This is a genomic window from Herbiconiux aconitum, from assembly GCF_024979235.1.
In the GTDB taxonomy this organism is placed as follows: domain Bacteria; phylum Actinomycetota; class Actinomycetes; order Actinomycetales; family Microbacteriaceae; genus Herbiconiux; species Herbiconiux aconitum.
The window spans coordinates 1,760,577-1,871,953 of record NZ_JANLCM010000001.1 but is presented as its reverse complement, the minus strand read 5'-3'; the positions used below and the strand labels follow the sequence as shown (position 1 = coordinate 1,871,953).

The following is a 111,377-nucleotide window of genomic DNA, read 5'->3' as shown; positions in this document are numbered from 1 at the left end:
TGTAGACCTCCCACAGCTTCACGAAGACGGGGGCGACCTTCTCGACCAGCTCGGCGGGGAACTTCGCGTCGATGGCGATCCGCTTCGCGGTCTCGAGGTCGATGCCCGCGATCGGGTCGACCTCGATGCGGGCGAGTGCCTCGGGGCGTTCGACGGCGAGCTGCTCGATCTCCATGCCGCCCTCGTAGCTCGTGAGCGACAGGTAGGAGCGGTTGGCGCGGTCGAGCAGCACCGAGAAGTAGAACTCCTCCGCGATGCGGGCGCCGCCGGCGACCATGACGCGCTTCACGACGTGGCCCTTGATGTCGAGGCCCAGAATGGCCTTCGCGGCTTCTTCGGCCGCCTCGGGGTCTTTCGCGACCTTGACGCCGCCTGCCTTGCCGCGGCCGCCCACCTTGACCTGGGCCTTCACCACGGTGACGCCGCCGAGCTTCTCGGCTGCCGCCCTGACCTCCTCGGGGGTGTCAGCGACGATGCCCGGCAGAACCGGAACACCATAACTTTCGAACAGGTCTCGGGCTTGGTACTCGAATAGATCCACGCTGGTCTTCCAATCGATTTCTTCTCGTCGCCCCATGTGGACGGGGCATGACTCAAGGCTCGACGAAGAGAAGGTTTCCCTTCATCGCTCCGGACACCATCTAGAACTCTACCCCCGCTCCAAGGGGCGTCTTGTCCTCCCCGGATGCCCGGATCGACTCCGTTGTGCACAGATCTGCGGCGGTTCGAATACACCGGATGCGTGCCGTTCACTCTGGATCCATGAACCGAATCCCCCGCATCCTGATCGCCGTCTTCCTGAGCCTCATCACCGTCTCGCTGGCCCTCTCGGCCGGCGCGACCGCCTTCGCCGCGCAAGCCGTCGCGCACGGCCAAGGGGTGCTCTGGAAGGTCGATCACACATCCTGGCTCGGCAATTACGAGCTCGACGACGGCAATTTCGGCTACTGCATCGACGTGACGCGCCCGACGCCGCACGGGGCCGACTTCGACTACGTCGACGGTGCCACCGCCGGCTGGTTCTCGGCCGATGACTCGGCGCGGCTGGCGTTCATCTCGCGAGAGTGGGGAGCTCCGGGAGACCCGCTGACCGCGGCGGCCGCGCAACTGGCGGTCTGGACCATCACGGGTCTAGCGGGCCACGACCAAGCGTACTTCGCGCAACGGGCTAATGCCGATGCCGATCTGGTCGTGCAGGCGGCGAACCACATGCTCCGGATCGCGAATGGCGGGTCAGGTGCGTCCCGAGGGGCTTCGGCCACCGTGCAACTCGATCTCGACGGCTCTCGCGGCTCCGTGATCTCGCAGGTGACGGTCGACTACTTGTCGGGCCCGGTAACCCTCTCCCCCGGTTCGTTCTCGGGGCGCATGACGTTGCACGGCGCCACCTTCGACGGTGGAGGCACCACCGCCACGGTGGGCAACGGGGTCGCCACGCGCATCCACCCCGAGCAGGCCGGCGCCGTCGAGGAGGTGTCGGTCGACATCGTCTACGACGATCTGCCGTTCGGGCCGGGATTCCGGCTCGGTCGCAACACCGGCGACAGCCAGAACCTCCTGGTCACCCATCCCTTTCCCACATCGGCGCGGGCGACGGATGCCGAACGCGGCCCGAGCGGACTGCCGTTCCACCCCCGCGTCGAAACCACCACGAGCAACGCGGTCGCCGAGCCAGGCACCGCCCTCACCGACACCCTCGAGCTCGGAGTGCACGCTGACTCGCCCACCGGTGACGAGTGGGGTGTGTACCGCGCCCCCGACGGATCCCTCGTACCGATCCCGGTCGTGATCGAAAGCGTGCTGCTCGGGCCGTTCCCGACGCGACCGGTAGAGAGTGACGCCGCGCCCGCAGATGCCCCGGTGGTCTGCTCGGTCGAGACCGCGGCCGAAACCGGGCCGGGCACGATGGAATCGCCTCCCTGCATCGTGCCCGAGGCGGGCTACTACGTCTGGACCGATTCCATCGACCCGGCCCGCACCCCGTTCGAGAAGGGTGGTGACCGGCTGATGAGTTGGGCGTCGCGGTTCGGGGTCGCCTCGGAGACCACCGTCGTACCGGCTTCTCCGACGATCACGACAGCGGCCTCGGCGGCTGACGTGCACGACAGCGGCTGCGTCAGTGACCGGCTGACGGTCGACGGGCTCCCGCGAGGCGCTGCGCCGATCGTCGTGACGTCGACACTGCTGGGTCCACTGCCGAATCGGCCTGCCGAAGAGACGACACCGGAGGGGTGGGCCGACTTCCCGGTGGCCGGCACCGTGACCACCACGATCGAGTCCGACGGCACGCACGAATCTCCGTGCATCCAGGTCGACGATGCCGGTTTCTACTATTTCGTCTTCGAGTCGGCCGGCAGCGATCCCGACGAGCTCGGGGGCAGCACCAGCGGTGGCGCGGGTGGCGATGCAGACCACCGCACTGCCGGCGATGCCGGCGGCACCGACAGGGCGCCCGTTCTGATTCCGGCGTTCTCCGACACTCGCGTGCACGAGTCGGAATCGGTTGCGGTCATCGCACCCCTCGTTCCCCCGACGCCGCCGGCGACTGCGCCACCCGCGCCGCCCGCCACGGTGCAGTTGGCCTCTACCGGGGGCTCCGGCGCGCCGACGGTGATGTCCACCACCCTCGCCGTGACCGCGATCATCGCGGGCCTCGCAGGCCTGGGTCTCGCCACGCGGCGCTGGCGATGACCTCGCGCGCCGCCGGCTCAGATCTTCTCGATCGGCGCGATCTTGATCAAGAGCTTCTTGGGCCCAGCCGCTTCGAACTGCACGTGAGCCACGCGCTTGTTGCCCTCGCCGGTCACCTGATTCACCCGGCCCTCGCCGAAGTCGGTGTGACGGATGCGGTCGCCCGGTTGCAGCTCGAGGTCGCCGTTGTCACGCACCTGTCCGGTGACGCGGTTGGCCCACTCGGTCTTCGGCCGGGGTGGACCCGGCGGAATCCCGAGGCCCGAATCGCTGTTCCAGCGCGATCCGCCACCGTAGTTTCCTCGGCCGCGGTTGGCGTTGAGCGCCCGCGGTTCACTGCCACCCCGCGAGGTGGCCATGCCGGGCGACTGGATCCACTCGATCAGTTCGGCCGGGATCTCCTGCAGGTAGCGGCTGGGCATGGCCACAGCTGTCTCGCCGAACTGGGCGCGCGTCATCGCCAAGGAGAGAAAGAGTCGCTTCTTCGCCCGGGTGATTCCGACGTAGAAGAGGCGCCGCTCCTCGGCCGGGCCTCCGGGTTCGCCCGCCGACATCCGGTGGGGCAGCAGATCTTCTTCGACCCCGGTGAGGAAGACGGCGTCGTATTCGAGCCCCTTCGCCGTGTGCAAGGTCATCAGGGAGACGGTTCCGCTGGAGTCGTCGAGGTCGTCGACCGCCGCCACGAGAGATACCTCGGTGAGGAAGTCGAGCAACGTGCCGTCGGGGTTGTTGCGATTGAATTCCTTCGTCACGGCGAGGAGCTCTTCGACGTTCTCCGCACGCGCTTCGTCTTGCGGGTCGCGCGTGGCACGCAGGCTCTTCACGAAGCCGCTCTGCTCCATCAGAAGGGTGAGCACCTCGCTCACCTGCGCTTCGCCTCCCGGGCGATCCGGGGTCACCAGTTCCGTGGCCTCATCGAGCAGGCCCGCGAGCTGCAAGATGGCTCCTGTCACCTTCGGCCCCAGCCCGAGCTCGGCGGCGCGGCGCATCGCCTCGCGGTAGCTGACGTTCTCCCGTTCGGCGAAGGAGGCCAGCTGCGTCTCGGTGGCCGGCCCGATCCCCCGTTTCGGCGTGTTCAGGATGCGGCGCAGCGCGAGCCCGTCGAACGGGTTCGCGACCGAGGTGAGATACGCCATGGCATCTTTGATCTCGGCGCGTTCGTAGAACTTGGTGCCGCCGAGCACCCGGTAGGGCAGGGCGGAGCGGATGAAGATCTCCTCCAGCGCACGGGTCTGCGAGTTGGTGCGGTAGAACACGGCGATCTGGTTGTAAGCCATACCGCCTTCGCGCAACTTCGCGATCTCGTCGGCCACGAACTGGGCTTCGTCGTGCCCGGAGTAGCCCGTGAACCCGACGATCTTCTCGCCGTCGCCCACCGCCGTCCAGAGCTTCTTGTCTTTGCGATCGAAGTTGTTCGAGATGACGGCGTTCGCCGCCGAGAGGATGTTCTGGGTCGACCGGTAGTTCTGCTCGAGCAGAACGACCTTCGCGCCGGGGAAGTCGCGTTCGAACTCCACGATGTTGCGGATGTCGGCCCCACGGAAGGCATAGATCGACTGGTCGGAGTCGCCGACCACGGTGAGAGAGGCACCTCCTCCACCGAAGGCCGCGATGCCTGTCAGCTCGTTGGACTCCGGTGGCCGCGTGAGCTCGCGGATGAGCGCGTACTGGGCGTGATTGGTGTCTTGGTACTCGTCGACCAGGATGTGCCGGAAGCGCCTCTGGTATTTCTCGGCCACCTGCGGAAAGGCACGGAACAGGTAGACGGTCTGGCTGATCAGATCGTCGAAGTCGAACGCGTTCGCCTCGCGCAGGGCTCGCGAGTAGGCGCGGAAGATCTCGACGAACATCGCATCGTTCGGGTCGGAGAAGTTCGCCTGCCGCGCGTAGCTCTCGACATCCGTCAGCTCGTTCTTCAGCTTCGAGATCTTGCCGGTGACCTGGGCCACCGTGAAGCCGAAGGTGTCGGCCTGAAGGTCTTTGATGATCCGCTTCACAAGCGCACGGGAATCCTGCGAATCGTAGATGGTGAAGCTCTTGGTGAAGCCGAAGTTCTCGGCCTCACGGCGGAGGATGCGCACGCAGGCGGAGTGGAACGTCGAGATCCACATGCCCTCCGCCACTCGCCCGAGCAACTGCCCGACGCGCTCGCGCATCTCGGCGGCCGCCTTGTTGGTGAAGGTGATCGCGAGAATCTGACTCGGCCAGGCCTCGCCGCCCTTGATCAGGCTCGCGATGCGGTGGGTGAGCACTCGTGTCTTGCCACTGCCCGCGCCGGCGACGATCAGCAGGGCCGAACCGCGGTAGACCACGGCTTCGCGCTGCTCGGGGTTCAGGCCTTCGAGCAGCTCATCGTCTTCGGCGGCGGGACCCGTGCCGCCGACCACGATCGGCGTGATGCGGGGAGTGGTTTCGGTGGCGTCGCTCATGCTGCCTCAAGTTTAGGCTGCGCCACCGACAGCGCGGCGTGCCGAGACGGCCAGATCGGGCTGGTCGGCGAATACGCCGTCGACACCCGTGGCGAGGATGGCACGGAACTCCTGCTCCCACTGCCCGAAGGCCGCCTTGTCGTGCCCCAGTCGGAAGTTGCGCGGCAGAAAGCGGTTCTCGGCGCGGAGTGTCCACGTGAAGATCTGCAGACCGGCGGCGTGCGCCCGCGCGACGATGTCAGAGCTCCGATGCGCGGCGCCGGCGAGGTCGCGCGGCATGATGATCGACTTGTCGACGCTGATCCCGTCGACCTCCCCCGTCAGGGCCGCCAGACCCGTGTCGGTGAGCTGCGACGCGTAATCGGGAGCGGCAGACCCCTCCCGAGCCACCAGGTCGAACGGGGCGCCACCGTCTTCGATCAAGTAGGTGTAGTGGGCGGCCACGCCGCGGCGTCTCAACTCGGCGAGCACCGTCTTCTCGAAGCTCTCGAGCACGAGCCTGCCAGGTCGATCGCTCCATCCCGCCTCGGCCAACTCGGCTGCGACGATCTCACCGAGTGGCAGACCGATGGACTCGAAATACGTGGCGTGCTTCAGCTCGACCACGGCCGACGGTGCAGCCGTGGCGACGACCGGAGCCTCCGTGTCGGCGGGGTCGTCCGGCACATCCGACTCGGCCTCGTCGACGATGCGCAACACGTCGGAGAGCCGCAGCAACCCGAACCGGCCGTCGAAGCTCGCGCTCGAGGGCCGCACGGCCGGCAGCCGCTCCTTCGCGCGGAGCGTCTGCAGTTCGGCCCAGGTGAAGTCCTCGGTGAACCAGCCCGTCTGTGGATGACCGTCGATCTCCTTGGTGGCGCGCCGGTCGGCGAACTCCGGATGCGCGGCCACATCGGTCGTGCCCGAGATCTCGTTCTCGTGCCGCACCACCGGCACCCCGTCGCGAGAGACGACGACGTCGGGCTCGACGGCATCGGCGCCGAGGCCGAAGGCGAGTTCGTAGGCCGAGTCGGTGTGCTCGGGGCGATATCCGCTGGCGCCGCGGTGACCGATGACGAGAGGGTGCGCGCCGGGGAATTCCATCACGCTGACACGCTACGCCGAACGCGGGCGCCGCCCTTGCATCCCAACCGGTATACGGCGGGAATTCGGAGGACTGCCAGCGAGTTCTTGGTGAGGGTGGACTAAGTTATAGGTGTCCACGTTCATGTTCCCCACACAGAAGAGACTGACATGGCTGAAGCCTCATCGAGCAACCCCGCCTTCTCGCGAAACCCGGTCTTTAACGGCAAGGGTGCACCGGCGCAGGTTCCCACGATCTCCGCCGAGGGCCTGCAAGACATGTACGACCGTCCGGCGGCCACGCCGTCCGAGACCGATCGGATGAGCTACGACGACACAATCGTCAAGACGCTCGTCATGTTCGTCGTGCTGCTGGCCACCGCCGCCGTCGGGTTCCTCACCAACTTCCCGAACCCCACGCCTCTCGGCATCGGTCTCATGATCGGCGGTGTCATCGGCGGGCTCGTCTTCGGACTGGTCAACGCCTTCCGACGCGAGCCGTCGGTTCCGCTGATCCTGCTCTACGCGGCGTTCGAGGGCCTCGCCGTCGGAGGCCTCTCAGGCTTCTTCGAATCGCAGTGGTCCGGCATCGTGCTGCAGGCCGTGCTCGCCACTCTCGCGGTGTTCGCGGTGACACTCGCCCTCTTCGCGAGCGGCAAGGTCAGGGCCTCCAAGCGCGCCACCAAGATCTTCCTCATCGCGATCGTCGGCTACGGCGTGTTCTCGTTGATCAACTTCGTGCTGATGATCTCCGGTGCCGTACCGAACGCTTTCGGTCTTCGCGGAGTCGAGATCTTCGGCATCCCGCTCGGACTCGTCATCGGCGTCTTCGCCGTCATCCTGGCGGCCTACTCGCTGGTGCTCGACTTCGACGCCATCCAGAAGGGCGTCCGCTCGGGCGCTCCCCGCAAGTACGGCTGGTCGGCCGCCTTCGGTCTGGTGCTCACGCTGGTCTGGCTCTACCTCGAGCTGCTGCGCATCATCGCGATCTTCCGAAGCTGACGCGCTGACCGAGCCGCCACCCGGACGAGAACGAGAGAACGGGGTCATCCGCATGGATGGCCCCGTTCCGCGTTCCGAGCCACCGGATTCCCGGCCGACCGGCGTCCCGCCTTCTGACCCGGGCACGAGCTCGGGTCGCATCGTCGGGCTCGACGTCGCGCGTGGCCTCGCTCTGATCGGCATGCTCTTCGCCCACACGGTGCCCGAGACCGATGCCGAGACGGTGTTCGACGGCCGTTCGTCGATTCTCTTCGCCGTCATCGCCGGCGTCTCCCTCGGCCTGATGACCGGTGGGCAACGCGGTGTGGCTCCGGATGCGCGGGGTCGGGCCGCCGGCATCGTCGCCCTCCGCGGCCTGCTGCTGATCCTGTTCGGTGTGGCGCTCACCGCCTTCGACACCCCGATCGCGATCATCCTCGACACCTACGGCTTCTTGTTCCTCGTCGCCATCCCGTTGCTCTGCGCCCCGCGCTGGCTGATCGCGGCGGTGGTGGTTGCCGCCGCATTGCTCGGTCCGGTCGTCGTCACCGCCCTGAACGACGCCATCGACGGCGCGACCGGCCGGGCGGCCATCGTGCTCGACAGCGCCTGGCTCGTGTTTCCGGAGCGCTGGCTCGACGGCACCTACCCCGCGCCCGTGTGGCTCGCCTACATCGCGATCGGCATTCTCGTCGCACGGTCGGGCATCCGTCGCCTCGCCGTGCAGCTCGCCATGGTGACCGTGGGCGGAGTCGCGGCGATCGCCGGGTACGCCATCGCGGCTGTCGCAGGGCAGCCTGTGCTCGCGCACGACGACTCGACGGCAGAGGTCATCGCTTCAAGCGGGGTCGCCGTCGCCGTGATCGGCGTGCTCGTGTGGCTCTCGGAGTCGACACCCGGGCGCGTGCGCACACTCTCCGCGCGTATCCTGTGGCCGCTCTCGTCGGCCGGATCGATGCCGCTCACCGTGTACAGCGCGCAGATCATCGTGATCTGGCTCTACATCGCGAACGTTCCCCATGAGGGGGTGCTGGGCTGGCAGAACCTGCCCTTGTTCTTCGCCCTCGCGATTCCCACGCTTCTCATCACGAGCTTCTGGCGCCTGCGCTTCGAGCAAGGACCACTCGAATGGGTGGTGAGTCGGGTGACGACACAGCGCCCGTGGCGAACGAATCCACCACGGGCGCCGGAAGTCACTCCCACTCGATAGTGCCCGGGGGCTTCGAGGTCACGTCGAGCACGACGCGGTTGACGCCCGAGACTTCGTTCGTGATGCGGTTCGAGATCCGGGCGAGCACGTCGTACGGCAACCGAGTCCAGTCCGCGGTCATCGCGTCTTCACTCGACACCGGGCGCAACACGATCGGGTGGCCGTAGGTGCGGCCGTCGCCCTGCACGCCCACCGAGCGCACGTCGGCGAGCAGCACGACCGGACACTGCCAGATCTCGGCGTCGAGGCCCGCAGCTGTCAGTTCGGCGCGCACGATCGCGTCGGCCTGCCGCAGCAGTTCGAGCCGCTCGAACGTCACCTCGCCTACGATGCGGATGCCGAGGCCGGGGCCGGGGAACGGCTGACGCCCCACGATCTCCTCGGGCAGGCCGAGTTCGCGGCCGATCGCACGCACCTCGTCTTTGAACAGCGCCCGCAGCGGCTCGACGAGTTCGAACTGCAGGTCTTCCGGCAGACCGCCCACGTTGTGGTGGCTCTTGATGTTCGCCGTGCCGCTCCCACCGCCCGACTCCACCACATCGGGGTAGAGCGTGCCTTGCACGAGGAAGCGGATCGGGTCGCCATCGGCCGCGGCCTCGGCGATCAGATCGGCCTGCGCCTGCTCGAAGGTGCGGATGAACTCGCGCCCGATGATCTTGCGCTTCTGCTCGGGGTCGCTGACGCCGGCGAGCGCGCTCAGGAAGCGCTCGCGCGCATCCACTGTGACGAGCCGCACTCCGGTGGACTTCACGTAGTCCTCCTCGACCTGACGGCGCTCGCCTTCGCGGAGCAGACCGTGGTCGACGAAGATGCACACCAGCTGGTCGCCGACGGCCTCGTGCACGAGAGCGGCCGCCACGGCCGAGTCGACTCCGCCGGAGAGTCCGCAGATCACCTTGCCCGAACCCACCTGCGCCTGGATCGCGGCGACCTGATCGGCGATGACGTTGCCTGGATTCCAGTCGGCCGGGATGCCGGCCGCCCGGTGCAGGAAGTTCTCGATGAGGTCTTGCCCGAACTGGGTGTGCTTGACCTCGGGGTGCCACTGCACGCCGTAGAGGCCCCGCGACGGGTTGGCGAACGCGGCCACCGGGGTCGACGCGGTGCTCGCGAGCACATCGAAGCCCTCCGGCGCCTGCACCACAGAGTCGCCGTGGCTCATCCACACCGTCTGCGCGGGCGGCTGCTCGCTGAGCAGCGACCCACCGTCGCCGCCGACCGCCATGTCGGTCGAGCCGTACTCCCGGGCTCCGGTCTGCGCCACCTCGCCGCCGAGCGCGCGGGCCATCACCTGGAAGCCGTAGCAGATGCCCATCACCGGCACGCCGAGCTCGAAGATCTCCGAATCGAAGGCGGGCGCGCCCGCCTCGTAGACGCTCGAAGGGCCGCCCGAAAGCACGATGCCGACGGGGTTCTTCGCCGCCACCTCGGCCGCGCTGATGTCGTGCGGCACGATCTCGGAGTAGACGCTGGCCTCACGCACTCGGCGCGCGATCAGCTGCGCGTATTGCGCACCGAAGTCGACGACCAGAACGGGACGAGTCAGTTCCTCATGGTCAGGGGTGTCTGATCCGCTAATTGGATGCCTCCACAGGTTCGGGTAGGGCGGCCTCGGCTTCGCGCGTGGCGAGGTAGGCCGTGACCTCGCGGGCGATACGCGCCTCGAGGAAGAAGGAGAGGAAGGGAATGACTCCGCCGAGCGCGATGATGATGAACCGCAGGAACGGCCAGCGCATCAGGCTCCACAGTCGGAAGTCGGAGAACAGGTAGACGACATAGAACCAGCCGTGCACGATCAGGATGCCGAGGCTGATGTTCACGGCGACTGTGGTGCCGGCGGGCACGAGGGCGAGGAACCCCTGCGGGCCGCCGAGCTCGAGTTCGAGCGCGATCGGGGTGTATTTCAGCAGCATCTCCGCGCACAGCAGGAGAAGGAGCGTGCCCGTGATGATCGAGGCGACCTGGTAGAACTTCAGGGCTCCGCGGATGCGCGGAAAGTCCTTCAACTTGGGTGCGAGAGCCATGGAAACTAGCCTACCCGCGCATCCGGAGCGTTATCTGCGGCTTCCTCCTGCTCGCGCTCCCAGGTGTCGCGCACCAGGCGGTACCAGAGGTAGATGGCGAAGCCGGCGAACACCACCCACTCGGCGGCATAGAAGATGTTGAGCCAGTTGAGCTCCACCGAACGCGACGGTTCGGGCGAGGAGATGACGTCGAGGCCGACCGGCGGGGTGTCGGTGACGACATAGCCACCGTAGACGTCGGCGGCCTGGTCGAACTCCGGCCACTGGTTGATCAGGGTCGAGACCGACATGGTGGTCTGGATCGGCCCGCCGGAGAGCGACTCCACGCCGACGAGCGGCTTCTGGTCGTCGGAGAGCACAGGAGCCTCGGTCGGCAGGTATCGGCCGACGAGTGTCTCAGAGACCGATCCCGCGTTGGCCGCGAGAGCCTGAGCTGTCGCAAGGGCTTCCTCGGCCTGTGGCGTCCAGCCGAGGGCCACGGCGAGGTAGGTGTCGGCGGGGCTGTCGACCGCGAACTGACCGATCACCCAGAAGCCGTCGGCCCCGTCGTTCAGCCGGCCTCCCAGAACGTCGTAGCCGCTGGCCACGAAGTGCCCCGGCACGCTCACACGCTGCGCCGCCTGCGTCTCCACCACCGGGGCCTGCGGCTGCGCGACGTCGGTGAGCGGCCGCACCTGCTCGGTCTGGTCGTTCACGACGGTGCCCGTCGAGACGGCGCGATCGAGTTGCCACTGGCCGAGGGCGGCGAATCCGCCGGCCACCGCCAAGGCGAGAACGAGGGTCGCGATCCAGCGCGGCCGCCGCATCACACTGAAGATGCTCAATACTCGCTGTCTCTCGGTCGGGGCTTCTCTTCGTCGGACTGCTGCATGGCCTGTTCGATCAGGCGTTCCGCGTGCGCTCGGTCGGGTTCGGGCAGATCGTCGACGTCGCCCAGGTCGAGATCGGTATCGGCGTCGACCACGGCGGCGTCACCGCCGCCCGGTGCGCCGGAACCGCCCGTACCGCCGCTGTAGGCAGCGGGCACTTGCTCCACCTCGCCGAGGCGGTCGCCGCGCGTCTCGGCTTCCATCAACGCGATGGCCTCGGCCGCTTCGGCGGAGCGCGCTCTCGCCACGGCCTGCTTCTTCTTCGTGCCGAGCACCACCGCACCGATCTTCTCGGAATTGACGGCGAGGATCGGACCCATGATCGCCATGATAAGCACGTAGAGTCCGGCGAAAGGCTGGATGCGCGAGTCGAGGCCGGCGGCGAGCGCCAGCGTCGCGAGAATCAGCGCGAACTCTCCGCGATTCTGCAGGATGGCCGCCGTATTGATGCCGGCCTGCGGCCCGAGGCCGTTCAGCCAGGCCACGAACTGGCCCGCGATGATGTTGAGCACCACCGTCATCACCACCGCGATCACCACCGGCACGATGACCTCCGGGAACTTCGTCGGGTCGAGCCCGAGTCCGAAGTTCAAGAAGAAGAAAGCGCCGAACACGTCGCGCAACGGGATGGCGATCTGCTCGATCCGGTTGCGATAGCGGGTGGCGCCGAGCACCAGGCCGATGAGGAACGCCCCGATCGCATCCGTCACGCCGAGGATCTCACCGAGGCCGCCGAACATGATCGCCAGCCCGAAGAACAAGATGGTGAACAGCTCGTCGTCTTTGGTGCGGAACAGGCGCGACACCACACGACCGCCCCAGCGCGCCACCGCGAACATCACGATGAGGAACACGAACGAGATGACGAGCTTGCCCACCACCGGCCAGATCTCGGTCTCGCCGGAGAGCACCACCGAGACGATGGCCAGGTAGATGGCGATGAACACGTCTTCGACCACCGTGACACCCAGGATCATCGGGGTCTCGCGGTTGGCCAGCCGGTTGAGCTCGATCAGGAGCTTCGTGACGATGGCGCTGGAGGATGTCGCGGTGATCCCCGCGATGACGAGCGCCTCTCGGGTGCCCCACCCCACCAGGAAGCCGAAGGCGAAGCCCACCACCATGTTGATGGCGATGTAGGAGCCGCCCGAGATGATGAGCTTGCCGGCGTTGCCGAAGAACTCGTCTTGGTCGAACTCCAGCCCGAGGTTGAACAGCAGGAGGATCAGTCCGAAGACCGCGATCAGCTCGATGTACTCCCCGTGCACGAAGTTGATCGGGAACCAGCCGAAGTACGGGCTGGCCAAGAGGCCCACGACCATGTAGATCGGGATGGCGGGGAGCCCGATGGATTTGCCCAGCCGCCCGAGGACATAGGCGATGACGAAGAGGACGCCGAGGACGAGGAGGTCGGGGCCTAGGTGCATGCGTCCGGCCGTCTAGTTTCCGGGCGGACCGTCGACCGCGACCTTCGGCTTCGCCGCACCGGTTCGGAAGAAGTTGAACGCCTTGGCCACTTTCTCGGGCGAACCCGCGACGACGAGTGTGTCGCCGGGGAAGACCTTGAAGTCGGGTGCCGGAGCCGGGTTCGTGGACTCACCGCGCACCACGGCGACGACGGTGAGCCCGGCGATGCCGCGCTCAGCGGGGCTGCCGAGAGGCTGCCCGGCGATGTGGTCTTCGTAGTCGACCGTGAACCAGTCGATGCTGAGGCCGGGGATCTGGTCGAGTGCCGTGAGCGACTCGGTGATCTGCGTGCCACCCAGGAGTTCGGCAAGGGTGTGCGCCTCGTCTTCGGAGAGCCGCAGCGACACCTTCGTCACGTCGGGGCCGTCTTCGTCGTCGGCGAAGGTGATGAGGTCGCTGTGCCCGGACCGGTGGGCGATCACGCCCACCTTTCCGCCGTCGGAGGTGTAGAAGGTGTGCAGCACCCCCACTCCGGGAAGCTTCACTCGCCGAACGTCCACCATGTGCTGTCTCCTCAAGAAGTCACCGCGATCGCGGTACTCCTATTTTAGGCCCGCAGCGCACGGGCCCCGCTCTGGCGGCCTCAGCTTGTGGAGAACGCTCGCGGGAGACGCCCTGTGCAGAACCTCAGTTCGTCTCGACGATGTCGGGCGCCTGCAGGCGGATGCGCTCCGCCGACTCGTCGTCGGGCTGCTCCTGGCTCGCCCGCTCGGCCCGCACTCGCTCGAGATAGTAGGCGACCTCGCGCTCGGTGGTCTCCTCGTCCCAGCCGAGCACGCCGGCCATCAACTTGGCGGCGACCGGGGCCGCCGAGACACCGCGGTCCCAGGCCTCGATCGAGATGCGGGTGCGCCGGGCGAGCACGTCGTCGAGGTGCAGCGCGCTCTCGTGCGAGGCGGCGTACACAACCTCGGCTCCGATGTAGTCATCGGCACCGGGGAGCGGATCGGCCAGGCTCGGGTCGTCGAGGATGAGATCGAGCAGCTCGTCGGTCAGCGTGCCGTAGCGGTTCAGCAGATGTTCGATCCGCACCGTGTGAACGCCGAACTTGCGAGCAATCTTGGCGCGCTTGTTCCAGGCGGCCTGGTAGCCCTCCGCGCCGAGCAACGCGATGTCCTGGGTCACCGAGGGTGAGATCCTGCCGTCGAGCGCCGAGACCGCGGCGTCGATCGCATCCTTCGCCATCACGCGGTACGTCGTCCACTTGCCACCGGCGATCACGACGAGCCCCGGCACCGAGTGCGCCACGAGGTGTTCGCGCGAGAGCTTCGAGGTCTGGTCGGACTCGCCGGCCAGCAGTGGCCGCAATCCCGCGAACACACCCTCGACGTCTTCGCGCGTCAGCGGCACCGCGAGCACCTTGTTCACGTGCTCCAGCACGTAGTCGATGTCGGCAGCGGTGGCGGCCGGATGCGCCTTGTCGAGATGCCAGTCGGTGTCGGTGGTGCCCACCAGCCAGTGGCGGCCCCACGGAATGACGAAGAGAACGCTCTTCTCCGTGCGGAGCAGCAGGCCCGATTTGCCCTGGAACCGATCCCGCGGCACCACGAGGTGGATGCCCTTCGAGGCGCGCACTTTGAACTGCCCGCGCTCCCCCACCATGGCCTGGGTGTCGTCGGTCCAGACGCCGGTGGCGTTCACCACCTGCTTCGCGCGGATCTCGAACTTCTCGCCCGTCTCGAGATCGTGCGCGTTCACACCCACGACCCGCTCACCCACCTTGATGAAGCCCTCCACCTGCACCCGGCTGGCCACGTGGGCGCCGTAGGAGGCGGCGGTGCGGGCGACGCTCGCCACGTAGCGAGCGTCGTCGACCTGGGCGTCGTAGTAGGTGATGCCGCCGATCAAGGCGTCTTTTCCGAGGCTCGGCATGAGCTTCTGCACCTGCCGCTTCGACAGGTGGCGGTGATGCGGAACGCCGGGAGGGCGGCCACCGGAGTAGGAGAAGATGTCGTACAGGAGCATCCCGGCCCCCACGTAAGCCCGCTCGATCACGCGCTTCTGCAGGGGGTAGAGAAAGCGCACGGGCTTCACGAGGTGCGGGGCGATCCGCTGCAGCAGGAGGCCCCGTTCGATCAGCGCCTCGCGCACGAGCCGGAAGTCGAGCTGTTCCAGATAACGGATGCCGCCGTGCACGAGTTTCGACGAGCGGCTCGAGGTTCCGGATGCCCAGTCCCGCGCTTCCACCATGCCCACCCGGAGGCCCCGCGTCACGGCATCCAGGGCACTGCCGGTGCCGACGATGCCGCCACCCACCACGAGGATGTCGAGCTCTTTCGTCTTGAGGGTCTCGATGGCGGCTGCGCGTTCCTCCGGACCGATCTTCGTCGAGTGCGAAACCGAGGTCTTCGTTGCCATGGAACTCTCCTTCATCGCAGAGCTAGGAACTGACTCCGTCAGTTCACACGCTAATCAACCCGGTAGGGGGCTACAACCACTTCGATCCGCTGGAACTCCTTGAGGTCGGAGTATCCCGTCGTCGCCATCGATCGGCGCAGTGCACCGATGAGGTTGGCGGTTCCGTCGGCCACCGGAGAGGGGCCGTACAGGATCTGTTCGAGCGGCGCCACCTGGCCCACACGCACGCGGTTGCCGCGAGGCAGCTGCGAGTGGTGGGCCTCGGGGCCCCAGTGCCAGCCGCCGCCGGGCGCGTCGTCGGCGCGAGCGAGCGCGGTGCCGAGCATGACGGCATCCGCCCCCATTGCGATGGCCTTCACGACGTCGCCCGAGGTGCCGAGACCTCCGTCGGCGATCACGTGCACGTAGCGGCCACCCGACTCGTCCATGTAGTCGCGGCGGGCTCCGGCCACATCGGCCACCGCGGTGGCCATGGGGGCGTGGATGCCCAGGGTGGCGCGGGTGGTGGAGGCGGCTCCCCCGCCGAACCCCACCAGCACGCCGGCCGCACCGGTGCGCATGAGGTGCAAAGCCGCGGTGTAGGTTGCGGCACCGCCCACGATCACCGGCACGTCGAGTTCGTAGATGAACTTCTTGAGGTTGAGCGGTTCGACGGTCTTTGAGACGTGCTCGGCCGATACCGTCGTGCCGCGGATGACGAACAGGTCGACGCCGGCGGCGACGACGGTCTCGTAGAGCTCTTGCGTGCGCTGCGGCGACAACGCGCCCGCCACGGTGACTCCGGATGCGCGGATCTCAGCGAGCCGGGCCGTCACGAGTTCGGGCTTGATGGGCTCGGCGTAGATCTCCTGCATGCGCTGCGTCGCCTTGGCCTCGGGCAGGGTGCGGATCTCCTCGAGCAGGGGCTCGGGGTCGTCGTAGCGCGTCCACAGACCCTCGAGGTCGAGCACCCCGAGTCCGCCGAGCTGCCCGATCATGATCGCGGTGCGCGGCGACACCACCGAGTCCATCGGTGCGGCGAGCACCGGGATGTCGAAGTGGTAGGCGTCGATCGACCAGCCCACCGAGACGTCTTGCGGGTCTCTCGTGCGACGCGATGGCACCACCGCGATGTCGTCGAAGGCGAAGACGCGGCGCCCGCGCTTGGCACGGCCGATTTCAATTTCCATCACGCCTCATCCTATCCGGCCCCTTCCGACAAGCGGTGGGACGGGTCGAAACGTATTCCGCCCCTGGCATCCGAACGCAGCAGCCGTTCCACCGTCGTCACCGGAGTGGGCGATCGCATCGGGGGTGCCGGCCGTTCCGTGGGGCGTGTCCCGCATCATCCGATCGGCCGGGGTCGGCACGTTCGACCGGCGGACCTTAGCGCCCCGCCGCGCGCTCAGCCCTCGTTGAAGTCGACGGTGACGCCGCCGTTCACCGTCTCCGCGGTGATCGTGCGATCGGCCCTGCGGTCGCTGACCAGCCCATCCGTGTCGATGTCGCCGTTCGTCGTCTGAGCTTCGATGAAGTAGTCCTCACCATCGTCGGGCACGCGGACGGTGACGGAACCGTTCGTCGTCTTGGCTGTGACGGTGTCGGGTGCCTCAGAGAACTCGAGCCGGATCTCCCCGTTCGTCGTCTCTGCGCTCACATCGCTCGATTCGGCGTCGCTCACGCGCACCGCACCGTTCGTCGTGTCAAGCCTGACCTGGCCCGTGGGTGATTCCACGTCGACGGCACCATTCATCGTGGTGAAATCGAGGTCTCCGTCGAGAGCGGATGCGGTGATCTTGCCGTTCGTCGTCGTCACCGTGAGGTTGCTTTCGGCCGGCACCGAGATCGTGATCACGACGGAGCAGCGGCTGAAGATCAGCCAGCCTTCCGGGCATCCGCCGCGGAGCGTCGTGGCGTCACCCGAACTCTCGAGCCGCATCGCCGGCTTGGTGCCGCTGTATCGCCCCTCCATCGCGGCGTGCACCTGGTCGTCTTCGCTCGCGCTGAACCGCAGCTCGGCGTTGTTCGTGTCGACCAGGATGTTCGCCGCGCCATCACCGTCGGCGGTCTCGTTGACCGGTGCTGCGCCGAGGCCGGGCAGCAGGAAGATCAACGTCGTGGCGGCACCTGCGAGCAGGATGAGCACTATGACCGGGATGCCCACGAACAGCAACACCTTGCTGGTCGTCGAGAGTCCGCCACGCTGAGATTGCGCGGGGGGCGGCTGACCGGGCTGACGCAGCTGCCCCGGCTGACCGTCATGCCCGGGTATCGGTGCGCTCATGGATCTTCGGCCTCCACTCGTCAAGCGATCGGTGTTCGGCGTCGTTCCTTCCCAACCCTAGCCAGGAGTTCTGCCTCCGGGAAAGGGTGACCGGGGCGAGCGGATCCGAAAACTCAGCGGCGGTAGTTGGGCGCCTCGACCACCATCTGCACGTCGTGCGGGTGCGATTCCTTGAGCCCGGCGGCGGTGATCCGCACGAAGCGGCCCTTCTCCTTGAGCTCCGGGATGGTGCGCGCGCCGGTGTAGAACATCGACTGCCGAAGGCCCCCGGCCAGCTGGTAGGCCACGTTCGAGAGCGGTCCGCGATACGGAACCTGGCCCTCGATGCCCTCGGCGATCAACTTGTCGTCCGAAGGCACATCCGACTGGAAGTAGCGGTCTTTCGAGTACGAGGTCTTCTCGCCCCGCGTCTGCAGGGCACCGAGCGAGCCCATGCCGCGGTAGTTCTTGAACTGCTTGCCGTTGACGAACACGAGGTCGCCGGGGCTCTCGTCACAGCCGGCGAGCAAAGACCCGAGCATGACCGTGTCAGCGCCGGCGACGAGCGCCTTCGCGATGTCGCCCGAGTACTGCAGGCCGCCGTCGGCGATCACCGGCACTCCGGATTCACGCGCCGCGAGCGACGCTTCGTACACCGCGGTCACCTGCGGCACGCCCACGCCCGCCACCACGCGCGTGGTGCAGATCGAGCCCGGACCTACCCCGACCTTGATGGCGTCGGCCCCCGCGTCGATGAGCGCCTGGGCGCCCGAGCGGGTGGCGACGTTGCCGCCGATCACATCCACGTCGGCGAATGCCGAGTCGCTCTTCAGCCGGCGGATGATGTCGAGCACGCCCGCACTGTCGCCGTTCGCGGTGTCGACCACGATCACGTCGACGCCCGCGTCGAGCAGGTTGGTGGCACGCTGCCAGGCGTCGCCGAAGAAGCCGATCGCCGCACCGACGCGCAGGCGTCCGGCGGCGTCTTTCGTGGCGTTCGGGTATTTCTCGCTCTTGTCGAAGTCCTTCACGGTGATGAGGCCGCTGAGGCGCCCCGCATCGTCGACGATCGGGAGCTTCTCGATCTTGTGCTGGGCGAAGATCGCGATCGCGTCATCCGGGTCGACTCCGACCCGAGCGGTGATCAGCGGCATCTTCGTCATGACGTCGCGCACCAGCGTGGTCGACTTCTCGAACGGCGACACGAAACGCATGTCGCGGTTGGTCACAATGCCCACGAGCACGCCCTGGCCGTCCACCACGGGGAGGCCCGAGACGCGATAGAGGCCGCAGAGCGCGTCGACTTCGGCGACCGACGCATCCGGTGTGGTCGTGACCGGATCGGTGACCATGCCCGACTCGCTGCGCTTCACGCGGTCGACCTGCTCGGCCTGGTCGATGATCGAGAGATTGCGGTGCAGCACGCCCAGGCCGCCTTCGCGGGCCATGGCCACGGCCATCCGCGATTCCGTCACGGTGTCCATCGCCGCGGAGAGCAGCGGGGTGGCGACCTGAATGCGCTTCGTGAGCCGGGAGGTCGTGTCGGCTTCGCTCGGGATGACGTCGGTGTGGCCCGGGAGCAGCATCACGTCGTCATAGGTCAGTCCGATAAAACCGAACGGATCCGGCTGGTCCATTGTTCTCCCTCACGCGCGATTACCTGTTGCAATCGTAACCGTTAGGAAGTGGGCGGTATTCCGTGTAGAAATGACGAACGTCGAATTAGATGGCCAGTTGAAACACCGTGGACACAATTCGAATGTATGGTCTAGCAATGTCGCTACGACCATAGACACGGAGATCGCCGCTGCACCCGGCGGTCTCCTTCCAGGAGGTGCTGTCTTTTGATCGCAGGTATCCGTCTCGGACGCGGTGTCCGATTGACCACGATGATCGTCGCAGCGCTCGCGCTGTGCCTCGGCATCGTGCTCGGCTCGGCATCGTTCTCCGCGAACGCCACCGAGACACCGGCGCCCACGCCGACGCCCACGGCGCCCGGTGATTTCACCAACACATACTCGATCGGCGGCATCCTGCGGGATGGCGACACCCTGGTCGAGGGCGTGGAGGTCACGGTGGAAGGCGACGGCTTCACCGAGACGGCGACCACGGATGCGACGGGCCGCTGGTCGGTCGTCGTGCCGGGCAAGGGCGACTACACGGTCACCCTCGACGCCGACTCGTTGCCCGAGGGCGTGACGTTGCGCGATCCCGATCGGAGCTCGGCGGAGGTCTCGTCGGGCGAGTGGCAGACCAACACGATCACCCGCTCGTTCCCCCTGGGAGCCGACACCCGGCAGACCACGGGCTTCTTCGAGCAGTTCCTGCAGCGCTTCGCCGCGGGCCTCAACTTCGGTCTCTTGATCGCCCTCGCGGCCATCGGAATCACGCTGATCTTCGGCACCACCGGCCTCAACAACTTCGCGCACGGCGAGATGGTGACCTTCGGCGCCATCGTGGCCTGGATCGTGGCCGTTCTCCTCGGCATCAACATCTTCGTGGCCATGCTGATCGCCCTCGTTCTGGGCGGCGTGTTCGGGTACGTGCAGGACTGGTTGCTGTGGAGGCCCCTGAGACGGAAGGGGGTGAGGCTCGTACAGGCGATGATCGTCAGCATCGGCCTCGCCATCGCCTTGCGCTACCTCTACCTCTTCTACATCGGCGGCGAGACCAAGACGATGAGCGTCGGGCTCTCGGATGCCGTGGTGCTCGGTCCGGTGCGCATCACCACCGGCTCCATCCTCAGCATGATCATCTCGGTCGTCGTCCTGGTGCTGGTGGGCCTGTTCCTCACCCGCACCCGCATCGGCAAGGCGACCCGGGCGGTGTCCGACAACCCGTCGCTCGCGGCCGCATCCGGAATCGACGTCGACCGCATCATCCGCATCGTCTGGGTGCTCGCAGGGGCCTTGGCCGCTCTGGCCGGCGTGATGCTGGCGCTCTACCGCCAGGTGTCGTGGGACATGGGCTTCCAGGTGCTGCTCCTGATGTTCGCCGCGGTCACCCTCGGCGGTCTCGGCTCGGCCTACGGCGCGCTCGTCGGTTCTCTCGTGGTGGGCTTGTTCGTCGAGCTCTCCACGCTCTTCATCCCGGCCGACCTGAAGTACGCGGCGGCACTCGTGGTGCTCATCGTCGTGCTGCTGGTGAGGCCACAGGGCATCCTCGGTCGCAAAGAACGAATCGGTTAAGGGAGGCGACACATGGACTGGGGAAACATCTTCGGCAATGCCGTCGGCGAGATCATCAGCCCGACGACCGCGGCCTACGCGCTCGCGGCCATCGGCCTCGGCATCCACTTCGGCTACACGGGCCTGCTGAACTTCGGTCAGGCGGCCTTCCTCCTGATCGGCGCCTACGCATTCGCGATCCCGACACTGGCGGGCGCACCGATCATCGTCGCCGTGTTGTGCGCGATCGCGTGTTCGGTGATCTTCTCGTTCATCCTGGGCATCCCGACCCTGAGGCTCCGCGCCGACTATCTGGCGATCGTGACCATCGCGGCCGCCGAGGTCGTGCGCTACATCGTCACCACGACAGGTCTCACCGACTTCACCGGCGCCGCCAACGGCCTCTCCGGGTTCAAGGGCACCTTCGCGGCGATCAACCCGATCCCCGAGGGCCGCTACGGCTTCGGCCCGTTCACCTACAACGAATACGACTGGTGGGTGCGCATCGTCGGCTGGTCGCTCGTTGTGCTGGCCAGCATCCTCGTGTTCCTCCTCATGCGGAGCCCCTGGGGCCGTGTGGTGAAGGGCATCCGAGAAGACGAGGATGCGGTTCGCAGCCTCGGCAAGAACGTGTACTCCTACAAGATGCAGGCCCTCATCCTCGGTGGTGGTCTCGGCTCCATCGCCGGTATCGTCTTCATCCTGCCGAGGGCGGTGCAGCCGGCGAACTACACCACCGGCCTCACCTTCTTCATCTGGACGATCATGCTGCTCGGCGGCGCGGCCACGATCTTCGGGCCGATCGTCGGCTCGATGATCTTCTGGGTCGTGCTCTCGCTCACTCAGGGCATCCTCTACGGCGCCATCGAGTCCGGAGCGCTGAGCTTCGTGTCCACCACCCAGGCAGGGCAGATCCGCTTCATCCTCGTCGGTGTCGCGCTGATGCTCCTCGTCATCTTCAGACCGCAAGGTATTTTCGGAAACAAGAAGGAGCTGTCCTTCAGTGTCTAACTCAGAATCCGCAGTCGTCTCCGGTCACCCGCTCGTCAAGGGTGAGGTGGGCCCCGGATGCGCGAAGGTCGACCCGATCGTCGTCGCCGACCACGTCACCCGCCAGTTCGGCGGCCTCAAGGCGGTCGACGTCGACCACCTCGAGATCCCGCGCGGGCAGATCACCGCGTTGATCGGCCCGAACGGCGCCGGCAAGACCACCATGTTCAACCTGCTCACCGGCTTCGACAAGCCGAACACCGGCACCTGGGAGTTCGACGGCAAGTCGCTCGCGGGCGTGCCGGCGTTCAAGGTGGCGCGCGCCGGCATGGTGCGCACCTTCCAGCTGACGAAGTCGCTCGGTCGACTCTCCGTGCTGCAGAACATGCTCCTCGGCGCCACGGGCCAGAAGGGCGAGAAGCTCATCGCGTCGCTCATCAAGCCGATCTGGCGCAAGCAGGAGGAGGAGAACACGGTTCGAGCCGATGATCTCCTCGCCCGCTTCAAGCTCGACGAGAAGCGCGAAGACTATGCGGCATCGCTCTCCGGCGGCCAGCGGAAGCTTCTCGAGATGGCACGCGCGCTGATGTCGAAGCCCGAGCTGATCATGCTCGACGAGCCGATGGCCGGCGTGAACCCGGCCCTCACGCAGTCGCTTCTCGGGCACATCAAGAATCTGAAGTCCGACGGCACGACAGTGCTCTTCGTCGAGCACGACATGCACATGGTGACGCACATCTCCGATTGGGTGATCGTGATGGCCGAGGGCCGCGTGGTGGCCGAGGGGCCACCGGAGACCGTGATGAAAGACCCCGCCGTGATCGACGCCTACTTGGGTGCCCACCATGACGAAGATCTGGGCGATCTGATGGAAGACGGCCCGAACCCGGTGCTGGAGGCGGAGCGCAAAGCCCGCGAGGCGCATCCGGAGGTCGATGAGGGCCCCGGCTGGGCCGAGAACACCACCCCGCCGGCAGCGGAGGAGAAGTAGGCATGAGCGACGTCGATCCCAACGAGAAGAACCTCGAGACCAACACCCTCGCCGAGGAGCCTTCGCGAGGGCACACGCTCGCCCCGACCGATCGCGGCGAAGCGGTGCTGAGAACCGACAACCTCGTCGGCGGCTACCTGCCTGGCGTGAACATCCTGAACGGCTGCACCATCGAGGCGTTCCCCGGTGAACTGATCGGCATCATCGGGCCGAACGGCGCGGGCAAGTCGACCGTGCTCAAGGCGATCTTCGGGCAGATCAAGATCCGCAGCGGTCGCGTGATCTTGAAGGGCGAGGACATCACCGGACTCCGGGCGAACAAGCTCGTGACCAAAGGCGTCGGCATGGTGCCGCAGAACAACAACGTCTTCCCGAGCCTCACGATCGAGGAGAACCTCGAGATGGGCCTGTTCCAGAAGCCTTCCATCTTCGCCGAGCGCTTCGACTTCGTCACCACGTTGTTCCCGGAGCTCGGCAAGCGCCGCAAGCAGCGCGCAGGCTCACTCTCGGGCGGCGAGCGCCAGATGGTCGCCATGGGTCGCGCCTTGATGATGGAACCCTCCGTGTTGCTGCTCGACGAGCCTTCAGCCGGTCTGTCGCCCGTGCGGCAGGACGAGACGTTCATGCGGGTGCACCAGATCAACCGTGCCGGCGTCTCCGTCATCATGGTGGAGCAGAACGCCCGGCGCTGCCTGCAGATCTGCGACCGCGCCTACGTGCTCGACCAGGGCCGCGACGCCTACACGGGCACCGGCCGGGAGCTCATGAAAGACCCGAAGGTGATCGAGCTCTACCTCGGCACGCTCGCCGCTGATCAGGGGCATTAGAACGCGTTATCCCCATCGGAGGCATTCAGTGAGATAATCTCACTCATGCCTTCGTCTGTTCTCGACACCGAACCTCTCTCCGCTTGCCCTTCGCCGGCTGAACTGCGCGCCTACCGGAAAGGGCGGGGAGAGGTGAACGGGCCACGCGTCCGCGTGCGACCGTGTCTCGGTGGCCTGAGCTACACCGCGCTCCTGGTGACCTCCGGGCTCACCACGGGGCTCCTGGCAGCGGTGGGGGCGAATCCACGCGCTGTGCTGGTCGGGGGGCTGCTGACAGCAGGCTCGGCTGTCGGCGCCGTGGTGTGTGCTCGGTCCACGAGCATCCGCACCGGTCTTCGCGAATACCGGCTCGCGGCCTTCGCCGCCCGCAACGGGCTCGTCTACGAGCGCGGCGTGGCGACACCCAGCGTGCCCGGACTGCGGTACTCCGACGGAGCAGGTCGGCCCTTGCGCCGGTTCACCGGCGAGAACGCCGGTGTGCCCGTCGAGGCCGGCAATTACCGGCATCCCGCCGGCGATGTCTCGGGTTACGTGATCGTGGGTCGGCAGTTCGAGATCGTGGCACCGTTCGATTTCGCCGAGCCGGCGGAATGGCACCGGGCCTGGGGGCTCCTGCGCACCGCCTCGTGAGGGCGACACCCGCCCTGAACGTCAAGAAAGCCCGGCACCTCCGAAGAGGGCCGGGCTTTCGTGACGGGGAGACTATTCCGCGAGCGAACCGAACTCGACGTTCAGCGGCGCGTAGGTGTTGTCTTTGCCGTACTGGTAGATGCCGATGTATGCCTCGGTCGGGTCACCGTTCTCATCGAAGGTGATCGGACCGGAGATACCGTCGTAGTCGATGTCCGTTCCAGCAGCCAGCAGATCGGCGCACTCCGCGAACGAGGTGCACTTCGTGCCACCCTCGGAGACCGCCTGCATGTTCTTCTGGATGGTCGGACCGTCGGCTGCGCCGCCGGCGACAGCCGCGAGGGCCATCAGGTTGACTGCGTCGTACGACTCAGCTGCGTAGCTGAAGTCGTTCAGGTCAGCGTTGATTCCGAGCGCCTTGGCCTTGAACGCGTCATCCGCGAGCACACCGGGAAGGGTGCCCTTGGCGCAGTTCAGGGTTCCGGGGTCGAAGTCCTCGTCGTAGTTGGACAGGTTGCCGTCGACGAAGTACAGCTTGCTGCCGTCGAAGCCCTTGGTGCCGATCAGCTCGGGCACGATGACCTTCGTCTGGTCGAAGGCGATCAGCGCAATGGCGTCGGGGTCTTCGGCCAGAACGGCGTCGATCTGCGAGCTGAACTGGCTGTCACCCTCGTTGAAGGCCTCGGAGGCCACGACGGTTCCGCCGGCGTTCTCGATCGCGGTCGAGACGTTCTGTTCCAGACCCGAGCCGTAAGCGTCGTTCAGGTAGATGATGCCGACGTTGGTCGCACCGTCACCCACCATCAGGTTGCCGAGCACGCGGCCCTGCAGCACGTCAGACGGCGCCGTGCGGAAGTAGTACCCGCCGTCGTCGTAGGTCGAGAAGTCGGGCGAGGTGTTCGCCGGCGACACCTGAACGACCTGAGCACCCGTGACCTGGTCGATGAAGGTGAACGAGACACCCGACGACGCAGCGCCGACGATGCCCGAGACGCCCTGGCTGAGCAGGTCGGTGGCCGACTGGGTCGCGATGTCGGTCGTGGTGTCACCCGAGTCGCGGTGGATGACCTCGACGTTGCCGCCGAGCACGCCCGGCGCGGATGCGTTGATCTCCGCGACCGCGAGGTCGACACCGGCGATCTCGGGCGGGCCGAGGAACGCGAGGCTGCCGGTGGTCGGCAGGATCGAGCCGATCTTCAGCTTCGTGTCGCGGGTCTGCGCGGCTTCGGGTGCGACCGGAGTGATGTCGGCCGCTGCGGTGGCCGCGTCTGGTCCGCACAGCGCTGCCGCTGCGGTGGTCTCTCCGCCGTCGGTGGAGGGAGTCGACGCGCAGGAAGCCAGCAGCAGAGCGCCGGCACTGAACGCGGCAATACCCGCAACGATCGACAGGGGCTTCGAGCGCGAGGCCTTGACCTTCGCAATTACGCTCATGGTGCTCCTTTTGTGAATGTGTGCAGTTCTCGGCGAATTCGAAGAAATAGCCGTGGATTCACGCTATTCGGCATTGGGCGTCGGGACAATACGTTCGTGTTACAGGGGTGTAACACAGGGAAATCGTTACCTTCCGGTGATATGAGCGCGCTCTCAGCCTCTGAGGCCGATCAGACGCAACGATCCGGCCTTCGTGGCGCCGGCATCCGTCGTCACCTGACCGGTCACACCGGTGTAATGGATGGTGGCCCGCGCCTCGAGCGCAGCGACGCACGCACCGTAGCTGGAGCAGCCGACCTCCCCGCTCGTCACGGCCGGCAGGAACTCCGCGATCGAGGAACGCCCGTCGTCTCCGGCCATCTGGGCGGCGAGAGCGATGATCACGGTGGCGTCATAGCTCTCGGCACCGAACCGGGTGTCGACGAGCGTCGGGTCGGAGGAACGCAGGCGAGCCGCGAACGCCTCGTCGACCGCGACCGGGTCGGCGACCGCCGAGATCCCGGGGATGCCTGCCGCTGCAGCCGCGGCATCCACCGCGTCGAGAACGTCGGCACTGCTCGGACCCACGATCGCATCCACTCCGCGACCGCCGAGGGCAGCCACCGTTTCGCTCCCCCGCGCGCCTGCGCTGTCGCCTGCGTCGCCGCGCACCACGATGATCGACGCCCGATGCACCCCTCCGGCCTCGTCGATGTCGCGCGCGGCCAGTTCGACGCCGGCGAGCTCTGCCGCACCGAGTGCGGCGTTCGCACCGGAGAGCGGAACCACGGCCCCGATCGTGAGAGTGCCGTCGCCCGTCGGAATCGGTTGCGCCATCGACGCCACCGGCGTCGGCACCGGGGAGGCCTCGGGCCCGCTCGACGCGAAACAGGCGGTCAGAGCCAGCGGAATGCACACCACGAGGGAGGTCAGGGTGGCGGCCCGGGCGACCTTGCCGCGGGCTCGGCGGTGGCTGTGAGTCATGCTCGCATCAGCTTATCCCCGCTGCTGCGTGCCGTTCTGCGTGGCACGCGTGACCCGGGCGGCCCGCACCATGTCCACGATGAGGATGAGCAGGGAGATCCAGACGATCGCGAATCCGGCCCAGCGGGCAGGCGGCATCGGTTCGTGCAGCACGAAGACGCCGATCACGAATTGGAGGATCGGCACGATGAACTGCACGAAGCCCACATAGACCAAGGGAAGCCGCCGCGTCGCCGCCGCGAACAGGAGCAGCGGGATCGCCGTGGCGACTCCCGAAGACACCAGGAGCAGGGTGTTGCCCACACTCACGGTGCCGATCACGAGCCCGGTGAGCTGACTCACGACGATCAACTGCACCACTGCCACCGGCGCGATCCACAACGTCTCCAGCGTGAGTCCGCTCACTGCGTCGACCCGCGGTCCGACATGCTTCTTCACGAGGCCATAGGTGCCGAACGAGCCGGCGAGAATGAGGGCGATCCACGGCACGCTGCCGTACCCCACCGACAGCACCACCACGGCGACGCCGCTCACCGCGATCGCGACCCACTGCATCCTCCGTAGTCGCTCGCGCAGCACGAGCACGCCGAGAAGCACGGTGGCGATCGGGTTGATGAAGTAGCCGAGGGAGGTCTCCACCACCTGATCGGCGAGGGTGGCGAGCACGTACGTCTGCCAGTTGACGTAGATCAGCACGCCGGCCAGACCCATCAGCAGGAGCAGCCTCGGCTGACGTGCGATCGCGAGGAACGGCTTCCAACCCCGGGTGGCGGTGAGCAGGATCGCGCAGAACACCAGCGAGAACAGGATGCGCCAGGAGACGACCTCGAAGGCCCCGGCCGGGCGCATCAGAAGAAAGTAGAGCGGGAACACACCCCAGAGCACGTAGGCTCCGATGCCGTAGATCAGCCCACTGCGGAAGCGTTCGGATGCTGTGCCCGCGATCGCGAGATTCGAGGGCGGCGTCACTGCGTCACTCTACTCCGCGTGATTCCGAGCGCCGCCGCCCGGAATGCACGAAACCCGGGCGGCCGAAGCCACCCGGGTTCTGTGAAGTGCTGTGCGGACTAGCGGACGACGACCGCGAGCACGTCGCGAGCCGAGAGCACGAGCAGGTCTTCGCCCGCGTACTTGACCTCGGTTCCGCCGTACTTGGAGTAGATGACCTTGTCGCCGACTGCGACGTCGAGCGGAACGCGGTTGCCGTTGTCGTCGATGCGACCGGGGCCGACGGCGACGACTTCACCCTCCTGAGGCTTCTCCTTGGCAGTGTCAGGGATGACGAGACCGGAAGCAGTGGTCTGCTCAGCTTCGACCTGCTTGATGACGATGCGATCCTCGAGCGGCTTGATGGAGACCGACACGGTTGACCTCTTCTTTCTCAGTTACAAAAACGTCTGGTTAGCACCCTCACACCGAGAGTGCTAATTCGAGTTTAGAGGCACCGCTGGCACTCGCGCAACGTGAGTGCCAGTGCTTGATGCCTCAGAACCGCAAGGTATTGAAGAACACAAGCAGCACCACGCAGGACACAGCCGAGATTATCAAAGCAGCGATCGCTATCGGCAGGCCACGGAGGCCGTCGCGACGGATCTGCACGATCGCGCCGATGCTGAGAAGCACGCCAAGCCCACTGGCGCCGAGTAATGAAAGCACGAGGCAGACGATTGCGAATCGACTCACCGGCGCGACCGAATGGGAATTCTCAGCTGACACAATCGTCTCCAAACTGGGTTTTCCTCATTTTAGCATGAGCAGTATTGCGTTAGGTTTGCCGGATGGATTCTGCTGAGTTGTCGGTGCTGCTCACGGCCGAGGGGCTGCGGCTGCTGGACTCGCTGCCGCTGTACAGCGCCGGCGACTCCGTCAAGCAGGTGTCGGCGTTGCGGAAAGCCGGACACTCGGCCGAGCTCGTGGCCGCCGTGTTGACGCAGTCGCGGCTGCGCGAGAAGGCCCGGGCGAAGTTCGGTGCGTTCGCCGATCGGCTGCTGTTCACGCCGGCGGGGCTGGAGCAGGCGACCCGACTCAAAGTGGCGGCGATGCATGCCGGACGCTTCCGCGACGCCGGCATCGGCGCCGCCGGGAGCGGCGGTGGGCGCATCGCCGACCTCGGGTGCGGCATCGGCGCCGACGCGCTCGCGCTGGCGGCGCTCGACCTCCCGGTGGTGGGCGTCGAGCGCGACGAGGTCACGGCCGCGATCGCCACCTACAACCTGGCCGGCTTCCCGTCGGCCGAGGTCGTGCTGGGAGACGCCGAGACCTTCCCGCTCGATGGCGTCGATGCCGTCTACCTCGACCCTGCCCGGCGCACCGGCGGCACCAAGAACACGAGCCGGCTGACCCGCCCCGAGGACTACTCCCCCTCCGTCGACTTCGCCTTCGGACTCGCCGAGCGCCTGCCCACGGGCATCAAGCTCGGCCCGGGTTTCGACCGCTCGCTCATCCCTGGCGAAGCCGAGGCGCAGTGGGTCTCGGTCGACGGACAGGTGGTGGAGATGGGTCTGTGGTTCGGCGCACTGGCGAGGCCGGGCATCCGTCGCTCCGCTCTCGTCGTCGACCAGTCGGGCGCGTCAGAGCTCACCGCCGAATCGGACAGCCCCGATGTGTCGACGAGGCCTCTCGGCGACTACCTCTACGAACCCGACGGCGCCGTCATCCGGGCCCGGCTCATCGGAGCCCTGGCCGAGCGCCTCGATGCCGGAATGCTCTCACGCGACATCGCGTACCTCACCGGCGACGAACTCGTGTCCACCCCGTTCGCCGCCGCTTTCCGCGTGCAGGAGCGGCTCCCGGCCGGCGAAGCCCAGCTGAAGAAAGCCCTGCGCGAGAGGCGGATCGGCACTCTCGAGATCAAGAAACGCGGCATCGACGTCGACCCGGCCACGCTCCGCACCCGCCTCGCCCTGAAAGGACCGGAGGCCGCCACCCTCATCCTCACCCGGGTCGACGGCGCACATGAAGCGCTGCTCGTCGATCGGGTCGCGGGATGACGGTGACGGCCTCCTGAGACGTCGCGCCTAGTAGGTCGAATACATCGAACTGGTGCCGGCGGCTGCGAGCAGCACGACGATGAAGATGACGTAGACGATGACCCCGAGCACGGCCAGACCGGTGAATACGTAGGAGATGATGAGGCCGGCCTTCGCCAGGCCACGGCCCGACTCGCCCGTGCGGTCGATCTGCTTCAGGGCGATGTGTCCGGTCACGATGCCGGCGATCGAGAACACGAACGCGAGGATGATCGTCACGATCGCCAGGGTGTTCATCGGCGGGGTGGCCGGCGCCTGGTAGCCGTAGTAGGGCTGCTGCCCGGGCGGAGGCTGGTAACCGGGGGGCGGCGCCTGCCCGTATCCGGGGGCCGGCGGAGGGGTCTGATACCCGCCGGTCGGAGGGGTCGGATACCCGCCGGTGGGAGGCTGCTGATAGCCACCCGGCTGCTGATAACCCGGCGCGGGCGGTTGGGCGGGGTAGCCCGGAACCGGCTGCTGGTAGCCGGGGGCGGGCGGCGGTGTGGAGGCGGGAGCAGCGGGCGGCGCCGGCGGAACCGGCGGAACCGACCCTGTCTCGGGCGAGGTCACCGGAGGAACCGGCGGCTCTCCGGCATCAGGGGTGGGGTTGTTCGTGTCGCTCATGGGAACGCCCTTCTGTTTCGGGCCGTTGCCGGCCGGTGCTGCCTGCGTTCGTCGTCGGGCTCGGGCGCAGGCGATCTGGAGCCGCCTGCGCCCGGCACATCAGTATGTCGTGGTGATCGCTCCGGTGGCCGCCGCCGCGACGGCGATGATGATGAAGACGACCCAGAAGATCACGCCGATGCCGCCGATGATGATTCCGGCGATGGCAAGGCCTCGGCCCGATTCGCCCGTCTTCTTGATCTGGCTCAAGGCGATGAACCCCAGGATGACGGCGATGATGTTGAAGCTGAGGATCGAGATCACCAGAGAGACGATCGCGAGCACGTTCGTCTTCTGCGCGACAGGTGCCGGTGTGTAGGCGGGCGTGGGTTCGGTCAAGGGAGACTCCAATTGTCCTAAGAAAACACGATGACGGCCCCTATCGTGGCAGGGCCGCTGAGAAAGTGTCAATGACGCGCGTAACACTCCTCGAGGGGAGCCGTCTGAACCCGTCGTCAGGGCATCTGGATGAGGGTGACCGGCAACGTCGAATCCGCACCGAACCCGAGTTCCGACGGCGCGTGACCGGCCTGGATCAGCTGCGCTCCCAGCGCGGCGATCATCGCTCCGTTGTCGGTGCAGAGCGAGAGGGGCGGGATGCGCAGGGTCACGCCCTGCGCCGCAGCCCGCTCGGCCGCAGCCTCGCGCACCCGCGCGTTCGCGACCACACCGCCGCCGAGCAAAAGACGCGGGATGCCGTAATCGGCGCAGGCGCGGAAGGCCTTGGTGAGCAGCACGTCGACAACCGCCTCGCGGAAGCTCGCGGCCACGTCGGCCACCGGGATCTCCTCGCCGGCGTCGCCGGCACGTTCCACCCAGCGGGCGACGGCGGTCTTGAGCCCGGAGAACGAGAAGTCGTAGCGATGCTTCTCGAGGTCTTTCGCCTGCATCAATCCGCGAGGGAAGCGGATGGCGGCGGGGTCGCCCCCGACGGCGGCCCGGTCGATCTGCGGGCCGCCCGGGTAGGGCAGTCCGAGCACGCGGGCCACCTTGTCGAAGGCCTCGCCGGCGGCATCGTCGATGGTCTCACCGAGGAGCTCGACGTCGTCGACCAGATCGCGCACCAGCAGGAGCGAGGTGTGGCCGCCGGAGACGAGCAGGGCGATGGTGGGGTACTCGAGCGATTCGGCCGCTAGGACGTCGGCACCAACGTGGCCCACCAGATGGTTGACCGCGTAGAGCGGCTTGCCCGTGGCCACGGAGAGCGCCTTCGCAGCGCCGACCCCCACCATGAGGGCGCCGGCGAGTCCGGGGCCGCTGGTGACGGCGATCGCGTCGACCTCGTCGAGGCCGATGCCGGCTTCGGCGAGCGCCGCGGCCAAGGTCGGGTTCATGGCCTCGAGGTGGGCGCGCGCCGCGACTTCGGGAACCACTCCGCCGTAGCGGGCGTGCTCGTCCATCGACGAGGCGATCACGTTGGCGAGCAGCGTCGAGCCTCGCACGATGCCGACGCCGGTCTCGTCGCAGGAGGTCTCGATGCCGAGCACCACGGGGCCGCCGGTCATGACGCATCCTCCTTTCCGTGAGCGCCACCGGCGCGGTCGGCGAGGGCGTCTCCGGCAGCGAGCGCCGGACCCCGCGTGGGCAGCTCGGCGCGCATCACGATCGCGTCGACGCCGTCGGGCTGGTAGTAGGCGGGCCGAACGGCGATGTCGGCGAATCCGAGCGAGACATACAGCCCGTGCGCCACCGGATTGTCGGCACGCACTTCGAGGAACACGGATTCGGCTCCGCGCGTCGACGCTTCTGCGAGCAGGCGGCCCATCAGCTGCCGCCCGAGCCCACGACCCCGCGACTGCTCCGAGACGGCGATGGTCTGGATGTCGGCATCCGTCGACCCCACCGGGCAGAGCAGTCCGGCGTAGCCCTCGATCACGCCGGTGCCGGCTTCTGCGTCCACCCCCACCAGGTAGTAGCAGTGCGGATGCTCGAGCTCGCGCCGCATCGACTCGCGCGACCAGGCGTCGCTCTCGAACGAAGCTTCCTCCAGTGCCATGATGGCGTCCAGGTCGGCCACAGTCGCGCGTCGGAGCTCCCAGCTCACGGCGTCACCCGCTTTCTCGGTCCGGGCATCGTGACATCCGGCGACCGCAGGTAGAGAGGCTCGCTGTACTCCTCGCTCATCCCGCGCTCCCGGTGCAGCAGGGCGACCCGGGCCAGAGCACCCGCGCTGACCTGCGTGGCGTCGATCCGGTCGAACTCGGCGTAGGGCACCTCGTCGGGCTTGCAGAGCGCCGGGCCGTCGGAGCGCACCGGCGCGTCGTCGTCGAGATCGTAGCTCGACCAGTAGACCTCGCGGCGGCGCGCATCCGTCACCACCAGAAGGGGGCCACGGGCCCCCGCCGACCATTCCTCGAGGGCGACGGCGTCGTGGCTCACCACCGACACCACGGGCCGGTCGATGCCGAAGGCGAAGGCGCGGGCGGCGGCGATGCCGACGCGCAGGCCGGTGAAGGGGCCGGGCCCCATGCCGGCGACGACGGTGCGGATTCGGGATGCCGGAACGCCGGCGTCATCGAGCACTCCCGCGATCATCTCCCCGATCACCTCGGCATGGCGCATCGTGTCTTCGGTGGAGCGCTCCGCGAGCACCATCTCGCCGTCGGCCACGGCGACCGACGTGCCGGCGGAGGTATCGATGGCGAGAAACACACATCGAGCCTAACGTGGCCGAGCGCCACCCTTGCTTCCGCGATGGAGCGCGAAGTGGGCGTGATCGGGGCCCCAGGGGCGACTTCGCGCTCCCTCGCGGAAGGCGGTCACGCCCAGCGGGGGCCGGAGGTGCGGATGCGCACCATGCGGGGTTCGATCGGCGCTTCGGCGAATCCCGCGTCGGCGTCGCCGCCCGCTTCGGCATCCGCCGCACCGGTCTGCACCGCGCCCGCCTCCGTGGCTTCGGCCCCGCCCCCGTGCGGTCGGTCGATGTCGATCGCCAGATAGGAGTCGGTCAGCACCTCGATCAACCCGGCGCCCCACTCCACCACCACGACCGAGTGCGCGAAGTCGATGTCGAGGTCGTCGAGTTCGAGCGCGCTGCCCAAACGGTAGGCGTCGACGTGAACGAGTGCCGGTCCGCCGGAGAGCGACGGATGCGTGCGGGCGAGCACGAAAGTCGGGCTGGTCACCGGGCCGCGCACGTCGAGTCCCTCGCCGAGCCCGCGGGTGAAGGTGGTCTTGCCGGCGCCCAGGTCGCCAGAGAGCAGCACGACGTCGCCCGCCTGCAGCAGGCCCGCGATGCGGCGGCCGAACTCGTGCATCTCGTCGGGGGTCGCGATCTCGAGACGCGAGCCGATCTCGGCGAGCCTCGCACGCGCATCCGTGGTCACGATGCCGCGTCCTCCGTGGGCGCGGACACCACCGGCGACGGGGCGGCTTCGGCTCCGAGATACACCCGCTCCACGCGCGCCCCGACGCGGGCGACGATCTCGTCGCCGATCGTCTCGGCGTAGCCGGCCCAGTCCTCGGCCGTGGGTTCGCCACGATCCCCTTCGCCGAACACGATCACCTCGTCGCCCGGCGCCACCTCGGCGTCGCCCACGTCGACCACGAACTGGTCCATGGCGATGCGTCCGGCGATCGGATAGCGTCGCCCGTTGATCCAGACCTGACCGCGGCCCGTCGCGATACGCGGGATGCCGTCGGCGTAGCCGAGCGGCACGAGTGCGAGCGTCGACTCGGCGCCGGTGCGGTAGACCAGGCCGTAGGAGACGCCGTGACCGGCCGGCACCCGCTTCGTCGAGACCACGGAGGCGCGCAGGGTCATCACGGGCCGGAGACCCAGGTCGCGGCCCGAGCGGTCATCGAACGGCGAGATGCCGTAGGCGGCGATCCCGAAGCGCACGAGACCGAGCCGACCCTCGGGCATGCGGATGCCCGCCGAACTCGCCGCCAGGTGCAGCAGCTCGAAGTGCGCGCCGAGCTCTTCGGCCACAGCGACCGCGCGGTGCAGCTTGGCCAGCGCGACGGCGTCTTCCTCGGGCGAGGCGTCGGCGAGGTGCGACCAGGCGGCGTGCAACCGCACGACACCTCGGCGGTCGTACTCGAGGGCTGCGGTCACGAGACCAGGCCAGTCCTCCTCGGTCGCGCCGTTTCGGCTGAGTCCGGTGTCGATCTTGAGGTGCACGCGCGGGGCGCGGGAGGCGCCCGCGGCTGCGATGGCGTCGAGCTGCCAGACCGCCGAGACGCCGAGGTCGATGTCGGCCTCGGCGGCCGCGCCGAACAGGGCATCGGGGTCGTGCATCCAGGCGAAGATGGGCGCGGTGATGCCGGCTTCGCGCAGCACCAGGGCGGCCGGGATGTCGAGCACGGCGAGCGACGAGGCGCCGGATTCCAGCGCCGCGCGCGCCACCGGCACCATGCCGTGACCGTAGGCGTCGGCCTTCACCGCGAGCATGGTCTCGGCGGGTTGCGTCAGCGCCGACAGGGTGCGCACGTTGTGCCGAAAAGCGTCGAGGTCGATGACGGCCTCCCGCCGCGGAGAAGCATCGCTCATGCCGGCACCCCCTCTGACCGGTTGACGAGCACCGGGTACTCGCGCTTCACACGCGAGCCGAGCCGCGTCACGACTTCGTAGTTGATGGTCTCCGCCGCCTCCGCCCAGGAGTCGGCGCTCGGGAAGCCGTCGGCCGGATCGCCGAACAGAACCACCCGGTCACCCACCTTCGCGGCGTGCTCCCCGAGGTCGACCACGAACTGATCCATCGCGACTCGCCCGACGATCGGATGCGCCGCGCCGCCCACCCACACGCTCCCCCGGTTCGAGACATGGCGGGGGATGCCGTCGGCGTACCCGAGCGGAACCAGCCCCAGCCACGTGTCGACGTCGGGTCGGTAGGTGTAGCCGTAGGAGACGCCGGTGCCGGCGACCACGCGCTTGACGGCGATCAGGCGACTCTCCACGCGCATCGCCGGGCGCAGCCCGAGCGTGGCGGAGTCGACCCCGTCGAAGGGAGAAAGACCATAGAGTCCGATGCCCAGACGCACCAGGTCGAGCCGCGTGGCCGGCAATCGCAGGGCGCCCGCCGTCGAGGCGAGGTGCCGCACGGTCGGATCGAGACCGAGACTCCGCGCGATGGCCGTGGCCTCCTCGAACGAATCGAGTTGGGCGAGGTCGTCGGCGTCGCTCGCGTTCGAGAGGTGGCTGAACAGACCGTCGACCCGGATGCGCCGGTTGCCGACCGCGTCTCTCGCTGCCTGGAAGACGGATTCCCACTCGCCGCGCTCGACCCCGTTGCGCCCGAGCCCGGTGTCGACCTTCAGGTGCACCCGCGCCGGAGCGGTGGGCGTGCCGGCATCCGCAGCGCGCTGGAGTTGCAGTCTGGTGCTGACGCCGATCGACACGTCGTGGGCGACTGCTTGTTCGAACACAGGGTCGTGCCCGTGCAGCCACGCCAGCACCGGGGCGCGAATGCCGGCTTCGCGCAGCGCGATCGCTTCGGCGACGTCGGCGACCCCGAGCCAGGTGGCACCTCCGTCGAGGGCGGCACGAGCGGCCGGCACGGCTCCGTGGCCGTACCCGTCGGCCTTCACCACGGCCATCACGGCCGCCGGAGCGACCAGCGCACCGACGCGGGAGACGTTCGCGGCGATGGCCTCCGTGTCGACGACCGCGCGGCGAAGCGCGGCAGCCGAACCGGATGCGGCGACAGATGCGGAGGCGCCGCCCATCAGGCCCCTCCCGCTTCCGCCACCACGAACGCCACAGCCGTGCCGCCGTCGTGGGTCATGGTGAGGTGCAGCCGCGTGGCTCCCATCTCGGCGAGAGCCTGCGCGACTCCGCCCGACACCTGGAATTCCGGGTTGCGGTGCTCGTTCGACACGATCTCCATGTCGTGCCAGCGGAACTCGGTGGAGTGACCCACGGCTTTGATCAGTGCCTCTTTCGCGGCGAACCGGGCGGCAAGCGACCGCACCGGGAGCATCCGTTCGCTCGGAGCGAACAACCGGTCGCGCAACCGCGGCGTCTTCTCGAGCGAGCGCTCGAATCGCGCCACGTCGACGAGGTCGACTCCGACTCCGACGATCACGGCGGCTACTCGACCGTGACGGACTTCGCGAGGTTCCGCGGCTGGTCGACGTCGAGGCCTTTGGCCGTCGCGAGCTCCATCGCGAACAGCTGGAGCGGAATGACGGTGAGCAGCGGCTCGAACAGCGGCGCGGCGAGCGGGATGCGGATCACCTCGTCGGCGAACGGCAGAACCGCCACGTCGCCCTCCTCGGCGATGGCGAGGATGCGAGCACCACGGGCACGGATCTCCTGGATGTTCGAGACGACCTTCGCGTGCAGCGAGTTCGGGTCGCGCGGACTCGGCACCACGACGAACACGGGCTGACCCGGCTCGATCAGCGCGATCGGCCCATGCTTCAGCTCGCCGGCCGCGAAGCCCTCGGCGTGGATGTAGGCGAGCTCTTTGAGCTTCAGCGCACCCTCGAGGGCGATGGGGTAGCCGACGTGACGGCCGAGGAAGAGCACGGCACGGCTGTCCGACATCCATTTGGCGAGCTGGGTGATCTCGGGCGCGTTCTTCAGCACCTGCTCGATCTTCTCGGGGATCGCCTGCAACTCCGCGATCTGCTTGGCGCCCACCGCGGGGTCGAGCTCGCCGCGCACGCGGGCGAGGTGCAGGCCGAAGAGGTAGAGCGCGGTGATCTGCGCCACGAAGGCCTTCGTCGACGCGACCGCGACCTCGGGTCCGGCGTGCGTGTAGACGACGGCATCCGACTCGCGGGCGATCGTCGCGCCCTGCGTGTTGCAGATCGACAGGGTGCGGGCGCCGTTCGCGATGGCGTACTTCACGGCCATCAACGTGTCCATCGTCTCGCCCGACTGGCTGATCGACACCACGAGCGTGCGGGGCGTGAGCACCGGCTCGCGGTAACGGAACTCGTGCGAGAGCTCCACCTCCACGGGGATGCGCGCCCACTTCTCGATGGCGTATTTGCCGAGCAACCCGGAGTAGCTGGCCGTGCCGCAAGCGACCACGATCACGCGATCGATGTCGCGCAGCACCTCGTCGAGCCCCTCCAGTTCGGGCAGCACGACCTCGCCGTCGTGCACGCGACCGAGGATCGTGTTCGCGACCGCGTCGGGCTCTTCGCTGATCTCCTTCGCCATGAAGCTCGACCAGCCGCCCTTCTCGGCGGCCGCGGCATCCCACGACACCTCGAACTCCTGCGTTTCGACGGGAGCGCCGTCGAAGTCGGTGACCGTGACCGTGTCGGCCGTGATGACCACGATCTGGTCCTGCCCGATGGCCACGGCGCGATGGGTGTGCTCGACGAACGCGGCGACGTCGGAGCCGAGGAAGTTCTCGCCGTCGCCCAACCCGATCACCAGCGGCGAGTTGCGACGTGCACCCACCACGACACCCGGCTCGTCCTGGTGCAGCGCGAGCAGTGTGAACGCACCGTCCAGGCGCGACACCACGCGGGCGAGAGCGGCGGACAGCCCGTCTCCCACCTCGTATTCCCGGCCGAGCATCTTCGCGGCCACCTCGGTGTCGGTCTCGCTCTCGAAGACCAGGCCGTCATCGAGCAGCTCCTGCTTCAACGTGGCGAAGTTCTCGATGATGCCGTTGTGGATCACCGCGATCCGGCCCGACGAGTCGAGGTGCGGATGCGCGTTGCCGTCGGTCGGACCGCCGTGCGTCGCCCAGCGGGTGTGCCCGATTCCGCTCTGACCGTCGGCCATCGGATGCACGTCGAGGTCGTCGGCGAGAACCGACAGTTTGCCGGCCCGCTTGCGCGTGGTGAGACTGCCGTCGGCGCCGATCACTGCGACACCGGCGGAGTCGTAACCGCGGTACTCCAGTCGACGCAGTCCGCCGAGGAGCACCTCGAGACTGCTGTTGTTGCCGACGTAGCCCACGATTCCACACATGGCCACGAGTTTAGCCGAGCGTTCTGGGCACTCGGTCAGTGCCCCCGGGCGGGCGATTCCGGCAGATTCGGGCAGAATGGAGTCCTATGCCCGACTCCCCCTCCACCGGTCTCGGCCAGTTCAGCCCCTTCATCGAGTTCGACCGGGCGCACTGGGCGGCTCTCGCACCGACGACTCCGCTGCCCCTCCTCGAGACAGAGATCGTGCAGTTGCGTGGCCTCGGCAACCCGCTCGACATCCGCGAGGTCACCGAGGTCTACCTGCCGCTCGCGCGGCTTCTGAACCTCTATGCCACGAGCGCGCAGCAATTGCACCGCGCCAGCTCCGACTTCCTCGGCGAGCGCTCGAAGTCGACGCCGTTCGTCATCGGCGTGGCCGGATCGGTCGCGGTCGGCAAGTCGACCATCGCGCGCCTGCTCCGTGAGCTCCTGGCCCGCTGGGCCGACACGCCGCGGGTCGAACTCGTCACCACCGACGGCTTCCTGCTGCCCAACCGCGAGCTGCAGCGCCGGGGCATCATGCACCGCAAAGGTTTTCCGGAGTCGTACGACCGCCGTGCCCTGCTGCGCTTCGTGAGCGCCGTGAAGAGCGGCAACCCGGAGGTGCGCGCACCCTTCTACTCGCACCTCAGCTACGACATCGTGCCCGAGGCGCAAGTGGTGGTGCGCCAGCCCGACATCCTGATCGTCGAGGGGCTCAACGTGCTGCAGCCTCCTGCCGCCAGCAATACCCTGGCCGTGAGCGATCTCTTCGACTTCTCGGTGTACGTGGATGCGCGCACCACCGACATCGCGAACTGGTACGAGAGCCGCTTCCTCGACCTGCAGCGCGGCGCGTTCGCGAATCCGAAGTCCTATTTCCACCGCTACTCGAGCCTCAACGAAGTCGAGGCACGGGAGACGGCCCGCTCCATCTGGGAGTCGATCAACCTCCCCAACCTGATGGCGAACATCCGGCCCACCCGCTCGAGGGCGACCCTGGTGCTCCGCAAGGATGCGGATCACACGGTGAACAAGGTGCTGCTCCGCAAGCTGTAGCTGTTTTCTTGCCGCGCCGCCGCTACTGCGGCGCGGGCGACATGCTCCGGTGAGGTCGCTCACGCGGCCTCGCCGTCGCCCTGGGTTGTCTGAGCGCGGCCCGCGGCTTTCGTTCCCGTTAGCGGTTTGGGGCTAGAGGGATTGCTCGACGCCGGTGGAGAGGCGCTGGCGGACGACGTCGGCCAGGGACTCGGCGATGCGGTCGGCCGTGGCCTGGTCTCCGGCCTCGACCATGACGCGCACGAGGGGCTCGGTGCCCGAAGGGCGCAGCAGCACGCGGCCGGTCTCGCCGAGGTCGGCTTCCGCCTCGGCCACCGCGGCGGCGAGCACCGTGTCGGTGTGCACACCGTCGCGGTTCACACCGCGCACGTTCACGAGGGTCTGCGGATAGACCTTCATCACGCTCGCGAGTTCGCCCAGGCTCTTCTTCGTGGCCGCCATGCGGCTGAGCAGCTGGAGTCCGGTGAGGATGCCGTCGCCGGTCGTCGCGTAATCGGCGAAGATGATGTGACCCGATTGCTCGCCACCAAGGCTCAGCATCTGCTCGTTGATGGCCTCCAGCACGTAGCGGTCGCCCACCTTCGTCTCGAGCATCCGGATGCCGTGGTGAGCCATCGCCACCTTGAGGCCAAGGTTCGACATCACTGTCGCCACCAGGGTGTCTTCACGCAGAGCGCCACGGTCGCGCTCGGAGAGCGCGAGGATGGCCATGATCTGGTCGCCATCGACGATGTTCCCGTCGGCGTCGACCGCGAGGCAGCGGTCGGCGTCGCCGTCGTGGGCGATGCCGACGTCGGCTCCGGCCGCCACGACGGCGGCTGCGAGCTTGTCGAGGTGGGTCGAGCCCACGCCGTCGTTGATGTTCATGCCGGTCGGATCGTTGCCGATCACGGTGATCCGGGCGCCGGCCTGGCTGAACGCCTCGGGCGAGACGCCGGCCGCGGCGCCGTGGGCGCAATCGAGCACCACGTGGATGCCATCGAGGCGGTGGGGCAATGTCGTCAGGAGATGCACGACGTAACGGTCTTCGGCATCCGCGAACCGCTTGATGCGTCCGATGTCGCCGCCGAGCGGGGCGAGCTGCGGATGCTCGAGCGCCGCCTCGATGCTGATCTCGACCTCGTCGGGCAGCTTCTTGCCCTCACGGGCGAAGAACTTGATGCCGTTGTCGGGGGCCGGGTTGTGGGATGCGGAGATCACCACTCCGAAGTCGGCGTCGATGTCGGCGATCAGGAAGGCCGCGGCCGGGGTCGGCAGTACTCCGGCGTCGAGGACATCGACGCCGGAGCTGGCGAAACCGGCTGAGACGGCGGCCGCGATGAAGTCGCCGGACTGCCGCGGGTCGCGCGCGACCACAGCGACGGGTCGGCGACCCTCACTTCGGGCTTCGGCCCCCAGGACACGTGCACCGGCCTGCGCGATCCGAAGAGCGAGGTCGGCGGTGACGTCCTGGTTCGCGAGCCCCCGCACCCCATCGGTGCCAAACAGGCGAGCCATAGGCTAAGCGTAGAGCCGAAGCGCGCTTAGCGCTTCGAGAACTGCGACGCCTTACGAGCCTTCTTGAGACCGGCCTTCTTGCGCTCGATGACGCGGGCGTCACGAGTGAGGAAGCCGGCCTTCTTCAGCGACGCACGGTTGTTCTCGCGGTCGATCTCGTTCAGCGCACGGGCGATGGCGAGACGAAGGGCGCCGGCCTGGCCGGAAGGGCCACCGCCGGTGATCTTCGCGACCACGTCGTAGGAGCCGATCAGGTCGAGCACCTTGAAGGGGTCGGTGATCAGCTGCTGGTGCAGCTTGTTCGGGAAGTAGTGCTCGAACTCACGGCCGTTGACCGTGAGGGTGCCGGCGCCGGGAACGAGGCGCACGCGGGCGATGGCCTGCTTGCGACGGCCCACGGCCGCACCCGACACGTTGAGAACGGCGCGGGGCGCACGGGGCGCCTCTTCGGCCGGGGTTTCGGTGGAGTAGCTCTCGGGAGCCACGTCAATCTGATCTGCGATCTTCGCCACGGTAGTTGTGTGTCCTTTGTCTGAGTCTGCTGAACGAGGGACGCTACTGGGCGACCTGGTCGAGGATGTACGGGGTGGGCTGCTGAGCCGCGTGCGGGTGCTCGGGGCCCGCGTAGACCTTCAGCTTGCGGAACTGGTCGCGACCGAGCGAGGTCTTGGGGAGCATTCCGCGGATCGCCTTCTCGACGGCGCGCTCGGGGCTCTTCGCCAGCAGCTCCGCGTAGGTCATCGAGCTGAGACCGCCCGGGTAACCGGAGTGGCGGTAGGCGCGCTTCTGCGCAAGCTTCGCACCGGTCAGCGCCACCTTCTCGGCGTTGACGATGATGACGAAGTCGCCCATGTCCATGTGCGGGGTGAAGGTGGCCTTGTTCTTGCCACGCAGGATGGCGGCGGCATGGCTGGCCAAACGGCCGAGCACGATGTCGGTCGCATCGATGATGACCCAGCCGCGCGAGACTTCGCTGGCCTTCGGGGTGTAGGTACGCGTCACAGTAGTGCTGCTTTCTTGTTCGAAATGAGGAGTTCGTGAATCCCACTCCGGTGGGCATTCCCGATCAGAACGACGGGGAACACAGCCGATGGAGGGCTCAACTTCGGGCGGCGAACGATGAGGCGCGCACACCAAAGATCAAGAATAGGCGATACCACTCCGCCGGTCAAATGAGCTCACGACGCGCCCTGGTCTGCTCCGCTCGCGAGCGCAGCCCGTCGGCCGGCGGATAGCCGACTTCGGTGAGCACGAGACCCTTCGCGGGCATGACCAGGAAAGCACCGGTGCGCATCCCTTCATCACGGAGACGCACCAGCTCAGGGCCGGTCAGGCTGCCGTCACCTACGGCGACTGTGCCACCGACGAGAGAGCGCACCATGCTGTGGCAGAAGGCGTCGGCCTGCAGCGACGCCACGAGCACCCCGTCGCTCCCCCGCCGCCATTCGAACGACTGCAGGGTGCGGATGGTGGTCGAACCCTCGCGCGCCTTGCAGAACGTCGCGTAGTCGTGCAAGCCGAGCAGCGCTCGGGCCGCGGCATCCATCGCCTCGACGTCGAGAAGAGTCGGATGCCGCACAGTCGTGCGTCGGAGCAGCGGATCCCGCGGTGTCGCCGTGTCGGCCACACGGTAGACGTAACGGCGCCAGACGGCGGAGAAGCGAGCATCGAAACCCTCAGGGGCGAGCGTCGACGCGAGCACGGCGACGTCGGAGTCGGCTCCGAGCACACCATTGATCCGCTGCCCGAGCAGATGCGCCAGAGCCGTCGGCTCCATCGTGCGCGCGTCGTCGCCCCGACGGCGGAGGCTCCGCAGCTGCGCGTCGGTGAGATCGAGGTGCGCGACCTGCCCGGATGCGTGCACACCGGCATCCGTTCGCCCGGCCACCCACAGGTGCGGGTTCGGCGGATAACGGCGCAAGAGCGTGGCGAGCACCTCTTCGAGCACGCCCTGCACGGTGCGGAGACCGGGCTGACGGGCCCAACCCGAGAAATCGGTGCCGTCGTAAGCGAGGTCGAGACGGATGCGCCACAGTCCGGTCTCGAGTTCCACGGCTGTCATTCTACGACGAAGGCCCCGCCACCCTTGCGGGTGCGGGGCCTTCGTGCGACGGAAGTCGGATGCCTACTTGGCGTCCTTCTCCTCGGCCTCGTCGGCCGGAGCCTCGTCGGCGGCGGCTTCAGGAGCCTCAGCCTCAGCGGCCTCGGTGGTCTCCTCGGCCTCAGGAGCGGTCTCCTCGGCGGGAGTCTCCTCGACGACCTCGTCCTCGGCGGGCGCGGCAGCGGCGGCGGGCGCCTCAGCCTTGGCCGACGACTTCGGGGCAGCCTTCTTCTTGGCGACGACCGGCTCGAGAACGAGCTCGATCTGCACCATGGGAGCGTTGTCGCCCTTGCGGAAGCCGAGCTTCGTGATGCGGGTGTAGCCACCCTCACGCTCTGCCATCAGCGGAGCGATCTCGGTGAAGAGCTCGTGGACGACGGACTTGTCGCCGATCACGGCGAGCACGCGACGACGGGCGTGCAGGTCTCCGCGCTTGGCGAAGGTGATGAGGCGCTCGGTCAGCGGACGCATCCGCTTGGCCTTGGTCTCGGTCGTCTTGATGCTCTTGTGGGTGAACAGGGCGGCAGCCAGGTTCGCGAGGAGCAGGCGCTCGTGCGCCGGTCCGCCACCGAGACGGGGTCCCTTGGTTGGCTTGGGCATTTCTTATCTCCAGATGTGAGTCAGTTGGTCGGGTAGGACGATGCAGGCGACAGGAACGTCTTAGACGTTCTCGTCGTCGTAGCCGCCGTAGAAGTGAGCGCCGTCGAACCCGGGAACGGTGTCCTTCAGCGAAAGGCCGAGCTCGACGAGCTTGTCCTTCACTTCATCGACCGACTTCTGTCCGAAGTTGCGGATGTTCATGAGCTGCGTCTCCGACAGAGCCACGAGCTCGGACACCGTGTTGATGCCCTCGCGCTTGAGGCAGTTGTAGGAACGCACCGAGAGGTCGAGGTCTTCGATCGGAACCGAGAGCTCCGACGAGAGAACGGCGTCGACGGGAGCTGGGCCGATCTCGATGCCCTCGGCCGCGGAGTTGAGCTCGCGGGCCAGGCCGAACAGCTCGGTCAGCGTGCGACCGGCGGAGGCGATGGCGTCGCGCGGCGTGATGGCCGGCTTCGTCTCGACATCCACGACCAGGCGGTCGAAGTCGGTGCGCTCACCGGCACGAGTCGCCTCGACGCGGTAGGTGACCTTCAACACGGGCGAGTAGATCGAGTCGATCGGAATCTGACCGGCCTCGGAGAACTCGCTGCGGTTCTGCGTCGCCGAGACGTAGCCGCGGCCGCGCTCGATGATCAGCTCGAGCTCGAACTTCGCCTTGTCGTTGAGCGTGGCGATGACGAGCTCGGGGTTGTGGATCTCCACCCCGGCCGGAGCCGAGATGTCAGCAGCGGTGACCTCGCCCGACGCGTGCTTGCGCAGGTAGGCGGTGATCGGCTCGTCGTGCTCAGAGGAGACGACGAGACCCTTGATGTTCAGGATGATCTCGGTGACGTCTTCCTTCACACCCGGGATGGTGCTGAACTCGTGCAGCACGCCGTCGAGACGGATGCTCGTGACAGCAGCACCGGGGATCGAGGAGAGGAGCGTGCGGCGGAGCGAGTTTCCGAGGGTGTAGCCGAAGCCGGGCTCGAGCGGCTCGATGACGAACCGCGAGCGGAACTCCGAGATGTTCTCTTCGGTGAGAGTTGGGCGCTGTGCAATGAGCACTGTGATTCCTTTCGGCTGAGTGTCCGCTATATGACACTCACGTGACGAGGTATTGAGTTGTGGGAAAAGGCCTCACCGACGGAGCATGCAGAGCACACTCCGTCGGCGAGTCAAAGCGGAAACGCTACACGCGGCGACGCTTGGGCGGGCGGCATCCGTTGTGCGCCTGCGGGGTCACGTCGTTGATCGAACCGACCTCGAGGCCGGCGGCCTGGAGGGAGCGGATCGCGGTCTCGCGGCCGGAGCCCGGTCCCTTGACGAACACGTCGACCTTCTTCATGCCGTGCTCCTGAGCCTGGCGGGCAGCCGACTCGGCAGCGAGCTGCGCGGCGAACGGGGTCGACTTGCGCGAGCCCTTGAAGCCGACGCCACCCGAGGAGGCCCAGCTGATGACGGCACCGGTGGTGTCGGTGATCGACACGATGGTGTTGTTGAAGGTCGACTTGATGTGGGCCTGGCCCACGGCGACGTTCTTCTTCTCTTTCTTGCGCGGCTTGCGAACGGCCGACTTGGGGGTTGCCATATGTATCTCCTGGAATCCTGGTCAGTCGGCGCGCTTAGCGGCCGGCCTTCTTCTTGCCGGCGACGGTGCGCTTCGGACCCTTGCGGGTGCGAGCGTTGGTCTTGGTGCGCTGTCCGCGCACGGGGAGGCCCTTGCGGTGACGCACGCCTTCGTAGGAGCCGATCTCGACCTTGCGGCGGATGTCGGCGGCGACCTCGCGGCGGAGGTCACCCTCTACCTTGTAGTTGCCTTCGATGTAGTCGCGGAGAGCGACGAGCTGGTCGTCACTCAGATCCTTGACCCGGATGTCTCCGGAGATCTCGGTGTCGGCGAGGGTCTTCAGCGCGCGCGTGCGGCCGACCCCGTAGATGTACGTGAGGGCAACTTCCACGCGCTTGTCGCGGGGAATGTCAACTCCTGCTAGACGTGCCATTGTGGCTATCTCCTGTTGATGAGTGGAGGTCTGTGACAGTGAATGTGCTCCGGCCTCCGACCGAAGGTGTCCACCGCCCGGCTTTCACCGGACGGCTTCTGACACTGCCATGTGTTTGTTACTGCTTTAGCCCTGACGCTGCTTGTGGCGCGGGTTGCTCTTGCAGATGACCATCACGCGGCCGTTGCGGCGAATGACGCGGCAGTGCTCGCAGATGGGCTTGACGCTGGGGTTGACCTTCATGTGATTTCTCTCTTCGCTGTCCTCGTACCCCACCTAAGCGGCGGGGCCGTTACTTTCCAGCAGCGAACTATTTGTAGCGGTAGACGATCCGGCCACGGGTGAGGTCGTACGGGCTCAGCTCGACGATCACGCGGTCCTCGGGGAGGATGCGGATGTAGTGCTGGCGCATCTTGCCCGAGATGTGGGCAAGAACCTTGTGGCCATTCGTCAATTCAACCCGGAACATGGCGTTCGGGAGTGCCTCGACGACTGCGCCCTCGATCTCGATAACACCGTCTTTTTTGGCCATAGCCTCACTGTCGCTTGAAATAGTTTTGTGCTGGTCGTGCGGAGGTTCGGCCCAGGATTCGTCGGGTGACGACTGGCCGAAAACACCAAAGATCGAGCTTACGCTAAGAATCGGCGCTCTGCAAGGAGCTCCAATACTCCTATTCGTGTCGAAAAGCAACGACCGCCGGCGCCGTGGCGACGCCACCTAACCGTTGATGTCGCGGAGGATGTCGAGAACGACCTCGGGAGTCTTTGCGTCGAGGAGCCTGGCGACGTCGTCCTCGTCGCTGAAAACGAGAGCGATCTTCGCGAGCAGAGCAAGGTGGCCGCCGTCCTTGCCGGCGATGCCGACCACGAAACGCACCTCTTCGCCGCCCCAGTCGAGCGGCTGGTCGTAGCGCACGAAGGAGACCGCGGAATCGAGAACGGTGTCTTTGCCCTCCTCGGTGCCGTGCGGGATGGCGAGGAGGTTCCCCATGTAGGTCGAGATCTCCTCCTCGCGCGACCGCATGGAGTCGACATAGCCCGGGAGCACGGCATCCGCAGCCACCAGGATCTCGGCCGCCTCGGCGATCGCTTCGTCTTTGTGCCGTGCCGTGCCGTTCAGCCGGATCTGCGACCGCTCGAGAACTGTCATGCTGATGTCCTTTCCGCCGCGGCGGCGGCAGCCGTCACCGCGGCGCGCGCCCCGTCGGCGCTGTCGGTCGAGAGCGCCAGATCGGCGAATCGTCGGGCGTCGTCAAGTGTGAAGTGGAGGAGTTCGGCGCGCACGTCGGCGAGCGCCGAAGGCGACATCGAGAGGGTGGTGGCGCCGAGGCCCACCAGCACGACGGCGAGCAGCGGGTCGGCCGCGGCCTCGCCGCAGATGCCGACGGGCTTGCCCGAGACGTGACCCGCGGCGCCCACCTCCCCGACGAGTTTCAGAACAGCCGGATGCCACGGGTCCTGCAACGAGGCCACCGAGCCCAGCAGGCGGTCGGCCGCGAGGGTGTACTGGGTGAGATCGTTCGTGCCGATCGAGGCGAAGTCCGCGTGGGCGAGGATGCGGTCGGCCAGCAGCGCCGACGACGGCACCTCCACCATGACGCCCGCAGTCTTCAGCCCGGCCTCGTGCGCGAGGTCCGTGAAATACCGGGCCTCCTCGACGGTGGCCACCATCGGCGCCATCACCCAGACCTCGGCGTCGGTCTCGGCATCGGCTGCGGCGAGAGCGGCGAGCTGATCGCGCAGGATCGGTTCGTTCGCCCGGAGTGCGCGCAGCCCGCGGAGACCGAGTGCCGGGTTGCCCTCCGGCGCGTCGTTGAGGAAGCTGAGGGGTTTGTCGGCACCCGCATCCAGGGCCCGCACGACGACCTTCTTCCCGGCGAACGCCTCGAGCAGGCGCACGTACTGCGCCTTCTGCTCCTCGACGGTGGGGGCGCTGGCGGCATCGAGAAAGAGGAACTCGGTGCGGAAGAGACCGACACCCTCGGCGCCCCTCGCCAAGGCATCCGCAGCGCCGTCGGCCGAACCGAGGTTCGCCAGCAGCGGGATGAGGGTGCCGTCGGCAAGTCGTCCGGGGCCGGTGGCCGCCTTTCGGGTCGCTTTCAGATCGTCAGCTCGGGAGAGGGCCGCAGCCCGTTCCTCGTCGCTCGGCGAGACTCCGACGGTGCCGGCTCCCGCGTCGACGACGACCTCGGTTCCGTCGGCGAGACCGAGCGCATCCGTCACCCCCACGATCGCCACGATGGACTTCTCGCGGGCGAGGATCGCCGTGTGCGAAGTGGGTCCGCCGTCGCTGGTCACCAGGGCGAGCACCTTGTCGAGGTCGAGCAGGGCGGTGTCGGCCGGGGCGAGGTCGCGGGCCACGAGCACGAAGGGGTGATCGGGGTCGGGCACGCCCGGCGCAGGAACGCCACGGAGGTCGGCAACCACCCGTTGCGAGACGTCGTCGAGGTCGGTCGCCCGCTCCCCCATGTAGCCGCCCATGCTCACGAGCAGGTCTCGGAAGGCGGCGAAGGCCTCGAACACGGCGCGTTCGGCGGTCGCCCCACCGTCGATCCGCACGGCGACGTCGTCGATCAACGCCGGATCTTCTGCCATGTACGCCTGGGCCTCGAGCACGTCTTTCGCCGATCCGCTCGTGTGCTCACCCCGGTGTCGGATCACGACCGCCGTGGCGGCGAGGGAGGCCCTCGCCCGGTCCTTCTCGGCATCGGGCGTCAGGGTGCTCGGGGTCTCGTCGGGCTCGGGCAGCGGGTCGGGCATCCGGAGCACGGTGCCCACCGCGATCCCACGACCGATGCCGGTGCCGTGCAGAGTGCGCGTCGCCGGTCCATTCGTCGGTTCAGCCATCATCACCCTCCTCACCGATACTCTGCCACCGAGTCGGCTCGCACGCGATCAGGGAATGGGAACAGGCGTGATCCCGAGGGGCGCGAGCGCCGCCGCCCCGCCGTCCTCGGCGGTGAGAACCCAGATGCCGTCTTTGTGCACGGCGACCGAGTGCTCCCAGTGCGACGACATGCTGCCGTCGGCGGATGCCACGGTCCACTCGTCTTCGCGCGTGTAGGTCTCGGTGGTGCCGGCCGTGATCATCGGCTCGATCGCCACGACCAGGCCGGGCTTGACCTCCGGGCCGCGCTGGCGCACCCGGTAGTTGAACACCGGCGGCGCCTCGTGCATGCTGCGGCCGATGCCGTGGCCGATGTAGTCGGTGAGGATTCCGTACCGCGCGCCGTCGAGGGTCGACGGGTGCTCTTCGACGAACTCCTCGATCGCCTCCCCCACCTCGTTCAGGTGGCGCGCGGATGCCAACCGTGCGATCCCGTGCCAGAGCGCCTGCTCGGTCACGTCGGAGAGCAGTCGTCGCGCGGCGAACTCCTCGGGTCGGGTCGGGTCGTCGAGCACGACGGTCATCGCGGAGTCGCCGTTCCAGCCGCCGACGTCGGCACCGCTGTCGATCGACACGATGTCACCCGGTTGCAGGATGCGCGACCCGGGGATCCCGTGCACGATGTCGTCGTTCACCGACGCGCACACCGTGTGCAGGTATCCGGGCACCATCTGGAAATTCGACACTCCCCCGAGCGACCGGATGGTCTGATCGGCGATGGCGTCGAGCTCGAGCGTTGAGATTCCCGGACGGATGGCCTCGCGCACCGCCGCGAGGGAGGCGGCGGTGACGAGCCCGGGTCGCACCATGAGGCGCAGCTCGGCGGGCGTCTTGTAGATGCCCGGCCCCTTACGCCCGATCACCGAGCGCGACCGATCATCGGCTCGCGAGGGCGGCGATGATCCGGCCGGTGACCTCGTCGATCTCACCGAGACCGTCGACATTCACGACCAGTCCACGCCCTGCATAGACGTCGATGAGCGGAGCGGTCTGCTCGGCGTAGACGGCGAGCCGGTGCCGGATGACCTCTTCGGTGTCATCGCTCCGACCCTGCTCGGCCGAGCGCTTCAGCAGCCTCGACACGACTTCCTCGGTCTCGGCCGTGAGCACGATCACGGCATCGAGCGAGTAGTCGTCGACACCCAGGATGTCGTCGAGCTCCCCGACCTGCTGCAGGGTGCGCGGGTAGCCGTCGAGGAGGAAGCCGTCGACCACGTCGGGCTGGCTGAGCCGGTCCCGCACCAGGTCGTTGGTGAGGGAATCGGGAACGTACTGGCCCGCATCCATGAACTCCTTGGCTTTGACACCGAGTTCGGTGCCGTTCTTCACGTTCTCACGGAAGATGTCGCCGGTGGAGATGGCCGGAATCCCGTAGGCCTCCGACAGGCGCGCAGCCTGCGTCCCCTTACCAGCCCCCGGAGGGCCGATGAGGAGGAGGCGGAGCGAGCTGGTCACTGCCGGCTCGCTCTGCCCATCCGTCATCGCAGGAGTCCCTCGTAGTGGCGTTGCTGCAACTGCGAGTCGATCTGCTTCACCGTCTCAAGACCCACGCCGACGATGATGAGGATGGACGCACCGCCGAACGGGAAGTTCTGATTCGCCCCGACCGCCGCCAAGGCTATGAGTGGCAGCAGTGCGATCAAACCGAGGTAGATCGATCCGGGAAGGGTGATGCGCGTCAGCACGTAGTCGAGGTACTCGGCCGTCGGGCGCCCAGCGCGGATGCCCGGAATGAACCCGCCGAACTTCTTCATGTTGTCGGCGACCTCTTCAGGGTTGAAGGTGATCGCGACGTAGAAGTAGGTGAAGCCCACGATGAGCAGGAAGTACAACAACATGTAGAGCGGATGATCGCCACGCACCAGGTAGTTGTTGATCCAGGTCACCCAGCCTGCTGGCGCCTCACCGGGCGCCGGTTGGTTGAACTGCGCGATCAGCGCCGGCAGATAGAGCAACGACGACGCGAAGATCACGGGCACCACACCGGCCATGTTGACCTTGATGGGGATGTAAGTGTTGTTGCCGCCATACGTTCGCCTGCCGACCACCCGTTTGGCGTATTGCACGGGGATGCGTCTCTGCGAGAGTTCGACGAACACCACGAGCGCCATCACCGCGAGTCCGACCGCGATCACCAGCAGGAAGACCTCGAAGCTCTTGGTCTGCGCGATGAGCCAGAGCGACTCGGGGAAACGAGCGGCGATCGAGGTGAAGATGAGCAGCGACATGCCGTTGCCGATTCCCCGCTCGGTGATCATCTCGCCGAACCACATGATGACGCCGGTACCGGCCGTCATCGTGATGACCATCAGCAGGATGGCGTACCAGGCGTCGTTGGTGATCAGCTGGCCGCACTCCGCGACCGTCGAGGTGCCGAACAGGGCCCCGCTCCGGGCCACGGTGATCAGCGTCGTCGACTGCAGGATGCCGAGGGCGATGGTCAGGTAGCGCGTGTACTGCGTGAGCTTCGACTGACCGGACTGGCCCTCCTTGTAGAGGGTCTCGAAGTGGGGGATGACCACACGCAGCAACTGCACGATGATCGACGCCGTGATGTACGGCATGATCCCCAGCGCGAAGATGGACAGTTGCAGGAGGGCGCCACCACTGAAGAGGTTGACGAGCTCGTACAAACCGGACGTGTTCTGGTTCGCGGCAAGACAGGTCTGCACGTTTCCGAAGTCCACGAAGGGAGCGGGGATGAACGACCCCAGTCGGAACAGGGCGACGATGCCGAGCGTGAACCCGATCTTCCGGCGGAGATCCGGCGTACGGAAGATCCTCGCGACGGCTTTGAACAAAAGGGGGCCTCCTGCTTGCGTGTGTGGCTTAATGCCAAGAAAGCCGGTGACCCAGTTCATGGCCTCGACAGGCTACATCATTCACATGACGCAGAAGTCGATCGCGCACGAACCAGGCCACCGGTTTTTGGGGTACCTACTTGACGGAACCACCCGCGGCGACGATCTTCTGCTCAGCAGAGCCGGAGACCTTGTCGACCGCAACGTTCAGCTTAACTGCAATGTCACCATTGCCGAGAACCTTCACTTTTTCGTTCTTGCGGACAGCACCCTTGGCGACCAGGTCGACCACGGTGACATCTCCGCCAGAGGGGTAGAGCTCGGCGAGCGTCTCCAGGTTCACGACCTGGTACTCGACGCGGAACGGGTTCTTGAACCCGCGCAGCTTCGGGGTGCGCATGTGCAGCGGCATCTGCCCACCCTCGAAGCCGACTCGCACCTGGTAGCGGGCCTTCGTGCCCTTGGTGCCACGGCCCGCAGTCTTACCCTTGGAGCCCTCACCACGACCGACACGCGTGCGCGCCTTCTTGGCACCGGGCGCCGGGCGCAGGTGGTGAACCTTGAGCACGTGCTCGCGGGGGCCAGTGGCCTCTGCATCCTTGGCAGCCGTCTTCGGCGCAGCCTTGGCCGCGGGGGCCTTGGCAGCGGCCGGAGCCTTGCTCTCGCCGTCGGCGGCCTTGGCCGCGGCAGCCTTGGGGGCTGCAGCCTTCTTCGGAGCAGCAGCCTTGGCCGGAGCCTTCTCCGCCGCGTCCTTCTTGGGCGCAGCTGCGGCCTTGGGGGCCGCCGCCTTCTTCGGAGCAGCCTTCTCGGCGGCTTCCTTGGCTTCGTTCTCAGCCATTAGTCAATCTCCTCGACCTTCACCAGGTGTGCGACGGTGCGCACGTAGCCCCGGTTCTGGGCGTTGTCGTCGCGCACCACGATGTCGTGGATGCGCTTCAGTCCGAGGCTGCGCAGCGTGTCACGCTGGTTCTGCTTCTCGCTGATCTTGGACTTGATCTGGGTGATCTTCAGGCGCGCGGCCATCATGCACCTGCCTTCGCTGCTAGGGCGTCGGCCTCAGCACGCACGAGGCGGGCCGGGGCGACGTCTTCGAAGTCGAGGCCACGGCGGGCCGCCACTGCGCGCGGCTCTTCGAGCTGCTGCAGGGCCTCGACCGTCGCGTGCACGATGTTGATCGTGTTCGACGAACCGAGCGACTTCGAGAGGATGTCGTGGATGCCGGCGCACTCGAGTACCGCACGCACCGGGCCACCGGCGATGACGCCGGTACCGGCGGCGGCGGGGCGCAAGAGCACCACACCGGCTGCGGCCTCACCCTGCACGGGGTGGGGGATCGTGTTACCGACGCGGGGGACGCGGAAGAAGTTCTTCTTCGCTTCCTCGACGCCCTTGGAGATCGCGGTCGGGACTTCGCGAGCCTTGCCGTAGCCGACGCCCACCAGTCCGTTGCCGTCGCCGACGACCACGAGAGCGGTGAAGCTGAAGCGACGACCACCCTTCACGACCTTGGAGACGCGGTTGATGGTCACGACGCGCTCGAGGAAGTTGCTCTTGTCAGAGTCACGGCCTCCACGGTCGCCACGGTTCGGGTTGCGCTCACGGCCGCCACGGCGGGCCTCGCGAGGCTCGGCCTGAGTCGACTCGGTCGACGCAGCCGTCTCAACGGGCGCCTGGGCAACTGCTGCCACGTCCTGCTCCTTGTTGGTTTCGGTGCTCACAGGCTCAAACCACCCTCTCGTGCTCCATCGGCAATCGCCGCGACGCGGCCTGCGTAGCGGTTTCCACCGCGGTCGAACACGACAGCGTCGACGCCGGCCTGCTTGGCGCGCTCGGCGACGAGTTCGCCGACTCGCTTGGCCTTCGCGGTCTTGTCACCGTCGAAGGTGCGCAGGTCGGACTCGAGCGTCGAGGCCGACGCAAGAGTGTGACCCTTGCTGTCGTCGACGACCTGCACGAAGACGTGACGGGCTGAACGCGTGACGACGAGGCGCGGACGCAATGGCGTGCCCTCGACCTTCTTGCGAAGTCGGGCGTGCCGGCGATCGCGGGCAGCGGACTTCGACTTTCCTCTGATTCCAGTAGCCATGGTTACTTACCACTCTTTCCGGCCTTGCGGCGAACGACCTCGCCGGCGTAACGCACGCCCTTGCCCTTGTAGGGCTCGGGCTTGCGCAGCTTGCGAATGTTGGCGGCAACCTCACCGACGGCCTGCTTGTCGATTCCGTTGACCGTGAGCTTGTTGTTGCCCTCGACGGTGAACGAGATGCCCGCAGGCGGTTCGACCGAGATGGGGTGCGAATAGCCGAGAGCGAACTCGACGCCCGAGCCCTTCGCGGCGACGCGGTAACCGGTTCCGACGACCTCGAGGCTCTTGGAGTAGCCGGTGGTCACGCCGATGATCTGGTTCGCGATGAGTGTGCGGGTGAGGCCGTGCAGCGAGCGCGACTCGCGCTCGTCGTCCGGGCGGGTGACCAGAACCTGGTTCTCCTCGACCGAAGCGGCGATGGGCTCCTTGATGGTGAGCGCGAGCTCACCCTTGGGGCCCTTGACTGCGACAGCCTGACCGTCGATCGAGACGGTGACGCCGGCAGGGATGTCGATGGGAAGACGTCCGATTCGTGACATTGTCGATTACCACACGTAGGCGAGGACTTCCCCACCCACGCCCTTCTTGCTCGCCTGGCGGTCTGTCAGCAGACCCGAGGAGGTGGACAGGATGGCGACGCCGAGGCCGCCGAGGACCGTCGGGATCTCGGTGGACTTCGCGTAGACGCGGAGACCGGGCTTCGAGACGCGCTTGATGCCCGCGATCGAACGCTCGCGGTTCGGGCCGAACTTGAGGTTCAGCGTCAGCGTCTGGCCGACCTTCGCGTCCGAGACCTCCCAGCCGGAGATGTAACCCTCGGCCTTCAGGATGTCGGCGATGTGCGACTTGAGCTTCGAATGCGGCATCGACACGGTGTCGTGGTGCGCCGAGTTCGCGTTGCGCAGTCTGGTCAGCATGTCTGCGACCGGATCTGTCATTGTCATGATGTGGTGCCTTTCGCGCCTGGTTTCGACACCCTTTCCGAGGATGCCGACCTGTGGTCGTCGTGGGTGAGGTGGTGCTTAGGAGTTTTCGGCCGTCTTGAAGGGGAAGCCGAGCGCCTTGAGCAGCGCGCGTCCCTCGTCGTCGGTCTTCGCGGTGGTGACGACGGTGATGTCGAAACCACGCACGCGGTCGATCTTGTCCTGGTCGATCTCGTGGAACACGGACTGCTCCTGGAGACCGAAGGTGTAGTTGCCGCGGCCGTCGAACTGCTGGTCCGAGAGACCACGGAAGTCGCGGATACGGGGAAGCGCGAGCGAGAGCAGACGGTCCAGGAACTCCCAGGCGCGGTCGCCACGAAGCGTGACGTGAGCGCCGATGGGCTGTCCCTCGCGCAGCTTGAACTGTGCGATCGACTTGCGGGCCTTCGTGACCTGCGGCTTCTGGCCGGTGATCGCGGTGAGGTCCTTCACGGCGCCGTCGATGATCTTGCCATCGCGCGCTGCTTCACCGACACCGGTGTTCACGACGATCTTCACGAGCCCGGGCACCTGGTGCACGTTCGTGAAACCGAAGTCCTTCGTGAGCTGATCGACGATCTCGCTCTTGTACTTCTGCTTGAGGCGCGGCTGGATTTTGCCAGCGGGCGCAGCAGTCTCGGTGCTCATCAGAGGTCCTTACCTGACTTCTTCGCGTAACGAACGCGGACCGTCTTGGTGACGCCGTCCTTCGTGACTTCTTCGTTGCGGTGGCCGACGCGGGTCGGCTTCTTGGTCTCGGGGTCGACCAGAGCGACGTTCGACACGTGGATCGGCGCCTCCATGGTCTCGATGCCGCCGGTCTTCGTGCCGCGCTGGGTCTGACCGACGCGAACGTGCTTCGTGACGAAGTTCACGCCCTCGACGACGACGCGGTCCTTCTCGACCTGCACCTCGATGACACGACCCTGCTTGCCGCGGTCTCCGCCGCGGGCCTGGCTGGGGCCGGAGATGACCTGAACCAGGTCACCCTTCTTGATGTTCGCCATGACTAAATGACCTCCGGTGCCAGCGAGATGATCTTCATGAACTTCTTGTCACGGAGCTCACGGCCGACCGGTCCGAAGATGCGGGTACCACGGGGGTCCCCGTCGTTCTTCAGGATCACGGCGGCGTTCTCGTCGAACTTGATGTACGAGCCGTCGGAACGACGGGTCGACTTGACGGTGCGGACGATGACGGCCTTGACCACATCGCCCTTCTTGACGTTGCCACCGGGGATGGCGTCCTTCACGGTGGCGACGATGACATCGCCGAGTCCCGCGTAGCGACGGCCGGATCCACCGAGAACACGAATCGTCAGGAGCTCCTTGGCGCCGGTGTTGTCGGCGACCTTCACTCGTGATTCTTGCTGAAGCATTCTTCTACTCTTCCTGAACTAAGTAAGCCGAGGCCTACTTGGCCTTCTCGAGGATCTCGACCAGACGCCAGCGCTTGGTCGAACTCAGGGGACGGGTCTCGTTGATGAGCACGAGGTCGCCGATGCCGGCGCTGTTGGTCTCGTCGTGCGCCTTCACCTTGGAGGTGCGGCGGATGACCTTGCCGTACAGCGGGTGCTTCACGCGGTCCTCGACCTCGACGACGATGGTCTTGTCCATCTTGTCGGAAGTCACGTAGCCGCGGCGAGCCTTGCGGTAACCGCGGGCCTCCGCGTCTTTGACGTCGTGCGAAGCCGACTCGTGGCCAGTCGCTACGACCTTTTCTTCGGTCTTAGCCATTACTTGGCCTCCTCGGTCTCAGCAGCCTTCTCAGGCTCGGCAGCCTCGGCAGCGGGTGCCTCGGTCGCCTTCTTGGTCTTCTTCGTCGCCTTGGCCGGGGCCTCGACGGGGGCGGGCGTCGCTCGGATGCCCAGCTCGCGCTCACGGATGACCGTGTAGATGCGCGAGATGTCACGCTTCACGGCGCGCAGGCGGCCGTGGCTTTCGAGCTGGCCGGTAGCCGACTGGAAGCGCAGGTTGAACAGCTCTTCCTTGGCCTTGCGAAGTTCCTCGAGAAGTCGAGAATCTTCGAACGTGTCGAGCTCCGCCGGGGCGAGCTCCTTGGAACCGATCGCCATTACGCGTCGCCCTCCTCGCGCTTGATGATGCGTGCCTTAAGGGGCAGCTTGTGGATTGCTCGGGTGAGCGCCTCGCGAGCGACGGTCTCGTTGACCCCGCTCAGCTCGAACAGCACACGACCCGGCTTGACGTTCGCGACCCACCACTCGGGCGAACCCTTACCGGAACCCATGCGGGTTTCGGCCGGCTTCTTCGTGAGCGGACGGTCGGGGTAGATGTTGATCCACACCTTTCCACCACGCTTGATGTGACGGGTCATCGCGATACGAGCGGACTCGATCTGACGGTTGGTCACGTAAGCGGGGGTGATGGCCTGGATGCCGTACTCGCCGAAGCTCACCTTGGTGCCGCCGGTGGCGTGCCCACTGCGACCCGGGTGGTGCTGCTTGCGGTGTTTGACTCTACGGGGGATAAGCATGGTTACGCCTCAACTCCTGCTGCGACCGGAGCGTCCGCCTTGGGGGCGGCGTTACGGCGCGGACGGTCACGGTCGCCACGCTCGGGGCGCGTCGACTTCTGGTTGGCCTGCTCGCGGGCGAGCTCCTTGTTGGTGATGTCGCCCTTGTAGATCCAGACCTTCACACCGATGCGGCCGAACGTCGTCTTGGCCTCGTAGAAGCCGTAGTCGATGTTGGCGCGGAGGGTGTGCAGCGGCACGCGGCCTTCACGGTAGAACTCCGAGCGGCTCATCTCCGCGCCGCCGAGACGGCCGGAGACCTGGATGCGGACACCCTTGGCGCCGGCGCGCTGAGCACCCTGCAGACCCTTGCGCATCGCGCGGCGGAAGGCCACACGAGCGGTGAGCTGCTCGGCGATGCCCTGAGCCACCAGCTGAGCCTCGGCCTCGGGGTTCTTGACCTCGAGGATGTTCAGCTGGATCTGCTTGCCGGTGAGCTTCTCGAGGTCGGAGCGGATGCGCTCGGCCTCGGCGCCACGACGACCGATCACGATGCCCGGACGGGCGGTGTGAATGTCGACGCGAACGCGGTCACGGGTGCGCTCGATCTCGATGCGCGCCACTCCGGCGCGGTCGAGCGAGGTCTTCAGCAGGTTGCGGATCTTCACGTCTTCGGCGACATAGTCGCTGTAGCGCTGACCCTTCTTCGTGCTGTCGGAGAACCAGCGCGACACGTGGTCGGTGGTGATTCCGAGACGGAAGCCGTACGGATTGACTTTCTGGCCCATTACTTGCTCGCCTTCTTGCTCGCGCCTTCGATGGCCGAAGCCTCGTCGGGGGTTGCCAGCACGATCGTGATGTGGCTGGTGCGCTTGTTGATGCGGAACGCGCGACCCTGTGCACGAGGCTGGAAGCGCTTGAGCGTGGTGCCCTCATCGACGAAAGCCTTCGCGATGAAAAGGTCCTGCTCGTCCAGGTAGCTGTTCGAGGCATCCGCCTTGACCCGCGCGTTCGCGATCGCCGAGGCGACCAGCTTGTACACGGGCTCCGAAGCGCCCTGTGGGGCGAACTTCAGGATGGCCAACGCTTCAACGGCCTGACGGCCGCGGATCAGGTTGACGACACGACGGGCCTTCATGGGGGTGACGCGGATGTGACGCACGCGTGCGATCGACTCCACCATTTCTCTTCCTCCTTCACGTCACCGCGGTTAGCGGCGACGGCCCTTCTTGTCGTCCTTCACGTGTCCACGGAAGGTACGGGTGGGGGCGAATTCGCCCAGCTTGTGACCGACCATGGTCTCGGTGATGAACACCGGGATGTGCTTGCGGCCGTCGTGCACAGCGATGGTGTGCCCGAGGAACGCGGGGATGATCATCGAACGGCGCGACCAGGTCTTGATGACGTTCTTCGAACCGGCTTCGTTCTGCGTGACGACCTTGCGGTACAGGTGGTCGTCGACGAAGGGGCCCTTTTTGAGACTGCGTGGCATTTTCTACGACTCCTACTTACGCTTCTTGCCGACGGTCCGGCGACGCACGATGAGCTTGTCGCTTTCCTTGTTGGGGTGACGGGTGCGGCCTTCGGCCTGACCCCACGGGCTGACAGGGTGACGTCCACCGGACGTCTTTCCCTCTCCACCACCGTGCGGGTGGTCGACCGGGTTCATCGCGACACCACGGACGGTCGGGCGGATGCCCTTCCAGCGGTTACGGCCGGCCTTGCCCCAGTTGATGTTGGACTGCTCGGCGTTGCCGACCTCGCCGATCGTGGCGCGGCAGCGCGCATCCACGTTGCGGATCTCGCCCGACGGCAGACGGAGCTGCGCGTAGGGGCCGTCCTTGGCGACGAGTCGAACCGACGCACCGGCGGAGCGGGCCATCTTGGCGCCACCGCCCGGCTTCAGCTCGATCGCGTGGATGACGGTACCGGTGGGGATGTTGCGCAGCGGCAGGTTGTTGCCGGGCTTGATGTCCGCGCCTGCACCCGACTCGACGATGTCGCCCTGGGCGAGCTTGTTCGGCGCGAGGATGTAGCGCTTCGTGCCGTCCACGAAGTGGAGCAGCGCGATGCGTGCGGTGCGGTTGGGGTCGTACTCGATGTGAGCGACCTTCGCGTTGACGCCGTCCTTGTCGTTGCGACGGAAGTCGATCACGCGGTACTGGCGCTTGTGGCCACCACCGATGTGACGCGTCGTGATACGACCCTGGTTGTTGCGGCCGCCGGTCTTGGAGAGCGGGCGGAGCAGCGACTTCTCAGGAGTCGAGCGGGTGATCTCTGCGAAGTCCGCGACGGACGAACCGCGACGGCCCGGAGTCGTGGGCTTGTACTTACGAATAGCCATGTGTCTTTTCCTCTAGCTTCCGCGCCTAGCCGACGGCCGTGAAGATGTCGATGGAACCGGACTTCAGCGTGACGATGGCACGCTTGGTGTCCTTGCGCTTGCCCTGGCCGAACTTGGTGCGACGGGTCTTGCCCGTGCGGTTCAGCGTGTTGATCGACGCGACCTGAACACCGAAGATCTTCTCGATGGCGAGCTTGATCTCGGTCTTGTTCGAGCGGGGGTCGACCACGAAGGTGTACTTGCCCTCATCGATCAGGCCGTAGCTCTTCTCGGAGACGACCGGAGACAGGATGATGTCGCGCGGGTCCTTGTTGAACGCGGCGTTGCTCATGCGGAAACCTCTTCCTTCTTGGTCTTCGAGGCGACGAAGCCGTCGAAGGAACCCTTGGTGAAGACGATGTCGTCGGAGACGAGGACGTCGTAGGCGTTCAGCTGGTCTGCGGGCAGCACGTGAACGGTCGGGATGTTGCGAACGCTCTTGAGGCTCAGCTCGTCGGTGCGCTCCAGCACGATCAGCACGTGCTTGGACGACGCGACAGTGGCGAGGAACTCGTTCACGGCCTTCGTCGAGGGGGTCTCACCCTGCGAGAGCGACTCGACCACGTGCACGCGGCCGCCGCGAGCGCGGTCGGACAGCGCGCCGAGCAGAGCCGCGGCGATCATCTTCTTGGGGGTGCGCTGCGCGTAGCTGCGGGGCACCGGTCCGTGCACGATGCCACCACCGGTCATCTGAGGGGCGCGGATCGAGCCCTGACGAGCGCGACCGGTTCCCTTCTGCTTGAACGGCTTGCGGCCGGCACCGGAGACCTCACCACGACGCTTGGTCTTGTGGGTTCCCTGACGGGCCGCGGCGAGCTGAGCGACGACGACCTGGTGGATGAGCGGGATGTTGGTCTGCACGTCGAAGATCTCGGCGGGCAGCTCGACGGTGCCGGACTTCTTGCCGGAGACGTCGAGGACATCGAGCGTGTTAGTTGCGGTAGCCATGAACTACGCCCCCTTCACTGCGTTGCGAACGAAAACGAGGCGGCCCTTGGCACCGGGAACGGCGCCCTTGACCAGCAGCAGGCCCTTCTCGGCGTCGACCGAGTGGATGACCAGGTTGAGCACGGTGACGCGCTCGCCACCCATGCGGCCGGCCATGCGCATGCCCTTGAAGACACGGCTGGGCGTCGAGGACGCACCGATCGAGCCGGGCTTGCGGTGGTTGCGGTGCGAACCGTGCGACGAGGAGACACCCTTGAAGTTGTGGCGCTTCATCACACCGGCGAAGCCCTTACCCTTCGAGGTGCCCACGACGTCGACCTTCTGGCCGGCTTCGAAGACGCTCTCGGCGGTGAGCTCCTGGCCGATGGTGTAGTCAGCGGCATCCGCGGTGCGGATCTCGGTGATGTGGCGACGCGGGGTGACCCCGGCGGCGTCGAAGTGACCGGTGGCGGGCTTGTTGACCTTACGGGGGTCGATCTGGCCGGCGGCGATCTGAACGGCCGAGTAGCCGTCCTTCTCCGGGGTGCGGATCTGGGTGACGACGTTCGGAGAGACCTCGACGACGGTCACGGGGATGAGACGGTTGTTCTCGTCCCACACCTGGGTCATGCCGAGCTTCTTGCCGAGCAGGCCTTTGGAAGTCTTAGCGGTGGTAGCCATGAGTGTTTACTGGTTCCTTCCCGCTCAGAGCTTGATCTCGATGTTGACGTCGGCGGGGAGGTCGAGACGCATGAGCGAGTCGACGGCCTTCGGCGTCGGGTCGATGATGTCGATCAAGCGCTTGTGGGTGCGCATCTCGAAGTGCTCCCGGCTGTCCTTGTACTTGTGGGGAGAACGGATGACTGCGATCACGTTCTTCTCCGTCGGAAGCGGCACGGGGCCGACGACGGTTGCTCCTGCACGGGTGACCGTGTCGACGATCTTGCGCGCCGAGGTGTCGATGACCTCATGGTCATACGACTTAAGTCGAATGCGGATCTTCTGTCCCGCCATGTGTGACTCTCTCTCTGTCTCGCGTCGTACAGCCTCGACTGCATTGGACGCACCACTGTTTTGCTATCAAGCACGCGCACACACACTTCACCTAGGGCGAGGAGGGGGTGGCGATTAAGCTATGTTCTGCTGTCTGCGGCCTAGCCTCAGGGGCTATGCACTGCCAAAACAGTGATCCGGCACGCCAAGGGCGGCCCGAAATGTTGAACTAGACGAGTTTGCCACATCGGGGGCCTACTTGCAACCCGGGCGTGTCGCGCCTGCTCATGCCACCCCGGCGGCGAGGGCCAGCACGGCCTCGGCGGCTCGCACCAGCTCCGTGCCGTAGGACGGACCGTGGCCCACGGCGTGCACGGCCAGCGGGAACAACTGGTGCAGCGGAACCCGTGCGTGCCAGTCGGGAGCAAGTGGCGCGACCTGGTCGTAGGCGGTCAGGATGTCGTCGAGGAACGGCACTCCGAACAGCACCAGCATGGCGAGATCGGTCTCCCGGTGGCCGCCGTGCGCCGCTGGGTCGATGAGCACCACCCCCGTCGGTGTCCACAGGACATTTCCCGACCAGAGGTCGCCGTGCAGCCGCGCGGGCGGCTCGCCGTCGTCGAAGATGCCGGAGCGGATCAACTCGCACGCCCGCACCACGGTCTGGAAGCCGTCGGCGGTCAGGTTGCCCCGCGCCACGGCCTGCTCGGCGTACGGCCGCACCCGTTCCTGCGGGTAGAACTCGCTCCAGGTCGCCCACTCCCCCACCGTCATCCCGCGCCGGCCGATGTAGCACGGGCCGGACCAGCCTGCCGGTGGCACGCCGAACGCATCCGCGCCCGCCGCGTGCGTCGCCGCGAGCAGCTCGCCGAATCGCCGCGCCGCCTCCCGGCTCGGCCGCGCGCTGCGCAACTCGTCGAGCTCGATGCCGTCGGGCCGCACCGCGTGCACCCTGACGCAGGGGACACCGTCGCTCGCGGCCAGCCAGGCGAGGCCGGCCGCTTCGGCCTCGAAGAAGCCCTCGGGTGCCGCGGGGTCGAACTTGGTGAACACATCACCACGCTATGCCCGACAGGTTTCAACGGCATGTCGAACGAGAAACGTTCTTACGGGAGCACCCGGAGCCCAGTCGTCTCAATCGCGCTGGTCACTCTCGGCCAAGCTCTGTTCGCAGCGTCTGGCGGCGAGCCTCCCGTAAGAACGATTGCCCCCATTCTGCGCCTTTGCACCGAGAACGCAACCCTTGACTTCAGGCCCGAAAAGTGGATCGGATCAGGTGAACAAGAGCGCCCGCAGCTCGCTCTCCGCCGACGCCAGCCTGGTCGGGTCGATGGTCTGCCCGGCCGAATAGTGGTCGACGACCCGTGGGTCGACGTAGCTCTTCTTCGCGATCGCCGGGGTGTTGCCGAGCACCACGGATGCGTCGCGCATCGCCGCGGTCAGCGCCCGTGCCCGAGCTGTCGGCCGATCCTCCGGACCGTGCCGGGCGAGACTCACGGCGGCCGCGAGAGTGCCGTGCAGGGTGCGGAAGTCCTTGGCCGTGAACTCGCCGCCCGTGCGCTCCTTGACGTAGGCGTTGATCTCTTCCGGATCAACCGGATGCCAGGTGCGGTGACCCGACTTCCACGCGAGCAGACGCGCCTGTGGCCCGCGACGCTTCAGGCTCCGCACCACCGAGGCGAGGTCGGCGTCGAGGATCTCGGATTCCCATTCCTCGCCGCTCTTCGCAGGAAACTCCAGCTTGACGATGTCACCCGACACGGTCGCGTGCTCGCACAGCAGACTGGTGAGCCCGTAGCTGCCGTGCTGCTGGGCGTAGCGCTCGTTGCCGACCCTCAGCGAGCCGGTGTCGAGCATCCGGAAACCCGCGGCCAGGGCGCGCTCCTGCGGGTAGCCCTCTTTGCGCAGATCGAGCGTCACCAGCCGGCGGGCGGCCGGGAGCGATTCGGCCAGCGCCAGGGCCCGGTCGTACTTGATGCGGTCTTTCTGCTCCCGCCACGTCGGGTGGTAGATGTACTGACGGCGACCGGCGCCGTCGACTCCGGTGGCCTGGATGTGGCCGTTCGCGTAGGGCGCGATCCAGACATCCGTCCACGCCGGCGGAATGGCCAGGTGCTCGAAACGGGCGCGCAACTCCGGGTCGGTGATGGTGGTGCCGTCGTCGTCGCGGTAGGTGAAGCCCTTCCCCGAGCGGATACGACGGATGCCCCGTCCCGATGAATCTGAGCGTCGGAGGCGGGGCATCTCACCATCTAAGTCCTAATCGGACGAATCGGCCTACTCGGTGCCCACTGCTTTGTCGGCGGCAGCCCGGGCGCCCTCGACCTGCTCATCGAACTTGCCCCCGGTGACCTTCTTCACGGTGTCGGAGACACCGTCGAGCACCTTGTCGCTGATGTCTTCGGCCTGCTCGCTCTTCAGCGCTTCTTGCACCTTGTTGTCCGCTAGGAACTCTTGGGCCTTCTTCGTGATGTCGTCCAGTCCCATTTCGATCTCCTTCGATCCGGCCCCGACCTGACGAGGCTCAAGAGCACCATTGTGGCTGAAGTCCGAGGAACGCAAAAGGGCTTCTGGATCGACTTCAGGATTGGGGCCGGATGCTGAGGTCGCCGAGCGCCCGCGACCGGGCGAGTGATCGTTCGAACCGCCTGGTGCCGTTCCGCCCGTCAAAGGCTCGCGCAAGCTTCTCCGCCGCTGCCCTGACACCGACGGCGAGCTCGTCAGAAAACCACGGTTCGGGGTGATCGCCGAGAATGCCGACGAGAGCAGCCGCTTCGGCGCCGGCCACCCTGACCGGGCGGTGTGAGCCACGGTCGAGAGCCTCGAGCAGAACCCCCATTGCGCACAATACGTCGAATCGCTGAGCGTCGAAGAGCCTGTCATCGGCGATCCGGCCGATGTGGCGCTCCAGCACCGGAAGGCCCGTCGTCGCATCGTCGGTGACGGCGAAGTAGATCAGCTGGCCGGCCAGACCGCCGAGGTCGCCGCGCTCTGTCACGAGGTCGATGGACCGTCGATGCATCGACTGCGCGTCAGCCACCCGCCCGGCGCGCAGGTACGGCAGGAGCACCATCGACATAGCGTTCTGCGGCTGGCTGTGACAGGTCGCACCCGAGGAAAGCATCTCCTCCACCATGGTGATTGCTGCCGCGTCGTTCTCCATTTCGAGGTGATACCAGGCGACGACGGCGCGCGAACAGGCGTCGCAGTCGCCGAAGTCATCGGAAGGCGTTGAGCGCAACTCGTCGAGCAATCGGCGCGCCTCGTCGAGGTGGCCGAGCGCGACCTTCACCCGGAAGCGACTCTGCAGAACGCCTTTCCGGCCGACGCCGGCACGGGAGTACCGCTCTTCCATGTCATCGAGAACTCGGTCGATCTGATCGAGGCCGAATCGTGCCGATCCGACGAGCGCGCTGGCCATCCATTTGAAGTGCCAGAGCAACCGCTCCCCTCCCGCCGTCAGGGGAAACCGGTTCGGATCAGCGTCGTGACGGGCGCGACACCAGGCGAAGGAACTGAGCTGAACCTCTGTGTCACCGGTCATCGCGGCGGAATGCGTCATGCGCATCCGCAACGCGTACTCGAGCTCAGCGTCGTCGGACTCGATCGCTAGGGCGATCGCACGGGCGAGCAGAGCGCGTTCTGCGCGTCCGTAAGGCAGAGAGTCGATCCGTGCCACGAGGTCATTGACATTCACCGGGGCCTCCCTGTGCCAGGCGCAATGGTCCGCTGGAGAATCGCGGTGAAAGACCTCGCAACCATCGCTCGATCGACAGGCCTCAGCGGCCGATGACTCGCCAAGACGGCTTGCAGATTGAGAAGACGCACGGCCTCCTCGAACGCCGCCCGGTCGCTCATCTCGGCGAGCGACCGCACGATCTGATTGTTCCAGTTGAGGCAGAGCTGCAATCCGGATCGCAGTGGTGGTCCGGCAATGTCCAGGGCGATCGCGTCGACTCGATCGAGAACGTCTTTCCAGAGATCGTCGGACACCGATCGCGCGCCCTCGAGTTCGGCCCGTCGAACTGCTCCGGCGTCGTGAACCGACAGCGCAGCCACCTCGGACGGTTCGAACAGCCTTACGATCACGGCGACCTGGGAGTCGGAGAGGACGGCCCCGGCGCGCTCGACCAGTCGGAGAACGCGCTGACGGTCGGAGGCTGGCGGCGTTCCGAACCGTTCGCTCTCGCTCTTCGCTGTGACCGTCTCGAGAGTGGTCCCGGCGAACAACGCCGGAGCCCGCTCGAGAATCTCGACGTCGTACGCGTGGCCTGCGTTCAGGATCGGCCGGCCCAAGGGCATCAGTGGGGCGACCTGACGGAATTCGTCGACGGTATGCGCGTATCGGATCACGCCTCCGAGCAGGTCGCCGAGTTCCATGCGGCCGGACGATGTCTCGAACGCAAGGTGCGGCAGGAGGCACCGGGCGAACTCGTCGTCGTGCAGCGCGACTCCCTTGAGCGACATCTCGTGGATGGACACGAACTCGGCGAACCTCCTGGGCCTTTCGGCGGCGAGTTCGAGAATCCACTCCCTGACAGCTGCCCCGATGGCGTTCCTCGTCTCGAGAAGAGCGTCGTTCTCGACCAATTGCTCTCGAGACGCGGTCGGTGTGAGTCCGTCGGAATCCACGCACACCCTGGCGAAGACCAGCCAATTCGGAGTCAATTCCTCCGAGCGCTCCGACACCAGCATTCCACCGAGATGAACGGCTCCCGACCGCCGCGAACCTGGCGGCTGGGCGAACGGGAGAATGAAGGCGACTCCGCGCGTCGACGTCGACGGTGCACGCAGACTCACCATGTCGAAGGGGGTCGCACCGATGAATCCACGTCCGAAGGCCTCGATGGCTTCTCGATTCCCGGCCGTGATCTCATCAATGAACACCGGGTGCTGATTGACCTCCACGTGCCGACCTTGCGCATCTTCGACCAGGATCGGCACGTCGAGGAACCGTGCGTAGCGTCGAACGAGTGCCGTTACGGTCTCCGAATCGAGCGACATCGACGGATCGGCAGAGGGGATCAGGCGCACTTCGGTTCCGATGCGCCGCCGAGCAGATTCTGCGGTGGACAGGCGGCGGACCGTAAACGTGCCGTCGGTGCTGCCCACCCATTGCACGGCCGACCCGCCTTTGGCAGAACGCGTCGTCACCGAGATGCGGTCTGAGACCATGAAACAACTCAGCAGCCCGATTCCGAATTGACCGAGATAGTCCCGATGGGGCAACTCGAACATGTCGCGCTTGGAGCTGCTCCCAACCGTCGCCAGGAGCTCTTCGACTTCGTCGATGGTCAGACCGATACCGTCGTCGATGACTGCGAACTCGGACTGGCCCGGGCGGCACGGGAGCACGAGCACACCCCTCCCGGACACGCTCGGCTGCAGGCCTTCGCGGGAGTCCCATTCGCCCCGAGCCACCATCGCATCGCGAGCGTTCTGCAGCAGCTCCCGCAAGAAGACGTGAGGGCTTGAGTAGATGTGCCGACTCAGAAGGTCGATCATGCCTCCCAGATCGACATGGAAGGGCCGACCTGCCATCACGCGGAGAATCCATTCACGGCGGCAATTGTATCGAGGTTTCCTCGTTTTTGCTACGGTTTGAGGAGTCCCGGCAAAGCAAAAGGGCCGCGCCCGAAGGCGCGACCCTGATGCGTGTGGTGCGGAGTGTTACTTGTTGATCTTGGTGACGGTACCGGCACCGACGGTGCGGCCACCCTCACGGATCGCGAAGCCGAGTCCCTCTTCCATCGCGATCGGCTGGATCAGCGCGACCGAGATGTCGGTGGTGTCGCCGGGCATGACCATCTCGGTGCCCTCGGGCAGCGTGATGACGCCGGTGACGTCCGTGGTGCGGAAGTAGAACTGCGGACGGTAGTTCGTGTAGAACGGGTTGTGACGGCCACCCTCATCCTTCGACAGGATGTAGGCGGTGCCCTCGAAGTCGGTGTGCGGCGTGACCGAACCCGGCTTGACGACGACCTGACCGCGCTCCACGTCCTCGCGCTTGGTGCCGCGGAGGAGCAGACCACAGTTCTCGCCGGCCCATGCCTCGTCGAGCTGCTTGTGGAACATCTCGATACCGGTGACCGTGGTCTTCTGCGTCGGGCGGATGCCGACGATCTCGACCTCGGAGTTGATGGCGAGGGTTCCACGCTCGGCGCGGCCCGTGACGACGGTTCCACGACCGGTGATCGTGAAGACGTCCTCGATCGGCATGAGGAACGGCTTGTCCTTGTCGCGGATCGGGTCGGGGATCGACTCGTCGACGGCGTCCATCAGGTCGAGGATGGACTGGGTCCACTTCTCGTCACCCTCGAGAGCCTTGAGACCGGAGACGCGAACGACGGGGGCGTTGTCGCCATCGAAGTTCTGGCTCGCGAGCAGCTCGCGAACCTCGAGCTCGACGAGCTCCAGGATCTCCTCGTCGTCGACCATGTCGGCCTTGTTCAGCGCCACGAGCAGGTAGGGCACGCCGACCTGCTTCGCGAGCAGAACGTGCTCACGGGTCTGAGCCATCGGGCCGTCGGTGGCGGCGACCACGAGGATCGCGCCGTCCATCTGAGCAGCACCGGTGATCATGTTCTTGATGTAGTCGGCGTGACCAGGGGCGTCGACGTGAGCGTAGTGACGCTTGGGCGTCTCGTACTCGACGTGCGAGATGTTGATGGTGATGCCGCGCTGGCGCTCCTCAGGAGCGGAGTCGATCGACGCGAAGTCGCGCTGAACGTTGGTCGCCGACGGGAACTTGTCCGCCAGGACCTTCGAGATGGCAGCGGTAAGAGTGGTCTTACCGTGGTCAACGTGACCGATCGTTCCGATGTTGACGTGCGGCTTGGTCCGCTCGAACTTGGCCTTAGCCACTAGGTCCTCCTCAGGACTCTCATGCCGGAGTCACGGGTGCTGGATTGCATCCGGAATCAGGCGGGGGTTTGTTGATATTTTACGCGAACCTACGAGGCCCGCAGAACTCGGGTGCTACTCGCCCTTGTTCTTCTGGATGATCTCGTCGGCCACAGCCTTCGGGACCTCGGCGTAGCTTTCGAAGGCCATCGAGTACACCGCGCGGCCCGAGGTCTTCGACCTCAGGTCACCGATGTAGCCGAACATCTCCGACAGCGGGACGTGTGCCCGGACGACCTTGACGCCCTGGGCGTCTTCCATCGACTGGATCTGACCACGGCGGGAGTTCAGGTCGCCGATGACGTCGCCCATGTACTCCTCGGGCGTGCGCACCTCGACGGCCATCAGCGGCTCGAGCAGAACGGGGTTGGCCTTGCGGGCCGCTTCCTTGAACGCCATCGAGCCGGCGATCTTGAACGCCATCTCCGAGGAGTCGACATCGTGCGAGGCGCCATCGAGCAGGCTCGCCTTGACCCCGACCATGGGGTATCCGGCGAGCACGCCGACCTGCAGCGCATCCTGGATTCCGGCGTCGACCGAGGGGATGTACTCGCGCGGAACGCGGCCACCGGTGACCTTGTTCACGAACTCGTACGTCTTGTCGGCCGTGACCTCGAGAGGCTCGATCGCGATCTGGATCTTCGCGAACTGGCCCGAACCACCGGTCTGCTTCTTGTGCGTGAAGTCGTGGCGCTCGACGGTCTTGCGGATCGTCTCGCGGTAAGCCACCTGGGGCTTGCCGACGTTCGCCTCGACGTTGAACTCGCGCTTCATGCGGTCGACCAGGATGTCGAGGTGGAGCTCGCCCATTCCCTTGATGACCGTCTGACCGGTCTCCTGGTTCTGCTCGGTGCGGAAGGTCGGGTCTTCTTCAGCGAGCTTCTGGATGGCGACACCCAGCTTCTCCTGGTCAGCCTTCGTCTTCGGCTCGATCGCGACCTCGATGACCGGCTCCGGGAACGTCATCGACTCGAGGACGACCTGGTTCGACGGGTCGGACAGGGTGTCACCGGTGGTGGTGTCCTTCAGGCCGATGACCGCGTAGATGTGGCCGGCGGTGACCGAGTCGACCGGGTTCTCCTTGTTTGAGTGCATCTGGAAGATCTTGCCGATGCGCTCCTTCTTGCCCTTGGTCGAGTTCATGACCTGGCCGCCGGAGTCGAGGTGACCCGAGTACACGCGGATGTAGGTCAGTCGACCGAAGAAGGGGTGAACCGCGACCTTGAACGCGAGGGCCGCGAACGGGTCCTTCGGGTCGGGGTGACGCTCCACGACGACCTCTTCGTCACGGATGTCGTGACCCTCGGTCGCAGGCACGTCGAGCGGGCTCGGCAGGTAGTCGACCACAGCATCCAGCATCGGCTGCACACCACGGTTTTTGAACGCAGAACCGCACAGCACGGGGTAGATCTCGCTGTTGACGGTGAGCTTGCGGATGGCGCCCTTGATCTCGGCGACCGACAGCTCCTCACCGCCGAAGAACTTCTCGAGCAGCGCGTCATCGGTCTCGGCGACGGTCTCGAGGAGCACCTGACGGTACTCGTCGGCCTTCTCCTTGAGGTCGGCCGGGATCTCTTCGATCTCGTACTTCGCACCGAGCGCGACGTCACCCTTGGAGTCGCCGCGCCAGGTGAGCGCGCGCATCTCGACCAGGTCGACGACACCCTCGAAGCTCGACTCAGCACCGATGGGGAGCTGGATCACGAGGGGCTTGGCGCCCAGGCGGTTGATGATCGTGTCGACCGTGAAGTAGAAGTCGGCGCCGAGCTTGTCCATCTTGTTGACGAAGCAGATGCGCGGCACGTTGTACTTGTCGGCCTGACGCCACACGGTCTCGGACTGGGGCTCAACGCCCTCCTTGCCGTCGAACACGGCCACTGCGCCGTCGAGCACGCGGAGCGAACGCTCCACCTCGACGGTGAAGTCGACGTGACCCGGGGTGTCGATGATGTTGATCTGGTTCTTGTTCCAGAAACAGGTCGTCGCAGCAGAGGTGATCGTGATGCCACGCTCCTGCTCCTGCGCCATCCAGTCCATCGTCGCGGCGCCGTCGTGCACCTCACCGATCTTGTGGGTGATGCCCGTGTAGAACAGGATGCGCTCGGTGGTGGTGGTCTTGCCGGCATCGATGTGAGCCATGATGCCGATGTTGCGGACCTTGTTCAGGTCGGTGAGCACGTCCTGTGCCACGGATATCCTCCGAAAAGTAAGGGTGAAAAAGAGGGCGAGCGACTACCAGCGGTAGTGGGCGAATGCCTTGTTCGACTCGGCCATCTTGTGGGTGTCTTCGCGACGCTTGACAGCGGCGCCCAGACCGTTCGACGCGTCGAGGATCTCGTTGGTGAGACGCTCGGTCATCGTCTTCTCGCGGCGGGCCTTCGCGTAGGAGGTGAGCCAGCGCAGTGCGAGGGTGTTGGCGCGGTGAGGCTTGACCTCGATCGGCACCTGGTAGGTCGAACCACCGACGCGGCGGCTGCGCACCTCGAGAGTCGGGCGCACGTTGTCGAGTGCCTTCTTCAGCGTGACGACGGCATCCTGGCCGTTCTTCGAGGCGACACCTTCGAGAGCTTCGTAGACGATGCGCTCAGCAGTGGCCTTCTTGCCGTCGAGGAGGATCTTGTTGACCAGCTGGCTGACGACCGGAGCACCGTAGACCGGGTCGGCGACAACGGGACGCTTCGGGGCGGGACCCTTGCGAGGCATTACTTCTTCTCCATCTTCGCGCCGTAACGGCTGCGAGCCTGCTTGCGGTTCTTCACGGCCTGCGTGTCGAGCGCGCCGCGGATGATCTTGTAGCGAACACCGGGGAGGTCTTTCACACGACCGCCGCGGACGAGCACCATCGAGTGCTCCTGCAGGTTGTGGCCCTCACCGGGGATGTAAGCGGTGACCTCGGTGCCGTTCGACAGCTTGACACGGGCGACCTTACGAAGCGCGGAGTTCGGCTTCTTGGGGGTGGTGGTGTACACACGGGTGCACACGCCGCGCTGCTGGGGGTTGGCCTTGAGGGCGGGCGCCTTGGTCTTGGTGACCTTCGGGGTGCGACCCTTTCGGACCAACTGCTGAATGGTTGGCACTACTTACTCCTTGTATTCGTACTGCACAGTGTTGGTCGGGCACGGACATCCGGTACCCGTTCGTTCACGATCCGCACACGCCGTTACGGGCGTGTCGAGTTCGCTTGGATCCACCGGCGGTACAAAATGGCTCTGGTATCGCTGGTTGGAAGAGCAGTGGAGACTTCTCAGTCTGGCTTCGCTCGAAAATCTGGGCATGCAAGTATGCACACACCCGGAAAATTCTAGCCTCTTGACCCATCTGGGTCAAATGCCGAGGAGCCGCAGCTCCACGACCGGCAACGCGGACCTCAGGATCTTACCAGGTCGTGACGGGTGCCTGCGGCTCCGGGTAGCCCGACTCCGCCGGTGCCGTGTAGGCGGGCGCCGATGTGGCAGCCTCCTGGTTGCGCTCGTACTCCTCGCGGTCGGCGACGGTGCGGGCCTTCATCTTGCGACCGCGCGCAGCGATCCAGGCGCCCGTCCAGATCGAGGCTTCGCGCGCGACGATCGCCCCGGCGAGAGTCAGCGGGTCCATCGTGAGCGAGCGTACGAAGTCGAACTGCTCCTGCGGCTGCCAGGTCCAGGCCTGCACGTGGATAAGCGCCCCCGCGATGCCGGCGAAGTAGACCAGCACTGCCACCAGGAAGCCACCGAGCACGTAGGCCCACCAGCCGGCGCGGTTGACGATCAGAACGATCAGGATGAGCGAGATCGCGAAGACGACGACCGGCACGATGAACGCGGCGCTGAGAAGGAACGACGAGAACGCCGAGACGTACGCGTCGGGCTGCACGTTCACCGAGATGATGACGAAGGCGACCGCGGCGTAGACCACCGCGAAGGCGACGGTTCCGACGAGCGCGATCAGCGAGCCGCCGCCGCGGTTGCCGCGGGGGGCGGGGGGCGTCGATACGAGCGGCTGCGGCACGGGCTGGTAAGGCGGCGGGTAGGCGGCACCGGCCATCGCTGCGGCCGCGGGCGGCGCGGGAGCGAAGGCGGCGGCGGGATAGGGCGTGCGGGTCTGCTGCGGGTCGGTGAAGGCCGACGTGGGCTCGGACGACGTCACCGCGGGGCCACCCACCGGCTGACGCTCGTAGGCGGCCGTGGCCTGCTCGGCGACGGGAGCGTGATCCGTGACGACGTAGGGGCCGCCCAGCGGCTCGCGAGCGGCGCTATCGGTCTCGATCACGTCGACGACCTCCACGCGCTCCGTGACCTCGGTGCGCTCGCTCGGCGCATCCGCACCCGTCTCGTCGGCAGCGGGGGCCTCCCACGCGGGCAGATCAGGCAGCGGAGGTGTGGCGGGCGCGGCCTCGCCTTCCCCCTGCACAGGGAATTCCGGGCGGTCTTCCTGACGATCGTCGGTGCTCATGGCGCCACGCTACAACGGGACCGGCCTGGGGGTGGGGACGCGCGCCGGGCGAGCGAGCGGGATCGGAGTTTCAGCCACCCCCGATAGCGCGGACGACCCGCTGCAGGTCGGTCCAGGTGGCGGAATCCTCGAAGGCGAATGCCTTCGAGGAACGGAGGAACAAGAGGTCGTCGACGACCTCGACGTCGAAGACGAGGGGCGCGCCTTCGAAGCGGAGTCCACGCCCCTGCTGGAGGACCCCGTCAAGTTCGGCCCGTTCGAGCTTCACGCAAACGTACCCGCGCGTCTTCGAGTAAGACGCATTGCCGGTCACTCCGCGATCTACGCCGCGGTGGTTTCCGATCTCGAGTCGATCCCCACGGAGCACGCGAAACCTGTCGATAAGAACGTTCACTTGATGCACGCCGAAGAGAATGCTCGGGTAGCCGCTGGAGGGCATCGATGCTTCCATCGTGTACGCGAAGTGGTTCGCCTCAGCCAGACGCGAGAGGCGCAACCGCCGCTTCCATGCACGCCACCGCCCGCGGGGAATGACGCAGATCGCCGTCAGACCGATGATTGCTGCCGCTGCGCTTGCGGTGAGAATGAAGAGCTCGACCGTTCCGAACGGGCCGATCGCTCGAACCCCTGACCAATCGACGAGCCACGAAACCATCGGTAACGCGAGAAGGATGAAGCAGCAGAAGACGAGAAAGGGAGTGAAAGTCCCGGCGGTGCTGCTCCGACTGGAAACCCCGCCGCGGCTCGAAGCCCTGAATCGACGAATGTCGCCACGACTGACGGGCGCTTGGAGCGCCGCGACATCGAACTCAATAGTCACTTAGCGAAGTATACTCATTTATCACACGGCGGGTCTGCGAACCTCAAACACGAGTGAGGGCCCCCGCCAACGGCGAGGGCCCTCCTGGTTCGCGGTCGCCTACTAGTTGTAGGTACCCGGTGTGTAGTCGTCGCTCGAGAACGAATCGAAGTCGACGAACGACAGGTCCGCCTCCGAGAACACCGAGTCATCCGTGAAGATGCGGTTCGGGTAGCGCTCGGCCTTGGCCTCTTCGGTCGCCTCGACGGTGACGTTGCGGTACTTCTGGAGACCGGTTCCGGCCGGGATCAGCTTTCCGATGATCACGTTCTCCTTCAGGCCCACCAGCGGGTCGGACTTGCCCTCCATGGCGGCCTGCGTGAGAACACGCGTGGTCTCCTGGAATGACGCGGCCGACAGCCACGACTCGGTCGCGAGGGACGCCTTGGTGATACCCATGACCTCCTGACGAGCCGATGCGGGCTTCTTGCCCTCGGCGAGCGTGGCGCGGTTCACCTCGGTGTACCGCGACCGGTCGACGAGCTCACCGGGGAGCAGGTCGGTGTCGCCGTGCTCGACGACGGTGACCTTGCGGAGCATCTGTCGGACGATGACCTCGATGTGCTTGTCGTGGATCGGCACACCCTGCGAACGGTAGACGCCCTGGACACCGCCCACGAGGTGCTTCTGCACCTCGCGCACGCCCTTGACTCGAAGGACTTCCTTCGGGTCGACGGCGCCGATGATGAGCTGCTCACCGAGCTCCACGTGCTGCCCGTCCTCGATGAGGAGGGTGGCACGCTTCAGCACCGGGTACGCGATCGGCTCGTCGCCGTTGTCGGGCGTGAGGATCACCTTGCGGCTGCGGTCGGTGTCTTCGATGGTGACGCGACCGGCGGCCTCGACGATGGGCGACGCACCCTTGGGGGTGCGTGCCTCGAAGAGCTCCTGCACACGGGGAAGACCCTGCGTGATGTCGTCGGCCGAAGCCGATCCACCGGTGTGGAAGGTACGCATCGTGAGCTGGGTTCCGGGCTCGCCGATCGACTGGGCCGCGATGATGCCGACGGCCTCTCCGATGTCGACGAGGTTTCCGGTGGCCAGCGACCGGCCGTAGCAGGTCGCGCAGACACCGACGGCCGACTCGCAGGTCAGCACGGAGCGCACCTTGATGTTGCGCACGCCCGCGGCGACCAGCTTGTCGATCAAAACGTCTCCGACGTCGCTTCCGGCCTCGGCCACGACCTCACCCTTCTCGTTCACCGCGTCAGCGGCGAGCGAGCGGGCGTAGACCGAGTTCTCGACGTTGGCGTCGCGAACCCAGACACCCGGAGCCTCTTCGATGGCGATCGGGAGGTCGAGACCCCTCGACGTGCCACAGTCGGGCTCACGGATGATGACGTCCTGCGACACGTCGACGAGTCGACGCGTGAGGTAACCCGAGTCGGCGGTACGGAGGGCCGTGTCGGCCAGACCCTTACGGGCACCGTGCGTCGCGATGAAGTACTCCGCCACCGACAATCCCTCGCGGTACGAGGAGATGATCGGGCGAGGGATGATCTCACCCTTCGGGTTGTTCACGAGTCCACGCATACCGGCGATGTTGCGGATCTGCAGCCAGTTACCACGAGCACCGGAGGACACCATGCGGTTGATGGTGTTGTCCTTCGGGAAGTTGTCGCGCATGGCCTGCGCGACCTCTTCGGTGGCCTTCGTCCAGATCTGGATGAGCTCCTGGCGACGCTCGAGGTCGGTCGTGAGACCCTTCTCGAACTGGCCCTGCACCTTGGCGGCCTGCTTCTCGTAGCCCGCCACGATCTCGCGCTTGTTCGGCGGAGTCAGGATGTCGGAGAGCGCTACCGTGACACCCGAGCGGGTGGCCCAGTAGAAACCGGCGTCCTTGATGCGGTCGAGAGATGCAGCAACCTCCACCTTGGGGTAGCGCTCAGCGAGATCGTTGACGATCCCGGACAGCATCCCCTTGTCGGCGACGTCCCGCGTGAGCGGGTAGTCGGCCGGGAGGGCCTCGTTGAACAGTGCGCGGCCGAGCGAGATGTCGACCAGCACGGGGCCGTCGACGTAGCCCTCGGGGCGCTCCTCATCGTGGAAGTGCACGTCGGTGAGACGGATGCGCACGTTGGCGTTGAGGTCGAGCGTCTTCTGATCGAATGCCAGGATCGCCTCGGCGATCGAGGAGAACGCGCGGCCTTCGCCGAGCGCCCCTTCCTTGATCGTGGTGAGGTGGTGCAGACCGATGATCATGTCCTGGGTCGGCAGGGTGACCGGGCGGCCATCCGACGGCTTCAGGATGTTGTTCGACGCGAGCATCAGGATGCGGGCCTCGGCCTGGGCCTCGACCGACAGCGGAAGGTGGACGGCCATCTGGTCACCGTCGAAGTCCGCGTTGAACGCGGCGCAGACGAGCGGGTGCAGCTGGATCGCCTTGCCCTCCACGAGCTGAGGCTCGAAGGCCTGGATGCCGAGACGGTGAAGCGTCGGTGCACGGTTCAGCAGAACGGGGCGCTCGCGGATGATCTCCTCGAGCACGTCCCACACCTGCGGACGGCTGCGCTCGACCATGCGCTTCGCGGCCTTGATGTTCTGAGCGTGGCTCAGGTCGATCAGGCGCTTGATCACGAACGGCTTGAACAGCTCCAGAGCCATCTGCTTGGGCAGACCGCACTGGTGCAGCTTCAGCTGCGGACCGACGATGATGACCGAACGACCCGAGTAGTCGACGCGCTTGCCCAGCAGGTTCTGGCGGAAACGACCCTGCTTTCCCTTGAGCATGTCGCTCAGGGACTTCAGGGCGCGGTTGCCGGTTCCGGTGACGGGGCGACCACGGCGGCCGTTGTCGAACAGTGCGTCGACGGCCTCCTGCAGCATCCGCTTCTCGTTGTTCACGATGATCTCGGGAGCCCCGAGGTCGAGCAGACGACGCAGACGGTTGTTGCGGTTGATCACACGACGGTAGAGGTCGTTGAGGTCACTGGTCGCGAAGCGGCCACCGTCGAGCTGCACCATCGGGCGCAGCTCCGGCGGGATGACCGGCACCACGTCGAGCACCATGGCGGCCGGCGAGTTGCCGGTGGCCAGGAAGGAGCTCACGACACGCAGACGCTTGATGGCGCGGATCTTCTTCTGACCCTTGCCCTCCGAGATCTGCAGGCGCAGGTTCTCGCCCTCGGTGACGAGGTCGAAGGCCTCGAGGCGCTTCTTGATGGCCTCGGCGCCCATGTAGGCCTCGAAGTACATCCCGTAGCGGTCCTGGAGCTCGTGGAAGATCGCGTCTTCCGGCTTGAGCTCGCCGACCTTGAGGTTGCGGAAGTCTTCCCACACCCGCTCGAGCTGGGAGATCTGGTCGTCGTAGGCCTTGCGGGCCTGGGCCATCTCCTTCTCGGCGCCATCCTTCGTGCGGCGCTTCTGATCGGCCTTGGCGCCCTCGTTCTCGAGTTCGGCGAGGTCGGTCTCCAGGCGCGTCAGACGCTCGGCGATGCGCACGTCACGCTGGTCGGACAGGGTCTTGATCTCGAGCCGCAGCTCGTTCTCGAGGCCCGGCATGTCGGCGTGGCGACCGTCTTCGTCGACCGAGATGATCATGTACGCGGCGAAGTAGATGACCTTCTCGAGGTCTTTCGGCGCCATGTCGAGCAGGTAGCCCAAGCGCGAGGGAACGCCCTTGAAGTACCAGATGTGGGTGACCGGAGCGGCGAGCTCGATGTGGCCCATGCGCTCACGACGGACGGAGCTCTTGGTGACCTCCACGCCGCAGCGCTCGCAGACGATGCCCTTGAAGCGCACTCGCTTGTACTTGCCGCAGGAACACTCCCAGTCACGGCTCGGCCCGAAGATCTGCTCTCCGAAGAGGCCGTCCTTCTCGGGCTTCAGCGTGCGGTAGTTGATGGTCTCGGGCTTCTTGACCTCACCGTGCGACCACTTGCGGATGTCGTCGGCCGTTGCGAGGCCGATCCGCAGCTCATCAAAAGTTGTTACGTCGAGCAATTTTCCTTCTCTCCTGGAAAAAGTCTTCTAGTGGTTGCCGGCTCAGATGTCGTCGATGGACGACGACTCGAAGCGGCTGGAGATGTTGATGCCGAGCTCTTCAGCGGCACGGAAGACCTCGTCGTCCGTGTCGCGCAGGCTGACCGCGGTGCCGTCGGCCGAGAGCACCTCGACGTTCAGGCAGAGCGACTGCATCTCCTTGATGAGCACCTTGAAGGACTCCGGGATGCCCGGCTCCTGGATGTTCTCACCCTTGACGATCGCCTCGTAGACCTTGACGCGGCCCAGGATGTCGTCGGACTTGATGGTCAGGAGCTCCTGCAGTGCGTACGCCGCGCCATAAGCTTCGAGCGCCCACACCTCCATCTCACCGAAACGCTGTCCACCGAACTGCGCCTTACCACCCAGCGGCTGCTGCGTGATCATCGAGTACGGTCCGGTCGAACGCGCGTGGATCTTGTCGTCGACCAGGTGGTGCAGCTTCAGGATGTACATGTAGCCGACCGAGACGGGCTCCGGGTACGGCTCGCCGGAGCGGCCGTCGAAGAGCTGCGTCTTACCGGAGGACCCGATCAGACGCTCGCCGTCGCGGGTGAGCGTCGTCGAGTCGAGCAGACCCGCGATCTCTTCCTCGGATGCACCGTCGAACACCGGGGTGGCGACCTTCGTGCCCGGGGCGGCCGAACGGGCCTCCACCGGAAGGTTCGCAGCCCACTTGGCCTTGCCGTCGACGTCCCAGCCCTGCTTCGCGATCCACCCGAGGTGGGTCTCGAGAACCTGACCGAAGTTCATGCGGCCCGGGATACCCATCGGGTTGAGCACGATGTCGACCGGAGTTCCGTCGGCGAGGAAGGGCATGTCTTCGACCGGGAGGATCTTCGAGATGACACCCTTGTTGCCGTGACGGCCGGCGAGCTTGTCGCCCGCGGTGATCTTGCGCTTCTGGGCGATGTAGACCACGACACGCTGGTTGACGCCCGAGCCGAGCTCGTCGTCGTTCTCGGCCGAGAACTCCTTGATGTCGATGATCGTTCCCTCTTCACCGTGGGGCACCTTGAGGCTCGTGTCACGAACCTCGCGGGACTTCTCGTTGAAGATGGCGCGCAGCAGGCGCTCCTCGGCGGAGAGCTCGGTCTCACCCTTCGGCGTGACCTTGCCCACCAGGATGTCGCCGGGGCGAACCTCGGCGCCGATGCGGATGATTCCGCGCTCGTCGAGGTCGGCCAGCAGCTCCGGGCTCACGTTGGGGAGGTCACGGGTGATCTCCTCTTTACCGAGCTTGGTGTCGCGGGCATCCACTTCGTACTCTTCGATGTGAATCGAGGAGAGCACGTCGTCCTTCACCAGGTTCTGGCTCAGGATGATCGCGTCTTCGAAGTTGTGACCCTCCCACGGCATGAACGCCACGAGGAGGTTCTTGCCGAGCGCGAGCTCGCCGTTCTCGGTGGCCGGGCCATCGGCGATAACCTGACCCGCTTCGATCCGCTCGCCTTCGGCGACGATGACGCGGTTGTTGTACGACGTGCCCTGGTTGGAGCGGTCGAACTTGCGCAGGTAGTAGGTCTCGGTTCCGGCGTCGTCGAGCAGCACGGTGACGGAGTCGGCGGAGACCTCCTGCACCACACCGGCGGCGTTCGCGGTGACCACGTCTCCGGCGTCGATGGCGGCGAAGCCCTCCATACCGGTTCCGACCAGCGGCGACTCCGAACGGAGCAGCGGCACGGCCTGACGCTGCATGTTCGCACCCATGAGGGCGCGGTTCGCGTCGTCGTGCTCGAGGAACGGGATGAGCGACGTCGCGACCGACACCATCTGGCGCGGCGAGACATCCATGTAGCCGATGTCCTCGTGCGGGAAGAGGTCGACCTCTCCGCCCTTCTTACGGGCGAGCACGCGGGGCTCGGCGAACTTGGCGTCGGCCGTGAGCGGCGCGTTGGCCTGGGCGACGATGTACTCGTCTTCCTCCGACGCGGTCAGGTAGTCGATGTTCGCTGTGACCACACCGTCGACGACGCGACGGTAGGGGGTCTCGATGAAACCGAAGGAGTTGATTCGCGCGAACGATGCGAGCGAACCGATCAGGCCGATGTTCGGGCCTTCAGGGGTCTCGATCGGGCACATGCGGCCGTAGTGCGAGGGGTGAACGTCTCGCACCTCGACGCCGGCACGCTCACGGCTCAGACCACCCGGGCCCAGCGCGGAAAGGCGACGCTTGTGCGTCAGACCCGCGAGGGGGTTGTTCTGGTCCATGAACTGCGACAGCTGGCTCGTTCCGAAGAACTCCTTGATCGCGGCGACGACAGGGCGCACGTTGATCAGGGTCTGCGGTGTGATGGCCTCGATGTCCTGCGTGGTCATGCGCTCGCGAACGACGCGCTCCATGCGGGACAGACCGGTGCGGACCTGGTTCTGGATGAGCTCGCCGACCGCGCGGATGCGGCGGTTGCCGAAGTGGTCGATGTCGTCGACGTCGAGACGGATCTCGACCGGCTTGCCGTCGCGCACGCCGTTCAGCGTGGTCTGGTTGTCGTGCAGCGCCACCAGGTACTTGATCGTCGCGATGATGTCCTGGTTCGTGAGAACCGAGTCGCTCAGCGGGGCGTCGATACCGAGCTTGCGGTTGATCTTGTAACGACCCACCTTCGCCAGGTCGTAACGCTTCGGGTTGAAGTAGAAGTTGTCGAGGAGCGCACGCGCGGCCTCGGCGGCGACCTGCTCGCCCGGACGGAGCTTGCGGTAGATGTCCTTGAGAGCCTCCTCCTTGGTGAGGATGGAGTCCTTCTCGAGAGTGGCCTCGATGGAGGCGTAACCCTTGAACTCCTCGAGGATCTCTTCGCTCGTGAGGCCGAGGGCCTTGAGGAAGACGGTCACCGACTGCTTGCGCTTGCGGTCGATGCGAACGCCGACCTGGTCGCGCTTGTCGATCTCGAACTCGAGCCAGGCACCGCGGCTCGGGATGATGCGGGCCGAGTAGATGTCCTTGTCGGAGGTCTTCTCAGGGGTGCGCTCGAAGTACACGCCGGGAGAACGGACCAGCTGCGACACGACGACACGCTCGGTGCCGTTGATGATGAACGTTCCCTTTTCGGTCATGAGCGGGAAGTCGCCCATGAAGACCGTCTGGGTCTTGATCTCACCGGTCTGGTGGTTCATGAACTCGGCCTCGACGTAGAGGGGAGCCGCGTAGGTCTTGCCGCGCTCCTTGCACTCGTCGATGGTGTACTTCTCCGGCTCCAGGAACGGGCTGGTGAAGCTGAGCTGCATGGTCTCGCCGAGGTCTTCGATCGGAGAGATCTCCTCGAAGATCTCATCGAGACCCGAGTGGCTCGGCAGGTCTTGACGACCAGCGGCCTTGGCTTCGGCGACGCGTGCCTTCCACACGTCGTTCCCGACCAGCCAGTCAAAGCTCTCGGTCTGCAGAGCGAGCAGATCGGGAACCGTCAGCGTGTCGGTGATCTTGGCGAACGAGAGCCGCGATGCGGCCCGACCGTTCTTGGGTGAATTGGTGGTTGCGTTGCGCGCAGCAGCCAAGGAAATAACCTCCGTGGGCCCCGTCGGGCCTTGTGTTACTTACGGTCGAGTGGTGACGAGAACTCCGCAGACATGGTCTGAACCCGCAATATGGTTCTAGAGTGTTGCTGCACGGTATGGTGTGGAACCTGTCCGCGCGGCTGCCGACCACAATATGAAGGCATGGGTTTTCTGGGAGCGCAAAGAACCACTATAGGTGTTTGCGACACGCCTGTCCAGTCGTTTCCTTGACCAGTTCGGAATTCTCAGGTATAACCGCGTGAAGCACACCGGATCGCCTCCACCCTCGCACCCCTCGGTGCGACTCCAGGACGGGTTGATGGCCGCGATCGAAGACGATCGTTACCGGCCGGGCTCCCGGATTCTCGTCGTCGACGGCACCCCTCAATCGCACGTCGACCTCGACGATCCCGGTTACCTCTCGTTCGAATACGTGCGGCGGATCGGGCACGGCATCGACCTCGTCGCCCCACCCGGTGCGCCCATCACGGCGGCTCACCTGGGAGGCGGTGCGTTCACGCTCCCCCGCTACGTCGAGGCGACGCGACCCGGTTCCCGTCAGCAGGTGGTGGAGATCGACAGCGCGCTGGTCGAGTTCGTGCGGACGCACCTTCCGCTCCCGCGTTCGGCGAGCATCCGGGTGCGGCACGGGGATGCTCGTGAGGTTCTGTCGAAGTTCCCGCCGGGGCTCCGCGGAACCGTCGACGTCGTGATCGTCGACGTGTTCGCCGGCGCCCGGACGCCGGCCCACGTCACGAGCGCGGAGTTCTACGAGGCCGTGGCGGGCGTCCTCTCGCCCTCCGGGATCGTGGCCGTGAACGTGGCCGACGGCGCTGGGCTGGCCTTCGCACGGAGCCAGGCAGCCACGCTGTCGCACGTGTTCGCTGAGGTGGCACTGGTCGTCGATCCGCAGATGCTGAAGGCACGGCGGTTCGGCAACGTCGTGGCGTTCGCGTCATCCGCTCCCCTGCCGTTCGAGGGGCTGCCGCGGCTCGTCGCCGGAGATCCGGTGCCGGCGAAAGTCGTCGCGGGGCGGGAATTGCGCAACTTCATCGCCGGCGCCCCGGTGTCGACCGATCAGACGTCGACGCCGTCTCCGGCTCCCGCTCGGAGCATTTTCCAGGTAGACCGGAAGAAGACGACCTAGGGCGACGGAAGGACGACGATCGGATGCGCACTCGAACCGGTGTCGGGGCATCCGTCGCCGCGGTCGCGGCGCTGTTCCTCGCAGCCTGCAGCGGGGAGCCCACGGCGGCACCGAGGGCCTCGGTGGTGTCGACGGCTTCTCCGACGCCCTCCGCCTCGCCCTCACGGTCACCCACTCCGACGCCGACGGCCGCGCCCGTCGAAGATCTCGGACCCCTGGTGCCGTCGGGCGATCCCGTGGTGATCGCGTCGAACCTGGCCGCTCCGTGGTCGATCGCGCGTTTGGCCGACGGGTCGTTGATCGTGAGTGAGCGCGACACCGGCGTGATCGCCGAGATCGTCGGCGCTGCCGCCGTGCCTCTCACGACTGTTCCGGGGGTCGTGGCCGCGGGAGAAGGCGGACTCCTCGGCCTCGCAGCGCTGGAAGACGCATCCGGAAGCTATCTGTACGCCTACTTCACCTCCGCCGGCGACAACCGGGTGATGCGGATGCCGCTGGCCGGCGCCGCGGGAGCCCACACCCTGGGTGCACCCGAAGTCGTGCTGAGCGGGATACCCAAAGCGTCGAACCACGACGGCGGGCGGATGGCGTTCGGGCCGGACGGGATGCTCTACATCACGGCCGGAGATGCCAGCACCGGGTCGAACGCGCAGACTCTCGACTCGCTCGGGGGCAAGATCCTGCGGCTCACACCGACCGGGGCGGTGCCTGCGGACAACCCGTTCCCCGGGTCGCCGGTCTGGACGCTTGGGCATCGCAACCCGCAAGGGATCGCCTGGGCCGCCGACGGCACGATGTGGGCTGCCGAGTTCGGGCAGGACACCTGGGACGAGATGAACCGCATCACCCCCGGAGCGAACTACGGGTGGCCGATCGTCGAGGGCCTCGCAGGCGATCCTGCGCTGGTCGACCCGATCGCGCAGTGGCCGACCGACGATGCGTCGCCGTCGGGGATCGCCGTGGTGGGCGACACGATCTTCATGGCCGGGCTCGGCGGCGAACGCCTCTGGACGGTCGGTTTCGACGGCGCGTCGGCCGAATGGTACGGCGGCGGCCAGCTCGGCCGACTGCGAGACGTGGTGCGCGGGCCCGGGTCGACGGTGTACCTGCTCACGAACAACACGGATGGGCGCGGCTCGCCCCGACCCGGCGACGACGTGTTGTACCAAGTGAATCTGGTGCCGGCGGGGTGAGTCGCCACCCCCGATCGGGGAGTGGCAAGTACCCTTGACGCGACGGGACCCGAAACCCCGACACAGCCCCTGGAGCACGAACTGAGCATCATCACCGGTTACGACATGACCACCCTTCGCGAGAAGGTCGATCTCGACGCCGTGAGCGAGCGGCTCGAGGAACTCGGCAAGCTCCGGAGCCTCTCCGCACTCAACGAGAAGGTCGTTCTGCTGCGCCTCAGCGGGCAACTCGACGACGCCTTCGTCATCGCGAACGAAGCGGTGCGGCAGGCGCGCTTCTCGGGTGACCGGGAGCAGGCGCTGGGGGCGCGCATCCGTCGGGCGCAGGTGCAGCAGTATCAGGGCAAGTACACGGCCGCGCTGCAGGAGTTGAGCCTCTGCGTCGAAGAGGCGCAGACCCACGAGTGGGGTTCCCTCGAAGCCACCGCCACACTGAGCCGCGGCAAAGTGCACTTCGAGATGAGGGAGTTCGAGCCGGCGCTGACGGACTTCAAGGCCGCGGTCTTTCTGATGGAGCGACTCGGCGCATCCATCGACCAGCTGGAGAGCTCGCTGGTGGCGGTCGCCGTGACCGAATCATTCCTTTCGTCGTAGGCTTCTGCGGTGGCTGATCTTCTGCGAGTGACGACCTGGGCGAACGCCCTGATCGCCTTGCATCTGGACGCCCGGGTGTGGTCGTTCGGTTTCGACAACGCGAAGACGCGCGCCGGGCAGTGCAACTACACGGCGCATCGCATCACGGTGTCGCGATACTTGGCGGCGCGGTATGAGGACGACGAGATCCACCAGATCTTGCTGCACGAGGTCGCGCACGCGCTGGCCGGGTCGTCTGCCGCCCACGGGCCGCGCTGGGTGGAGCTCGCACGATCGATCGGCTACGAGGGGTCGCGGCTGCACGACGGCACGCGCGCCGACGAACTGGCACCGTGGGTGGGACGCTGCCCGGCCGGCCACGAGTTCTATCGACACCGCCGGCCGTCGTCACGGCTCTCCTGCAGCCTCTGCGCGCGCGGCTTCAGCTCGGCGCACCTCATCACCTGGACGCGTCGCGACGTCGCCGGTGTCCGGCGGAGCGCCGTGCGCACGGCGCAGCGCTCCGCCTGAGCAACTAGTCGGTGACCTGGACCTCTTTCCAGAAGGCGACGTAGTTGGTGAAGTCCTTGCCCACGCGGTCGAACGCGGTGGGGTAGGGGTGCGGGTAGGTCCACGCCCGATCCTGCAGCGACGCGGTGCCGTCCTTCACGTTGAAGTACTGGCACTCGCCTTTCCAGGGGCAGGTATAGGGAGTGGGGCTCTTCTCGAGCAGCTCGGCGTTGACGCTCGAGGGCGGGAAGTACCAGTTGCCCTCGATCGCGATCAGGTCTTCTTTGGGTGCTTCGGCGATGACGGTGCCGCCCAGGACTGCCTTCATATGGTGACCTCCAATGTCACCTCAACGCTACGCCTTGTGCGCGGCGTGGGGGCTGTCGATCCGATCCGAGCTGTCGATCGCGCATGCGGCGGCGACCTCGGCGGCGCGGCCTTGCGCGATCCATTCCTGACCGGCCGCTGACGCCGAGACCAGGTGCCCGACCGCTCCCCGGAGGGTGGTGAAGGCCGCGCAGGCCGCGGCTGCCTCGGGCGAGGAGAAGTCGATGCCGAGCGACGCGAGGGCGTCGACGATGGCGCCCGCCACGAGGAAGTCCTCGACCGCGAACTGGCCGTCGGCTCGGGCCGGCGTGACGATTGCGACCATCGCCCGGTCGCCCCGCCGCGCCTGTTCCTCGAGCACGGCGCGCGCGACCGCGGTGCGCACCCGGAAGTCGCTCGGGAGGACGAGAGCGTCACGAACGCCTGACGAGAGGGTCGTTGCGCTCTCCTCCTCCCGAAGCGCGTCGGCGAACACCACGACGTGCGCGTCAGCGACCAGCGCAGCGATCGTGGCCGGATCGGACATCGGCACTCCGATGTGCAACCGCACCTGATAACGCGCCTGCGAGTTGTGCGGGGCGACGGGAACGGGAGCGGCGGCATCGGTCTGGCTGTGCATCCGTCGATTTTACGAGTCCGGAGCTTGGCCGAGCGAACCGACCGGGAGAGACTGGGGAGGTGCGCGTGCTGCTGAAGATGATCCTCGACTGCGACCCTGATGCGGCGTGGCGCGCCATCCGGAGTCCCGCCGTTTTTCGCGAGGTGTCGAGCCCTCTGGTGGAGATCGAATCGCTCGCGGCCGACGGCTTCCCGACCGTGTGGGAGCCGGGTCAGCATCCGGTCGTCATGCGCGGAGGCGGGGTGATCCCGATGGGCAAGCAGATCATCCGGCTCACCTTCGAATCCGCGCAGCGCGGTGACGTGCGCATCCTGCACGACTCGGGTCAGGGCGTGACCGGAGCGGTCAGCGCCATCCGGCTCTGGGATCACCGGATGGCCGTGTCACCCGATCCGGCCGGCACCGGGAAGACGCTCTACCGCGACCAGCTGATCGTGAAGGCGGGCCTGATCACCCCCATCGCCTGGTACAGCCTCTGGGCGTTCTGGCAGTGGCGCGGTCGCAAGCTGCGAGCCCTCGCGCCCAGCTGGGCCTACGACTTTCCCGCACCAGAACTTGTGCAGGAGGAGACATCTGTGGAGGACAAGACATGAACGCACGCGCCACGACCGCACTCGAGACGGCCGATTGGCGCCGGCGCGTGTTCAGCCTCTACGAAGAGGTGCGCCGCCTGCGCGGAGTGGATGCCGTCGAAGCCCATGAATTCTGGCGCGAGGCGCGCGACGACCTGTTCCGGCTGCATCCGGCCTCCCCGCTTCTCCCTGAAGACCTCGAGGGCTTCGGCGGCCTGCCGATCGCGCCTTACGACCCCGCCTGGAGCTTCGAGGTCGAGATCGAAGAAGTGGCCGACGACGACCCGCGTCCCCGGCATTTCGACTTCGAGACCGGAACAGACGGAGTCGTGCCGTTCGACCTGCTCGGCATCGCGCGCCTCGAGGGCGTGGGCACGCTGGACGTCTGGCGCCTGACCTCCTACGGCGGCGGCCTCTTCGTGCCCGTGAAAGATGCGCGGGCCGGCAAGCGGGACGGCACCTACGGCGGCGGCCGCTACCTCGTCGACACCGTCAAGGGCGCAAGCCTCGACCAGAACGTCGTGCTGGGCGTCGGCAGCACCTCGACCCTCGTGCTCGACTTCAACTTCGCCTACAACCCCTCCTGCGCCTACGACCCGGCCTGGGCCTGCCCGCTGGCCCAACCGGGCAACCGCGTGCCTGTGCAAATACCCGTCGGTGAGAGCTACCCGGGAGACGTGCACTAGACTGAAGTCACTCGAGGGCTCGATTGAGAGTCCCGTGCGTCGAAAGAACGCTCCCTCTTCACTCTGATTCAGGAACCGCCGTCAGCATCGCTGAGACCGGCGGGGCGGATCAATTGCAGATACTTCTTGCGGCGAACGGATGCACCGTCGGTGCGTTCGCCAAACATCCGAGTGAGCCTTCTTTCCAGCTGTGCGCACCGGACTGATGCCTGAAAGGCACCACGTTGTCCAACACCCCCTCATCCTTCGGCGCGCTCGGCGTGCCCGCTCCCCTCGTCGCCTCGCTCACCGCGAGCGGCATCGTCGAGCCCTTCCCCATCCAGGTCGACACGCTTCCCGACACGCTCAACGGTCGCGACGTTCTCGGCCGCGGAAAGACCGGCTCCGGCAAGACCCTGGCCTTCTCCATCCCGATGGTCGCCCGTCTCGCGGGCCAGCTCGCCGGTGGCAAGCGCCGCCCGGGCCACCCCGTCGGCCTCATCCTCGCCCCGACCCGCGAGCTCGCCACCCAGATCGACGCGGTGCTCGCGCCGCTCGCCAAGGTCTACAACATGACCACCACCACCATCTTCGGAGGCGTCTCGCAGGGCCGTCAGGTCACTGCCCTGAAGGCCGGCGTCGACATCGTCGTGGCCTGCCCGGGCCGCCTCGAAGACCTCATGAAGCAGGGCTTCGTGTCGCTCGACGCCGTGGAGATCACCGTGCTCGACGAGGCCGACCACATGGCCGACCTGGGCTTCCTGCCCGTCGTCACCCGCATCCTCGACAAGACCCCGCAGTCGGGTCAGCGTCTGCTCTTCTCCGCCACGCTCGACAACGGCGTGGACAAGCTGGTGCGCAAGTTCCTCCACAACGAGGTGCTGCACTCGGTCGACGAGGCCAACTCCCCCGTCGCCGCCATGACCCATCACGTGTTCGAGACCGAGTCGGTCGAGTCGAAGCGCGTTCTCGTCGAGAAGCTCGCCTCGGGCACCGGCCGCCGCATCCTGTTCATGCGTACCAAGCACCACGCCAAGAAGCTCGCGAAGCAGCTGACGGATGCCGGCATCCCCTCGGTCGACCTGCACGGCAACCTCTCTCAGGTGGCGCGCGACCGCAACCTCGCCGCTTTCTCGGCCGGCACCGTGCGCGTTCTCGTGGCCACGGATGTCGCGGCCCGCGGTGTTCACGTCGACGACATCGAACTCGTCATCCATGTCGACCCGCCGGCGGAGCACAAGGCATACCTGCACCGCTCGGGCCGCACGGCTCGCGCCGGCTCGGCCGGTGACGTCGTCACCATCATGCTGCCCGCGCAGCGCAAGGACGTGAAGGATCTGCTCCGCAAGGCAGCCATCAACGTCACCCCCGAGGCCGTGAACGCCGACTCCGCGTCGGTCAACGCGCTCACCGGTGAGGTCGCCGCTTATGTGAAGCCGGCGCCGCGCACCACGAACGCGCTCCCGGCATCCGGGCAGCCGCGCCGCGGTGGCGGGTCGGGCGGCGGCTCCGGTCGCGGCAACGGCGGCAACGGTGGCGGGCGCTCACAGGGCGCCAACGCTCAGCGCAAGCGCGCCGGCCGCGACGGTGAAGGCCAGGGTCAGGGCGCCGGTTCGCGCCAGGGTGCCGGTTCGGGCGCGGGCGGCCGCGGTCGCGGCGGCAACGGCGGAAGCGCCGGTGGCGGCAGCCGCTCCTTCTACAGCACCTCGACCGATCGCCCGGCTTCGGGCTCCGGCGAGGGCGGCGGACGCCGTGGCGGCCAGGGCGGCTCCGGCGCGGCTTCGGCCGGTTCCGACCGTCCGCGCTCGTCGGCGGCGTCGTTCTCGGCCGGCAGCAACGGCGGCCGTCGCCGCTCGCGCTAGTCGCGCATCCGCTTCACTCCCGAACGGCCCGTCTCCTCGGAGGCGGGCCGTTTCGCGTCATCGGGTGGGCACAATTTGTCGCCATCGACGCGTTCGTGCGACGAATCGTGCCCACTCGATTCGGAGGCTCACTCAGGGCTTGGGTGGGGACTGGGGGTAGACCGTCTCGTGGCGGGCGAGTTGCGCCACGAAGGTCGCGATGCGGCGGGCGCGGGTTTCGTGGCGCTTGGCGTTGACGGTGCGGAACAGGATCGCGTAGCGGTTCTGGCTCGAGAGGGTGGCGAAGAACGCTTTCGCCTCGGGGTTCGCGTCGAGTGCCGCGACGAGGTCGTCGGGCACTTCGATGTTCTTCGATGAGGCGTACGCCGCCTCCCACCGGCCGTCAGCCTTCGCGCGTTCGATCTCTCGGAAGCCGCCGTCGCGCATCCGGCCCGCCTCGATCAGCGTCGCGACTTTCACCCGGTTGATCTGCGACCACAGGCTCTTGGACCGCCGCGGGGTGAAGGTCTGCAGAAAGAAGTCGTCGTCGAAGGAGTTGCGGCGCGCGTCGATCCAGCCGTGACAGAGTGCCACGTCGAGCGCCTCGAGGTGGCTCACCGTGGTGTGCGCACTCCCCTTCTTGGCGATGGCGAGACGCACCCCGTCTGACGAGTCGAAGTTCTCGGCGAGCCAGGCCTCCCAGGCAGCGGCGTCGTCGAAGTAGTGGATGTCGCGTTCGTCGATGATGCGCCTCCCGTCGGATGACTCCGAGGCTAGGGCAGACGTCCGACAGAGGCCAGAGCCGAGCGCAGGAGGCTGCCCCGACCGCCCTCCATCTCGGCCGAGATGGCTTCGGAGGCCGCTTCGTGGGGGGTCATCCAGGTGAGCTCGAGCGCATCCTGCCGCGGTTCGCAGGTGCCCGTGACCGGCACGACGTAGGCCAACGAGACCGCATGCTGACGCTCGTCGTAGAAGGTCGAGACGCCCGGCAACGGGAAGTACTCGGCCACCTGGAACGGCACGGGACTTGCCGGAAGCTGCGGGAACGCCATCGGCCCGAGATCTTTCTCGAGGTGGCGGAAGAGCGCGTCTCGGAGGGTCTCGCCGTACATCACGCGGCCGGAGACGAGCGTGCGGGTGATGGTGCCGCTCGATCCGACCCGGAGCAGAACGCCGACCTCGACCACCTGGCCGAGCCCGTCGACCCGCACCGGCACGGCCTCGACGTAGAGCAGCGGGAGGCGCTGCCGGATCTCTGCGAGTTCACTGTCGCTCAGCCAGCCGGAGTTGGGGTCGGGGGTGCGAACGCTCATAGTCCATTCTTACCCGCTCACCCGGTGCCGGGGCGCGCGACAGGCCCCCGATTACGCCGACGGCGAGAGGCGGTGCCGATGTCAGGGGCATGGGTGAGTATTGAGGCATGAGCGACGTGCTCGACAGATTCTCTCCCGCGACCCGCGAGTGGTTCCTCGGCGCCTTCGCGGCCCCGACGGCGGCGCAGGCCGGTGCGTGGAACGCGGTGTCCGGCGGAGACCACGCGCTCGTCGTCGCGCCGACGGGTTCGGGCAAGACGCTGGCGGCGTTCCTCTGGGCGATCGACCGGCTCTCCTCCACCATCACTCCGGGCGAACCCCGCTCCACGTCCGTGCTCTACGTCTCGCCGCTCAAGGCGCTGGCGGTCGACGTCGAACGCAACCTGCGGTCTCCGCTCGTGGGCATCACGCAGACGGCGAAGCGGATGGGCGCGGCTCCCCCGGTGATCACCGTGGGCGTACGCTCGGGCGACACTCCGGCAGCCGAACGGCGCAACCTCGCGAAGAATCCCCCCGACATCCTCATCACGACGCCGGAGTCGCTCTTTCTCATGCTCACGTCGGCGGCCCGCGAGTCGCTCGCGGCGGTGACGACGGTCATCGTCGACGAGGTGCACGCCGTCGCCGCCACGAAGCGCGGGGCGCACCTCGCGGTGAGCCTCGATCGGCTCGATCAACTGCTTCCCCAGCCGGCCCAGCGGATCGGCCTCTCGGCGACCGTGCGGCCGCGCGAAGAAGTGGCTCGCTTCCTGGCCGGCGGGCGGCCGGTGACCATCGTGGCGCCGCCGTCGAGCAAGAAGTTCGACCTTCAGGTGATCATGCCGGTTGAGGACATGACGCAGATCCCGCCCTCGGAGGCCGCGTCGTCGCTCGAGGGTTCGGCTGCCGGCGCCTCCGCACCTGAACAGGGATCGATCTGGCCGCACGTCGAAGAAGACATCGTCGACCGCATCCTCGAGCACCGATCATCGATCGTCTTCGCCAACTCACGGCGGCTCGCCGAGCGGCTGACCGCCCGGCTGAACGAGATCTACGCGGGGCGACAGCTCTGGGAGGAGCCGATCGAGGGCGCCGTCATCCCGGTGCCGTTCGACGACACCGACTCCGAGGCCGAGAGCGTGTTCGACAACGACGGCGAAGAAGCCGACGGTGCGGATGCAGGGCCGCCGGCCGCCCAGCCGTCGGCCGCCGGGCCCTCGGCCGCCCTGTCGCCGCCTGCCTCGTCGTCGACCCCTTCGCCGCCGGCATCCGTGTCGCGCCCGCCCGCGCAGATGATGGGGCAGGCCGGCCAGACCTCCGGCTCCGAGCCGGTGCTCGCCCGCGCCCACCACGGTTCTGTGAGCAAGGAACAGCGGGCCCTCATCGAAGACGATTTGAAGAGCGGGCGGCTGCGCTGCGTGGTCGCGACGTCGAGTCTCGAGCTCGGCATCGACATGGGCGCCGTCGACCTGGTCATCCAGGTCGAGGCGCCGCCCTCGGTCGCGAGCGGGCTGCAGCGCGTCGGGCGCGCCGGCCACCAGGTGGGCGAGATCTCGAAGGGCCTGCTCTACCCGAAGCATCGTGCCGATCTGCTGCACTCGGCTGTGGTATCGATCCGGATGTCCGCGGGGCTGATCGAGACGTTGGCGATCCCGGCGAATCCGCTCGACATTCTGGCGCAGCAGACCGTCGCCGCGTGCGCCCTCGAACCGATCGACGTCGAGGAGTGGTTCGACCTGGTGCGTCGGAGCGCCTCGTTCAGCTCCATGCCGCGTTCGGCATACAACGCGACGCTCGATCTGCTGGCGGGGCTGTACCCGTCGGACGAGTTCGCCGGGCTGCGGCCCCGCCTTGTCTGGGACCGCGATGCGGGCACCCTCACCGGCCGCCCCGGCGCCCAGCGTCTCGCGGTGACCAGCGGTGGCACCATCCCCGACCGCGGGCTCTTCGGCGTCTTCATGATGGGCGGTGAGCCGACGGATGCCGATCCGTCGACCGGCCGCGCCCGCTCCGCACCGGGCCGCCGGGTGGGGGAGCTCGACGAGGAGATGGTCTACGAGTCGCGCGTCGGCGACGTCTTCGCCCTGGGGGCGACGAGTTGGCGCATCCAGGAGATCACGCACGACCAGGTGCTCGTGACGCCGGCGTTCGGGCAACCCGGACGCCTGCCGTTCTGGCGCGGAGAGGGCCTCGGCAGGCCCGCCGAGCTGGGAGCCGCGATCGGTGAGTTCACGCGCACCGTCGCATCCGCTTCACCCGACGACGCAGCCGAGCTCGCCGAGAGCGCAGGGCTCGATGCCTGGGCCGCCGCGAACCTCGTGGCCTTCGTGACCGAGCAGCGGGAGGCGACCGGACACGTTCCGAGCGACAAGACGCTGGTGGTCGAACGGTTCCGCGACGAGCTGGGCGACTGGCGCGTCATCCTGCATTCCCCATTCGGCATGCAGGTGCACTCGCCGTGGGCGCTCGCGATCAACGCGCGAATCCGGGAGCGCCTCGGGGTCGACGCGAATGCGGTGGCGAGCGACGACGGAGTGGTGGTGCGGCTGCCCGACACCGAGAGCGAACCGCCCACGGCCGAACTGTTCCTCTTCGACCCCACGGAGCTCGAGCAGATCGTGACCGACGAGGTCGGCGGATCGGCGCTCTTCGCGTCACGCTTCCGCGAGAACGCAGCTCGAGCATTACTGCTGCCCCGGCAGAACCCGGGCAAGCGGTCGCCGCTCTGGCAACAGAGGCAGCGTTCGGCGCAGCTGCTCGAGGTGGCGCGGAAGTACCCGTCGTTCCCGATCATCCTCGAGACCGTGCGCGAATGTCTGCAAGACGTCTACGACTTGCCCGCCCTGCTGCGCATCGCGCGCGATCTCGAAGCGCGGCGCATCCGCGTGGTCGAGACCGAGTCGGGCGAACCGTCGCCGTTCGCGCGCTCGCTGCTCTTCGGCTACGTCGCCTCCTTCGTCTACGAGGGTGACAGTCCGCTCGCCGAGCGACGGGCTGCGGCGCTCTCGCTCGATCCGAGCCTGCTCTCCGAGCTCCTCGGGCGGGCCGAGCTGCGGGAGCTCCTCGACCCGGGAGTGATCGAGGACACGCAGCGCGAACTGCAACGTCTCGCACCCGACCGGCGCGCCCGAGACGTCGAGGGAGTCGCCGACCTGCTCCGGATGCTCGGACCCCTCACCACGGCCGAGGTGCGCGAGCGATCGCTCGAGTTCGATGTGGCGGGTGCGCTCGAGGAGTTGCTCACCACGCGCCGTGCCCTGCGGGTGAACTTCGCCGGCACCGAATGGTGGGCGCCGATCGAAGACGCGGGGCGGTTGCGCGACGCCCTCGGGGTGCCGATTCCCTTCGGCGTTCCCGACGCCTTCATCGCACCGGTCGAGCATCCGGTGCTCGACCTGGTGAGCCGCTACGCCCGCACGCACGGGCCGTTCCTCGCCCACGAAGTCGCCGAGCGCTTCGGTCTCGGCGTCTCGGTGGTGACGGATGCGCTCCGCCGGCTGGCGGCCGACCGGCGCGTGATCGAGGGCGAGTTCCGCCCGAGCGGCCTGGCCGCCGACGTCGCGCGCGTGGGCCAGGCCGGCGGCACCGAATGGTGCGACGCCGAGGTGCTCCGGCGCCTGCGGAGCCGTTCGCTCGCCGCGCTGCGGCACGAGGTCGAACCGGTGACGACCACCACGCTCGCGCGCTTCCTGCCCTCCTGGCAGCACGTGGGCGGGAGCCTTCGCGGGGCCGACGGGGTGCTCACCGTGATCGAGCAGTTGGCCGGGGTGCCGGTTCCGGCCTCGGCATGGGAGACCCTCGTGCTGCCCGCGAGAGTGCGTGACTACAGCCCGGCCATGCTCGACGAACTGACCGCCGCGGGTGAGGTGGTCTGGTCGGGGCGCGGGAGCCTGCCGGGTAGCGACGGATGGGTCGCGTTCCACACCCTCGACACCCTGCCGATGTCGTCGACGCCACCGGAGGAGCTCGATGAGACGCCCGTGCACCGGGCCCTGCTCGCCGCGCTCTCCCGCGGCGGGGCGTACTTCTTCCGGTCCCTGGCCGACGAGGTTGCGGGGGCCGTGATGGCGGAGGCGAACGATCCAGCCGCCGCCGTCGCGGGGGCGGGACTCCCGTCCGGTTCGGTCGCGGTCGACGACGCCACCATCGTGAGCGCCATCTGGGATCTCGTGTGGGCCGGCTACGTCACGAACGACACCGTCGCGCCGCTCCGCACGCTCACCGGCTCCGGAAAGTCGAGCCACAGCACGAAACGGCCTGCTCCGCGCACCCGGATGTACCGGGGCCGCGGCTTCGCCCGCGCCTCGATGCAGACCCGGGTCGGCCCGCCGACCGCGGGTGGCCGCTGGTCGCTGCTGCCCGAGCCGAACAGCGATCCGACCCTCCGGGCGCACGCGACGGCCGAGCTGCTGCTCGACCGCTACGGCATCGTGACGCGCGGATCGGTCGTGAACGAACGCATCCCCGGCGGCTTCGCATTGGCCTACCGGGTGCTCAGTCAGTTCGAGGAGAGCGGGCGCTGCCGCCGGGGCTACTTCGTGGAGACGCTGGGGGCCGCCCAGTTCGCGACGGGCGGCACGGTCGACCGTCTGCGTGGGTTCGCTCCGGATGCGGTCGGTCGCGACAGCGGGCGCGACCGGCCACCCGAGGCGCTCACCCTCGCGGCCACCGACCCGGCCAACCCGTTCGGCGCGGCACTGTCATGGCCGAGTGTCGAGGGCCACAAGCCGGGCCGGAAGGCCGGCGCGCTGGTGGCGCTGGTCGACGGGGAACTCGTGCTCTATCTCGAGCGCGGCGGAAAGACCGCGCTCTCTTTCAGCACCGACTCCGCGGTGCTCGAGATCGCGGCTCGATCGGTCGCTCAGGCGGTGACCTCGGGCCGGGTAGACCGGCTCGCGGTCGAACGGGTGAACGGCGACTTCGTGCTCGGCACCGCGGTCGGAGGCGCCCTCGAGACCGCCGGATTCACCGGCACGCCGAGAGGACTGAGACTGCGTGCCTGAGGGCGATACCGTCTTTCGCACCGCGCAACACCTCGACCAGGCGTTGGCCGGTCGTCCACTCACCGTCAGTGACGTGCGGGTGCCGAAATACGCATCCGTCGACCTGGTCGGAGAGACCGTGGAGGGGGTGGTCTCGCGCGGCAAACACCTGCTCACCCGGGTGGGCGACTACAGCATCCACACCCATTTGAAGATGGAGGGGTCGTGGCACATCTACCGTCACGGCACCCGTTGGCGGCGGCCGGCCTACCTGGCTCGGATCGTGCTCGAGAACACGGAATGGGTGACGGTGGGCTTCGAACTCGGGCTCGTCGAAGTGATCGAACGAGAGCGCGAAGACGATGTGGTGGGCTACCTCGGCCCCGACCTGCTCGGTGCGGACTGGAACCCCGACGAAGCCGTGCGGCGCCTGGCGGTGAAAGGCGACCGCGAAATCGATGTCGCGCTGCTCGACCAGAGCAATCTCGCAGGACTCGGCAATGTCTACGCCAACGAGCTCTGCTTCCTGCGAGGCATACTGCCGCACCGGCCGGTGGCTGAGGTGCGCGACCTGCCCGGGGTGGTGGCGCTGGCGCACCGGCTGATTCTGGCCAACCGCGACCGCGTGGAACGCACCACGACCGGCGACCTCCGCCCGGGGCGGCAGACCTGGGTCTACGGGCGGGACGGGCAACCATGCCGACGCTGCGGCACGCGCATCCGCCGCGGGTCGCTGGGGGCGAACGAACTGTCGCAGCGGGTGACGTATTGGTGCCCTGTGTGTCAGGGCTAGTTGCCGTGGGGCGCGTGCTTCGCGCGCGCTCCACGGGTCGCGCCGGTCCCTGCCCGGCGCTCCGCGACATGTTCCGGTGAGGTCGCTGACGCGGCCTCGCCGTCACCGTGGGTCGTCGAGTAGGGCCTGTTGCGGTTCGTTCGCGTTAGGGCGCTTGGTGAACGCACTGGGTGCGGCCCGATGCGTTCGTTCTCGGTACAGTTCTTAGGTGAACGCATCCGCTAACTTGTCGCTGGACGATGATGTCGTGGTGTGGTCGGTGCCGCGCGAAGAGGTGTCTGAGCGGCTTTCGAACGAGCCTCTCGTGGTCGTGATGCATGGGCGCGGGTCGGACGAGAACGACCTCGCGGCGCTCTTTCCGCTGCTGCCCGAGGGGGTCGTGTACGCCTCGCTGCGGGCGCCCCTGCCGGGTGCGCCGTACGGGATCGGTGGCTGGAGCTGGTTTCCGCCGGGCGAACCCGCCGATCCGTCGATGGCGACGATCGACGCCGCCGGGCACGCCGTGCTGTCCTGGCTCGACCGGGTCGAAGCCTCGTTCGGGGCGCCGCCCGCCGTCGCCGTTCTCGGGTTCTCGCAAGGCGGGGCGATGGCCGTGCACCTGATGCGACTGGCTCCCTACCGTTTCGCCGCCGCTGTGAATCTCTCCGGATTCAGCGCGTCCGGGTCTCTCCCGGGCGACGCCGAGTTGGCAACGCGTCGGCCGCCGCTGTTCTGGGGGCGCGACGAGGCCGATCCGGTGATCGCCGCATCCGGAATCCTCCGCACGGCAGCGTGGGTGCCCGAGTACTTCACCGTCACCGCAGCGCTGTACCCCGGAGTCGGCCACGGGATCTCGCCTCAGGAGCTGGCGGATGTGTCGGCGTTCCTCCGTGGCGTGCTGCCGGTCGATCCGGTCGACCAGGTTCCGGCCGACTGACGGGGCTCCGGATGGCGAAGAAACCGCGAGGTGCGGAAGGCGGCGCCGTTCCGACGACGGCGGCCACGGTCGCTCTGCGGGCCGCCGGCATCCCCTTCACCGGGCACGTCTACGTGCACGACCCGGCAGTCACCGACTTCGGTGGCGAGGCGGCGCGCGAACTCGGAGTCGAGGCGGAGCGGGTGTTCAAGACACTGATGGTCGACACGGATGCGGGGCTCGGCATCGGCATCCTCTCGGTGCGCGACCAGCTCGATGTGAAGGCTCTCGCCGCAGAACTCGGCGCAAAGCGCGCCGCGATGGCCGACAAGGCGGTCGCCGAGCGCAAGAGCGGCTACGTCGTGGGCGGAATAAGCCCGGTCGGGCAGAAGACACCGCTGCCGACAGTCCTCGACGAGTCGGCGCTCGGGTTCGCGACCATCTTCGTCTCGGGCGGACGACGCGGTTTCGACATCGAACTGGCACCGGTCGATCTGCTGCGCGCGGTGTCGGGGCGCAGCGCGCTCATCCGTCGGGGCTGAGGGCCCTGGGCCCGCGGACTCCTCAGGCCGGACCGTCGGGCGTGATGCCGTCGACGATCGACTGCACCCAGCGGCGGAGGAACACCGCACCCACCGCATCGTTCGTCGCACCGTCTTCGGGCGTCAGCACCCGATACTCCTTCTCCGGAGGTCCCTCGGTCGGCCGCACGTCGATGTGCACGACGTCGTAGCGCTGGCTGTGCAGCCAATCCGCCATCGCGTAGTCGCTGCGGGAGTCACCCATCGTGCGCCATGTGTGGGGCACGTGCCCCGTGCGCGCGAGGAGGGCGAGGGCGCGCTCGGCGCCGAGGTCTTTGCCGACACGGATCGATTCGATGTCGGTCGCGATGATCGAGGGATCGATCCGGAAGAGCACCCGACCATCCGCCGCCCGGAACGATTCGTTCCTCCACATCACGCCGAAGTCGAAAGTTCTGCACAGATCCAGCACCGCCCGGTCGAACTCGGGTTGCTTCGCGAGATAGTCGTCGGAGTGAACGTCGGTGCGCTGCTCGACCGAGATCATGGTGCGCTTCGAATGGTCGAAGAACATCCAATCAGAGAAGCGCGTAGCCACCAGATCGTCGACGGCACGGGCCAACTCAGGAGGAGGAACGAGGGTTTCATCGATGGACAGATCACCGATTCCAGCGGGTGTGATGCGAAACCACACCGCGCCCTTTTCACACACACCGAACACTCGCGCGTCTTCGCTCAGTCCGCCGTCGACCACGTACCCGACGACGCCCTTCTGCAGAGATCGGTCGGATCGCCCGGTGTTGAATACGATCGGCACCCCGGCGTTCGCAAGGGTCACGAGATCGGAGGCGATCGAGGGGATCGCGATCGTCCGGGCCACAGGGCTGGCGATCGGGCCGTCGACGTCGAGCAGCAGACCGAAATCGGGAGCGGGTGAGGTCACCCGCCCATTATCCTCGCCCCTCGTCGAGCGAGCGGCCGAACGCGGTGTGCACCCCCGGCGAGAACAGCACCGAGTCGGGAGGGCGATCGGCGAGTCCGGGGAAGCCGCCGGCGGCGAGCAGCTCGTCGTCGAGAAAGCGGAGTTCGGCATCCACGATCCGCCAGGGTTCGTGTTCGTTCGGGATGAATCGGGTGCGGCCTCTTCGGGCCACGTGCAGCCCCCATCGGGCGGTGAGAAACACGGCGAGCTCATCGTTCGAACGATCCTGGTCACGGGGTCGGGCATCCACCCGGCTGTGTGGCCCGGGCGAACCTCCGAATCCGTTGTCGCCGAGACGTTCGGAGCGATAACTGATGGTGCCGTCGGCCGCCGTCGAGATGCTCATGCGGGCCCAACGGTAGGGGAGTCCGAACAGGAGGTGAGCAGCCGAGACGGCCGCGAGCCGCGACGACTCGAGCGAGACGAACACGACTCCCCGCCGGCCCCGGTCGTCAACGGAGTAGAGCCGCACGTTGATCTCGGGAAAAGTTCCGGCATACGGGATCGGGCCGAGTGCTCGTGCACCCGGCGCGGTGGCGTTCGCGAGACGAAAAGGGATGAGCCCGACCCAGGCCGAGCCGTCGAAGATGTCCGGATGCGTGCCGGCCGGCAGGTGCGGAGCCACCGTCGCGGGGTCCACCCGCCAGTGCAAGAAGGTCAGCGACTGCCAGTCCTGCTCGTGCAGAGCACCGCTGACGAGGGGTGGGGCGTTGCGCGCGAGAGGCTCGACGTGCATCGGACGCGTCAGTCGTCGGCGTCGATGCCGATGACGGCGATCGTGATTCCGGGGGTGAGCAGGATGTCGGCCCGCTTGTACTTCCCTTCGCCGACGTTCACTTCCAGCCACGTCGGCACGGCCGACTCGACGGCGGCGCGGATCTCCTCTTTCATCTCGTCGACGTCTCGACCGGAGACCGAATACTGCTTCCCGTCGTACAGGATGTTGATCCGCTTCATCGTCGACCACCCTTCTCCGATCCCAGGGTACGCGTCCTCGCGCGGCGCGCATCTCGCCGACGGCGCGAATTGCCTCTACGCTCGGTGTGATGACGATCGCGACGCCTTACGAAGACCTCCTCCGCGAAACCCTCCAGCAGGGCACGCCGAAGTCCGATCGCACGGGCACCGGCACCCGGAGCCTGTTCGGGCGCCAACTCCGCTTCGACCTCTCCGAAGGGTTTCCGCTCATCACCACGAAGCGGGTGCACTTCAAGTCGGTGGCATACGAACTGCTCTGGTTCCTCCGCGGCGAGAGCAACGTGCGCTGGCTGCAGGAGAACGGCGTCTCGATCTGGAACGAGTGGGCCAATGCCGACGGCGAGCTCGGCCCGGTCTACGGGGTGCAATGGCGCTCCTGGCCCACGCCGACGGGCGAGCACATCGACCAGATCTCTCAGGTGATCGAGACGATCAAGACCGACCCGGATTCGCGCCGCATGATCGTTTCGGCCTGGAACGTCGCCGAGATTCCGCAGATGGCACTGGCCCCCTGCCACGCCCTCTTCCAGTTCTACGTGGCCGACGGCAAACTCTCCTGCCAGCTCTACCAGCGCAGCGCCGACCTGTTTCTCGGGGTGCCCTTCAACATCGCGAGCTATGCGCTCCTGACCCACCTGATCGCGGCGCAGACCGGATTGGCCGTGGGCGACTTCGTCTGGACCGGCGGAGACTGCCACATCTACGACAACCATGTCGAGCAGGTCGAACTTCAGCTGGAGCGGTCACCCTTCCCCTCACCGACGTTGCGGATCGCGCGTGATCGAGACAGCGTCTTCGACTACGAATACGACGACCTCGAAGTCGTCGACTACGTTCACCACCCCGCGATCCGCGCCGCCGTCGCCGTATGAGCGTCGCGCTCATCTGGGCGGAGGCCAGTGGTGGGGTCATCGGCCTCGACGGGAGCATCCCGTGGCATCTGCCCGAAGATCTCGCGCGGTTCCGGGAGCTCACGAGTGGTGGAACGGTGGTGATGGGTCGCCGTACGTGGGAATCCCTCCCCGACCGGTTCCGGCCGCTCCCCGGGCGCCGAAACGTGGTGGTCACCCGGCAGGCCGGGTGGCAGGCGCCGGGTGCCGACGTCGTGCACTCGGTGGATGCGGCCCTGGCCGGAGCCCGTGACGAGAGGGTGTGGGTGATGGGTGGCGGCGACATCTACCAGCAGGCGCTCGCCCAGGCCGATCGACTCGAGATCACTGAAGTCGACCTCGACATCGAGGGCGACACGTTCGCACCCGTGATCGGCGGGGGCTGGCAGCGAACGACGACGCCCGCATCCGGATGGCTCGATTCGCGCACGGGCCTGCGCTACCGTTTCGCCACCCTCACGCGTTAGCGCCGTCTGCTCCCTCGGCAGTTCAGTCGTAGACGTGTGCCACGTTCCAGTGCCGACCACCGTTGTGCCGCACCAGATCGAAGACGCGGCTGACGCCGTCTTCATCGGTGGCCTGGAAGCGCCAGGCCACGAAATCGGGAGCGTGCGTCGACCAGTACAGCCCCTCGGGCTCAGTGGGCCGGTCGGTGACCTTCCAGCGGCGACCGCGCCAGAGCATCCGCACCGGCACAGCAGCGTCGTCGAGCCAGAGTGTCGCCATCTCGGCGAGGTCGATGGTCGTCATGGGAGCCTCCAGACATTCGAAGATATGTTCGAGTTCCCACTCTCGCGCAGGCAATTGCGACACGCCAAAAGGAGCCACCAGTCGCGGCTTGACACCACCCAAGTTTGACATGACACCATTGTGGTGTCATTCTGGTGGCATGGAACTCGGAGAATACGTCAGCGATCTGCAGCGCCACTTGGTGGATGCTGCGGAGAACGGATCGGACGACACCCGCGCCGTGGCCGAGCGCCTCGTCGGCGCGCTGGATGCGGCGGCACGGGTGGTGCTGCTCGACGTCTTGTCGGCCGCCGCCGGTGAGATCACACGAGACCTCGCGCCCGGGTCGGTCGACCTGCGCCTGCGTGGGCGAGAGGTCGAGTTCGTCGTCGCCGCGCCGGCCGCTGAATCCGATAACGACAGTGGCTTGGCCGCCCCCGTCGACCTGAACGATGCCAGCACGTCGCGCACCACCCTCCGGCTGCCCGACGTGCTCAAGGCGCAGGTCGATGACGCGGCGGCGGCCGACGGCCTGTCCGTCAACACCTGGCTGGTGCGTGCCATCGCGGCCGGTCTCCAGCCCAAGCACCGACGATCGGCGCAACGCGCGCTGCGCACCGGCGACGACTTCGCCGGCTGGGCGCGATGACCGCACCCCTGCGCTAGCGGCCAGACCGCCCACCACACCACCTCGCAGCTCCAAGGCCCACTGAAAGGGAGGCGCCAGCATGCCTGCATTCCCCACCCCCACCCCCATCGACCTCGCCGTCAAATGGCAGGTCGGCGCCATCGAGGTCGTCGCCGGTGAGCGCTCCGACGCGGTCGTGACCGTGACTCCGACCCACCCCACCCGGGCGATCGATCGTCGGAGCGCCGACGAGACGACGATCGACTTCGACGGACGACGACTCACCGTCACGAGCCCGAAGCCCCGCCTCAGCTGGATCGGACCGACCGAGTCGGTCGACCTGAAGGTCGAACTGCCGGCGGGCTCTCGGCTCACCGCAGAGATCGCGGTCGGGGGCGTGCGCACCGTCGGACGCCTGGGAGCCACTCGCGTCAAGAGCTCGACGGGCCCGGTCGAACTCGACGCCGTCGGCGACTTGTGGCTGCGCGCCTCGCACGGTAACGCGACCGTCGGAACCGCCGACGGCGGGGTCGAGGTCACGGCCGACCACGGCCAGATCCGGCTGGGCGTCGTCACGGGAGATGCCGTGCTGAAGGCCTCCCACGGAACCATCATGATCGGCGAATCCGGCGGCGACGTCGAAGCCAAACTCTCCTACGGCGACCTCGAGATCTCGAACGCACGGGCCTCGGTCGCGGCGAGGACCGCCTACGGCGCCATCCAGCTGCACGAGGTCTCCGGCGGCTCCATCCAGGTCGAGAGCGGATACGGCCAGATCACCATCGGCGTGCGACACGGCGTGCCCGCCTGGCTCGACGTGTCATCGAAAGAAGGCCGCGTACGCAACGAGCTCGACAACGATCGGGCACCCGACGCGTCCGAGCAGACCGTCGCGGTGCGGGCGCGCACGCAGTACGGCGACATCGTGATCCGGCATGCCCGATGAAGGGGCGCTCTCCCGCAGAGCAACAGGCAGCACGATCCGACAGAAGGGAACGAGACACATGACCAGCACGGCGATCGACGTTCGAGGTCTCCGGAAGTCCTACCGCGACAAGGTCGTGCTTGATGGCGTCGACCTCCGGGTGATGGCCGGCTCCGTCACCGCGCTGCTCGGCCCGAACGGCGCCGGCAAGACGACGACGGTGCACATCCTCTCCACTCTGGTGCGGCCCGACGGCGGCACCGCGACGGTGAACGGATGCGACGTGGTGCGCGACCCCGATGGCGTGCGCGCCGCGATCGGTCTCACCGGGCAGTTCTCGGCGGTCGACGGCCTGCTCACCGGCGAGGAGAACCTCCTGCTGATGGCCCGGTTGCGCCATCTCGGGGCAAGAAGATCACGATCCCGGGTGGCCGAGCTGCTCGAGCAGTTCGATCTCGTCGATGCGGCCCGCAAGCCCCTCGCCACCTATTCCGGCGGGATGAAGCGACGGCTCGATCTCGCGATGACCCTCGTCACCTCGCCGAGCGTGATCTTCCTCGACGAGCCCACCACAGGCCTCGATCCGCGAAGCCGCCACACCATGTGGGGGATCGTGCGCAGCCTCGTCGCCGACGGCACGACAGTGCTGCTCACGACCCAGCATCTCGACGAGGCCGATGAGCTCGCCGATCGCATCGCCGTTCTCGATGGTGGCCGCGTCGTCGCCGAGGGCACGCCCGAGGAACTCAAACGCCTCGTGCCCGGCGGTCACATCCGGCTCCGGTTCGCGGATGCTGCGGCGCTCGCTTCGGCGTCGGCCCTCCTCGGCGAATCCGGTCGCGACGAAGCGGCGCTCATTCTCGAGGTGCCCTTCGCCGAGGCCGACGGTGGCAGGGTCGGCGCGTTGCGCGCGCTGCTCGACCGCCTCGATGCGGCCGCCCTCGAAGTCGACGACCTCAGCGTCCATACCCCCGATCTCGATGACGTCTTCTTCGCCCTGACCGGTGAGAAGGACGAGTCGACTCGGGTCGACACGACAGGAACCGCATCATGACGACTGTTGCCCCACGGAGATCTCCCCGTCCGCCCGCCGGAGCCGCCGCTCGTCGTTCGCACGTGGTCGCCGACGCGATCACGATGTTGCGCCGCAACCTGCTGCACATGGTGCGCTATCCCGGCTTGTCGGTCTTCACGATCCTCGGCCCGGTCGTGATCCTGTTGCTGTTCGTATTCGTGTTCGGGGGCACGCTCGGCGCGGGCCTGCCCGGCGTCGATCCGGGAGCCGGTCGCGACGCCTACGTCGCCTACGTCATGCCGGGCATCCTGGCGATCACGATCGCGGGCAGCGCCGGCGGCACGGCCACGACGGTCGCCATGGACATGACCGAAGGAATCACCGCGCGGTTCCGCACGATGGCGATCTCGCGAGCAGCAGTGATGGCGGGGCACGTGCTCGGCAACACCATCCAGGCGCTGATCGCCGTGACGCTCGTGCTGGGTGTGGGCCTTCTGATCGGATTCCGCCCGACAGCCGGACTCACAGAGTGGATCGCCGCGGCCGGCATCCTGGCGTTCATCGCGTTCGCGATCAGCTGGATCGGGGTCGCCATGGGCATGCAGGCGCGGTCGGTCGAGACGGCGAGCAACCTGCCTGTTGTGCTCGTCTTCCTGCCCTTCCTCGGCAGCGGATTCGTGCCGACCGACTCGATGCCGGCAGGGTTGCAGGGATTCGCGCAGTTCCAGCCGTTCACCCCGTTCATCGAGACCATCCGCGGGCTGCTGCTCGGCACGCCGCTCGGCTGGAGCCCCGTGCTCGCGATCGGGTGGTGCGCGGTGCTCACCATCGCCGGTTACGTCTGGTCGATGACGATCTACGAGCGCAAGTCGGTGCGCTGACACGGATTCGGCCACCGGTGGGCCGGCGGATTCAGGTCGCGGCTGCATGTCGCAGACCGGAGTACGTTCGAAGGTGAGCGGGGAGCGCAACCGGGATAAAGGGGGGCGCCCCCCGCTCTCCCCCGATGCTAGCGGAGCCCGGCCGCGGCCCGGAACGGCTTGACTTCGGCGGCGAGCGCGCGCGAAATACATCGCAAGGATGATCTCTGGCTCGAGGGCGGCGCGATCGCGTCGATCCGCTCGTTTCCCGCGGCCCGGACGTCTACCGTGGAGAGATGTTCCGCCCTCTGAAGCCCTACCAGCTCGGCTTCGACGTCGGTCTCGCTGTGCTCTGCGTGGGGGTGCGAGTGCCTCTCGGCTCACCTGACGTCGCTCTGGCCGTCGTGATCATCGGGATGGGTCTCGCGCTTGCACTGCGGCGGGTGAGCCCCGCCCTGGCCCTCGGAACGGCCTGGGTCTTCGCGATCGTTCAGATGGCCGCCTCATTGCAGCCGGATGTCGCGAACCTCGCGATCCTCCCGGTTCTCTACTCCACCGCCCGCTACGGAGGGCGCGTTCTCAAATGGGTCGGGTTGGCATCGGCCGTCCTGGGCGCTCTCTCTGCATCGCTCTATGTCACGCTCGGCACCTATTTTGCGGGCATGCTCGGCACGGTCGAATCACCCGCTCCGATGAGCGTGGTGGTGACCTTCTTCGCCTATCTGTTCGCCGCGATCGCGGCCCTGGTGCTCAGTTGGACGCTGGGATTGCTCGCCAAGACCTGGAGCACCGCGCGGGAGAGCCGGATGCTGCAGGTCATGGCCGAACACAAGGTCGCCGTCGAGCAGCAGCGCAACCGGATCGCTCGCGACATGCACGACGTCGTCGCCCACTCCCTGGCCGTCGTGATCGCCCAGGCCGACGGCGCGCGATACGCGATGGCGGCGGATCCCGGTGCCGCCGAATCCGCACTCACCACCATCTCCACGACGGCGCGGAGCGCTCTGGCCGATGTGCGCGTGCTGCTCGGCGAGCTCCGGCACGACGAGCCGACCGCACCGCAGCCGGCACTCGCCGATCTGGGGCGGCTCTATGAGCAGATCGGCGCGTCCGGTCTGCCGGTCGAGGTGGTCGAGACGGGAGCGCCCGCTGCGCTGCCGGCGGGCAGCCAGCTCGCCGTCTACCGGATCGTGCAGGAGGCCCTCACCAACGCGATGCGGCACGGTGAGCCGGGGTCAGGCGCCACGGTGCGTCTCGCCTGGCGCCCGGAGGCGCTCGACCTCCGCGTCTCGAGCCGGCTGCCCGCCCACGCCGTGCGAGCCGTCGGCCCCGGGCACGGCATCGCCGGCATGCGAGAGCGCGCCGCACTGGTGGGCGGCGCTTTCAGCGCGTCGCAGCAGGCAGGCCAGTTCGTGGTGGCCGCGACGATTCCCGTTTCCGACACGACGGCGCAGCCCGCGTGAGCGCGATCCGCGTCGCTCTGGTCGACGATCAACCGTTGTTCCGTGCCGGCATCAGGCAGATCGTCTCGTCACAACCCGACCTGGAGTTCGTGGGCGAGGCGGGTGACGGCGCCACGGGCGTCATGATGGTCGAGCAGACCCGCCCCGACGTGGTGCTGATGGACATACGGATGCCGGTGCTCGACGGCATCGAGGCCACCCGACGCATCCTGGCCCCCCGCACCGCGACCGCCCGCGTCGTGGTGCTGACCACCTTCGCCCTCGACACCTCCACGATGCGAGCGATCCAGGCGGGTGCGAGCGGTTTCCTGCTGAAAGACGCCCAGCCCGAGTTCTTGCTGGCGTCGATTCGCGCGGTGCACGCCGGAAACGCGGTCATAGCCCCCGCAGCGACCCGCGATCTCTTCGAGCACTTCATGGAGGGCGCCGGCACGACCCCTGGTGCGGGCATCGCCGAGGGCGGTCCGCGCATGCCCCCGTCGGAGGTCTACCGGCGCCTGACGGCCCGGGAACGGGAGATCTTCCTGCTCGTCGCGAGCGGGTTGTCGAACGCCGAGATCGCGCAGGCAGAATTCCTCAGTGAGGCGACGGTCAAGACGCACGTCAGCCGCATCCTGAACAAGCTCGAACTCCGCGACCGCGTGCAGCTGGTGCTCTTCGCGGTGACGCACGGTCTGCTCCGCCCGGCCGCCGGATAGATGTCATCCTCCGGATGTATCCCTGTCGTCCTGCGGAGTGACGCGCACCCGAATAGTCGTCCGTAACGTCGAAGACATGGAAATCAGCCCAGGAGACATCGGCCTCGTTGCGAGGGTCACTCAGCTCAGCAAGTCGTACGGCAGCGGATCGACGACGGTCACGGCGCTCGACGATGTGTCGGTCGGAATCCGCCGAGGGCAATTCACGGCGATCATGGGGCCGAGCGGCTCCGGAAAGTCGACGTTGATGCACATCATGGCCGGTCTGGATGCCTCGACGTCCGGCCGGGTCTGGATCGGCGACACCGAGATCACGTCGCTCGGCGACACCGAACTCACCAAACTCCGTCGACGACGGGTGGGCTTCGTGTTCCAGTCGTTCAATCTCGTTCCGACGCTCGACGTCGAAGGAAACATCCTGCTGCCGTTCGAACTCGACGGTCGCGCACCCACCGCCGAGGAGAGGGCGTGGATCGATCACGTCATCGACACGCTCGGGCTGCGTCCGCGGCTCCGCCACCGCCCCCATGAGCTCTCCGGTGGGCAACAGCAGCGCGTGGCCATCGTGCGAGCACTCGGCTCGCGGCCCGATCTCGTCTTCGCCGATGAACCGACCGGCAACCTCGACTCACGCACGGGCCGCGAGGTGCTGACATTGCTGGCGTCGGCAGCCTCCACCTACGGTCAGAGCATCGCAATGGTCACTCACGATCCCGTGGCGGCGAGCTTCGCCGACCGCATCGTCTTTCTCGCCGACGGTCGCATCGTCGAAGACCGCGGCCGATCGACGGCAGCCGAGATCAGCCAGTTCATGCTCGGCATGGAGGGCGTGCTGTGAGCAGCCGGATGCGCGAACACACGCCGAGCGTGCTCGTCGCCACCCTCAGCGCCGCGTTCGGCGTGTCACTCCTTCAGGTCACGGGGGCACTCGCCACCATGATCTCCTCGGCGCGCGGCCTGTCCGAGAGCGGGATGGTCGCCTTCCTCCTGGCGCTAGTCGGGAGCGTGTTCATCGTCATCGCCGTCTACGTGGGGGCCATCGTCACGGCCAACACCTTCGCCACGATCATCGCCGGGCGCACGCGCACGATCGCGCTGATGCGGCTGATCGGCGCCACCGCCTCGAGTCAGCGCCGAGCCGTGGCCCGCGAGGGGCTTCTCGTCGGCGTCGCCGGCAGCGTGTTCGGCCTCGTGATCGGCACCGCCGCGACCTTCGGGTTGGTGCGCGCCGCCGTGGCCATGGACTTCGTGCCCGACCTCGCCTACGACTACCTCCCGCCCGTCATCGCGCTCCCTCTCGTCGCCGTCGTTCTGACCACCTGGCTGGCATCGTGGATCGGGTCGAGGCGGGTTCTCGACGTGTCGCCGATTCAAGCCACCGGCGGCGCCCAGGAGGTGCGCCACGAAGTAGCGGCGGGTCGGCGCGGGCGCAACGCGACGGCGATCACCTTGATCGCGATCGGGTTGGGGCTGCTCGCTCTGGGCGTAGCAGCCGGCTTCGCCACGCCTCTCGGAGTTCTGCCGGGGCTCGTCGGCGGCATCCTCTCGTTCACTGGCCTGGTCGTGGGCGCACAGTACTTCATGCCTCCCGCACTGCGATTGGTCGGCCTGGGATTCGGGCGCGGAGCAGCGGCCAGGCTGGCCGCGGAGAACGCCTTGCGCTATCCAGAGCGCAGCTCGCGCACCACGATCGGGCTCGTCATCGGCGTGACGCTGGTGACGACGTTCGCCGTCGCGGCGGGCAGCTATCAAGAGATCCTCACGCAGGCGCGCTTGGCGCAGCCTGAGGTGTATGCCGGAACGGATCAGCTCGTCACGGTGACCGTCGGCATCTTCTCGGCCCTGCTCGGCTTCAGTGCGTTGATCGCCGCGGTCGGAATGGTGAACAACCTGTCGTTGAGCGTGCTGCAGCGCACGCGGGAGCTCGGCCTGCTGCGGGCTCTCGGGTTCACCAACCGCCAGTTGCGCACGATGGTGGTGGCCGAGAGCGCCCAACTCACGATCGCGGCCCTGCTCGTTGGGCTCGCCCTCGGTACCTTCTACGGGTGGGCGGGGGCGCAGTCGCTGCTCGGGTCGATGTACGGCAGTCCGGGGCTGATTGTTCCGGTGTTGCCGCTCTGGCTCATCGGGACGGTGGTTGCCGCCGCAGCGCTCCTGACGGTGGTGGCCTCGATCACGCCGACGCGGCGCGCGACCAAGATCTCCCCCGTCGTCGCCTTGGCCGTCGACTGACCCAAGCAAAGCGAATGAACGCGAACGGGCGTGGAGACCGGTGGTGGTCTCCACGCCCGAGGGTGGGTGGTACGTCAGCGCGCGACGCCCCAGCGGCTCGCGCGTCAGGAACTACAGGCTCGCTGCCTGCTCGCGGCGCGGCAGCTTCCAGCCGGGACGCACATAGTGGCAGGTGTAGCCGTTCGGGTAGCGCTCCAGGTAGTCCTGGTGCTCGGGCTCGGCCTCCCAGAAGGCGCCGGCAGGGGCGACCTCGGTGACGACGGCGCCCGGCCAGAGACCGGAGGCGTCGACATCCGCGATGGTGTCCTCGGCCACGCGGTGCTGCTCGTCGTTCTCGTAGTAGATCGCCGAGCGGTAGCTGGTGCCGACGTCGTTGCCCTGACGGTTCTTGGTCGACGGGTCGTGGATCTGGAAGAAGAACTCCAGCAGCTCGCGGTAGCTCGTCTTCTCCGGGTCGTAGGTGATCTCGATCGCCTCGGCATGGTTGCCGTGGTTGCGATAGGTGGCGTTCGGGGTGTCGCCTCCGCTGTAGCCCACTCGGGTGTCGAGCACTCCGGCGCGCTTGCGGATCAGGTCCTCCATTCCCCAGAAACAGCCACCGGCGAGGATTGCCTTCTCGGTCGTGGTCATCGTGCGTTCTCCTTCGTGTCGAACAGGGTGAGATAGTCGCCGTAGCCCTCGGACTCGAGGTCCTCGAGTGCGACGAATCGCAGAGCTGCGGAATTGATGCAATAGCGGAGGCCGCCGGCCTCCCGGGGTCCGTCATCGAAGACGTGTCCGAGGTGGCTGTCGCCATGGGCCGATCGCACCTCGGTGCGGGTGATGCCCCAGCTGCGGTCCTTCTTCTCGACGACGTTGGCGGGATCGATCGGAACGGTGAAGCTCGGCCAGCCCGATCCGCTGTCGAACTTGTCGACGGATGCGAACAGCGGCTCCCCCGACACGACGTCGACATAGATGCCCGACGTCTTGTTGTCCCAATACTGGTTACGGAACGCGGGCTCCGTCACGTCCTCCTGGGTCACTCGGTACTGCTGGCGGGTGAGGCGAGACAACGCCTCGGGGGTCTTGCGGTACTCCTGTGTCACCTGAGATCTCCTTGCATTCGCACCACTGGCTGCGGCGGTCATTGAGTAGAACATCCGTTCTGGCTGGAAAGTTCCGTTCTGATCCGTCAATCCCGCTGGGTCTCAGGGTGTTCACAGCATCACCCTCGGACACGGCTGGCATAGCCTGCTGCCATGGGATTCACACGCGCCGAACTCGACTCCTACCGAGGAAAGACGCTGCCCGACGTGGTGCAAGACGGGCTGCGGCTGCTCATCGTCGGAATCAACCCGGGGCTTCACACGGCCGCCGTGCAAGCCCCGTTCAGTCGGCGTGGTAACCGGTTCTACCCGGCGCTCTTCCAGGCGGGGATCGTCGATCACCTGATCGACGCATCCGAAGGTTTCCGACCCGGCGACCGCGAGCACATTCTCGCTCGCGGTGTCGGCCTGACCACGCTGGTGCCCGGGGCCACCGCACGAGCCGACGAACTCAGCACCCGGCAGCTCCTCGAGGGCGCCGCCGCCCTCGAACCGCGGGTCGCCGCTCTCAAGCCGGTCGTGGTCGCGATGCTCGGCATCACTTCCTATCGTCTGGCGTTCGGCCGTCCGCGCGCCGTGGTCGGCAAACAGCCGGAGACGCTCGGCCGTGCCGAGCTCTGGGTGGTGCCGAATCCGAGTGGTCTCAACGCTCACGAGTCGGTCTCTTCGCTGGCCGAGGCCTACCGTGAGGTGGCCATCGCGGCCGGCATCCCGGTGTACCCCCGCCCACCGTCGAACTGACGGATGCGGATGCCGGAAGCACCGGAAGCACCGGAAGCACCGAACGGAATCACTCTGCGCAGAACGGCACGGATGCGCGGGATTCCCCGACCCGCGCATCCGCTCCCCCACTCGGCAACCACGCCTCCGTGCCTCATGCCACGGTGATCAGCGTGCGCTGCCACCCGCTCGAGCCGTTCGGCGCGATCGGAGCCCGTTCCTCGATCTGCAGGTTGCCTGCCTTGTCAGTTGCCCGCACGGCGACGTAGTGGGTGCCGGTGGTGGCATCCCAATCCATCACCCACTGCACCCAGGTGTCGGCGTTCACCGCCGTCGAGAGCGTCGCGGCCTGCCAGTCGCCGTTGTCGATCGACACCTCGACCTTCTCGATGCCGACCGTCTGCGCCCAGGCCACCCCGGCGATCTTGAGCGGCCCGGCGGCGACCTGCTTGTCGATGCGCGGGGTGTCGATCCGTGACGACAGCTTGATCGGCGCTTCGGCGGAGTAGCCGCGCGGAGTCCAGTAGGCCTCGTCGGCCTCGAAGGTGGTGACCTTCAGCTCGGTGACCCATTTGGTGGCGGAGACGTAGCCGTAGAGGCCCGGCACGACCATCCGCACCGGGAAGCCGTGCTCGAACGGCAGCGGCTCGCCGTTCATGGAGACGGCGAAGATGGCGTCGAGCGAGTCGTCGGTCAGCGTTCCGAGCGGAGTGCTGGCGGTGAAGCCGTCGATGCTCTTCGAGAGCACCATGTCGGCGCCGGATTGCGGACCGGCCATCGCCAGAACGTCGCGGATCGGTACGCCGAGCCACTTGGCCGTGCCGAGCAGCTCGCCGCCGACCTCGTTCGACACGCAGGTGAGGGTGATGGAGTATTCGTCGAGTCCGAGGTCGACCAGGTCCTGGAACGAGAGCGTCAGCTCGGTGTCGACCATGCCGACGACCGTGAGGCTCCAGGTCGCGGGGTCGATGGAGGGCACTGTGAGCGCGGTGTCGACACGGTAGAAGTCGGCATTCGAGGTGTAGAGCGACGACAGTCCGGGCACGTCGAGCTCCGCGCCGGCAGGCACCTCCACACTCGTGCGCGCCGACGGGATCTTCAGGGCCTCACGGATGCCGGCGAGCGACGAGGTCGCGGCCGCCACGACCCGGGATCCCGTGCCCACCACCGCCGAACCCACGGCCACGATGGCCGTCAGCACCAGAAACCTGCGACGGTCGACGGATGCGCGACGCGGTTCCCCGGGTTCGCCCGCCGCGCCCGGAGTGGCTGAGCCTGCGGAAGCGGGTACCGGCGCGACCCCGTCGCGGGCCCGTCGTGACGCCGCAACGGGCGGGGCCACGGAAGGGGCAACGGGATGCGAAGCCGGCGTCGGCACATCCGTCACGACCGCATCCCGCCACCGCCGCAGCCGCTTCACCAGCACCGTGAGCAGCACGACACCGACCACGGTGCCGAGCACGGTGGGAACGGACGCGAGCGGTGTCGCTCCGGTGCGCGTCACGATCGCGATGACCGCGAGGGCGCCGGCGAGCGCGATCAGCACCGCTCCGAGTGGCGGCCGGAGCCATTGGAGAACTCCCGCGACGGCTGCGGCGACCACGACGACGGCTCCGATCGAGGCGAGCAGGAAGAGTTTGTCGTTCGCACCGAATGTCTCGATGGCGAACTCTTTCGCCCAGCGCGGCACGATGTCGATCACGAACGATCCGACGGCCAGCACGGGGCTTCCGTCGCGCGCGATGACGAGTGCCACGAGTTCGGCCACGGCGAGCAGGGCGGCCGCACTCACTACACCGGCCAGAGCGGCGAGGGCGGCGAACCGGAGCCGTCTCACTCCGCGCGTTCGGGCCCGCGGGGCTTCGGTTGCGCGCATGCGATGGCTCCTGACCTCGACGTGGGTGTCGCCGGGTATTCGGAGCGCTCGACCGATCCGCTTGGCGGCGGATGAAGCGGCCCG

At 67.1% G+C, this 111,377-nt stretch carries 118 protein-coding genes (1 of these 118 only partly in view); 32 read left to right on the top strand and 86 right to left on the bottom strand.

Annotation, left to right across the window (positions count from 1 at the left end; genetic code table 11):
- A protein-coding gene (sucC, locus tag N1027_RS08925; protein ID WP_259507032.1) for an ADP-forming succinate--CoA ligase subunit beta crosses the window boundary here: on the bottom strand, positions 1-541 show its 5' end (the start). Its footprint begins 629 nt before the window's first position; the window shows 541 of its 1,170 coding nt (coding positions 1-541); its start codon is at positions 539-541; the stop codon falls past the left edge of the window.
- A gap of 221 nt (positions 542-762) precedes the next feature.
- On the opposite strand from sucC, the gene N1027_RS08920 reads away from it, so the two are divergent.
- Positions 763-2,691: a hypothetical protein gene (locus N1027_RS08920; RefSeq protein ID WP_259507030.1), complete on the top strand. Its 1,929-nt coding sequence runs from the start codon at positions 763-765 to the stop codon at positions 2,689-2,691.
- A gap of 17 nt (positions 2,692-2,708) precedes the next feature.
- Here N1027_RS08920 and N1027_RS08915 read toward each other — a convergent pair whose 3' ends face one another.
- Both N1027_RS08915 and N1027_RS08910 read right to left on the bottom strand, forming a co-directional pair.
- Entirely contained in the window at positions 2,709-5,120 is a 2,412-nt protein-coding gene (locus tag N1027_RS08915) for an ATP-dependent helicase (protein WP_259507028.1), read from the bottom strand.
- 12 nt (positions 5,121-5,132) lie between these two features.
- The gene (locus tag N1027_RS08910) at positions 5,133-6,203 is read right to left on the bottom strand and encodes a glycerophosphodiester phosphodiesterase family protein (protein WP_259507949.1); all 1,071 of its coding nucleotides are present in this window, start codon (positions 6,201-6,203) and stop codon (positions 5,133-5,135) included.
- 150 nt (positions 6,204-6,353) lie between these two features.
- Between N1027_RS08910 and N1027_RS08905 the strand changes: the two genes are divergently transcribed.
- Both N1027_RS08905 and N1027_RS08900 read left to right on the top strand, forming a co-directional pair.
- A complete protein-coding gene (locus tag N1027_RS08905; RefSeq protein WP_259507026.1) occupies positions 6,354-7,184 on the top strand; it encodes a Bax inhibitor-1/YccA family protein in 831 nt (276 codons plus the stop codon).
- 52 nt (positions 7,185-7,236) lie between these two features.
- Positions 7,237-8,373 (top strand): DUF418 domain-containing protein, encoded by a 1,137-nt coding sequence (locus N1027_RS08900; RefSeq protein ID WP_259507024.1) that lies wholly within the window; start codon positions 7,237-7,239, stop codon positions 8,371-8,373.
- On the opposite strand, the gene guaA is transcribed toward N1027_RS08900, so the two are convergent.
- The 9 genes from guaA to guaB form a co-directional block, all read right to left on the bottom strand.
- Positions 8,357-9,919 carry a glutamine-hydrolyzing GMP synthase gene (gene guaA, locus N1027_RS08895; RefSeq protein WP_259507948.1) on the bottom strand — a complete coding sequence of 521 codons (1,563 nt, stop codon included), beginning with the start codon at positions 9,917-9,919 and terminating at the stop codon, positions 8,357-8,359. The genes N1027_RS08900 and guaA overlap by 17 nt on opposite strands.
- A 28-nt stretch (positions 9,920-9,947) precedes the next feature.
- Positions 9,948-10,397, bottom strand: coding sequence for a DUF3817 domain-containing protein (locus N1027_RS08890; protein ID WP_259507023.1), 450 nt, complete (start codon positions 10,395-10,397; stop codon positions 9,948-9,950).
- Between the two features lie 5 nt (positions 10,398-10,402).
- The gene (locus tag N1027_RS08885) at positions 10,403-11,221 is read right to left on the bottom strand and encodes an SURF1 family protein (protein ID WP_259507022.1); all 819 of its coding nucleotides are present in this window, start codon (positions 11,219-11,221) and stop codon (positions 10,403-10,405) included.
- Positions 11,218-12,693, bottom strand: a complete 1,476-nt coding sequence (locus N1027_RS08880; RefSeq protein ID WP_259507021.1) for a cation:proton antiporter — start codon at positions 12,691-12,693, stop codon at positions 11,218-11,220. Before N1027_RS08880 ends, N1027_RS08885 begins: the two co-directional genes overlap by 4 nt.
- Positions 12,694-12,705: 12 nt before the next feature.
- The gene (locus N1027_RS08875) at positions 12,706-13,236 is read right to left on the bottom strand and encodes a cation:proton antiporter regulatory subunit (protein ID WP_259507020.1); all 531 of its coding nucleotides are present in this window, start codon (positions 13,234-13,236) and stop codon (positions 12,706-12,708) included.
- Positions 13,237-13,360: 124 nt separating this feature from the next.
- Positions 13,361-15,091, bottom strand: a complete 1,731-nt coding sequence (locus N1027_RS08870; RefSeq protein ID WP_259507019.1) for a glycerol-3-phosphate dehydrogenase/oxidase — start codon at positions 15,089-15,091, stop codon at positions 13,361-13,363.
- Between the two features lie 50 nt (positions 15,092-15,141).
- The gene (locus N1027_RS08865) at positions 15,142-16,260 is read right to left on the bottom strand and encodes a GuaB3 family IMP dehydrogenase-related protein (RefSeq protein WP_259507018.1); all 1,119 of its coding nucleotides are present in this window, start codon (positions 16,258-16,260) and stop codon (positions 15,142-15,144) included.
- 215 nt (positions 16,261-16,475) lie between these two features.
- Complete coding sequence (locus N1027_RS08860; protein ID WP_259507017.1) at positions 16,476-17,354, bottom strand: DUF4097 family beta strand repeat-containing protein; 879 nt, start codon at positions 17,352-17,354, stop codon at positions 16,476-16,478.
- 113 nt (positions 17,355-17,467) lie between these two features.
- Complete coding sequence (gene guaB / locus N1027_RS08855; RefSeq protein ID WP_259507016.1) at positions 17,468-18,970, bottom strand: IMP dehydrogenase; 1,503 nt, start codon at positions 18,968-18,970, stop codon at positions 17,468-17,470.
- 252 nt (positions 18,971-19,222) lie between these two features.
- Between guaB and N1027_RS08850 the strand changes: the two genes are divergently transcribed.
- The 5 genes from N1027_RS08850 to N1027_RS08830 are packed head-to-tail and all read left to right on the top strand — an operon-like array spanning position 19,223 to position 23,938.
- Positions 19,223-20,521 (top strand): branched-chain amino acid ABC transporter permease, encoded by a 1,299-nt coding sequence (locus tag N1027_RS08850; RefSeq protein WP_259507015.1) that lies wholly within the window; start codon positions 19,223-19,225, stop codon positions 20,519-20,521.
- Between the two features lie 12 nt (positions 20,522-20,533).
- Positions 20,534-21,511 carry a branched-chain amino acid ABC transporter permease gene (locus tag N1027_RS08845; RefSeq protein ID WP_259507013.1) on the top strand — a complete coding sequence of 326 codons (978 nt, stop codon included), beginning with the start codon at positions 20,534-20,536 and terminating at the stop codon, positions 21,509-21,511.
- The gene (locus N1027_RS08840; RefSeq protein WP_259507012.1) at positions 21,504-22,481 is read left to right on the top strand and encodes an ABC transporter ATP-binding protein; all 978 of its coding nucleotides are present in this window, start codon (positions 21,504-21,506) and stop codon (positions 22,479-22,481) included. Before N1027_RS08845 ends, N1027_RS08840 begins: the two co-directional genes overlap by 8 nt.
- A 2-nt stretch (positions 22,482-22,483) precedes the next feature.
- The gene (locus N1027_RS08835; protein ID WP_259507011.1) at positions 22,484-23,308 is read left to right on the top strand and encodes an ABC transporter ATP-binding protein; all 825 of its coding nucleotides are present in this window, start codon (positions 22,484-22,486) and stop codon (positions 23,306-23,308) included.
- A gap of 45 nt (positions 23,309-23,353) precedes the next feature.
- The gene (locus N1027_RS08830; protein WP_259507009.1) at positions 23,354-23,938 is read left to right on the top strand and encodes a hypothetical protein; all 585 of its coding nucleotides are present in this window, start codon (positions 23,354-23,356) and stop codon (positions 23,936-23,938) included.
- A gap of 72 nt (positions 23,939-24,010) precedes the next feature.
- Here N1027_RS08830 and N1027_RS08825 read toward each other — a convergent pair whose 3' ends face one another.
- From N1027_RS08825 to N1027_RS08805, 5 genes are all read right to left on the bottom strand, one after another.
- Positions 24,011-25,369: an ABC transporter substrate-binding protein gene (locus N1027_RS08825; RefSeq protein WP_259507008.1), complete on the bottom strand. Its 1,359-nt coding sequence runs from the start codon at positions 25,367-25,369 to the stop codon at positions 24,011-24,013.
- A 153-nt stretch (positions 25,370-25,522) separates the two neighbouring features.
- On the bottom strand, positions 25,523-26,332 hold the full coding sequence (locus N1027_RS08820) for an ABC transporter substrate-binding protein (RefSeq protein WP_259507006.1): 810 nt from the start codon (positions 26,330-26,332) through the stop codon (positions 25,523-25,525).
- 12 nt (positions 26,333-26,344) lie between these two features.
- Positions 26,345-27,301 carry an EamA family transporter RarD gene (rarD, locus tag N1027_RS08815; RefSeq protein WP_259507005.1) on the bottom strand — a complete coding sequence of 319 codons (957 nt, stop codon included), beginning with the start codon at positions 27,299-27,301 and terminating at the stop codon, positions 26,345-26,347.
- Positions 27,302-27,399: 98 nt separating this feature from the next.
- Entirely contained in the window at positions 27,400-27,696 is a 297-nt protein-coding gene (gene groES / locus N1027_RS08810) for a co-chaperone GroES (RefSeq protein ID WP_259507004.1), read from the bottom strand.
- Between the two features lie 121 nt (positions 27,697-27,817).
- The gene (locus N1027_RS08805) at positions 27,818-28,048 is read right to left on the bottom strand and encodes a hypothetical protein (protein ID WP_259507003.1); all 231 of its coding nucleotides are present in this window, start codon (positions 28,046-28,048) and stop codon (positions 27,818-27,820) included.
- 62 nt (positions 28,049-28,110) lie between these two features.
- Between N1027_RS08805 and N1027_RS08800 the strand changes: the two genes are divergently transcribed.
- Entirely contained in the window at positions 28,111-29,322 is a 1,212-nt protein-coding gene (locus tag N1027_RS08800) for a class I SAM-dependent methyltransferase (protein ID WP_259507002.1), read from the top strand.
- 27 nt (positions 29,323-29,349) lie between these two features.
- Here the strand turns inward: N1027_RS08800 and N1027_RS08795 are convergent, their stop codons facing one another.
- The 10 genes from N1027_RS08795 to glmS all read right to left on the bottom strand — a co-directional run bounded on the left by N1027_RS08795 (position 29,350) and on the right by glmS (position 37,882).
- Complete coding sequence (locus N1027_RS08795; protein WP_259507000.1) at positions 29,350-29,964, bottom strand: DUF4190 domain-containing protein; 615 nt, start codon at positions 29,962-29,964, stop codon at positions 29,350-29,352.
- A 99-nt stretch (positions 29,965-30,063) separates the two neighbouring features.
- The gene (locus tag N1027_RS08790) at positions 30,064-30,342 is read right to left on the bottom strand and encodes a DUF4190 domain-containing protein (protein ID WP_259506999.1); all 279 of its coding nucleotides are present in this window, start codon (positions 30,340-30,342) and stop codon (positions 30,064-30,066) included.
- A gap of 116 nt (positions 30,343-30,458) precedes the next feature.
- Positions 30,459-31,508, bottom strand: a complete 1,050-nt coding sequence (gene tsaD, locus N1027_RS08785) for a tRNA (adenosine(37)-N6)-threonylcarbamoyltransferase complex transferase subunit TsaD (protein ID WP_259506998.1) — start codon at positions 31,506-31,508, stop codon at positions 30,459-30,461.
- Positions 31,505-32,047 carry a ribosomal protein S18-alanine N-acetyltransferase gene (gene rimI, locus N1027_RS08780; RefSeq protein WP_259506997.1) on the bottom strand — a complete coding sequence of 181 codons (543 nt, stop codon included), beginning with the start codon at positions 32,045-32,047 and terminating at the stop codon, positions 31,505-31,507. The genes tsaD and rimI overlap by 4 nt, the downstream gene beginning before the upstream one ends.
- The gene (gene tsaB / locus N1027_RS08775) at positions 32,044-32,655 is read right to left on the bottom strand and encodes a tRNA (adenosine(37)-N6)-threonylcarbamoyltransferase complex dimerization subunit type 1 TsaB (RefSeq protein WP_259506996.1); all 612 of its coding nucleotides are present in this window, start codon (positions 32,653-32,655) and stop codon (positions 32,044-32,046) included. The genes rimI and tsaB overlap by 4 nt, the downstream gene beginning before the upstream one ends.
- A 107-nt stretch (positions 32,656-32,762) precedes the next feature.
- Complete coding sequence (gene tsaE / locus N1027_RS08770) at positions 32,763-33,329, bottom strand: tRNA (adenosine(37)-N6)-threonylcarbamoyltransferase complex ATPase subunit type 1 TsaE (protein ID WP_308199788.1); 567 nt, start codon at positions 33,327-33,329, stop codon at positions 32,763-32,765.
- Positions 33,326-34,495, bottom strand: coding sequence for an alanine racemase (alr, locus tag N1027_RS08765; RefSeq protein ID WP_259506995.1), 1,170 nt, complete (start codon positions 34,493-34,495; stop codon positions 33,326-33,328). Before alr (N1027_RS08765) ends, tsaE begins: the two co-directional genes overlap by 4 nt.
- Complete coding sequence (gene alr, locus N1027_RS08760) at positions 34,492-35,670, bottom strand: alanine racemase (RefSeq protein WP_259506994.1); 1,179 nt, start codon at positions 35,668-35,670, stop codon at positions 34,492-34,494. The genes alr (N1027_RS08765) and alr (N1027_RS08760) overlap by 4 nt, the downstream gene beginning before the upstream one ends.
- Positions 35,670-36,029, bottom strand: a complete 360-nt coding sequence (locus N1027_RS08755) for a holo-ACP synthase (RefSeq protein WP_259506993.1) — start codon at positions 36,027-36,029, stop codon at positions 35,670-35,672. The genes alr (N1027_RS08760) and N1027_RS08755 overlap by 1 nt, the downstream gene beginning before the upstream one ends.
- A 5-nt stretch (positions 36,030-36,034) precedes the next feature.
- The gene (gene glmS / locus N1027_RS08750; protein WP_259506992.1) at positions 36,035-37,882 is read right to left on the bottom strand and encodes a glutamine--fructose-6-phosphate transaminase (isomerizing); all 1,848 of its coding nucleotides are present in this window, start codon (positions 37,880-37,882) and stop codon (positions 36,035-36,037) included.
- An 86-nt stretch (positions 37,883-37,968) separates the two neighbouring features.
- Here glmS and coaA point away from each other — a divergent pair, with 86 nt between their 5' ends.
- On the top strand, positions 37,969-38,919 hold the full coding sequence (gene coaA, locus N1027_RS08745) for a type I pantothenate kinase (RefSeq protein WP_259506990.1): 951 nt from the start codon (positions 37,969-37,971) through the stop codon (positions 38,917-38,919).
- A gap of 132 nt (positions 38,920-39,051) precedes the next feature.
- Here the strand turns inward: coaA and glmM are convergent, their stop codons facing one another.
- The 48 genes from glmM to rpoB all read right to left on the bottom strand — a co-directional run bounded on the left by glmM (position 39,052) and on the right by rpoB (position 80,279).
- Complete coding sequence (gene glmM / locus N1027_RS08740) at positions 39,052-40,416, bottom strand: phosphoglucosamine mutase (RefSeq protein WP_259506988.1); 1,365 nt, start codon at positions 40,414-40,416, stop codon at positions 39,052-39,054.
- Positions 40,417-40,442: 26 nt separating this feature from the next.
- Positions 40,443-40,928 (bottom strand): 30S ribosomal protein S9, encoded by a 486-nt coding sequence (gene rpsI / locus N1027_RS08735; RefSeq protein WP_259506986.1) that lies wholly within the window; start codon positions 40,926-40,928, stop codon positions 40,443-40,445.
- 43 nt (positions 40,929-40,971) lie between these two features.
- Positions 40,972-41,418: a 50S ribosomal protein L13 gene (rplM, locus tag N1027_RS08730; RefSeq protein ID WP_259506985.1), complete on the bottom strand. Its 447-nt coding sequence runs from the start codon at positions 41,416-41,418 to the stop codon at positions 40,972-40,974.
- A 166-nt stretch (positions 41,419-41,584) separates the two neighbouring features.
- Positions 41,585-42,469 (bottom strand): tRNA pseudouridine synthase A, encoded by an 885-nt coding sequence (locus tag N1027_RS08725; RefSeq protein WP_372499701.1) that lies wholly within the window; start codon positions 42,467-42,469, stop codon positions 41,585-41,587.
- Between the two features lie 72 nt (positions 42,470-42,541).
- Positions 42,542-43,117 (bottom strand): 50S ribosomal protein L17, encoded by a 576-nt coding sequence (rplQ, locus tag N1027_RS08720; RefSeq protein ID WP_259506983.1) that lies wholly within the window; start codon positions 43,115-43,117, stop codon positions 42,542-42,544.
- 60 nt (positions 43,118-43,177) lie between these two features.
- Positions 43,178-44,167 (bottom strand): DNA-directed RNA polymerase subunit alpha, encoded by a 990-nt coding sequence (locus tag N1027_RS08715; RefSeq protein WP_092547909.1) that lies wholly within the window; start codon positions 44,165-44,167, stop codon positions 43,178-43,180.
- 124 nt (positions 44,168-44,291) lie between these two features.
- Positions 44,292-44,690, bottom strand: coding sequence for a 30S ribosomal protein S11 (gene rpsK / locus N1027_RS08710; protein ID WP_022896808.1), 399 nt, complete (start codon positions 44,688-44,690; stop codon positions 44,292-44,294).
- 34 nt (positions 44,691-44,724) lie between these two features.
- Entirely contained in the window at positions 44,725-45,102 is a 378-nt protein-coding gene (gene rpsM / locus N1027_RS08705; RefSeq protein WP_066041126.1) for a 30S ribosomal protein S13, read from the bottom strand.
- A gap of 126 nt (positions 45,103-45,228) precedes the next feature.
- Positions 45,229-45,345: a 50S ribosomal protein L36 gene (gene rpmJ, locus N1027_RS08700; protein ID WP_022898361.1), complete on the bottom strand. Its 117-nt coding sequence runs from the start codon at positions 45,343-45,345 to the stop codon at positions 45,229-45,231.
- 67 nt (positions 45,346-45,412) lie between these two features.
- Entirely contained in the window at positions 45,413-45,634 is a 222-nt protein-coding gene (infA, locus tag N1027_RS08695; protein WP_022883252.1) for a translation initiation factor IF-1, read from the bottom strand.
- 186 nt (positions 45,635-45,820) lie between these two features.
- Positions 45,821-46,252 carry a PTS mannitol transporter subunit IIA gene (locus N1027_RS08690; protein WP_259506981.1) on the bottom strand — a complete coding sequence of 144 codons (432 nt, stop codon included), beginning with the start codon at positions 46,250-46,252 and terminating at the stop codon, positions 45,821-45,823.
- Positions 46,249-47,949: a phosphoenolpyruvate--protein phosphotransferase gene (ptsP, locus tag N1027_RS08685; RefSeq protein WP_259506979.1), complete on the bottom strand. Its 1,701-nt coding sequence runs from the start codon at positions 47,947-47,949 to the stop codon at positions 46,249-46,251. Before ptsP ends, N1027_RS08690 begins: the two co-directional genes overlap by 4 nt.
- A gap of 48 nt (positions 47,950-47,997) precedes the next feature.
- On the bottom strand, positions 47,998-48,849 hold the full coding sequence (gene map, locus N1027_RS08680; RefSeq protein WP_259507945.1) for a type I methionyl aminopeptidase: 852 nt from the start codon (positions 48,847-48,849) through the stop codon (positions 47,998-48,000).
- A gap of 16 nt (positions 48,850-48,865) precedes the next feature.
- Complete coding sequence (locus tag N1027_RS08675; RefSeq protein WP_259506978.1) at positions 48,866-49,471, bottom strand: adenylate kinase; 606 nt, start codon at positions 49,469-49,471, stop codon at positions 48,866-48,868.
- Positions 49,468-50,790 carry a preprotein translocase subunit SecY gene (gene secY, locus N1027_RS08670; protein ID WP_259506977.1) on the bottom strand — a complete coding sequence of 441 codons (1,323 nt, stop codon included), beginning with the start codon at positions 50,788-50,790 and terminating at the stop codon, positions 49,468-49,470. The genes N1027_RS08675 and secY overlap by 4 nt, the downstream gene beginning before the upstream one ends.
- A 136-nt stretch (positions 50,791-50,926) precedes the next feature.
- Positions 50,927-51,628 carry a 50S ribosomal protein L15 gene (gene rplO, locus N1027_RS08665; protein WP_259506976.1) on the bottom strand — a complete coding sequence of 234 codons (702 nt, stop codon included), beginning with the start codon at positions 51,626-51,628 and terminating at the stop codon, positions 50,927-50,929.
- The gene (rpmD, locus tag N1027_RS08660) at positions 51,628-51,813 is read right to left on the bottom strand and encodes a 50S ribosomal protein L30 (RefSeq protein WP_259507944.1); all 186 of its coding nucleotides are present in this window, start codon (positions 51,811-51,813) and stop codon (positions 51,628-51,630) included. Before rpmD ends, rplO begins: the two co-directional genes overlap by 1 nt.
- Positions 51,813-52,478, bottom strand: coding sequence for a 30S ribosomal protein S5 (gene rpsE, locus N1027_RS08655; RefSeq protein WP_259506975.1), 666 nt, complete (start codon positions 52,476-52,478; stop codon positions 51,813-51,815). Before rpsE ends, rpmD begins: the two co-directional genes overlap by 1 nt.
- A gap of 26 nt (positions 52,479-52,504) precedes the next feature.
- Positions 52,505-52,876: a 50S ribosomal protein L18 gene (rplR, locus tag N1027_RS08650; protein ID WP_259506973.1), complete on the bottom strand. Its 372-nt coding sequence runs from the start codon at positions 52,874-52,876 to the stop codon at positions 52,505-52,507.
- Positions 52,877-52,878: 2 nt separating this feature from the next.
- The gene (gene rplF, locus N1027_RS08645; RefSeq protein ID WP_259506972.1) at positions 52,879-53,415 is read right to left on the bottom strand and encodes a 50S ribosomal protein L6; all 537 of its coding nucleotides are present in this window, start codon (positions 53,413-53,415) and stop codon (positions 52,879-52,881) included.
- A gap of 6 nt (positions 53,416-53,421) precedes the next feature.
- Positions 53,422-53,820, bottom strand: coding sequence for a 30S ribosomal protein S8 (rpsH, locus tag N1027_RS08640; RefSeq protein ID WP_259506970.1), 399 nt, complete (start codon positions 53,818-53,820; stop codon positions 53,422-53,424).
- 78 nt (positions 53,821-53,898) lie between these two features.
- A complete protein-coding gene (gene rplE / locus N1027_RS08635) occupies positions 53,899-54,486 on the bottom strand; it encodes a 50S ribosomal protein L5 (RefSeq protein WP_259506968.1) in 588 nt (195 codons plus the stop codon).
- A complete protein-coding gene (rplX, locus tag N1027_RS08630; protein WP_092547960.1) occupies positions 54,486-54,845 on the bottom strand; it encodes a 50S ribosomal protein L24 in 360 nt (119 codons plus the stop codon). Before rplX ends, rplE begins: the two co-directional genes overlap by 1 nt.
- Before the next feature lie 2 nt (positions 54,846-54,847).
- Complete coding sequence (gene rplN, locus N1027_RS08625; protein WP_066041167.1) at positions 54,848-55,216, bottom strand: 50S ribosomal protein L14; 369 nt, start codon at positions 55,214-55,216, stop codon at positions 54,848-54,850.
- A 34-nt stretch (positions 55,217-55,250) separates the two neighbouring features.
- A complete protein-coding gene (gene rpsQ / locus N1027_RS08620) occupies positions 55,251-55,574 on the bottom strand; it encodes a 30S ribosomal protein S17 (protein ID WP_092547963.1) in 324 nt (107 codons plus the stop codon).
- On the bottom strand, positions 55,574-55,912 hold the full coding sequence (gene rpmC / locus N1027_RS08615; RefSeq protein ID WP_259506966.1) for a 50S ribosomal protein L29: 339 nt from the start codon (positions 55,910-55,912) through the stop codon (positions 55,574-55,576). Before rpmC ends, rpsQ begins: the two co-directional genes overlap by 1 nt.
- Positions 55,912-56,331, bottom strand: a complete 420-nt coding sequence (gene rplP, locus N1027_RS08610) for a 50S ribosomal protein L16 (RefSeq protein WP_092547969.1) — start codon at positions 56,329-56,331, stop codon at positions 55,912-55,914. The genes rpmC and rplP overlap by 1 nt, the downstream gene beginning before the upstream one ends.
- Before the next feature lie 2 nt (positions 56,332-56,333).
- On the bottom strand, positions 56,334-57,098 hold the full coding sequence (gene rpsC, locus N1027_RS08605; RefSeq protein ID WP_092547972.1) for a 30S ribosomal protein S3: 765 nt from the start codon (positions 57,096-57,098) through the stop codon (positions 56,334-56,336).
- Positions 57,098-57,493, bottom strand: coding sequence for a 50S ribosomal protein L22 (rplV, locus tag N1027_RS08600; RefSeq protein WP_259506965.1), 396 nt, complete (start codon positions 57,491-57,493; stop codon positions 57,098-57,100). The genes rpsC and rplV overlap by 1 nt, the downstream gene beginning before the upstream one ends.
- Positions 57,494-57,520: 27 nt before the next feature.
- On the bottom strand, positions 57,521-57,802 hold the full coding sequence (gene rpsS, locus N1027_RS08595; RefSeq protein ID WP_022897962.1) for a 30S ribosomal protein S19: 282 nt from the start codon (positions 57,800-57,802) through the stop codon (positions 57,521-57,523).
- Between the two features lie 12 nt (positions 57,803-57,814).
- The gene (gene rplB, locus N1027_RS08590; protein WP_092547978.1) at positions 57,815-58,654 is read right to left on the bottom strand and encodes a 50S ribosomal protein L2; all 840 of its coding nucleotides are present in this window, start codon (positions 58,652-58,654) and stop codon (positions 57,815-57,817) included.
- A 25-nt stretch (positions 58,655-58,679) separates the two neighbouring features.
- A complete protein-coding gene (rplW, locus tag N1027_RS08585) occupies positions 58,680-58,985 on the bottom strand; it encodes a 50S ribosomal protein L23 (protein ID WP_259506964.1) in 306 nt (101 codons plus the stop codon).
- Positions 58,982-59,641 (bottom strand): 50S ribosomal protein L4, encoded by a 660-nt coding sequence (gene rplD, locus N1027_RS08580; RefSeq protein ID WP_259506963.1) that lies wholly within the window; start codon positions 59,639-59,641, stop codon positions 58,982-58,984. Before rplD ends, rplW begins: the two co-directional genes overlap by 4 nt.
- Positions 59,642-59,644: 3 nt before the next feature.
- A complete protein-coding gene (rplC, locus tag N1027_RS08575) occupies positions 59,645-60,301 on the bottom strand; it encodes a 50S ribosomal protein L3 (protein WP_259506962.1) in 657 nt (218 codons plus the stop codon).
- A 24-nt stretch (positions 60,302-60,325) separates the two neighbouring features.
- Entirely contained in the window at positions 60,326-60,634 is a 309-nt protein-coding gene (rpsJ, locus tag N1027_RS08570) for a 30S ribosomal protein S10 (RefSeq protein WP_092547990.1), read from the bottom strand.
- Between the two features lie 264 nt (positions 60,635-60,898).
- A complete protein-coding gene (locus N1027_RS08565) occupies positions 60,899-61,666 on the bottom strand; it encodes a fructosamine kinase family protein (protein ID WP_259506960.1) in 768 nt (255 codons plus the stop codon).
- Positions 61,667-61,885: 219 nt separating this feature from the next.
- On the bottom strand, positions 61,886-62,857 hold the full coding sequence (locus N1027_RS08560) for a DNA topoisomerase IB (protein ID WP_259506958.1): 972 nt from the start codon (positions 62,855-62,857) through the stop codon (positions 61,886-61,888).
- Positions 62,858-62,890: 33 nt separating this feature from the next.
- Complete coding sequence (locus N1027_RS08555; protein WP_259506956.1) at positions 62,891-63,100, bottom strand: Rv0909 family putative TA system antitoxin; 210 nt, start codon at positions 63,098-63,100, stop codon at positions 62,891-62,893.
- Between the two features lie 94 nt (positions 63,101-63,194).
- Positions 63,195-64,310, bottom strand: a complete 1,116-nt coding sequence (locus N1027_RS08550) for a hypothetical protein (RefSeq protein WP_259506954.1) — start codon at positions 64,308-64,310, stop codon at positions 63,195-63,197.
- The gene (locus N1027_RS08545) at positions 64,307-66,118 is read right to left on the bottom strand and encodes an HSP90 family protein (RefSeq protein ID WP_259506952.1); all 1,812 of its coding nucleotides are present in this window, start codon (positions 66,116-66,118) and stop codon (positions 64,307-64,309) included. Before N1027_RS08545 ends, N1027_RS08550 begins: the two co-directional genes overlap by 4 nt.
- A gap of 165 nt (positions 66,119-66,283) precedes the next feature.
- Positions 66,284-67,477: an elongation factor Tu gene (gene tuf / locus N1027_RS08540; RefSeq protein WP_092548001.1), complete on the bottom strand. Its 1,194-nt coding sequence runs from the start codon at positions 67,475-67,477 to the stop codon at positions 66,284-66,286.
- A 114-nt stretch (positions 67,478-67,591) separates the two neighbouring features.
- Positions 67,592-69,706, bottom strand: coding sequence for an elongation factor G (gene fusA / locus N1027_RS08535; protein ID WP_259506949.1), 2,115 nt, complete (start codon positions 69,704-69,706; stop codon positions 67,592-67,594).
- Between the two features lie 42 nt (positions 69,707-69,748).
- On the bottom strand, positions 69,749-70,219 hold the full coding sequence (gene rpsG / locus N1027_RS08530) for a 30S ribosomal protein S7 (RefSeq protein WP_092548007.1): 471 nt from the start codon (positions 70,217-70,219) through the stop codon (positions 69,749-69,751).
- Positions 70,219-70,593: a 30S ribosomal protein S12 gene (rpsL, locus tag N1027_RS08525; RefSeq protein ID WP_056734914.1), complete on the bottom strand. Its 375-nt coding sequence runs from the start codon at positions 70,591-70,593 to the stop codon at positions 70,219-70,221. Before rpsL ends, rpsG begins: the two co-directional genes overlap by 1 nt.
- A 298-nt stretch (positions 70,594-70,891) precedes the next feature.
- On the bottom strand, positions 70,892-71,947 hold the full coding sequence (locus N1027_RS08520; RefSeq protein WP_259506945.1) for a hypothetical protein: 1,056 nt from the start codon (positions 71,945-71,947) through the stop codon (positions 70,892-70,894).
- Positions 71,948-72,017: 70 nt separating this feature from the next.
- Positions 72,018-72,767, bottom strand: coding sequence for a hypothetical protein (locus N1027_RS08515; protein WP_259506944.1), 750 nt, complete (start codon positions 72,765-72,767; stop codon positions 72,018-72,020).
- A gap of 102 nt (positions 72,768-72,869) precedes the next feature.
- Positions 72,870-76,748, bottom strand: a complete 3,879-nt coding sequence (locus N1027_RS08510) for a DNA-directed RNA polymerase subunit beta' (protein WP_259506943.1) — start codon at positions 76,746-76,748, stop codon at positions 72,870-72,872.
- A gap of 42 nt (positions 76,749-76,790) precedes the next feature.
- Entirely contained in the window at positions 76,791-80,279 is a 3,489-nt protein-coding gene (rpoB, locus tag N1027_RS08505; RefSeq protein WP_259506932.1) for a DNA-directed RNA polymerase subunit beta, read from the bottom strand.
- Positions 80,280-80,598: 319 nt separating this feature from the next.
- Between rpoB and N1027_RS08500 the strand changes: the two genes are divergently transcribed.
- From N1027_RS08500 to N1027_RS08485, 4 genes are read left to right on the top strand one after another with little or no spacing between them, the layout of a single operon-like run.
- Positions 80,599-81,426 carry a spermidine synthase gene (locus N1027_RS08500; protein WP_259506930.1) on the top strand — a complete coding sequence of 276 codons (828 nt, stop codon included), beginning with the start codon at positions 80,599-80,601 and terminating at the stop codon, positions 81,424-81,426.
- Positions 81,427-81,449: 23 nt separating this feature from the next.
- Positions 81,450-82,619: a PQQ-dependent sugar dehydrogenase gene (locus N1027_RS08495; protein WP_259506929.1), complete on the top strand. Its 1,170-nt coding sequence runs from the start codon at positions 81,450-81,452 to the stop codon at positions 82,617-82,619.
- A gap of 21 nt (positions 82,620-82,640) precedes the next feature.
- The gene (locus tag N1027_RS08490; RefSeq protein WP_259506928.1) at positions 82,641-83,213 is read left to right on the top strand and encodes a tetratricopeptide repeat protein; all 573 of its coding nucleotides are present in this window, start codon (positions 82,641-82,643) and stop codon (positions 83,211-83,213) included.
- Positions 83,214-83,222: 9 nt separating this feature from the next.
- Positions 83,223-83,723: a SprT-like domain-containing protein gene (locus N1027_RS08485; RefSeq protein WP_259506926.1), complete on the top strand. Its 501-nt coding sequence runs from the start codon at positions 83,223-83,225 to the stop codon at positions 83,721-83,723.
- A 4-nt stretch (positions 83,724-83,727) separates the two neighbouring features.
- On the opposite strand, the gene N1027_RS08480 is transcribed toward N1027_RS08485, so the two are convergent.
- Both N1027_RS08480 and N1027_RS08475 read right to left on the bottom strand, forming a co-directional pair.
- Complete coding sequence (locus tag N1027_RS08480; RefSeq protein WP_259506925.1) at positions 83,728-84,030, bottom strand: DUF427 domain-containing protein; 303 nt, start codon at positions 84,028-84,030, stop codon at positions 83,728-83,730.
- 27 nt (positions 84,031-84,057) lie between these two features.
- Positions 84,058-84,648: a 2-phosphosulfolactate phosphatase gene (locus tag N1027_RS08475; RefSeq protein ID WP_259506924.1), complete on the bottom strand. Its 591-nt coding sequence runs from the start codon at positions 84,646-84,648 to the stop codon at positions 84,058-84,060.
- A 59-nt stretch (positions 84,649-84,707) separates the two neighbouring features.
- Here N1027_RS08475 and N1027_RS08470 point away from each other — a divergent pair, with 59 nt between their 5' ends.
- From N1027_RS08470 to N1027_RS08460, 3 genes are all read left to right on the top strand, one after another.
- On the top strand, positions 84,708-85,241 hold the full coding sequence (locus N1027_RS08470) for a hypothetical protein (RefSeq protein WP_259506922.1): 534 nt from the start codon (positions 84,708-84,710) through the stop codon (positions 85,239-85,241).
- The gene (locus N1027_RS08465) at positions 85,238-85,906 is read left to right on the top strand and encodes a DUF1684 domain-containing protein (RefSeq protein WP_259506921.1); all 669 of its coding nucleotides are present in this window, start codon (positions 85,238-85,240) and stop codon (positions 85,904-85,906) included. The genes N1027_RS08470 and N1027_RS08465 overlap by 4 nt, the downstream gene beginning before the upstream one ends.
- A 224-nt stretch (positions 85,907-86,130) precedes the next feature.
- Positions 86,131-87,747 (top strand): DEAD/DEAH box helicase, encoded by a 1,617-nt coding sequence (locus N1027_RS08460; RefSeq protein WP_259506920.1) that lies wholly within the window; start codon positions 86,131-86,133, stop codon positions 87,745-87,747.
- A gap of 132 nt (positions 87,748-87,879) precedes the next feature.
- Here the strand turns inward: N1027_RS08460 and N1027_RS08455 are convergent, their stop codons facing one another.
- Together N1027_RS08455 and N1027_RS08450 are read right to left on the bottom strand one after the other, a co-directional pair.
- Entirely contained in the window at positions 87,880-88,455 is a 576-nt protein-coding gene (locus tag N1027_RS08455) for a YdeI/OmpD-associated family protein (RefSeq protein ID WP_504923084.1), read from the bottom strand.
- A gap of 44 nt (positions 88,456-88,499) precedes the next feature.
- Positions 88,500-89,039, bottom strand: coding sequence for an NUDIX hydrolase family protein (locus N1027_RS08450; RefSeq protein ID WP_259506918.1), 540 nt, complete (start codon positions 89,037-89,039; stop codon positions 88,500-88,502).
- A gap of 107 nt (positions 89,040-89,146) precedes the next feature.
- Here N1027_RS08450 and N1027_RS08445 point away from each other — a divergent pair, with 107 nt between their 5' ends.
- The 4 genes from N1027_RS08445 (at position 89,147) to ybaK (ending at position 96,230) form a co-directional block, all read left to right on the top strand.
- A complete protein-coding gene (locus tag N1027_RS08445; protein WP_259506917.1) occupies positions 89,147-94,021 on the top strand; it encodes an Lhr family ATP-dependent helicase in 4,875 nt (1,624 codons plus the stop codon).
- Complete coding sequence (locus N1027_RS08440) at positions 94,014-94,793, top strand: DNA-formamidopyrimidine glycosylase family protein (RefSeq protein ID WP_259506916.1); 780 nt, start codon at positions 94,014-94,016, stop codon at positions 94,791-94,793. Before N1027_RS08445 ends, N1027_RS08440 begins: the two co-directional genes overlap by 8 nt.
- A 208-nt stretch (positions 94,794-95,001) precedes the next feature.
- Positions 95,002-95,709 (top strand): alpha/beta hydrolase, encoded by a 708-nt coding sequence (locus tag N1027_RS08435; RefSeq protein WP_259506915.1) that lies wholly within the window; start codon positions 95,002-95,004, stop codon positions 95,707-95,709.
- An 11-nt stretch (positions 95,710-95,720) separates the two neighbouring features.
- On the top strand, positions 95,721-96,230 hold the full coding sequence (gene ybaK, locus N1027_RS08430; RefSeq protein WP_259506914.1) for a Cys-tRNA(Pro) deacylase: 510 nt from the start codon (positions 95,721-95,723) through the stop codon (positions 96,228-96,230).
- 22 nt (positions 96,231-96,252) lie between these two features.
- On the opposite strand, the gene N1027_RS08425 is transcribed toward ybaK, so the two are convergent.
- Genes N1027_RS08425 through N1027_RS08415 form a run of 3 tightly spaced genes read right to left on the bottom strand, consistent with a single transcriptional unit; the run spans position 96,253 to position 98,148 of the window.
- The gene (locus tag N1027_RS08425; RefSeq protein WP_259506912.1) at positions 96,253-97,152 is read right to left on the bottom strand and encodes a hypothetical protein; all 900 of its coding nucleotides are present in this window, start codon (positions 97,150-97,152) and stop codon (positions 96,253-96,255) included.
- 7 nt (positions 97,153-97,159) lie between these two features.
- Positions 97,160-97,927 carry a YqjF family protein gene (locus N1027_RS08420; RefSeq protein ID WP_259506911.1) on the bottom strand — a complete coding sequence of 256 codons (768 nt, stop codon included), beginning with the start codon at positions 97,925-97,927 and terminating at the stop codon, positions 97,160-97,162.
- An 8-nt stretch (positions 97,928-97,935) separates the two neighbouring features.
- Entirely contained in the window at positions 97,936-98,148 is a 213-nt protein-coding gene (locus tag N1027_RS08415) for a hypothetical protein (RefSeq protein ID WP_259506910.1), read from the bottom strand.
- Between the two features lie 89 nt (positions 98,149-98,237).
- Between N1027_RS08415 and N1027_RS08410 the strand changes: the two genes are divergently transcribed.
- Positions 98,238-99,041 (top strand): thymidylate synthase, encoded by an 804-nt coding sequence (locus N1027_RS08410; protein ID WP_259506908.1) that lies wholly within the window; start codon positions 98,238-98,240, stop codon positions 99,039-99,041.
- Positions 99,038-99,526 carry a dihydrofolate reductase gene (locus tag N1027_RS08405; RefSeq protein WP_259506906.1) on the top strand — a complete coding sequence of 163 codons (489 nt, stop codon included), beginning with the start codon at positions 99,038-99,040 and terminating at the stop codon, positions 99,524-99,526. Before N1027_RS08410 ends, N1027_RS08405 begins: the two co-directional genes overlap by 4 nt.
- Positions 99,527-99,548: 22 nt before the next feature.
- On the opposite strand, the gene N1027_RS08400 is transcribed toward N1027_RS08405, so the two are convergent.
- Entirely contained in the window at positions 99,549-99,809 is a 261-nt protein-coding gene (locus tag N1027_RS08400) for a hypothetical protein (RefSeq protein ID WP_259506905.1), read from the bottom strand.
- A 139-nt stretch (positions 99,810-99,948) separates the two neighbouring features.
- Between N1027_RS08400 and N1027_RS08395 the strand changes: the two genes are divergently transcribed.
- The 8 genes from N1027_RS08395 (at position 99,949) to N1027_RS08360 (ending at position 107,609) form a co-directional block, all read left to right on the top strand.
- Positions 99,949-100,437 carry a histidine kinase gene (locus N1027_RS08395; RefSeq protein ID WP_259506903.1) on the top strand — a complete coding sequence of 163 codons (489 nt, stop codon included), beginning with the start codon at positions 99,949-99,951 and terminating at the stop codon, positions 100,435-100,437.
- 79 nt (positions 100,438-100,516) lie between these two features.
- The gene (locus N1027_RS08390; protein WP_259506900.1) at positions 100,517-101,362 is read left to right on the top strand and encodes a DUF4097 family beta strand repeat-containing protein; all 846 of its coding nucleotides are present in this window, start codon (positions 100,517-100,519) and stop codon (positions 101,360-101,362) included.
- A 58-nt stretch (positions 101,363-101,420) separates the two neighbouring features.
- On the top strand, positions 101,421-102,395 hold the full coding sequence (locus N1027_RS08385) for an ATP-binding cassette domain-containing protein (RefSeq protein WP_259506898.1): 975 nt from the start codon (positions 101,421-101,423) through the stop codon (positions 102,393-102,395).
- Complete coding sequence (locus N1027_RS08380; protein ID WP_259506892.1) at positions 102,392-103,237, top strand: ABC transporter permease; 846 nt, start codon at positions 102,392-102,394, stop codon at positions 103,235-103,237. Before N1027_RS08385 ends, N1027_RS08380 begins: the two co-directional genes overlap by 4 nt.
- Before the next feature lie 275 nt (positions 103,238-103,512).
- A complete protein-coding gene (locus tag N1027_RS08375; protein WP_259506890.1) occupies positions 103,513-104,679 on the top strand; it encodes a sensor histidine kinase in 1,167 nt (388 codons plus the stop codon).
- The gene (locus tag N1027_RS08370) at positions 104,676-105,377 is read left to right on the top strand and encodes a response regulator (RefSeq protein WP_259506889.1); all 702 of its coding nucleotides are present in this window, start codon (positions 104,676-104,678) and stop codon (positions 105,375-105,377) included. The genes N1027_RS08375 and N1027_RS08370 overlap by 4 nt, the downstream gene beginning before the upstream one ends.
- A 76-nt stretch (positions 105,378-105,453) precedes the next feature.
- Positions 105,454-106,215, top strand: coding sequence for an ABC transporter ATP-binding protein (locus N1027_RS08365; RefSeq protein WP_259506888.1), 762 nt, complete (start codon positions 105,454-105,456; stop codon positions 106,213-106,215).
- A gap of 8 nt (positions 106,216-106,223) precedes the next feature.
- On the top strand, positions 106,224-107,609 hold the full coding sequence (locus tag N1027_RS08360; protein WP_259506887.1) for an ABC transporter permease: 1,386 nt from the start codon (positions 106,224-106,226) through the stop codon (positions 107,607-107,609).
- Between the two features lie 111 nt (positions 107,610-107,720).
- On the opposite strand, the gene msrA is transcribed toward N1027_RS08360, so the two are convergent.
- Both msrA and msrB read right to left on the bottom strand, forming a co-directional pair.
- Positions 107,721-108,239 (bottom strand): peptide-methionine (S)-S-oxide reductase MsrA, encoded by a 519-nt coding sequence (msrA, locus tag N1027_RS08355; RefSeq protein ID WP_259506886.1) that lies wholly within the window; start codon positions 108,237-108,239, stop codon positions 107,721-107,723.
- On the bottom strand, positions 108,236-108,697 hold the full coding sequence (msrB, locus tag N1027_RS08350) for a peptide-methionine (R)-S-oxide reductase MsrB (protein ID WP_259506885.1): 462 nt from the start codon (positions 108,695-108,697) through the stop codon (positions 108,236-108,238). Before msrB ends, msrA begins: the two co-directional genes overlap by 4 nt.
- Before the next feature lie 153 nt (positions 108,698-108,850).
- Between msrB and N1027_RS08345 the strand changes: the two genes are divergently transcribed.
- Positions 108,851-109,438, top strand: coding sequence for a mismatch-specific DNA-glycosylase (locus tag N1027_RS08345; protein ID WP_259506884.1), 588 nt, complete (start codon positions 108,851-108,853; stop codon positions 109,436-109,438).
- Between the two features lie 133 nt (positions 109,439-109,571).
- Here the strand turns inward: N1027_RS08345 and N1027_RS08340 are convergent, their stop codons facing one another.
- Positions 109,572-111,293, bottom strand: a complete 1,722-nt coding sequence (locus N1027_RS08340; RefSeq protein ID WP_259506882.1) for a molybdopterin-dependent oxidoreductase — start codon at positions 111,291-111,293, stop codon at positions 109,572-109,574.
- Positions 111,294-111,377 lie beyond the last annotated feature (84 nt).

What these genes read in the sequence shown, in the direction of transcription:
- N1027_RS08920 (WP_259507030.1), top strand. Translation starts at nt 763, where the DNA reads ATGAACCGAATCCCCCGCATCCTGATCGCCGTCTTCCTGAGCCTCATC.
- N1027_RS08915 (WP_259507028.1), bottom strand. Translation starts at nt 5,120, where the DNA reads ATGAGCGACGCCACCGAAACCACTCCCCGCATCACGCCGATCGTGGTC.
- N1027_RS08910 (WP_259507949.1), bottom strand. Translation starts at nt 6,203, where the DNA reads ATGGAATTCCCCGGCGCGCACCCTCTCGTCATCGGTCACCGCGGCGCC.
- N1027_RS08905 (WP_259507026.1), top strand. Translation starts at nt 6,354, where the DNA reads ATGGCTGAAGCCTCATCGAGCAACCCCGCCTTCTCGCGAAACCCGGTC.
- N1027_RS08900 (WP_259507024.1), top strand. Translation starts at nt 7,237, where the DNA reads ATGGATGGCCCCGTTCCGCGTTCCGAGCCACCGGATTCCCGGCCGACC.
- N1027_RS08890 (WP_259507023.1), bottom strand. Translation starts at nt 10,397, where the DNA reads ATGGCTCTCGCACCCAAGTTGAAGGACTTTCCGCGCATCCGCGGAGCC.
- N1027_RS08880 (WP_259507021.1), bottom strand. Translation starts at nt 12,693, where the DNA reads ATGCACCTAGGCCCCGACCTCCTCGTCCTCGGCGTCCTCTTCGTCATC.
- N1027_RS08875 (WP_259507020.1), bottom strand. Translation starts at nt 13,236, where the DNA reads ATGGTGGACGTTCGGCGAGTGAAGCTTCCCGGAGTGGGGGTGCTGCAC.
- N1027_RS08870 (WP_259507019.1), bottom strand. Translation starts at nt 15,091, where the DNA reads ATGGCAACGAAGACCTCGGTTTCGCACTCGACGAAGATCGGTCCGGAG.
- N1027_RS08865 (WP_259507018.1), bottom strand. Translation starts at nt 16,260, where the DNA reads ATGGAAATTGAAATCGGCCGTGCCAAGCGCGGGCGCCGCGTCTTCGCC.
- N1027_RS08860 (WP_259507017.1), bottom strand. Translation starts at nt 17,354, where the DNA reads ATGAGCGCACCGATACCCGGGCATGACGGTCAGCCGGGGCAGCTGCGT.
- guaB (WP_259507016.1), bottom strand. Translation starts at nt 18,970, where the DNA reads ATGGACCAGCCGGATCCGTTCGGTTTTATCGGACTGACCTATGACGAC.
- N1027_RS08850 (WP_259507015.1), top strand. Translation starts at nt 19,223, where the DNA reads ATGATCGTCGCAGCGCTCGCGCTGTGCCTCGGCATCGTGCTCGGCTCG.
- N1027_RS08845 (WP_259507013.1), top strand. Translation starts at nt 20,534, where the DNA reads ATGGACTGGGGAAACATCTTCGGCAATGCCGTCGGCGAGATCATCAGC.
- N1027_RS08835 (WP_259507011.1), top strand. Translation starts at nt 22,484, where the DNA reads ATGAGCGACGTCGATCCCAACGAGAAGAACCTCGAGACCAACACCCTC.
- N1027_RS08830 (WP_259507009.1), top strand. Translation starts at nt 23,354, where the DNA reads ATGCCTTCGTCTGTTCTCGACACCGAACCTCTCTCCGCTTGCCCTTCG.
- N1027_RS08825 (WP_259507008.1), bottom strand. Translation starts at nt 25,369, where the DNA reads ATGAGCGTAATTGCGAAGGTCAAGGCCTCGCGCTCGAAGCCCCTGTCG.
- N1027_RS08820 (WP_259507006.1), bottom strand. Translation starts at nt 26,332, where the DNA reads ATGACTCACAGCCACCGCCGAGCCCGCGGCAAGGTCGCCCGGGCCGCC.
- N1027_RS08800 (WP_259507002.1), top strand. Translation starts at nt 28,111, where the DNA reads ATGGATTCTGCTGAGTTGTCGGTGCTGCTCACGGCCGAGGGGCTGCGG.
- N1027_RS08795 (WP_259507000.1), bottom strand. Translation starts at nt 29,964, where the DNA reads ATGAGCGACACGAACAACCCCACCCCTGATGCCGGAGAGCCGCCGGTT.
- tsaD (WP_259506998.1), bottom strand. Translation starts at nt 31,508, where the DNA reads ATGACCGGCGGCCCCGTGGTGCTCGGCATCGAGACCTCCTGCGACGAG.
- alr (WP_259506995.1), bottom strand. Translation starts at nt 34,495, where the DNA reads ATGAGCGATGCTTCTCCGCGGCGGGAGGCCGTCATCGACCTCGACGCT.
- alr (WP_259506994.1), bottom strand. Translation starts at nt 35,670, where the DNA reads ATGGGCGGCGCCTCCGCATCTGTCGCCGCATCCGGTTCGGCTGCCGCG.
- glmS (WP_259506992.1), bottom strand. Translation starts at nt 37,882, where the DNA reads ATGTGTGGAATCGTGGGCTACGTCGGCAACAACAGCAGTCTCGAGGTG.
- coaA (WP_259506990.1), top strand. Translation starts at nt 37,969, where the DNA reads ATGCCCGACTCCCCCTCCACCGGTCTCGGCCAGTTCAGCCCCTTCATC.
- glmM (WP_259506988.1), bottom strand. Translation starts at nt 40,416, where the DNA reads ATGGCTCGCCTGTTTGGCACCGATGGGGTGCGGGGGCTCGCGAACCAG.
- rplQ (WP_259506983.1), bottom strand. Translation starts at nt 43,117, where the DNA reads ATGCCCAAGCCAACCAAGGGACCCCGTCTCGGTGGCGGACCGGCGCAC.
- rpsK (WP_022896808.1), bottom strand. Translation starts at nt 44,690, where the DNA reads ATGGCAACCCCCAAGTCGGCCGTTCGCAAGCCGCGCAAGAAAGAGAAG.
- rpsM (WP_066041126.1), bottom strand. Translation starts at nt 45,102, where the DNA reads ATGGCACGTCTAGCAGGAGTTGACATTCCCCGCGACAAGCGCGTGGAA.
- rpmJ (WP_022898361.1), bottom strand. Translation starts at nt 45,345, where the DNA reads ATGAAGGTCAACCCCAGCGTCAAGCCCATCTGCGAGCACTGCCGCGTC.
- infA (WP_022883252.1), bottom strand. Translation starts at nt 45,634, where the DNA reads ATGGCCAAAAAAGACGGTGTTATCGAGATCGAGGGCGCAGTCGTCGAG.
- N1027_RS08690 (WP_259506981.1), bottom strand. Translation starts at nt 46,252, where the DNA reads ATGACAGTTCTCGAGCGGTCGCAGATCCGGCTGAACGGCACGGCACGG.
- ptsP (WP_259506979.1), bottom strand. Translation starts at nt 47,949, where the DNA reads ATGGCTGAACCGACGAATGGACCGGCGACGCGCACTCTGCACGGCACC.
- N1027_RS08675 (WP_259506978.1), bottom strand. Translation starts at nt 49,471, where the DNA reads ATGACGGATGGGCAGAGCGAGCCGGCAGTGACCAGCTCGCTCCGCCTC.
- rplO (WP_259506976.1), bottom strand. Translation starts at nt 51,628, where the DNA reads ATGGCTGAGAACGAAGCCAAGGAAGCCGCCGAGAAGGCTGCTCCGAAG.
- rpmD (WP_259507944.1), bottom strand. Translation starts at nt 51,813, where the DNA reads ATGGCCGCGCGCCTGAAGATCACCCAGATCAAGTCCAAGATCAGCGAG.
- rplR (WP_259506973.1), bottom strand. Translation starts at nt 52,876, where the DNA reads ATGGCTACTGGAATCAGAGGAAAGTCGAAGTCCGCTGCCCGCGATCGC.
- rplF (WP_259506972.1), bottom strand. Translation starts at nt 53,415, where the DNA reads ATGTCACGAATCGGACGTCTTCCCATCGACATCCCTGCCGGCGTCACC.
- rpsH (WP_259506970.1), bottom strand. Translation starts at nt 53,820, where the DNA reads ATGACAATGACAGATCCGGTCGCAGACATGCTGACCAGACTGCGCAAC.
- rplE (WP_259506968.1), bottom strand. Translation starts at nt 54,486, where the DNA reads ATGAGCACCGAGACTGCTGCGCCCGCTGGCAAAATCCAGCCGCGCCTC.
- rplX (WP_092547960.1), bottom strand. Translation starts at nt 54,845, where the DNA reads ATGGCGAACATCAAGAAGGGTGACCTGGTTCAGGTCATCTCCGGCCCC.
- rplN (WP_066041167.1), bottom strand. Translation starts at nt 55,216, where the DNA reads ATGCTTCAGCAAGAATCACGAGTGAAGGTCGCCGACAACACCGGCGCC.
- rpsQ (WP_092547963.1), bottom strand. Translation starts at nt 55,574, where the DNA reads ATGGCTAAGACCGAAGAAAAGGTCGTAGCGACTGGCCACGAGTCGGCT.
- rpmC (WP_259506966.1), bottom strand. Translation starts at nt 55,912, where the DNA reads ATGGCGATCGGTTCCAAGGAGCTCGCCCCGGCGGAGCTCGACACGTTC.
- rplP (WP_092547969.1), bottom strand. Translation starts at nt 56,331, where the DNA reads ATGCTTATCCCCCGTAGAGTCAAACACCGCAAGCAGCACCACCCGGGT.
- rpsC (WP_092547972.1), bottom strand. Translation starts at nt 57,098, where the DNA reads ATGGGCCAGAAAGTCAATCCGTACGGCTTCCGTCTCGGAATCACCACC.
- rplV (WP_259506965.1), bottom strand. Translation starts at nt 57,493, where the DNA reads ATGGTGGAGTCGATCGCACGCGTGCGTCACATCCGCGTCACCCCCATG.
- rpsS (WP_022897962.1), bottom strand. Translation starts at nt 57,802, where the DNA reads ATGCCACGCAGTCTCAAAAAGGGCCCCTTCGTCGACGACCACCTGTAC.
- rplB (WP_092547978.1), bottom strand. Translation starts at nt 58,654, where the DNA reads ATGGCTATTCGTAAGTACAAGCCCACGACTCCGGGCCGTCGCGGTTCG.
- rplW (WP_259506964.1), bottom strand. Translation starts at nt 58,985, where the DNA reads ATGAGCAACGCCGCGTTCAACAAGGACCCGCGCGACATCATCCTGTCT.
- rplD (WP_259506963.1), bottom strand. Translation starts at nt 59,641, where the DNA reads ATGGCTACCGCAACTAACACGCTCGATGTCCTCGACGTCTCCGGCAAG.
- rplC (WP_259506962.1), bottom strand. Translation starts at nt 60,301, where the DNA reads ATGGCTACCACCGCTAAGACTTCCAAAGGCCTGCTCGGCAAGAAGCTC.
- rpsJ (WP_092547990.1), bottom strand. Translation starts at nt 60,634, where the DNA reads ATGGCGGGACAGAAGATCCGCATTCGACTTAAGTCGTATGACCATGAG.
- N1027_RS08560 (WP_259506958.1), bottom strand. Translation starts at nt 62,857, where the DNA reads ATGCCCCGCCTCCGACGCTCAGATTCATCGGGACGGGGCATCCGTCGT.
- N1027_RS08555 (WP_259506956.1), bottom strand. Translation starts at nt 63,100, where the DNA reads ATGGGACTGGACGACATCACGAAGAAGGCCCAAGAGTTCCTAGCGGAC.
- N1027_RS08545 (WP_259506952.1), bottom strand. Translation starts at nt 66,118, where the DNA reads ATGATCGACCTTCTGAGTCGGCACATCTACTCAAGCCCTCACGTCTTC.
- rpsG (WP_092548007.1), bottom strand. Translation starts at nt 70,219, where the DNA reads ATGCCTCGCAAGGGTCCCGCCCCGAAGCGTCCCGTTGTCGCCGACCCG.
- N1027_RS08520 (WP_259506945.1), bottom strand. Translation starts at nt 71,947, where the DNA reads ATGAGCACCGACGATCGTCAGGAAGACCGCCCGGAATTCCCTGTGCAG.
- N1027_RS08500 (WP_259506930.1), top strand. Translation starts at nt 80,599, where the DNA reads ATGGCCGCGATCGAAGACGATCGTTACCGGCCGGGCTCCCGGATTCTC.
- N1027_RS08495 (WP_259506929.1), top strand. Translation starts at nt 81,450, where the DNA reads ATGCGCACTCGAACCGGTGTCGGGGCATCCGTCGCCGCGGTCGCGGCG.
- N1027_RS08480 (WP_259506925.1), bottom strand. Translation starts at nt 84,030, where the DNA reads ATGAAGGCAGTCCTGGGCGGCACCGTCATCGCCGAAGCACCCAAAGAA.
- N1027_RS08475 (WP_259506924.1), bottom strand. Translation starts at nt 84,648, where the DNA reads ATGCACAGCCAGACCGATGCCGCCGCTCCCGTTCCCGTCGCCCCGCAC.
- N1027_RS08465 (WP_259506921.1), top strand. Translation starts at nt 85,238, where the DNA reads ATGAACGCACGCGCCACGACCGCACTCGAGACGGCCGATTGGCGCCGG.
- N1027_RS08450 (WP_259506918.1), bottom strand. Translation starts at nt 89,039, where the DNA reads ATGAGCGTTCGCACCCCCGACCCCAACTCCGGCTGGCTGAGCGACAGT.
- N1027_RS08445 (WP_259506917.1), top strand. Translation starts at nt 89,147, where the DNA reads ATGAGCGACGTGCTCGACAGATTCTCTCCCGCGACCCGCGAGTGGTTC.
- ybaK (WP_259506914.1), top strand. Translation starts at nt 95,721, where the DNA reads ATGGCGAAGAAACCGCGAGGTGCGGAAGGCGGCGCCGTTCCGACGACG.
- N1027_RS08420 (WP_259506911.1), bottom strand. Translation starts at nt 97,927, where the DNA reads ATGCACGTCGAGCCTCTCGCGCGCAACGCCCCACCCCTCGTCAGCGGT.
- N1027_RS08415 (WP_259506910.1), bottom strand. Translation starts at nt 98,148, where the DNA reads ATGAAGCGGATCAACATCCTGTACGACGGGAAGCAGTATTCGGTCTCC.
- N1027_RS08410 (WP_259506908.1), top strand. Translation starts at nt 98,238, where the DNA reads ATGACGATCGCGACGCCTTACGAAGACCTCCTCCGCGAAACCCTCCAG.
- N1027_RS08405 (WP_259506906.1), top strand. Translation starts at nt 99,038, where the DNA reads ATGAGCGTCGCGCTCATCTGGGCGGAGGCCAGTGGTGGGGTCATCGGC.
- N1027_RS08400 (WP_259506905.1), bottom strand. Translation starts at nt 99,809, where the DNA reads ATGACGACCATCGACCTCGCCGAGATGGCGACACTCTGGCTCGACGAC.
- N1027_RS08395 (WP_259506903.1), top strand. Translation starts at nt 99,949, where the DNA reads ATGGAACTCGGAGAATACGTCAGCGATCTGCAGCGCCACTTGGTGGAT.
- N1027_RS08390 (WP_259506900.1), top strand. Translation starts at nt 100,517, where the DNA reads ATGCCTGCATTCCCCACCCCCACCCCCATCGACCTCGCCGTCAAATGG.
- N1027_RS08385 (WP_259506898.1), top strand. Translation starts at nt 101,421, where the DNA reads ATGACCAGCACGGCGATCGACGTTCGAGGTCTCCGGAAGTCCTACCGC.
- N1027_RS08380 (WP_259506892.1), top strand. Translation starts at nt 102,392, where the DNA reads ATGACGACTGTTGCCCCACGGAGATCTCCCCGTCCGCCCGCCGGAGCC.
- N1027_RS08375 (WP_259506890.1), top strand. Translation starts at nt 103,513, where the DNA reads ATGTTCCGCCCTCTGAAGCCCTACCAGCTCGGCTTCGACGTCGGTCTC.
- N1027_RS08365 (WP_259506888.1), top strand. Translation starts at nt 105,454, where the DNA reads ATGGAAATCAGCCCAGGAGACATCGGCCTCGTTGCGAGGGTCACTCAG.
- N1027_RS08360 (WP_259506887.1), top strand. Translation starts at nt 106,224, where the DNA reads ATGCGCGAACACACGCCGAGCGTGCTCGTCGCCACCCTCAGCGCCGCG.
- msrA (WP_259506886.1), bottom strand. Translation starts at nt 108,239, where the DNA reads ATGACCACGACCGAGAAGGCAATCCTCGCCGGTGGCTGTTTCTGGGGA.
- N1027_RS08345 (WP_259506884.1), top strand. Translation starts at nt 108,851, where the DNA reads ATGGGATTCACACGCGCCGAACTCGACTCCTACCGAGGAAAGACGCTG.
- N1027_RS08340 (WP_259506882.1), bottom strand. Translation starts at nt 111,293, where the DNA reads ATGCGCGCAACCGAAGCCCCGCGGGCCCGAACGCGCGGAGTGAGACGG.